This is a genomic window from Flavobacterium adhaerens (genome assembly GCF_040045115.1).
Lineage (GTDB): Bacteria > Bacteroidota > Bacteroidia > Flavobacteriales > Flavobacteriaceae > Flavobacterium > Flavobacterium adhaerens.
This window is the reverse complement of sequence record NZ_JBDLZX010000006.1, coordinates 63,283-178,625: the sequence shown is the minus strand read 5'-3', so window position 1 is coordinate 178,625 and position 115,343 is coordinate 63,283. Positions and strand designations below refer to the sequence as shown.

Annotated in this window: 93 protein-coding genes, 1 tRNA gene and 1 pseudogene; 45 read left to right on the top strand and 50 right to left on the bottom strand. The window is 32.6% G+C overall.

The features are described 5' to 3' along the window. The first annotated feature begins 114 nt into the window (after nt 1-114). The 5 genes from ABEB18_RS10245 (at nt 115) to ABEB18_RS10225 (ending at nt 9,914) form a co-directional block, all read left to right on the top strand. Nucleotides 115-3,291, top strand: coding sequence for a UvrD-helicase domain-containing protein (locus ABEB18_RS10245; protein WP_348799210.1), 3,177 nt, complete (start codon nt 115-117; stop codon nt 3,289-3,291). Between the two features lie 64 nt (nt 3,292-3,355). After that, nucleotides 3,356-4,549 carry a glycine C-acetyltransferase gene (gene kbl, locus ABEB18_RS10240; protein ID WP_348799209.1) on the top strand — a complete coding sequence of 398 codons (1,194 nt, stop codon included), beginning with the start codon at nt 3,356-3,358 and terminating at the stop codon, nt 4,547-4,549. Nucleotides 4,550-4,660: 111 nt separating this feature from the next. Next, complete coding sequence (locus ABEB18_RS10235) at nt 4,661-6,112, top strand: OmpA family protein (protein WP_348799208.1); 1,452 nt, start codon at nt 4,661-4,663, stop codon at nt 6,110-6,112. A gap of 64 nt (nt 6,113-6,176) precedes the next feature. Further along, complete coding sequence (locus tag ABEB18_RS10230; protein ID WP_348799207.1) at nt 6,177-8,945, top strand: PD-(D/E)XK nuclease family protein; 2,769 nt, start codon at nt 6,177-6,179, stop codon at nt 8,943-8,945. A gap of 297 nt (nt 8,946-9,242) precedes the next feature. Continuing rightward, a complete protein-coding gene (locus ABEB18_RS10225; protein WP_348799206.1) occupies nt 9,243-9,914 on the top strand; it encodes an ATP-binding cassette domain-containing protein in 672 nt (223 codons plus the stop codon). On the opposite strand, the gene ABEB18_RS10220 is transcribed toward ABEB18_RS10225, so the two are convergent. Both ABEB18_RS10220 and ABEB18_RS10215 read right to left on the bottom strand, forming a co-directional pair. Next, nucleotides 9,911-10,693, bottom strand: coding sequence for an alpha/beta fold hydrolase (locus ABEB18_RS10220; protein ID WP_348799205.1), 783 nt, complete (start codon nt 10,691-10,693; stop codon nt 9,911-9,913). The two genes, ABEB18_RS10225 and ABEB18_RS10220, sit on opposite strands and share 4 nt — an antisense overlap. A gap of 138 nt (nt 10,694-10,831) precedes the next feature. After that, nucleotides 10,832-11,632, bottom strand: coding sequence for a TIGR00266 family protein (locus ABEB18_RS10215; protein WP_348799204.1), 801 nt, complete (start codon nt 11,630-11,632; stop codon nt 10,832-10,834). Nucleotides 11,633-12,253: 621 nt separating this feature from the next. On the opposite strand from ABEB18_RS10215, the gene ABEB18_RS10210 reads away from it, so the two are divergent. After that, entirely contained in the window at nt 12,254-12,775 is a 522-nt protein-coding gene (locus ABEB18_RS10210; protein ID WP_348799203.1) for a ferritin, read from the top strand. Between the two features lie 299 nt (nt 12,776-13,074). On the opposite strand, the gene ABEB18_RS10205 is transcribed toward ABEB18_RS10210, so the two are convergent. Both ABEB18_RS10205 and ABEB18_RS10200 read right to left on the bottom strand, forming a co-directional pair. Beyond that, the gene (locus ABEB18_RS10205; RefSeq protein WP_348799202.1) at nt 13,075-14,367 is read right to left on the bottom strand and encodes an aminopeptidase P family protein; all 1,293 of its coding nucleotides are present in this window, start codon (nt 14,365-14,367) and stop codon (nt 13,075-13,077) included. Nucleotides 14,368-14,533: 166 nt separating this feature from the next. Further along, the gene (locus ABEB18_RS10200) at nt 14,534-15,895 is read right to left on the bottom strand and encodes a hydroxymethylglutaryl-CoA synthase family protein (protein WP_348799201.1); all 1,362 of its coding nucleotides are present in this window, start codon (nt 15,893-15,895) and stop codon (nt 14,534-14,536) included. 431 nt (nt 15,896-16,326) lie between these two features. On the opposite strand from ABEB18_RS10200, the gene ABEB18_RS10195 reads away from it, so the two are divergent. The 7 genes from ABEB18_RS10195 to ABEB18_RS10165 all read left to right on the top strand — a co-directional run bounded on the left by ABEB18_RS10195 (nt 16,327) and on the right by ABEB18_RS10165 (nt 23,701). Then, nucleotides 16,327-16,992, top strand: coding sequence for a succinate dehydrogenase cytochrome b subunit (locus tag ABEB18_RS10195; protein ID WP_348799200.1), 666 nt, complete (start codon nt 16,327-16,329; stop codon nt 16,990-16,992). A gap of 95 nt (nt 16,993-17,087) precedes the next feature. Next, nucleotides 17,088-19,097, top strand: coding sequence for a fumarate reductase/succinate dehydrogenase flavoprotein subunit (locus ABEB18_RS10190; RefSeq protein WP_348799199.1), 2,010 nt, complete (start codon nt 17,088-17,090; stop codon nt 19,095-19,097). 7 nt (nt 19,098-19,104) lie between these two features. Beyond that, nucleotides 19,105-19,866 carry a succinate dehydrogenase/fumarate reductase iron-sulfur subunit gene (locus ABEB18_RS10185; RefSeq protein WP_348799198.1) on the top strand — a complete coding sequence of 254 codons (762 nt, stop codon included), beginning with the start codon at nt 19,105-19,107 and terminating at the stop codon, nt 19,864-19,866. Between the two features lie 157 nt (nt 19,867-20,023). Continuing rightward, complete coding sequence (locus ABEB18_RS10180) at nt 20,024-21,676, top strand: sensor histidine kinase (RefSeq protein ID WP_348799197.1); 1,653 nt, start codon at nt 20,024-20,026, stop codon at nt 21,674-21,676. Further along, the gene (locus tag ABEB18_RS10175; protein ID WP_348799196.1) at nt 21,673-22,305 is read left to right on the top strand and encodes a response regulator; all 633 of its coding nucleotides are present in this window, start codon (nt 21,673-21,675) and stop codon (nt 22,303-22,305) included. The genes ABEB18_RS10180 and ABEB18_RS10175 overlap by 4 nt, the downstream gene beginning before the upstream one ends. 115 nt (nt 22,306-22,420) lie before the next feature. Continuing rightward, nucleotides 22,421-22,744, top strand: coding sequence for a hypothetical protein (locus ABEB18_RS10170; protein WP_348799195.1), 324 nt, complete (start codon nt 22,421-22,423; stop codon nt 22,742-22,744). Between the two features lie 192 nt (nt 22,745-22,936). Continuing rightward, nucleotides 22,937-23,701, top strand: coding sequence for an amidohydrolase (locus ABEB18_RS10165; RefSeq protein ID WP_348799194.1), 765 nt, complete (start codon nt 22,937-22,939; stop codon nt 23,699-23,701). Here ABEB18_RS10165 and ABEB18_RS10160 read toward each other — a convergent pair. The 3 genes from ABEB18_RS10160 to ABEB18_RS10150 form a co-directional block, all read right to left on the bottom strand. After that, nucleotides 23,693-25,375 (bottom strand): Ig-like domain-containing domain, encoded by a 1,683-nt coding sequence (locus ABEB18_RS10160; RefSeq protein WP_348799193.1) that lies wholly within the window; start codon nt 25,373-25,375, stop codon nt 23,693-23,695. The two genes, ABEB18_RS10165 and ABEB18_RS10160, sit on opposite strands and share 9 nt — an antisense overlap. A gap of 322 nt (nt 25,376-25,697) precedes the next feature. After that, nucleotides 25,698-26,297, bottom strand: a complete 600-nt coding sequence (locus tag ABEB18_RS10155; RefSeq protein WP_348799192.1) for an REP-associated tyrosine transposase — start codon at nt 26,295-26,297, stop codon at nt 25,698-25,700. Between the two features lie 178 nt (nt 26,298-26,475). Next, nucleotides 26,476-27,135 carry a hypothetical protein gene (locus tag ABEB18_RS10150; protein WP_348799191.1) on the bottom strand — a complete coding sequence of 220 codons (660 nt, stop codon included), beginning with the start codon at nt 27,133-27,135 and terminating at the stop codon, nt 26,476-26,478. 772 nt (nt 27,136-27,907) lie between these two features. Between ABEB18_RS10150 and ABEB18_RS10145 the strand changes: the two genes are divergently transcribed. Beyond that, the gene (locus ABEB18_RS10145) at nt 27,908-28,360 is read left to right on the top strand and encodes a 6-pyruvoyl trahydropterin synthase family protein (RefSeq protein WP_348799190.1); all 453 of its coding nucleotides are present in this window, start codon (nt 27,908-27,910) and stop codon (nt 28,358-28,360) included. A 160-nt stretch (nt 28,361-28,520) separates the two neighbouring features. Beyond that, a complete protein-coding gene (locus ABEB18_RS10140; RefSeq protein ID WP_348799189.1) occupies nt 28,521-29,273 on the top strand; it encodes a UDP-2,3-diacylglucosamine diphosphatase in 753 nt (250 codons plus the stop codon). A gap of 46 nt (nt 29,274-29,319) precedes the next feature. Here the strand turns inward: ABEB18_RS10140 and ABEB18_RS10135 are convergent, their stop codons facing one another. Next, nucleotides 29,320-30,591 carry an MFS transporter gene (locus ABEB18_RS10135; protein WP_348799188.1) on the bottom strand — a complete coding sequence of 424 codons (1,272 nt, stop codon included), beginning with the start codon at nt 30,589-30,591 and terminating at the stop codon, nt 29,320-29,322. A 195-nt stretch (nt 30,592-30,786) separates the two neighbouring features. Further along, nucleotides 30,787-32,475 carry a single-stranded-DNA-specific exonuclease RecJ gene (gene recJ, locus ABEB18_RS10130; RefSeq protein WP_348799321.1) on the bottom strand — a complete coding sequence of 563 codons (1,689 nt, stop codon included), beginning with the start codon at nt 32,473-32,475 and terminating at the stop codon, nt 30,787-30,789. Between the two features lie 275 nt (nt 32,476-32,750). Here recJ and ade point away from each other — a divergent pair, with 275 nt between their 5' ends. Further along, the gene (gene ade / locus ABEB18_RS10125; RefSeq protein ID WP_348799187.1) at nt 32,751-34,376 is read left to right on the top strand and encodes an adenine deaminase; all 1,626 of its coding nucleotides are present in this window, start codon (nt 32,751-32,753) and stop codon (nt 34,374-34,376) included. 111 nt (nt 34,377-34,487) lie between these two features. Here the strand turns inward: ade and ABEB18_RS10120 are convergent, their stop codons facing one another. The 3 genes from ABEB18_RS10120 to ABEB18_RS10110 form a co-directional block, all read right to left on the bottom strand. Next, the gene (locus tag ABEB18_RS10120; protein WP_348799186.1) at nt 34,488-34,832 is read right to left on the bottom strand and encodes a HopJ type III effector protein; all 345 of its coding nucleotides are present in this window, start codon (nt 34,830-34,832) and stop codon (nt 34,488-34,490) included. Between the two features lie 114 nt (nt 34,833-34,946). Then, entirely contained in the window at nt 34,947-35,669 is a 723-nt protein-coding gene (rsmI, locus tag ABEB18_RS10115) for a 16S rRNA (cytidine(1402)-2'-O)-methyltransferase (protein ID WP_348799185.1), read from the bottom strand. Between the two features lie 39 nt (nt 35,670-35,708). Beyond that, the gene (locus tag ABEB18_RS10110; RefSeq protein ID WP_348799184.1) at nt 35,709-36,635 is read right to left on the bottom strand and encodes a DUF8457 domain-containing protein; all 927 of its coding nucleotides are present in this window, start codon (nt 36,633-36,635) and stop codon (nt 35,709-35,711) included. 237 nt (nt 36,636-36,872) lie between these two features. Here ABEB18_RS10110 and ABEB18_RS10105 point away from each other — a divergent pair, with 237 nt between their 5' ends. The 6 genes from ABEB18_RS10105 (at nt 36,873) to ABEB18_RS10080 (ending at nt 44,446) form a co-directional block, all read left to right on the top strand. Next, nucleotides 36,873-37,493, top strand: coding sequence for a thymidine kinase (locus tag ABEB18_RS10105; RefSeq protein WP_348799320.1), 621 nt, complete (start codon nt 36,873-36,875; stop codon nt 37,491-37,493). Between the two features lie 2 nt (nt 37,494-37,495). Then, nucleotides 37,496-39,943 carry a bifunctional UDP-N-acetylmuramoyl-tripeptide:D-alanyl-D-alanine ligase/alanine racemase gene (locus tag ABEB18_RS10100; protein ID WP_348799183.1) on the top strand — a complete coding sequence of 816 codons (2,448 nt, stop codon included), beginning with the start codon at nt 37,496-37,498 and terminating at the stop codon, nt 39,941-39,943. A gap of 76 nt (nt 39,944-40,019) precedes the next feature. Further along, nucleotides 40,020-40,448, top strand: a complete 429-nt coding sequence (gene mscL / locus ABEB18_RS10095) for a large-conductance mechanosensitive channel protein MscL (protein WP_348799182.1) — start codon at nt 40,020-40,022, stop codon at nt 40,446-40,448. 243 nt (nt 40,449-40,691) lie between these two features. Next, nucleotides 40,692-41,681: an aspartate-semialdehyde dehydrogenase gene (locus ABEB18_RS10090; RefSeq protein ID WP_348799181.1), complete on the top strand. Its 990-nt coding sequence runs from the start codon at nt 40,692-40,694 to the stop codon at nt 41,679-41,681. 135 nt (nt 41,682-41,816) lie between these two features. Continuing rightward, nucleotides 41,817-42,101, top strand: coding sequence for a hypothetical protein (locus ABEB18_RS10085; protein WP_348799180.1), 285 nt, complete (start codon nt 41,817-41,819; stop codon nt 42,099-42,101). Between the two features lie 137 nt (nt 42,102-42,238). Then, on the top strand, nt 42,239-44,446 hold the full coding sequence (locus ABEB18_RS10080) for a TonB-dependent receptor (protein WP_348799179.1): 2,208 nt from the start codon (nt 42,239-42,241) through the stop codon (nt 44,444-44,446). Nucleotides 44,447-44,547: 101 nt separating this feature from the next. Here ABEB18_RS10080 and ABEB18_RS10075 read toward each other — a convergent pair whose 3' ends face one another. Next, the gene (locus tag ABEB18_RS10075; RefSeq protein ID WP_348799178.1) at nt 44,548-45,135 is read right to left on the bottom strand and encodes a riboflavin synthase; all 588 of its coding nucleotides are present in this window, start codon (nt 45,133-45,135) and stop codon (nt 44,548-44,550) included. A gap of 58 nt (nt 45,136-45,193) precedes the next feature. On the opposite strand from ABEB18_RS10075, the gene pdxA reads away from it, so the two are divergent. The 9 genes from pdxA to ABEB18_RS10030 all read left to right on the top strand — a co-directional run bounded on the left by pdxA (nt 45,194) and on the right by ABEB18_RS10030 (nt 52,982). Beyond that, a complete protein-coding gene (gene pdxA / locus ABEB18_RS10070) occupies nt 45,194-46,243 on the top strand; it encodes a 4-hydroxythreonine-4-phosphate dehydrogenase PdxA (RefSeq protein WP_348799319.1) in 1,050 nt (349 codons plus the stop codon). An 84-nt stretch (nt 46,244-46,327) separates the two neighbouring features. After that, nucleotides 46,328-46,870 (top strand): YceD family protein, encoded by a 543-nt coding sequence (locus ABEB18_RS10065; protein WP_348799177.1) that lies wholly within the window; start codon nt 46,328-46,330, stop codon nt 46,868-46,870. Between the two features lie 9 nt (nt 46,871-46,879). After that, nucleotides 46,880-47,077, top strand: coding sequence for a 50S ribosomal protein L32 (rpmF, locus tag ABEB18_RS10060; protein WP_348799176.1), 198 nt, complete (start codon nt 46,880-46,882; stop codon nt 47,075-47,077). A gap of 176 nt (nt 47,078-47,253) precedes the next feature. Then, a complete protein-coding gene (locus ABEB18_RS10055) occupies nt 47,254-48,252 on the top strand; it encodes a beta-ketoacyl-ACP synthase III (protein ID WP_348799175.1) in 999 nt (332 codons plus the stop codon). A gap of 22 nt (nt 48,253-48,274) precedes the next feature. Further along, nucleotides 48,275-48,754 carry an acetyl-CoA carboxylase biotin carboxyl carrier protein gene (gene accB, locus ABEB18_RS10050; protein ID WP_348799174.1) on the top strand — a complete coding sequence of 160 codons (480 nt, stop codon included), beginning with the start codon at nt 48,275-48,277 and terminating at the stop codon, nt 48,752-48,754. A gap of 104 nt (nt 48,755-48,858) precedes the next feature. Beyond that, complete coding sequence (gene accC, locus ABEB18_RS10045; RefSeq protein ID WP_348799173.1) at nt 48,859-50,205, top strand: acetyl-CoA carboxylase biotin carboxylase subunit; 1,347 nt, start codon at nt 48,859-48,861, stop codon at nt 50,203-50,205. A 369-nt stretch (nt 50,206-50,574) separates the two neighbouring features. Then, a complete protein-coding gene (locus ABEB18_RS10040) occupies nt 50,575-50,871 on the top strand; it encodes a hypothetical protein (protein WP_348799172.1) in 297 nt (98 codons plus the stop codon). 52 nt (nt 50,872-50,923) lie between these two features. Beyond that, nucleotides 50,924-51,220, top strand: a complete 297-nt coding sequence (locus ABEB18_RS10035) for a hypothetical protein (protein ID WP_348799171.1) — start codon at nt 50,924-50,926, stop codon at nt 51,218-51,220. A 421-nt stretch (nt 51,221-51,641) separates the two neighbouring features. Continuing rightward, a complete protein-coding gene (locus ABEB18_RS10030; RefSeq protein WP_348799170.1) occupies nt 51,642-52,982 on the top strand; it encodes a sigma-54-dependent transcriptional regulator in 1,341 nt (446 codons plus the stop codon). Here the strand turns inward: ABEB18_RS10030 and ABEB18_RS10025 are convergent. The 4 genes from ABEB18_RS10025 to ABEB18_RS10010 all read right to left on the bottom strand — a co-directional run bounded on the left by ABEB18_RS10025 (nt 52,979) and on the right by ABEB18_RS10010 (nt 59,371). Next, nucleotides 52,979-55,417 (bottom strand): ATP-binding response regulator, encoded by a 2,439-nt coding sequence (locus ABEB18_RS10025; RefSeq protein ID WP_348799169.1) that lies wholly within the window; start codon nt 55,415-55,417, stop codon nt 52,979-52,981. The two genes, ABEB18_RS10030 and ABEB18_RS10025, sit on opposite strands and share 4 nt — an antisense overlap. A 227-nt stretch (nt 55,418-55,644) precedes the next feature. After that, nucleotides 55,645-56,841 carry a C1 family peptidase gene (locus ABEB18_RS10020; protein WP_348799168.1) on the bottom strand — a complete coding sequence of 399 codons (1,197 nt, stop codon included), beginning with the start codon at nt 56,839-56,841 and terminating at the stop codon, nt 55,645-55,647. Between the two features lie 90 nt (nt 56,842-56,931). Next, entirely contained in the window at nt 56,932-58,833 is a 1,902-nt protein-coding gene (locus ABEB18_RS10015; protein WP_348799167.1) for a S9 family peptidase, read from the bottom strand. A gap of 124 nt (nt 58,834-58,957) precedes the next feature. Beyond that, nucleotides 58,958-59,371, bottom strand: a complete 414-nt coding sequence (locus ABEB18_RS10010; RefSeq protein WP_348799166.1) for a hypothetical protein — start codon at nt 59,369-59,371, stop codon at nt 58,958-58,960. A 236-nt stretch (nt 59,372-59,607) separates the two neighbouring features. Here ABEB18_RS10010 and ABEB18_RS10005 point away from each other — a divergent pair, with 236 nt between their 5' ends. Together ABEB18_RS10005 and mtgA are read left to right on the top strand one after the other, a co-directional pair. Beyond that, complete coding sequence (locus ABEB18_RS10005) at nt 59,608-60,720, top strand: NAD(P)/FAD-dependent oxidoreductase (RefSeq protein WP_348799165.1); 1,113 nt, start codon at nt 59,608-59,610, stop codon at nt 60,718-60,720. Nucleotides 60,721-60,723: 3 nt separating this feature from the next. Further along, complete coding sequence (gene mtgA, locus ABEB18_RS10000; protein WP_348799164.1) at nt 60,724-61,467, top strand: monofunctional biosynthetic peptidoglycan transglycosylase; 744 nt, start codon at nt 60,724-60,726, stop codon at nt 61,465-61,467. Nucleotides 61,468-61,778: 311 nt separating this feature from the next. On the opposite strand, the gene ABEB18_RS09995 is transcribed toward mtgA, so the two are convergent. Further along, nucleotides 61,779-64,457: a RemA C-terminal-like gliding motility protein gene (locus ABEB18_RS09995; RefSeq protein ID WP_348799163.1), complete on the bottom strand. Its 2,679-nt coding sequence runs from the start codon at nt 64,455-64,457 to the stop codon at nt 61,779-61,781. Nucleotides 64,458-64,943: 486 nt separating this feature from the next. On the opposite strand from ABEB18_RS09995, the gene ABEB18_RS09990 reads away from it, so the two are divergent. Together ABEB18_RS09990 and ABEB18_RS09985 are read left to right on the top strand one after the other, a co-directional pair. Then, nucleotides 64,944-66,170: a phage integrase SAM-like domain-containing protein gene (locus ABEB18_RS09990; protein ID WP_348799162.1), complete on the top strand. Its 1,227-nt coding sequence runs from the start codon at nt 64,944-64,946 to the stop codon at nt 66,168-66,170. Nucleotides 66,171-66,972: 802 nt separating this feature from the next. Next, nucleotides 66,973-69,486, top strand: a complete 2,514-nt coding sequence (locus ABEB18_RS09985) for an HD domain-containing protein (RefSeq protein ID WP_348799161.1) — start codon at nt 66,973-66,975, stop codon at nt 69,484-69,486. A gap of 124 nt (nt 69,487-69,610) precedes the next feature. Here the strand turns inward: ABEB18_RS09985 and ABEB18_RS09980 are convergent, their stop codons facing one another. The 12 genes from ABEB18_RS09980 to ABEB18_RS09925 form a co-directional block, all read right to left on the bottom strand. Continuing rightward, nucleotides 69,611-71,989 carry an AAA family ATPase gene (locus ABEB18_RS09980; protein ID WP_348799160.1) on the bottom strand — a complete coding sequence of 793 codons (2,379 nt, stop codon included), beginning with the start codon at nt 71,987-71,989 and terminating at the stop codon, nt 69,611-69,613. Next, on the bottom strand, nt 71,982-72,686 hold the full coding sequence (locus ABEB18_RS09975) for an ABC-three component system middle component 1 (protein WP_348799159.1): 705 nt from the start codon (nt 72,684-72,686) through the stop codon (nt 71,982-71,984). Before ABEB18_RS09975 ends, ABEB18_RS09980 begins: the two co-directional genes overlap by 8 nt. Beyond that, nucleotides 72,670-74,001, bottom strand: coding sequence for an ABC-three component system protein (locus ABEB18_RS09970; protein WP_348799158.1), 1,332 nt, complete (start codon nt 73,999-74,001; stop codon nt 72,670-72,672). Before ABEB18_RS09970 ends, ABEB18_RS09975 begins: the two co-directional genes overlap by 17 nt. Before the next feature lie 169 nt (nt 74,002-74,170). Next, nucleotides 74,171-75,364, bottom strand: coding sequence for a GIY-YIG nuclease family protein (locus ABEB18_RS09965; protein WP_348799157.1), 1,194 nt, complete (start codon nt 75,362-75,364; stop codon nt 74,171-74,173). Further along, nucleotides 75,357-77,291 (bottom strand): DEAD/DEAH box helicase, encoded by a 1,935-nt coding sequence (locus tag ABEB18_RS09960; protein ID WP_348799156.1) that lies wholly within the window; start codon nt 77,289-77,291, stop codon nt 75,357-75,359. The genes ABEB18_RS09965 and ABEB18_RS09960 overlap by 8 nt, the downstream gene beginning before the upstream one ends. Nucleotides 77,292-77,361: 70 nt before the next feature. Beyond that, nucleotides 77,362-77,520 (bottom strand): hypothetical protein, encoded by a 159-nt coding sequence (locus ABEB18_RS09955; RefSeq protein WP_348799155.1) that lies wholly within the window; start codon nt 77,518-77,520, stop codon nt 77,362-77,364. 248 nt (nt 77,521-77,768) lie between these two features. Then, on the bottom strand, nt 77,769-78,200 hold the full coding sequence (locus ABEB18_RS09950) for a type II toxin-antitoxin system death-on-curing family toxin (protein WP_348799154.1): 432 nt from the start codon (nt 78,198-78,200) through the stop codon (nt 77,769-77,771). Next, nucleotides 78,200-79,255 (bottom strand): DNA-binding protein, encoded by a 1,056-nt coding sequence (locus ABEB18_RS09945; protein WP_348799153.1) that lies wholly within the window; start codon nt 79,253-79,255, stop codon nt 78,200-78,202. Before ABEB18_RS09945 ends, ABEB18_RS09950 begins: the two co-directional genes overlap by 1 nt. A gap of 352 nt (nt 79,256-79,607) precedes the next feature. Then, nucleotides 79,608-81,119, bottom strand: coding sequence for a P-loop NTPase fold protein (locus tag ABEB18_RS09940; protein ID WP_348799152.1), 1,512 nt, complete (start codon nt 81,117-81,119; stop codon nt 79,608-79,610). After that, nucleotides 81,119-83,878, bottom strand: coding sequence for a class I SAM-dependent DNA methyltransferase (locus ABEB18_RS09935; protein WP_348799151.1), 2,760 nt, complete (start codon nt 83,876-83,878; stop codon nt 81,119-81,121). The genes ABEB18_RS09940 and ABEB18_RS09935 overlap by 1 nt, the downstream gene beginning before the upstream one ends. Before the next feature lie 314 nt (nt 83,879-84,192). Further along, a complete protein-coding gene (locus ABEB18_RS09930) occupies nt 84,193-85,815 on the bottom strand; it encodes a hypothetical protein (RefSeq protein WP_348799150.1) in 1,623 nt (540 codons plus the stop codon). A gap of 35 nt (nt 85,816-85,850) precedes the next feature. Beyond that, nucleotides 85,851-86,411, bottom strand: coding sequence for a hypothetical protein (locus tag ABEB18_RS09925; protein ID WP_348799149.1), 561 nt, complete (start codon nt 86,409-86,411; stop codon nt 85,851-85,853). A gap of 180 nt (nt 86,412-86,591) precedes the next feature. Between ABEB18_RS09925 and ABEB18_RS09920 the strand changes: the two genes are divergently transcribed. Next, entirely contained in the window at nt 86,592-86,996 is a 405-nt protein-coding gene (locus ABEB18_RS09920) for a helix-turn-helix domain-containing protein (protein ID WP_348799148.1), read from the top strand. Nucleotides 86,997-87,127: 131 nt separating this feature from the next. Here the strand turns inward: ABEB18_RS09920 and ABEB18_RS09915 are convergent, their stop codons facing one another. The 8 genes from ABEB18_RS09915 to mce all read right to left on the bottom strand — a co-directional run bounded on the left by ABEB18_RS09915 (nt 87,128) and on the right by mce (nt 93,345). Further along, nucleotides 87,128-88,384, bottom strand: coding sequence for a DUF5712 family protein (locus ABEB18_RS09915; RefSeq protein ID WP_348799147.1), 1,257 nt, complete (start codon nt 88,382-88,384; stop codon nt 87,128-87,130). Next, on the bottom strand, nt 88,384-88,902 hold the full coding sequence (locus ABEB18_RS09910; RefSeq protein ID WP_348799146.1) for a BfmA/BtgA family mobilization protein: 519 nt from the start codon (nt 88,900-88,902) through the stop codon (nt 88,384-88,386). Before ABEB18_RS09910 ends, ABEB18_RS09915 begins: the two co-directional genes overlap by 1 nt. Before the next feature lie 208 nt (nt 88,903-89,110). Beyond that, nucleotides 89,111-89,983, bottom strand: coding sequence for a DUF8464 domain-containing protein (locus ABEB18_RS09905; RefSeq protein ID WP_348799145.1), 873 nt, complete (start codon nt 89,981-89,983; stop codon nt 89,111-89,113). Between the two features lie 209 nt (nt 89,984-90,192). Beyond that, nucleotides 90,193-91,371, bottom strand: a complete 1,179-nt coding sequence (locus ABEB18_RS09900) for a VapE domain-containing protein (protein ID WP_348799144.1) — start codon at nt 91,369-91,371, stop codon at nt 90,193-90,195. Between the two features lie 99 nt (nt 91,372-91,470). Then, complete coding sequence (locus ABEB18_RS09895) at nt 91,471-91,758, bottom strand: helix-turn-helix transcriptional regulator (protein ID WP_348799143.1); 288 nt, start codon at nt 91,756-91,758, stop codon at nt 91,471-91,473. A gap of 93 nt (nt 91,759-91,851) precedes the next feature. Continuing rightward, nucleotides 91,852-92,580 carry a hypothetical protein gene (locus ABEB18_RS09890; RefSeq protein ID WP_348799142.1) on the bottom strand — a complete coding sequence of 243 codons (729 nt, stop codon included), beginning with the start codon at nt 92,578-92,580 and terminating at the stop codon, nt 91,852-91,854. Nucleotides 92,581-92,743: 163 nt separating this feature from the next. Beyond that, nucleotides 92,744-92,817, bottom strand: a tRNA-Ile gene (locus ABEB18_RS09885). A gap of 126 nt (nt 92,818-92,943) precedes the next feature. Beyond that, on the bottom strand, nt 92,944-93,345 hold the full coding sequence (gene mce, locus ABEB18_RS09880) for a methylmalonyl-CoA epimerase (protein WP_348799141.1): 402 nt from the start codon (nt 93,343-93,345) through the stop codon (nt 92,944-92,946). A gap of 248 nt (nt 93,346-93,593) precedes the next feature. Here mce and rbfA point away from each other — a divergent pair, with 248 nt between their 5' ends. Further along, nucleotides 93,594-93,986 (top strand): 30S ribosome-binding factor RbfA, encoded by a 393-nt coding sequence (gene rbfA, locus ABEB18_RS09875; protein ID WP_348799140.1) that lies wholly within the window; start codon nt 93,594-93,596, stop codon nt 93,984-93,986. 3 nt (nt 93,987-93,989) lie between these two features. Beyond that, nucleotides 93,990-95,189, top strand: a complete 1,200-nt coding sequence (locus ABEB18_RS09870) for an ABC transporter permease (RefSeq protein ID WP_348799139.1) — start codon at nt 93,990-93,992, stop codon at nt 95,187-95,189. 57 nt (nt 95,190-95,246) lie between these two features. On the opposite strand, the gene dusB is transcribed toward ABEB18_RS09870, so the two are convergent. Further along, on the bottom strand, nt 95,247-96,239 hold the full coding sequence (dusB, locus tag ABEB18_RS09865; protein ID WP_348799138.1) for a tRNA dihydrouridine synthase DusB: 993 nt from the start codon (nt 96,237-96,239) through the stop codon (nt 95,247-95,249). Nucleotides 96,240-96,504: 265 nt separating this feature from the next. Between dusB and lepA the strand changes: the two genes are divergently transcribed. The 5 genes and pseudogenes from lepA (at nt 96,505) to ABEB18_RS09840 (ending at nt 101,348) form a co-directional block, all read left to right on the top strand. Continuing rightward, complete coding sequence (gene lepA / locus ABEB18_RS09860; RefSeq protein WP_348799137.1) at nt 96,505-98,301, top strand: translation elongation factor 4; 1,797 nt, start codon at nt 96,505-96,507, stop codon at nt 98,299-98,301. A 99-nt stretch (nt 98,302-98,400) separates the two neighbouring features. Next, a complete protein-coding gene (locus ABEB18_RS09855) occupies nt 98,401-99,783 on the top strand; it encodes a hypothetical protein (protein WP_348799136.1) in 1,383 nt (460 codons plus the stop codon). A 27-nt stretch (nt 99,784-99,810) separates the two neighbouring features. Next, nucleotides 99,811-100,032, top strand: a complete 222-nt coding sequence (locus ABEB18_RS09850) for an addiction module protein (protein ID WP_348799135.1) — start codon at nt 99,811-99,813, stop codon at nt 100,030-100,032. A 3-nt stretch (nt 100,033-100,035) separates the two neighbouring features. Then, the gene (locus ABEB18_RS09845) at nt 100,036-100,341 is read left to right on the top strand and encodes a type II toxin-antitoxin system RelE/ParE family toxin (protein WP_348799134.1); all 306 of its coding nucleotides are present in this window, start codon (nt 100,036-100,038) and stop codon (nt 100,339-100,341) included. Between the two features lie 47 nt (nt 100,342-100,388). After that, nucleotides 100,389-101,348, top strand: a pseudogene (locus ABEB18_RS09840) (helix-turn-helix transcriptional regulator). A gap of 40 nt (nt 101,349-101,388) precedes the next feature. Here ABEB18_RS09840 and ABEB18_RS09835 read toward each other — a convergent pair. After that, the gene (locus ABEB18_RS09835) at nt 101,389-101,871 is read right to left on the bottom strand and encodes a DinB family protein (RefSeq protein ID WP_348799133.1); all 483 of its coding nucleotides are present in this window, start codon (nt 101,869-101,871) and stop codon (nt 101,389-101,391) included. Nucleotides 101,872-101,959: 88 nt separating this feature from the next. Next, a complete protein-coding gene (locus tag ABEB18_RS09830) occupies nt 101,960-102,892 on the bottom strand; it encodes a 1-phosphofructokinase family hexose kinase (protein WP_348799132.1) in 933 nt (310 codons plus the stop codon). Between the two features lie 148 nt (nt 102,893-103,040). Here ABEB18_RS09830 and thiL point away from each other — a divergent pair, with 148 nt between their 5' ends. Continuing rightward, on the top strand, nt 103,041-104,087 hold the full coding sequence (gene thiL / locus ABEB18_RS09825) for a thiamine-phosphate kinase (protein WP_348799131.1): 1,047 nt from the start codon (nt 103,041-103,043) through the stop codon (nt 104,085-104,087). 65 nt (nt 104,088-104,152) lie between these two features. Here thiL and ABEB18_RS09820 read toward each other — a convergent pair whose 3' ends face one another. The 5 genes from ABEB18_RS09820 to ABEB18_RS09800 all read right to left on the bottom strand — a co-directional run bounded on the left by ABEB18_RS09820 (nt 104,153) and on the right by ABEB18_RS09800 (nt 110,090). Beyond that, nucleotides 104,153-104,848, bottom strand: a complete 696-nt coding sequence (locus tag ABEB18_RS09820; RefSeq protein ID WP_348799130.1) for a response regulator — start codon at nt 104,846-104,848, stop codon at nt 104,153-104,155. Between the two features lie 16 nt (nt 104,849-104,864). After that, on the bottom strand, nt 104,865-106,859 hold the full coding sequence (locus tag ABEB18_RS09815) for a tetratricopeptide repeat-containing sensor histidine kinase (protein WP_348799129.1): 1,995 nt from the start codon (nt 106,857-106,859) through the stop codon (nt 104,865-104,867). 160 nt (nt 106,860-107,019) lie between these two features. Next, a complete protein-coding gene (locus ABEB18_RS09810; protein WP_348799128.1) occupies nt 107,020-107,271 on the bottom strand; it encodes a hypothetical protein in 252 nt (83 codons plus the stop codon). 174 nt (nt 107,272-107,445) lie between these two features. Next, entirely contained in the window at nt 107,446-108,252 is an 807-nt protein-coding gene (locus ABEB18_RS09805; protein WP_348799127.1) for a LytR/AlgR family response regulator transcription factor, read from the bottom strand. A 296-nt stretch (nt 108,253-108,548) separates the two neighbouring features. Beyond that, complete coding sequence (locus ABEB18_RS09800) at nt 108,549-110,090, bottom strand: glycine--tRNA ligase (protein ID WP_348799126.1); 1,542 nt, start codon at nt 110,088-110,090, stop codon at nt 108,549-108,551. Between the two features lie 96 nt (nt 110,091-110,186). Here ABEB18_RS09800 and ABEB18_RS09795 point away from each other — a divergent pair, with 96 nt between their 5' ends. Continuing rightward, complete coding sequence (locus ABEB18_RS09795) at nt 110,187-110,870, top strand: ComF family protein (RefSeq protein WP_348799125.1); 684 nt, start codon at nt 110,187-110,189, stop codon at nt 110,868-110,870. A gap of 164 nt (nt 110,871-111,034) precedes the next feature. Here ABEB18_RS09795 and ABEB18_RS09790 read toward each other — a convergent pair whose 3' ends face one another. From ABEB18_RS09790 to ABEB18_RS09775, 4 genes are read right to left on the bottom strand one after another with little or no spacing between them, the layout of a single operon-like run. After that, the gene (locus tag ABEB18_RS09790; RefSeq protein ID WP_348799124.1) at nt 111,035-113,296 is read right to left on the bottom strand and encodes a hypothetical protein; all 2,262 of its coding nucleotides are present in this window, start codon (nt 113,294-113,296) and stop codon (nt 111,035-111,037) included. Then, a complete protein-coding gene (locus ABEB18_RS09785) occupies nt 113,256-114,260 on the bottom strand; it encodes a hypothetical protein (protein WP_348799123.1) in 1,005 nt (334 codons plus the stop codon). Before ABEB18_RS09785 ends, ABEB18_RS09790 begins: the two co-directional genes overlap by 41 nt. 18 nt (nt 114,261-114,278) lie before the next feature. After that, nucleotides 114,279-114,449 (bottom strand): hypothetical protein, encoded by a 171-nt coding sequence (locus ABEB18_RS09780; protein ID WP_348799122.1) that lies wholly within the window; start codon nt 114,447-114,449, stop codon nt 114,279-114,281. Between the two features lie 2 nt (nt 114,450-114,451). After that, nucleotides 114,452-115,210, bottom strand: a complete 759-nt coding sequence (locus tag ABEB18_RS09775; protein ID WP_348799121.1) for an enoyl-CoA hydratase/isomerase family protein — start codon at nt 115,208-115,210, stop codon at nt 114,452-114,454. Between the last annotated feature and the right edge of the window lie 133 nt (nt 115,211-115,343).

The window sequence follows — 115,343 nt, the reverse complement described above, 5'->3', positions numbered from 1 at the left end:
GACGGCTAAAAAAGCCTGGTTTTTCTAAATAGAGAGATTTTCCTTTCTATTGAGGCTAGGGCATTGGGGGTAGTAATAACCATTTTTAACATAATAAATTTTGTACTTATCAATATGGAAAGACCCTCTTTTGCTATTTATGACGCTTCGGCAGGATCCGGAAAAACGTACGCACTTGTCAAAGAATACCTCAAAATTATTTTGACAGCTCAAAAAAATGATGCGTATCGAAATATTTTAGCGATTACGTTTACGAACAAAGCGGTGTACGAAATGAAAAGCAGAATCGTGGGTAGTCTGTCTGAATTTGCTAAAGACAAGCCTTCGCAAAAAGCGCAAGATTTGATGCAGGATTTGGCTGGTGAAACCAAACTTTCTTTAATTCAGATTAAAATCAAATCTCAACAAATCATTAAGCATATTATTCATAATTATGCCGCTTTTGATATTTCAACCATTGATAAATTTACTCATAAAGTGATTCGAGCTTTTGCGCATGATCTTGGACTACCAATGACTTTTGAAGTTACTTTGGATACCGAAAACCTCCTGACAGAGGCTGTAGATGCTATTATTGCTCAAGCTGGTGAAGATGAAACTTTGACTAAATTGTTGGTTGATTTTACTATGGAAAAAACCGATGATGATAAATCTTGGGATATTTCACGTGAAATTTTTGAAACCGGGAAATTGGTTTTAAATGAGAATAATAGAAATGAAATAGTTAGTTTTCATGATAAATCGATTAACGATTTTATAGTTGTAAAAGAAAAGTTAGAGCAAATCTGTCAAGATTTAGAAATTCAAAATGCAACTCTAGCAAAAACATCTCTTGATTTAATAGATCAACGTGGAATAGATTCGAAATCCTTCTCTCGAGGTACTTTCCCAAACCATTTGCAAAGTATTGTTGATCGGAAATTCAATTCTAAAAACAAAAAATATTTTGTTAGTGAAGACATTGCTATTAATAAAAGTGCCAAAGACAGAGATGCAATCGAAAGTATTATTCCTGATTTATTGAAAACACTTTCCGAAATTTATAAAAACTTTGAGAAACTAAATTTCTACAAGGCATTCTTAAAAAATATTACACCATTGTCTTTATTGAACACTGTAAGTAGTGAATTAGAAAAAATTCAAAAGGAGCAGAACATTCTTTCAATATCAGAGTTTAATGCTATTATTCACAGAGAAATTCAAAATCAGCCTGCACTTTTTATATACGAACGCTTGGGCGAACGTTACCGCCATTTTTTTATTGATGAGTTTCAAGATACCTCCGAAATGCAATGGCATAATTTAATTCCACTTATCGATAATGCACTTGCAGGACAAGATGATTCTGGACAAAAAGGGACTTTAATGATTGTTGGTGATCCAAAACAGTCGATCTATAGATGGCGTGGAGGTAAGGCGGAACAGTTTATAGAATTGAGTAAAAATAAAACCCCTTTTAGTAACCCTGATAAAAAGTTGATTCATCTAGACAAAAATTATAGGAGTTATTCGCAAGTAATCGAATTCAACAATGATTTTTTTAAATTATTATCTAATGAATTTACAAATATTGATTATAAAGATTTGTATGAAAATCATAGCTATCAAAAAAGGAATGATAAAGTTGGTGGTTATGTAAACATTTCGTTTTTACCAGAATGCGAGCAACAAAATGAAGACGAAGAAGAAGCTTTGGATAAATCAGATCAATATGTTTTGGCTACTTTAAACACAATAAAAAAGGTCGTAGCATCAGGTTTTGAATATAAAGACATTGTCATTTTGACTCGTAGGAGAAATGAAGGGATAGCAATTGCTAGTTATTTGACAGAACAAGGTGTTCCGCTCCTTTCTTCAGAAACATTGATGATTCAAAATGCAACCGAAGTCCAATTAATTATTCATATTTTAAGGTATTTAAAAAACAGTTCCGATCTAGAATCAAAGGCCAATTTTTTGCAGTATTTAGCCAAAAATAAGCAAAATCAATTGCCAGTTCATGATTTTATTGCCAAAGGAATGGAATTGAAGGATGAGTTGATCTTTGAGGAATGGCTAAAAAAATGTAATGTAGAGTTGTCATTTGAACATATTAGAAAAAAATCTTTGTATGAAGCTGTTGAGATTATTATCTCTAAATTTTTAAAATCTGATCAAAAACCTAATAACCTAACCTCTGAAACTGCATACGTTCAGTATTTATTAGATTTGGTTTTAGAGAGAGATGTTCGAAATCAAGCAGGGATATCAGATTTTTTAACTTTTTGGGACAAAAACTCAGACAAATTCAGCATACCATCTCCAGAAGGGACTAATGCCGTACGTGTGATGACAATTCATAAATCAAAAGGATTGGAGTTTCCAGTAGTTATCCTGCCATTTGCCGATCAGGATTATAATAAAGGACCAAAGGATAAATTATGGATTAATTCTGAAAATTATGAATTTGATCTGCCAAAAGTTTTGATTGATAATAGTAGAGCTGTAGAGGAGTTTGGTTCAGGAGCTTTAGAGATTTATAATTTGAAAAAAGAAGAAGTTTTGTTGGATAATATCAATGTTTTGTATGTGGCTTTAACAAGAGCAGAAGAGCAGCTCTATATTATTTCGCAAAATATAAAGCCTAAAAAAGACGGTGAATATCCTGCAAATATGGCTTCTTTTTTTATTAAATATTTAATTCAGAAAGGAGAATATGTTGATGATAAATTAGAATATCATTTTGGAAACTCTAAAAAACTATCAGCAACAATAGAGCATGTTGATAAGACCAAAACAATTCTTGCTGTTTCAGTGGTTTTAGATCCTAAAAGTATCAAAATTGCCAAAAGAGAAGCGTTAATGTGGGGAACACATCAGTTGGAAGCAATTGAATTTGGAAATGTTGTGCATGAGATTCTCTCTTTTGTCGAAACTAAAAAAGATGTAGATTTTGCTATTCGTAAAGCGATAGAAAATGGATTGATTGCTATTACTCAAAAAGAATTGGTATTGAATGCCGTTCTTCAAATAGTGAATCATCAAGCATTGCAAGAGCATTTCGCTGATGAAAATAAAGTTTTTAATGAAAAAACAATTATTCAAAAAGAGGGAGGGGTGATTAAGCCTGATCGTGTAGTTTTTAATAAAAAGGAAGAAGTTTTTTTGTTGGATTATAAAACGGGTTCTCCTAATACAAAATATAAACATCAATTAGAGAATTATAAATTAGCCATTGAAAAAATGGGTTTTAAAGTTCAAAAAAAGGCATTAGTGTATATAGGAGTTAATATTGATGTAGTACATTTGTAACAAAAAAAATGTTTTTTGTTTGAATATAATCAACAAAGATCTTTTGCTTAAATAGAAATCATATATGTACGGAAAAATTCAAAAGCACTTACAATCAGAACTTCAACTTATTGAAGAAAATGGATTATTTAAAAAAGAACGAATTATTACTTCTGCTCAAGATGCTGAAATTACCATATCAACTGGTCAAACAGTTTTAAATTTCTGTGCTAATAATTATCTGGGGTTGTCTTCTCATCCCGAAGTCATTCAAGCGGCAAAAGAAGCAATGGATACTTATGGGTTTGGTATGTCCTCTGTTCGTTTTATCTGCGGAACTCAAGATATTCATAAAACGTTAGAAAAAAAGATTGCTAATTTTTATGGGACTGAAGATACAATCTTGTATGCGGCTGCTTTTGATGCGAATGGAGGTGTGTTTGAGCCTTTGTTTGGAGAAAATGACGCTATTATATCCGATAGTTTAAATCATGCATCTATTATTGATGGTGTTCGTTTGTGTAAGGCGGCACGTTATCGCTATGAAAATAGCAATATGGAGGATTTGGAGCAACAATTGATTAAGGCTAGTGATGCAGGATCTCGTTTTAAGATAATAGTAACCGATGGGGTATTCTCTATGGATGGTATTGTGGCGCCTTTAGATGCGATTTGTGATTTGGCAGATAAATATGATGCTTTAGTTATGGTTGATGAATGCCATGCTGCTGGTTTTATTGGTGCAACCGGAAGAGGTACACTTGAAGCCAAAGGTGTTATGGGGCGAGTTGATATTATCACTGGAACTTTAGGAAAAGCCTTAGGAGGAGCAATGGGAGGGTACACAACGGCCAAAAAAGAAATAATCGAATTATTGCGTCAACGTTCGAGACCGTATTTGTTTTCGAATTCTTTAGCTCCAGCTATTGTGGGGGCTTCGATTAAAGTGTTTGAATTGTTAGAAAAAGATACTGTTTTAAGGGATAAATTAGAATGGAATACTAATTATTTCAAGGAAGGAATGAAAAAAGCAGGATTTGACATCGTAAATGGTGATTCAGCTATTGTTCCTGTAATGTTGTATGATGCAAAATTAGCCCAAACAATGGCTGATGAATTATTGAAAGAAGGAATCTATGTAATAGGGTTCTTTTTCCCTGTAGTTCCTAAGGAAAAAGCAAGGATAAGAGTGCAATTATCAGCGGCTCATTCTAAAGAACATTTAGATAGAGCGATTCGTGCTTTTGTGACTGTAGGTCAAAGACTTGCTGTAATATAATTGTTAAATTTTATATTTAAGGAGTGTTTTATTTAACAATTTATTTTGAAGTTACAGAAAATCGTACTACTTTTGTTTCAAATTAACTAATTGTAATTAAAATAACAAAGTATGAAACATCTTAACAAACTTTTAGTTGCTGTGACAATGGTGATGGGATTAAGTTCTCAAGCACAGGACAGTAACAATAAATGGGCAATCGGTTTTGGAGTAAACGCGATTGACTACAGGTCAAGTGCTGGTGATGGCTTTCCAAGTCAATTCGATCAGCCATTTATGATTAGTGACAATTGGAATATTCTTCCTTCTGTTTCTTATATCAACGTTTCTAGATACGTAGGTAGTGGTTTTATCGTAGGTGTTACTGGATCAATCAATCAAGTTGATAAATTTGTAGTACCTGTACCTGGTAGAACTTTAAATGGTCCTAATGATTATGCAGTTGTTAATCCTGGAGATTTAATGTATTACGGAATTGATGCTACTGCAACTTATAGCTTTATGAAATTAATTGGATCTAAAGTTTTAGAGCCAACATTAAGCTTAGGTGGAGGTTATACTTTCTTAGGAGACGAAAGCTACGGAACAATCAATCCAGGAGCAGGTTTAAATATCTGGTTTACAGAAAATGTAGGTCTTGCTTTAGGGTGTGTTTATAAAAAATCTTTTGGGGATAGAACTTATGCTGATGGTGTAACTCCAGATGCTCCTTCTTACACTCAATGGAATGCTGGTTTAAGCTTCAAATTTGGTGCTAAAGATACAGACGGAGATGGAATCTATGATAAAGATGATGCTTGTCCAGATGTTGCTGGTTTAAAACAATTCAATGGTTGCCCTGATACAGATGCTGATGGTATCGAAGATTCTAAAGATAAATGTCCTACAGTTGCTGGTACTGCTGAATTCCAAGGATGTCCAGATTCAGATGGTGACGGTGTAGCTGATCCAGATGATGCTTGTCCTACAGTTGCAGGTTTAAAACAATTCAAAGGTTGTCCTGATACAGATGGTGACGGTGTAACAGATGCATCTGATAAATGTCCTACTGTAGCTGGTCCTGCTTCTAACGGAGGATGCCCAGAGTTAGATTCTGATAAAGATGGTGTAATCGACAAAGAAGATGCTTGTCCTACAGTTGCTGGTCCTGCTTCAAACAAAGGATGTCCTGAAGTAACTCAACAAGTTTTACAAGATCTTAAAGTACAAGCTAGAGCTGTTTACTTCGTAACTGGTAAAGCAGTTTTAGATGGAAAACAAGGAACTGAGCAAAGATTAGATGCTATCAAAGAAATCCTTAAAAACTATCCTAATGCTAAATTTGCTATCGAAGGACACACTGATAGTACTGGAAGTGCAAAAATCAACCAAAAACTTTCTGAAGAAAGAGCTAAAGTTGTTATGGATAAGTTAATCGAAAAAGGTGTTAATCCTGCTAACTTAACTTCAGCTGGTTACGGTTCTTCTAAACCAGAAGCTTCTAACAAAACTAAAGAAGGTAGAGCTCTTAACAGAAGAACAGAAATTAGACACATTGGATCTGTTTACGAAGGTAAATTGTAATCAATTCTCTAAATAAATTTTAAAAAGCCATTCTTAATTGAATGGCTTTTTTTATTTTTATAAAATGACAAGAATTACTTTTTTAGATAGAGTTGCTACTGTATTGCTCGATGAGTATAAAAATATTTTGACTCAAACCGTCATTATTTTGCCTAATAAACGAGCTAAAATATTTCTTATTGAGACTTTAAAATTACAAACCGAGGAAAATATATTTGCTCCAGAAATTATCAGTATTGATGATTTTGTTCAAAATGTTGCTGGGATTAGAGCAATCGATCCTATAGAATTACTTTTCGAATTTTATGATGTCTATTTGAGTATTACCGATAAAAAGAATCAACAGTCGTTTGAGTTTTTTGCAAATTGGGCAAAAACTCTACTTCAAGATTTTAATGAAATTGATCGCTATTTATTAGATCCAAAATATGTTTTATCTTATTTAAAAGACATTGAGGATATTAAGAGATGGGGGATTGAGGTAGAGAGCAAAACCAAATTACTTGAAAATTATATCGATTTTTGGAAAGTACTGCCTAGTTATTATGAATCGTTATATAATCATTTATTGCAAAAGGGGATTGGTTATCAAGGTTTGATTTATCGTGAAGCTGTGAATAATACCCCTGTTTTTTGTACTTCAAATCAGCAAAAAAAATATGTTTTTGCTGGGTTTAATGCTTTAAACGCTTCTGAAGAGATAATAATTCAAAAATTAATTGACTCTGATCTAGCTAAAATATTTTGGGATGCTGATCAAACATTTTTAAATGATCCTTATCATGATGTAGGTTTGTTTTTGAGGCGTTTTAAATCAAATTGGAAACATTACAAATCCAATCCATTTGAGTGGATTGTTGATGATTTCTCTAATGAAAAAAATATTCGAGTAATAGGAACTCCAAAAACTATCGGACAAGCTAAAATTGTTGGGGGTATAATTGAAAAGATAGTTGAAAATAATGCTGAAACTAGTTTAGATAAAGTTGCTGTTGTATTAGGGGAAGAAAACATATTAGTGCCACTTTTATATTCATTACCAAATTCTGTTAAAGCATTAAATATTACGATGGGTTATTCTAGTAAAAATAATCCAGCTCAAATTTTGATTGCCAAATTGTTTAAGATGCATACCAATGCGCTTTCTAGAAATAATAATAGTTACGTCTTTTATTATAAAGATGTTTTGGATTTACTAACCCATCCATTAATTGAATCTTATGCCAATACTAGTCATTTGGTTGGAATTATTAATAAAAATAATTATACTTTCATCAGTTGCCAAAAATTACTAGAACTTAATGCTTCGTATTCCAATGAATTGTTTTTACTCTTATTTCAAAAATGGGAGGGTGGTTCAGTTGTTGTTTTAGAAACGATTTCACGTTTATTACTAATAATTAAAAATAATCTTAGTAATGACAATCAAGATGATGCAATATCCAAAAGTTTTGTCTATTCTATTTTTAAAGTAATCAATAAACTTATTAATTACTATTCGAATTATAATGAGATTGACACCATTGAGACCCTTTACTCAATTTATAAACAAGTTATAGATTTAGCCGAAGTGTCTTTTGAAGGTGAGCCTTTGAATGGTTTACAAATTATGGGTGTGCTTGAAAGTAGGGTCTTAGATTTCGATACGGTTATTATTACTTCTATGAATGAAGGGAAATTCCCAGCTGGTAAATCTCAAAATTCTTTCATTCCATTTGATGTGAAAAGAGAATTAGGATTACCTACTTTTAAAGAGAAAGATGCAATCTATACGTATCATTTTTACCATTTATTACAAAGAGCTAAAAATATTTATTTGCTTTATAATACAGAAAGTGATGGTCTTGATGCTGGCGAAATGAGTCGTTTTATTACTCAATTAGAGGTCGAAAAGCAAAGCAAACATAATTTAACACATGAAATTTATAATGCAGTTTTACCTGAGACTGCTCATGTACCTATGTTAATTCCGAAATCAGAAAAAGTGATGTTGCGTTTAAAAGAAATTGCTGAAAAAGGGTTTTCACCTTCGGCATTGACGACTTATATGCGCAACCCAATTCAGTTTTATTTTCAAAGAATTTTACGTATTTCTGAAACTGATGAAGTAGAAGAAAGTATCGCTGATAACACACTTGGTACTATCATTCACGGTACTTTAGAAGAATTATACAAAACATTAATAGGTAAGATTTTAATAGAAAATGATGTAAAAAATTGCATCAAGAACATAGATAGTGAGGTTTCAAAACAATTTAAGTTAGTTTATAAAGAGGGTGAAATTAAAAAAGGGAGAAATCTTTTGGCTTTTGAAGTAGCCAAACGTCATGTATTGAATTTCCTTAAACTAGAATTAGAATCTATTCAGAATGGTGATCAAATCATGATCGTTGCTTTAGAGAAACATTTAGAAAGAGATTTAGTGCATCCAAAGTTGCCTTTTCCTGTAAAAATTGGTGGTAATGTGGATAGAATTGAGAATAGAAACGGTGTTATTAGAATTATTGATTATAAAACAGGTAAAGTTGAGAAAGCCAATGTAACGCTTAAATCTTGGGCTGGATTGACTGAGGAAATCAAGAATGATAAAATAATTCAAATTTTAGCCTATGCTTATATGTTTGAAGAACAGGCTAAAGGACTGCCTATTGAAGCAGGAATTATTTCGTTTAAAAATCTAAAATCTGGTTTTTTGCCTTTTAATTTAAAAGAAGAAAAAGGAAGTAGTTCCATTATTAACAGTGAAATCCAATCGAATTATTTGGAGCAAATTGTTTTGTTACTCAATGAAATATTGGATGAAACTAAACCTTTTGAAGAGAAAAGTTTATAAAAGAATGAATAAAAAGTGGTTTAACATATTCGAATTCTTCAAAAGCACAATTGTTATAAATCTTTCGGCTAGTTTTTTCGTTTCCCTTTTTGGTGGATCAACTGCGTTTAATTTTTCATTTCTCACTTTTGGTTTTGCTTCAAGTTTATTCTTCAAAGAAGTTAATAATAAAAATGAGTTCGTATTTTATTTCAATAATAAAATTTCTAAAACTAAGCTTTGGTTGTATTCATGGTGTTTAAATTTTGTTTTTTTAGTCATAGGTATTTTTGTTTTTAATTTGTTAAAGAAATTATTTTGAAAAAACATTTATTAGAGATTGATAGTGTTCAGAAGTCTTTTGAAAATAAAAATTTATTATCCGATGTTTTTTTAAAATGCGAAACCAATGATATTATTGGGCTTCTAGGTAGAAACGGTTCGGGTAAATCTACTTTCCTAAAAATTATTTTCGGAATTGAACCTGCAGATTTTAAGTTTGTTAGAATTGACGGAACAGTAAAGATTAAAACTAAGGATTTGTTGGATGATATTAGTTATTTGCCCCAGGATAATTGCATTCCTAAAGTATTTTCAGTTAAAAAAGCGATACAACTATCTATCTCCAAGGAAAAGATAGTGGAGTTTTGTTTAGATGAAATGATTGGTAATATTTTGGATAAGAGAATTTCACATTTGTCAGGAGGAGAATTACGGTATCTGGAAATAAAAATCGTTCTCAATAACTCTTCAAAATTTGTTTTGTTAGATGAGCCTTATAATGGCTTGTCTCCTTTGGTGGTTGAAAAGGTAAATGAATTAATAATTAAGAATTCAGCAAATAAAGGAATAATTATTTCAGATCATAATTACGAAAATGTAATCCAAATTTCAACACGATTGTCTTTGTTAAAAGAAGGTAAATTATACGCTATAAAATGTAAAGAAGAGCTTGTAGAAAAAGGCTATTTGAAAGAAGGGATGCTTTAAATTCCTTTAATAAAATCTGCCAAAACAATCAGCAATTCCTCTCGATTTTCTATAGAACTCATGTGCCCGTCTGGAAAAGTGACCAATTGAACATCGGTGTTTTTTATTTGCTCTAAATTTTCCTCGTAATTTAGGACGGGATCTTTTTTTCCAACAATTAATAATTTTGGGAAAGTAGTCGTATGTAAAAGAAACTCCCTGTCTTTTCTAATTTTCATGCCTTCGAGTGAAGCTATGATTCCTTGCAATGGTGTTTTTAGAGCTTGTAGTTTTACGGCTTCAATTTTTTTAGTAAGTTTTTCTCGATTCTCTTCGCTGAATAAATTTGAAATTGATAATCGAATAAAAGTTTCATAATCTTTTTTGACGGCTAGAATAGCTCGGTCTCTGTTTTTCTTTTTTTCTGGACTATCTTCTTTCGAAGTAGAATTGAGTAAAACCAATCCTCCTACCTTTTCTGGATACAATTCTGCGAAAGCCAAAGCCACGTAACCACCCATAGAATGTCCCACAAAAATGACTTTTTGTATTTTTAATTTAGATAAAACTTCGTGAACCATATCGGCATTTTCTTCCATAGTTTGTACATAACCCAAACTTTCGGTTTGACCGTGACCCAACAAATCAATGGTTATGATTCTATTTTTGGTACTTAATTCATCAACATAAATATCCCACATGGTTTTATTTTCCAGAAATCCGTGCAGTAAAACTACTGTTGTACCATTGCCAGAATCGGTATAAGAAATTTGAGTGTTTTTATAGAGAAGTGTTTCCAATGTGCTAAGAATTATGAAGGTAATTTACAGTTGCAAAATTAATTTTTTAAATTCCTAAAAATGTTATTTTGGCTGTTTTTTATGAATTAAAAACGGCTTCCATTTCTGAAAGCCGTTAGTATTTATTTTTAAAGAAAATTAAAATCTATTATCTCCATCCAAAAGGTTTCCTAATCCGCCTAGTAAACTTCCTTCATCTCGACTGTTTCCGCCAGATTTTGGAGCCGAGGCAATGATTCTGTCAGCCAATCTAGAAAAAGGTAATGACTGAATGTAAACAGTACCTGGGCCTCGTAAAGTTGCATAAAACAATCCTTCACCACCAAAAAGGGAGTTTTTGATTCCACCGACAAATTCAATATCATAATCTACATCTTTTGTAAACCCAATAATGCAGCCAGTATCTACTTTCAAGACTTCTCCATGAGTCAGATCTTTCTTGGCCATTGTTCCTCCAGAGTGTACAAATGCCATTCCATCTCCCTCTATTTTCTGCATGATAAAACCTTCACCGCCAAAAAGACCTCGTCCCAATTTTTGAGAGAATTCAATTCCAACCGAAACGCCTTTTGCTGCGCAAAGAAATGAACTTTTTTGGCATATAAATTTACCTTGAAATTGGGTTAAATCTATCGGTAAAATTTTTCCAGGATACGGAGAAGCAAAAGAAACTTTTCTTTTAGAATTTGATTGATTGATAAAAGCAGTCATGAATAAGCTTTCACCAGTAAGAACTCTTTTTCCAGCATTTAAAAGCTGACCAAACAAACCCGATGGTTGTACAGAACCATCACCAAAAATGGTTTCCATCTGAATGTTGTTTTCCATCATCATAAAACTTCCGGCCTCGGCAACAACAATTTCCTGCGGATCTAATTCGATCTCGACATACTGCATTTCTTCCCCAAATATCTGATAATCTATTTCGTGTGCTTGCATGATTTATACTGATTTAATTTTAAAAATAAGTCTGATACTAATTTATATTGTTACAAATAGTATTCACTATTTCTCTTAAATTAAACATAAAAAGAAATAATATTATTTTAATTCAGTCTTAATTAGGTGTAAAATTCATTTTATTTGTTTAACTTTGCACCATTATTATTTTTTTTCTATGAAGCAAATTAGCGATTTAACAAGCTGCGTATTATTTGAAACTGAAAAAGGCTATAGTTACCAATGTGATACGACAAATAGTATTATTATTGATTTTGCCGGTTTTATATCATCGTATAAAGTTCAGGACTTTTTGATATTTCAGAGAAAAGTAAACAGTGTTAACATCCTTGAAATGCTATATGATTTGTCTGATCAAGCCGACGTACAACTAATAGAAACTACTAAAAAAAATTTTTCGCATAAGCTTAACATTTGCGAGATAGTTCAACTTCGAGAACTATTAAACGGTACAAAATTCTCTTTAAATTTACATTCAATGCTTTGCGATGTCTTAATGACAAATCCAGCCTAGCTTTACTTAGAATAAATACAAATTTCTCACTGTTTTGGGAGAGTGACTTTAATTTCTGTAATTTTATACTATAAAAATTAAATGTCATGAAAGATTTACTAAGAACCAATACTTCATTATCAGAAGGAATCGAGCAAATCCTTAATTTACAAGCAAAAATTGAAAGCGATGCTTCTAATAAGTATCTAGCAATGGCAGCTTGGTTAGATCGCAACGGCTTTGCAAACACAGCTGGATACTTGTATAAACAAGCAGAAGAAGAACGTGAGCATTTTTTAAAAGTTTTTAAATATATTACAGATATGGGTGGAATTGCTATTACACCTACTGTTAGCGAAGTGCAACAAGAATTCGCTTCTTTCAAAGAAGTATTCGAAATTGCTTTGCAAAATGAAATCGCAGTAACTAAAGCAGTTAATAAAATCATTGCAAAATGTAGAGCCGAAAACGACTATGCTACCGAAGATTTTATGATGTGGTACGTTTCTGAACAAAGAGAAGAAGAGAAAAATGCGCGTAGAGCTTTAGAACTTTTCGAATTAATTAACGAAAATGAAGCTACTGGAAAATTTGCATTAGATGTTCAAATTGCAAAAATAGGAGACTAAAACTAACCCAACCAATTGAAAGCCCTTGGTAATTTTGTGTATTATCAAGGGCTTTTTTTATTTAGGAGCAAAAGCATAAGGTATTTTTGTAAACAAGGATTCCTGCTCTACACTATATTCCAGATTTAGAAAAAACAAGGACAAAAATCCTTATTTTTTCTAAATGTGGAGATGCCGTTTCGATCAGGGCTAAAGAGTGAAAAGAGTGATTTTTTTGTAATCATTTATAAGAATGATAAAAAAAGACGATTTTCATTCAGAAAACCGTCTTTAGATATGCATTCGAGTATTGTTTAGTCTTAAGCGTTCATTAAACTCTCAATTTCATCTACTTCGATCGGGATGTTGCGCATCAAGTTGAATGGATCTCCTTTTTCCTGAATCACGATATTGTCTTCTAATCGAATTCCAAAACCTTCAGCAGGGATGTAAATTCCAGGCTCAACCGTAAAAACCATGTTGGCTTTCATCGGTTCGTGCAGTAATCCGTAATCATGTGTGTCTAATCCCATGTGGTGTGAAGTTCCGTGCATAAAATATTTTTTATAAGCAGGCCAATCAGGATTTTCGTTTTGAACATCGGCTTTGTCAATTAAGCCTAAACCTAATAACTCTGATGTCATAATTTTACCCACTTCAATATGGTATTGTTTCCAGAGTGTTCCAGGAGTCAGCATCTTGGTTGCTTCATTCTTTACTTTTAAAACGGCATTGTAAACCGCTTTTTGACGATCTGAAAAACGTCCAGAAACTGGAATTGTTCTTGTCATATCGCTAGAATAATTAGCGTATTCTGCAGCGACATCCAACAAAATTAAATCACCAGCTTTGCATTGTTGGTTGTTTTCGATATAATGTAAAACATTAGCATTGTTTCCAGAAGCAATAATTGGTGTATAGGCAAAACCTTTAGAACGGTTGCGAATAAATTCGTGAGCTAATTCGGCTTCGATTTCATATTCGGTAACATTTGGTTTAACAAAAGAAAGCAATCTACGGAAACCTTTCTCGGTAATATTACAAGCGTTTTGAATTAAATCGATTTCTTCACTTTCTTTAACAGAACGTAATCTTTGTAAAATTGGGTTGCTTTTTGCGACTTGGTGAGCAGGATACTGTTCTTTCCACCATTTTACAAAACGAGCTTCACGTGTTTCAGTTTCTACAGATGCACGATAATGCTCGTTAGTATTGATATACATGGTATCGGCATAGGTCATCATTTCGTTTAAAACTTTATGTAAATCCTGTAACCAATGTACCGTTTTGATGCCAGAAACTTCAAATGCGCGTTCTTTTGTTAGTTTTTCACCTTCCCAAACGGCAATATGATCGTTGGTTTCTCTTAAAAAGAGCATTTCTCTTTGGTGTTCGTAAGGTGCGTCTGGAAATAAAAGCAAAACACTTTCTTCTTGATCTACACCACTTAAATAAAAAATATCACGATGTTGTTCAAATGGCATGGTGCTATCGGCAGATATTGGATAAATGTCATTTGAATTGAATACGGCAACAGAATTTGGTTTCATTTCGGCCATGAATTTTTTGCGATTTTTCACAAAAAGGGCACTGTTTATTTGGTGATATTTCATAATTATATTGTTTTTGAACTCAATTTTCAAAATTACATTTTTTTACAAAATGACTGATAATTGTTATATTAAAGTTTTCTTATTTGTTTGGGTTGATTTTCGCATCAACATAAAAAAAACCGAAGTGAAAATTCACTCCAGTTTTAAAATTAAAAATAAAGGACGCTTAGTCAATCCATTTATAATATCTTGCGCCAATCAAAACTGGATTTTCCTTTTCGATTCGGTCTAAAATCCATTCGTTTTTTGGAGTTCTTACGCTTTGTTTTTGTTCTTTTTTATGAAGACTTTCATAAGTGTTGAAATCAATTTCTACACTTTCAGCCAGATTTTCAAAAAGTTTAATTTTTTCAAAAGCCGATTTCCATTCTGGTTGAATTGTTCCTTCAAAAACTTTAGATTTCGATCCGCTTCCATAAGCAAGGAAACCAAATTTTGTTCCAGCAACTTCTTTATTAGTGTCGTAAAAATGAGCCAAAGTAGAAAGCAATCCCATGAAAATTGAACCAGTATAAAGATTTCCAATTAAAGAGGAGGCCAATTCGGCAGGTTGTAATTTTTCAGTCACAAAACTTCTGTAAGTGTCAGATTTTGCTACTTCTTTAATCTTGTTTTGATAATCTGCAGTTGTAATATCGTCGGCGATAATTTTCTCGGCACTGTCTAAAGCGTAAATTTCAGACAGCATTCGACGCCCTTGGAAAGAATAGGGCAAATGCATTACAATACTGTGCCAAGAGTTGTATAAAGTGTCCGTTGATTTTTTTAATTTTTTGAATGAAAAGTAAGCATTTCGCGTACGATCCATGTAGCATTGGTTAGAATATTGACCGTCAAAAACGGGTTGGTCTTTGTGGATTTCGATTTCAGTTTCTAAATTATCAAACCAAGAATCATTGTTTGAGTTTGCAGTAATTTGTTCTTTAGGAATGGTTCTATACGGTTTAAAGAAATCGAAAACACCTTTGGTACTCGTTGCCCAATTTTCATCAAAAGCAATAATTTTTGGGTTTGCGGTAATAAGCATGGCAACAGCCCCTGCGCCTTGTGTATATTCTCCGCCAGAGTTTAAATCGTATTTTGCAAAATCAGAAGTAACAACAATTGCTTTTTTAGTTGGGTTTAATTTTACAAAATCAAGACAGTTTTGCATGGCATCAACTCCACCAATACAGGCAAAAGTAAAGTCAACCACATCGCATTCTTCTAAAGTGCCTTCACCAAATTTTTGTTCGATTAGACTAACTAAATAGGAGGCAATTGGTTTAGAACTGTCAACACCACTTTCGGTGCCAACATAGATTCGGTTAATTTCTTTTAAGTCAATATTATTATCGATAATAAGTCTTGTAAGCGCATTAGCTCCAAAAACTACAGTATCCTGGTGAACATCTGGGAAAGTCATTTTTAACAATCCTAGACCTTTTTCTAATTTTTCGGGTTCAATATTCCTGGCGATTGCCAAATTTTTTATTGGTAAATGTATGTTAGCTACATCAAAAGATATAGCGTCAATTCCTGTTTTCATGAATAAATTTTAAGGGCGTAAAGTTAAAATTGCTTTTGGGGAAATACAATTTTTTTAAAGAGAGAAAATGTTTTTTTTTTAATTTTTAGAGAATAATTTGTAAAGTTTGCTTTGGATTAAAGGATTGTTAGTTTTATCAACTTTTGGCTGTGAAATATAATCCAGACTTTGGTCTTCCGACTTTATTGCCTCAAAAAGAGTAGTGTATTCTTTTTGAATTTTAAAATCAAATATTTTTTAAATTGTAATCGATTACAATTTGTTATAAAAATGTGTCAAACTAAGTAATTTTGTAAGTATTAAGTACGTATTTCATACGTACTTTAAAATGATTATAAATAGCGTTGTAAAATTGCAGATTTGGTTGTTATTGATTCTTAATTACTCTAAATTTGTTCGACTTTTTAAAAAAATAAAATTTTTATATTATTATGGCAAAATCTTCAATGTTGAAGTCGTCTATCGCTAAAAAAGTGGCAATGGCGCTTTCAGGACTTTTTTTGATCATGTTTCTATCGTTACACTTCTTTATTAACTTCGTTTCGGTTTTTAGTGAAGAATCTTTCAACACGATGTCACATTTTATGGGTTATAATCCTTTAATCCAATATGTAATGCAACCAATTTTGATTGCTGGAGTTGTTTTTCATTTTGTAATGGGATTTGTTTTAGAATTAAAAAACAAAAAAGCCAGACCTGTTGCCTATGTAAAATATGACGGTGCTGCAAATTCTTCTTGGGCTTCTAGAAATATGATTATTTCGGGTTTAGTTATTTTGGCTTTCTTAGGATTACACATGTATGATTTTTGGCTTCATGAAATAGTTTACAAATATGTAGATGTAAATGCAATTAATGAAACTAGATATTATGAAGAATTGGTAGCTAAATTTGAAAGTCCAGTTCGTACAGGGTTATATTGTATTGCTTTCTTATTGTTAGCTTTACACCTTTGGCATGGTTTCACATCTTCGTTACAGTCTGTAGGTTTTGACAATAAAATTGGAAAGTCTTTGCATAAAATTTGTTATGCATTTGCAATCATAGTTCCTTTTGGATTCATTTTTATTGCACTTTTTCATCATTTTAATAATTAATATCAATCTAAAATATGAAACGAGCATAACGGTATTGGGATAATTCAATAATATTATGCGAATTCATATGAACGATAAAAAAATACGTATCAACAATGAAACTAGATTCTAAAATACCAGAAGGTCATATTTCAAAAAAATGGACTGATTATAAAGATCACTTGAAGTTAGTTGCTCCAAACAACAGACCAAAAATAGATATCATCGTAGTAGGAACAGGATTAGCAGGTGCTTCGGCAGCAGCATCTTTTGCCGAAATGGGTTATAATGTAAAAGCATTTTGTTACCAAGATTCGCCACGTCGTGCACACTCTATTGCTGCACAAGGAGGGATCAATGCGGCAAAAAATTATCAAAATGACGGAGATAGTACTTTCCGTTTGTTCTATGATACCATCAAAGGAGGAGATTACAGAGCTCGTGAAGCAAACGTTCACCGTTTGGCAGAAGTTTCTGGAAACATCATCGATCAATGTGTGGCTCAAGGTGTTCCTTTTGCTCGTGACTATGGTGGGTTGTTAGACAACCGTTCTTTTGGGGGAACTCAAGTACAGCGTACATTTTATGCTGCTGGGCAAACAGGACAACAATTATTATTAGGAGCTTATTCTGCTTTATCAAGACAAATCGGTTTGGGACGTATCGATATGTACAACCGTCACGAAATGTTAGAATTGGTTAAAGTTGACGGAAAAGCTCGTGGAATCATTGCTCGTAATTTGATCACTGGTGAAATTGAAAGACATTCTGCTCACGCGGTAATCATTGCCTCAGGAGGTTACGGAAATGTGTATTTCCTTTCTACCAACGCAATGGGATCGAACGTGACTGCTGGTTGGAAAATACACAAACAAGGAGCTTTATTCGCAAATCCTTGTTATGTACAAATTCACCCAACTTGTATTCCTGTTCACGGAACGAACCAATCAAAATTAACCTTGATGTCTGAGTCGTTAAGAAATTCAGGACGTATTTGGGTTCCAAAGAAAAAAGAAGATTCAGAAGCTATTCGTGCTGGTAAATTGAAACCGACACAAATTGCCGAAGAAGATAGAGATTATTACTTAGAAAGAAAATATCCTGCCTTTGGTAACTTAGTACCTCGTGACGTTGCATCAAGAGCTGGAAAAGAAGTTTGTGACGAAGGGCGCGGAATTGAAGCCAACGATACCAACGAAGGAGTATATTTGGATTTCTCTTCAGAAATTATATCAAAAGGAAAACAAACAGCTTACGCCAAAGGAAACCACAATCCTACTGCAGAAGAAATAGATACATTAGGTAAAAAATGGTTAGAGGAAAAATATGGTAACTTGTTTACTATGTACCAAAAAATCACGGATGAAAATCCTTATGAAACACCAATGAAAATTTACCCAGCCGTTCACTATACCATGGGTGGAGTTTGGGTTGATTATAACTTACAATCTACAATACCAGGGTGTTTCGTAGCTGGTGAGGCAAACTTCTCTGATCACGGAGCTAACCGTTTGGGGGCCTCTGCTTTGATGCAAGGTTTGGCTGATGGTTATTTTGTGTTGCCTTATACGGTTTCTAATTATTTAGCGGATGATATTCGTACTGGAAAAATTTCAACAGATTTGCCAGAATTCGTAGAAGCAGAAAAAAATGTAAAAGATACAATCAATAAATTTTTAGCTAATAAAGGAACTAAATCTGTAGATCATTTCCACAAGCGTTTAGGACACATTATGTGGAATAAAGTAGGAATGGGACGTAACGAAAAAGGTTTAACAGAAGCTATTGAAGAAATTGCAGCTTTAAAAGAAGAATTCTTCAAAGATGTATATGTTCCTGGAAGCTCAGATGAATTAAATCCTGAATTAGAGAAAGCACTTCGTGTGGCAGATTTTATAGAATTAGGACAATTAATGGCTATGGATGCTTTACAACGTAAAGAATCTTGTGGAGGTCACTTCCGTGAAGAGTATCAAGATGCTGAGGGTGAAACCTTGCGTGATGACGAAAACTTCAAATTTGTTGGTGCTTGGGAATACAAAGGATACAACATTAAAGATGAAGTACTTCACAAAGAAGAATTGAATTACGAGTTTATTAAAATAGCCGCAAGAAATTACAAATAGAAAAGAGATGAGCGCAGCAAAAAATATAAATATTAGTCTTCAAATTTGGCGTCAAAAAAACTCCAAAGAAAAAGGGAAAATGGAAACATACAAACTAAATGATGTTTCTACAGCAAGTTCGTTTTTGGAAATGTTAGACCAATTAAACGAACAATTAATAAACGAAAAGAAAGAACCCGTTGCTTTTGACCACGATTGTCGTGAAGGAATTTGCGGAATGTGTTCTTTATACATCAACGGGCGTGCACACGGACCAGATACAGGAATCACTACTTGTCAATTGCACATGAGAATGTTCAACGATGGTGATACTATTGTTATCGAGCCTTGGCGTTCTGCAGCATTCCCAGTAATTAAAGATTTGATTGTTGATAGAACATCTTTCGACAGAATCCAACAAGCAGGTGGATTCGTTTCTGTAAATACTTCTGGAAATACAATTGATGCTAATGCAACTCCAGTTCCTAAAGTTGATGCAGATAAAGCTTTTGAAGCAGCTGCATGTATTGGTTGTGGTGCTTGTGTGGCTACTTGTAAAAACGGTTCGGCTATGTTATTCGTTGGTGCCAAAGTTTCTCAATATGCATTATTACCACAAGGTAGAGTAGAAGCAACTCAACGTGTATTGAATATGGTTCGCCAAATGGATGAAGAAGGTTTTGGTAACTGTACCAACACCGGAGCTTGTGAGGTTGAATGTCCTAAAGGAATTTCACTTGAAAATATTGCTCGTATGAACAGAGAATTCTTATCAGCAAGTTTGAAATAATTATACCGCTTGTTATTTTTGACAATTGAAAAATCTAAAACGTCCCGAGAAATTGGGACGTTTTTTTTAGTTATTTTTGTTGTAAGTAATGTTTCATGATTAGGAAATGAATAAGAGTAGATCTCTTTAGATTTATTTAAATTTTAAAATAGATTTAATGAACATCAAAACATTAATACTAATTATAATTAATAGTTTAATTGCACTTGTAATTGCTTTACTGTCTTTTTCTTCATATAAGCAATTTTCAAACGTTTTGAACGATCGTATTTTATTGCAATTAAACTCTATCAAAACACTCAAACAAAACCAAATTGAACATTTATTAAAGTCGGAATGGGAACGATTTGAGGCTTCCGAATTATATAGTCAAAATATTGATACTACTCTATTAAAGCTTCCGGACAGTATAAAAAAAAATAACGGAATTTATGATTTGACAGTTTATCATATTGATAAAAAGACAACAATAGGTTTTATCTTAAATTCTCAAAGAGGTAGAAAGATTAAAATTTTAGATTATAATAAAATAAAAAACATACTCCTTGAACGTACAGGAATGGGAGATAGTGGCGAATCTTATCTTGTGGGAGAAGATTTTAGAATGCGTTCTCAATCTCGTTTTTATCCCAATAAAACCCCATATACTTTATTTGTTAAAACAAAAGGTGTAACCAATGCTTTTAAAGGAATAAATGGTAGAGGAGTTTTTGAAGATTATAGGAATGTTGATGTTTATAGCGTGTATAGCCTTATAATGGTTGGAAAATTTAAAATGGTTATTCTGTCTGAAATAGATGTTGATGAGGTGACTATCCCCTTAAAAGAACTAAAAGAAAGACTGGTAGGTTTAACTCTTGCTATTTTTTTATTGGCAGTTATGCTTTCTCTTTTTCTGACAAGATTTATTACCAACCCAATCAAGAATATGCAAAAAAGTCTCCGAATTATGGCTCAAGGAGATTATAATCAATCTAATGAATTTGTAAAAAATTCTAAAGAAATAAAGGAAATGTTTGATGCACTGGCAAATTTGAAAGATTCTTTGCAAGGCGCAGTAAAATTTTCTGACGACATTGGTAAAATGAATTTGCATACTGATTTTAAACCTAAAAGTTCTAATGATTTGTTAGGAAAAAGTCTTTTAACAATGAGAGATAAACTTATAGAGTTTAGAAATAACGAAGAGAACTCTAGATTGCAATCCAAAAGGATGTTGGTAAATGGTATGGAAAATGAAAGACGACGATTGTCACGAGAACTCCATGATGGCGTAGGTCCTTATTTAACATCATTAAAACATTATATAGAAAATAGAGTTCAAAATGAATTGAAAAAGGCAGAAATGAAAAAAATAGTGGATGATACCATTGCTGAAATCAGATTGATGTCGAATGATTTAATGCCTGCATCGATTGATGATTTTGGCATAGGAGTTACGTTAACAAATTTTATTGAAAACCTAAAAAAATCTACAACTATAACTATTGAATATGAAGATTTAACCCAAGAAAATACGAATATTACAAATCAGCAAGCTATTAATCTTTTTAGGATAAGTCAGGAACTGATTAATAACGCATTAAAACACTCTAAAGCTCAAAATATCCGAATTACACTTTCAGAATTCGATGAATTTATTTCTCTTTTTTATTTTGATGATGGAATTGGGTTTGATATAAATACTGTTAAATTAGGTTTAGGAATTATAAATATCAAAGAGCGTGTAGAAATTTGCAATGGGATCATTACAATCAATGCAGTTCCTGGAAACACCACCTTTGAAATTGAATTACCCATAGAGTTATGAACGAAATCAAATTAATAATAGCGGATGATCATGAGCTTTTTCGGAATGGACTTGCTGAGTTGTTAAGAAAACATGATGACATAAAAATTGTTAAAACCGTTGCTGATGGTCTTGAATTTATGGAGCTTATCAATAGCCAGTTTGAGGCTGATATTGTATTGCTTGACATTACCATGCCCAATATGGACGGTTTTCAGGTTTTAAAAGAATTAAAAAACCTATCTTCTAATGTAAAACCTATTATTATTTCGATGCATAATGATGGTAATTACATTGCGAAATGTGCTAAAATGGGAGCTTACGGATACTTATTAAAAAACACAGATGAATCTGAATTAATTCATGCTATAAGGAGTGTTTATAATGGGAAAAAATATTTTAGTGCTGAAATTTCTGAAAAAATGATAAACTTTATGTCTGAGCAAAGCATCAGTGAAGATGTTTTATCAAATAAAGAAACCGAAGTTTTAGGATTAATTGCTAAAGGATTAACCACTAAAGAAATTGCGGCAAAACTATTTGTGAGTTCGCGTACTATAGAAACCCATCGAGCTAATATTTTAAAAAAGTTAGAAGTAAAAAATACCGCTGAACTCATTAAAAAAGCAGCAAAAATGAATTTAGTATAACGAAATGATATTGTTAATATCCGTATAAATACGGATGCAAATAGGGTAGATTCCTATAATCCTAAAAGCCTGTTATTGATTGTAACTTTGAAAAAACAATAAAAAAGTAATAGTCATGAAAAAAATAACATTATTTTTAGGAGTTTTATTAGTATCGATTAGTGCATTTGCACAAGAGAAAAGTAATGTAAAACAGAGTGATTTGAAAGGTCCAGATTTTAAAAATTATAAAGTTTGGATGCATACAATTGAGCCAGTAAAAGTATATTCAGAAAATAATAAAACTGTAGTTCAAGGGCCAGCGTATAAAAATGCTCAACTAGCTGTAAACACTACAGAAAAGGAACTTGTTGAAGTAAAAATAGGTAACCCAGAAAGATTAAAGCTAACTGGACCTGCTTACAAAAATCATGGTCCGTGGAGCAAAACAACAAAATAGATGTTTTAGCACATTTTTTGGATTATATCGAATAAAAATCTCGCAATTAGCGAGATTTTTTGTTTTACTATTTTGAGTGCAATTTTTTCAATAAAATATATCTAAAAAAACGGGATGATTTAAAGAATAAAAAATTATAACAATCTTTTTTATTGCAGTAATCTGTCAGTCATTTTTTTTTAATTTTATGAAATGAAAATCGCACTTATCCAATCTTCTTTAACTTGGGAAAATCCAACAATAAACCGAAAGCATTTCGAAGAAAAAATTAATGGTATTACTGAAAAAGTAGATTTAATCGTACTACCCGAAATGTTTACTACTGGTTTTACAATGAATGCTTCAATGGTTTTTGAGACCCTGCAAGGTGAAACCGTTTCGTGGCTGCAATCTTTAGCCCTAAGTAGAAATATAGCCATAACAGGAAGTTTGGTTATCAAAGAAAATGATAATTTCTACAATCGATTGGTATTTGTTTTTCCTTCTGGTGAAATTCAATTCTATGACAAGCGTCATACCTTTACATTGGCAGGTGAAAATAAAGTTTATACTTCTGGTAAAGAAAAATTAATTATAGAATATTTGGGCTGGAAAATTTGTCCTTTGATTTGTTATGATTTACGTTTTCCTGTTTTTGCTCGAAATGTCGAAGAATATGATGTTTTGATTTATGTAGCCAATTGGCCAAAATCGAGGATATTGGCTTGGGATACTTTGCTAAAAGCTCGCGCTATAGAAAATATGAGCTACACTATCGGGCTTAATAGAGTAGGATTAGATGAAAACCAATTGGAATACAACGGCCATTCTCAAGTAATTGATTTTTTAGGAAACTATACACTAGAACCAGTAGAGAATGAATGTGTTTTTATAATTCAATTGAATAAAGAAGAATTACTTGCTGCCAGAAAAAAATTTAATTTCTTGAACGATCAAGATTCATTTGTGCTAAAATGATGCCTTTTTCTTCTTAGGATCTTCTTTAGGTTTCTTCTTTTTAGCTACCGATGGATCATACGGAATGCTCAAATCAAAAGTTTCTTGCCAATCAAAATTAGCATGCAAATTGATTTCTTCTGAAAAATAAACAACTTCTTCGGCCTGACGTTTTTCGAGGTAATTTCCAGTATCCCATTCTTTGTTTTTATTGTCATCATATATGGCGCGAACAGTATAAGTAGCTGGCTCAAGAAGGCTAAATGTGATTTCGGTTTTGTCTTCGGAGTATTCAGTTGCTTTTACAGTGGTTCCTTTCTCATCTGTCAATTCGATTATGACAGGAAAACGATTAACGTTTTTTAACGAAAGAATCAAATTTCCATAATCCGAAAAATTTCGGGTCGAAGTTTTAAAGGATAAAGTGTCACTGGTTTTCTCAAAAAAATCGGTTACAGCACCAGGAAGCATTTTAAAATCATATTTTTGAGCTTCTTCAATTTTAAAATCAACATACATACGCTGCGTAAACTCATCGTATTGAGTTGTAAAAGGAACAGTAACAGAGTCTTTGTCTATTAGGATCATTTTGGTTTTGTCAAAATTTACCAGTGGAGTACTGGATTCTAATGCGAATCGATCTCTAAAATTTAAGCCTCCACCTTGTACTGCTTTAAGACTCAAGGTGTCATTTTTTTGTTTTTTGATTTTAAAGTTAAAATCTTTTACATATTTCCCTTTTGTGATATTTAGCGAAAGCGAATCTACTTTCATTGGTTTATACCATACCTGAAGAGAGTCTTTTTGGCTAAATTTTGTCACGATACTTGGTATAATTTCCCCATTGTTTTTCAAAGTAAGTTGTGTTGTTTCGCCATTACTTTTTGGGCTTCCTTCATAACCTACAATAAATCTGTTTCCAGAGGCCTGACTTGGTTTGTTGGCTTTAAAAGGCAAAATCTCCTTAAATAATTCTAGCTCAAAAATAGTGTCATTGGGTATGGTTACAATTTGTTTATTAAATCCAATTTTATCCGATTTAGGGTTGAATAAATTATTGTTATTATTGTCTTTCATAGCAACCAGATAGTATTTTCCCGCTTTTAAATTTTCTAAGCGAAATGTTTTTAAACTATCCAAAGTGTTGGTTATATACCTAGGGCTTTTTTTATAAACTGTAGAATCGGTAAATGTAGAATCTGCCTCATATAACATAATCGATACAAATGACGCTACTTCTTTTTCATAAGCATCTTTCACTCTCCCGCCCAGAGCCAACGAATCGACATAATCACCCGTCGAGAAAACATATTTAAACTGATTGTACGGATTTCCTTCGTTATTATCAGCAACACTCTGACCAAAATTAAAACTATAAGTAGTATTAGGAGCCAAGGTGTCATTTATAGTAATGTTCAAAATTTTGGAGGCAGTTGTCGGAAAAATCAAGGGTTCATTTTTCATCGGTGGCGAAATGATCAATTGCTTATTTAGATTTTTCAGTTTGATATTTTCGTCAAAAACTAGTTTGATTTTGTTGCCCTTAAATTGAGTCGAATAATTTTCAGGATAACTTGCCTTCAAGGTTGGAGCTATAGTATCTTTCAAACCACCAGTAATAGAACCTCTTTTGGCACAACTCACAAGTACAATCAAAACCAAAAAAGGGATATATCTAAAATATTTTTGGAACATAATAAACTAAAATTTGAAGCTACAAAATAACAATTATATTTACTGTAATCGAAACTATTTTACAAATTATTAGGAGCTGTTTCCTGCTGTTCGCTATATCTGTGTTTCCAAACCCTGGGAACACAGGATGCCGCTGCCATCAGGGCTAGGGCTTTAGATGACCGAAACCCACTTTTTTGTAACTATTTCTCATGTTAATTTCCCCGCTCTCCGCTCTCCGAAGTGTTCCTTTCCCGTGCTGCGCAAATGTCTGCGACTTTGCGCCATTTTAAAATTTCATAAGAACCCAATACCTGTAAAAGTCTCTGACTTTAAACCAAAATTAGTACAAATTGTATTTTGTAAATGACTTAGGGTTTAAAACATCCACCACTGGATTATCTGCTTTTTCTATACTAAGTAATCCCGAATTATTTACATAATTACTGGCACTGGAATAAATATAATGTGATGCTTTCTCTACAATTCCTGCACGAACAGGATTTAAATGAATATAATCCAATTTTGACCACATAAATTTGTTACTATAAATTTCTTCTGGATGATTGCCATACTGCCAAAACTGATAATTTTTGTTTCTGGAATGACTTTCGGTTGCCAATTTAAAACGCTCCAACATCCATTCTCTCCGACTCTCTGGATCTGATTTAATTTTTTCTATAATTTTTGAAGCTGTATATTTTTTAAAATCCCGTAACAAATTCGATAACTCTCCATCGCCAGATTGGACCACCATGTGGATGTGATTGCTCATAATCACATACCCATACAAAACCATAGATTTGTTTGTGATGCAATACTCCAAGCATTCCACCACTATGTCTCTATAATTTTTTCTTGTAAAAACATCAACCCAATCAACAACAGTTGCTGTTACAAAATGTGGTAAAGTCTGGTCTCGTATTTTATATCCCTCCGACATGTTTTTTTGTCTAAATATAGAGTTTTTTTACTACAAATAGTATTTGATTTCTGTTGGTTAACTATTGGAATGGGTACGAAGTCGGGAGACTTCGCACAACAATCCATACTTTGAAAAAATTATCTTTTAAGAACACTTCGAAGAGCGGGGGAGCCATCAGGTATCTTGCTTTAAAAAACTACTCCAAATTTAATATCTTAATTATGTTCTCATCAAATGGCTTCTTTGAAACAACCATAGTGTTAATCATAATTATATAAAAGCCTTGATGTCCTTTGTAAAATAAAAATATTGCTGGAGTCGCTCCTTCAGTATATTTTGAAAGTATTTGATGTTCTCCTTTTTTATCGCTAAAAGACATTTGATTAATAGAGCCATAAAACCCCTTATAATTAGCTCCCCTAAAGGTTCTTTCTATTTTTGAATATTCATCTAAGTTTACATTGATAGCATAATTAAAAACAAAACCATAGTTAATATTAAATTCCAAGTCGCTACCCTTATTTAATATTTCTCCTGACTCAAACTTCACATCTCCAAGATCAACATTTTGATTAATGGTTGATTTTTCCAATTCAGCATTACCCATGTCTTTAAACTCCCATACAATTATATTGTAATTATCTTTATAATCAAAATTATTATAAACATCCCGTTCTTTTACATAACTATAACAGAAATTAGGATTAATATCTTTTTTAGCCGAATCTTTAAAAATCCACATATATTGCTTATAAGCTTGAAAATCGGAAGAATGGCTGTACCTTATAATGCCGTAAAAAAAGTATGATAAATAGCTAATTCCTATTGCGACTATACCTGCTATTATTATTTTCAAAGTTTTATTCATATCAAAATTCAGTAAAAAAAGGAATTGCTTGTGGTGTCATTGGGAAAGCATACCATGCTTTTGACAAAGATTGACCAATATTATTTGTTATACGATTCATATGGTTTCTAAATTCTTGCGGACTAAAATAGAAAGTTGTTCCTATTGAAGAACTCCTACCTGTCGGAATTGATAAATCAAGTGTATATACATTATTATGAGTGATTCCAAAAGAAATAAAATTATTTCCATATGAGTATGAGCCATCTACACCTAATGAATAGTTTCCTAATATTGTTTTAAAATTTGTACTTTCTAGTTTTCTAGTTCGAAAATCATAAACTGACTCAGAATAACCACTTCCTTCTCGAAATGTCTGTGTAGAATATCCCTGTACTGCAAAAGCAGGAGCAGTATAACGTAAAAAAAGGGAATAATATTAAAATGAGTAATTTTTTTTTCATAGCAAAGCATAGGTTTTTATAATTGAAGGAATTAATATTTAGGACTTATATGTTTTTTTTAAATAATTTGATAAAGAGTATTTAAGGTATTTGAAAAGTTAAACTGATATTATTTTAATTTATAAGATATGGAATATATTAACTATTGTTAGTAAGAACAAGGATTAATAATTTTGGTATATAAAATCTTAAATTTATGAATATACAATACCCACTTTTAGTGATTTTTCAATTTTGAATAGTTGTGTAATAATTCCTTAAAAAATGCTTACCTCAAAGTTAGATTCATTAAATTTGTCCCCAAAAAAACAACTTCGATGAGCAATATTAGAATTACCAAACAGTTTAATTTTGAAACTGGTCACGCATTATATGGTTATGATGGGAAATGCAAAAATGTGCATGGTCATAGTTACAAATTATCTGTTACCGTAATCGGGAAACCAATCACCGATCGTTCGAATGTAAAATTTGGTATGGTCATTGATTTCTCAGACTTAAAAAAAATTGTTAAAGAAGAAATTGTAGATCAATTCGATCATGCTACCGTTTTCAACGAAACAACTCCCCACATCGAATTGGCAAACGAGCTAAAAGAAAGAGGTCATCACGTAATTTTAGTAAATTATCAGCCAACAAGCGAAAACATGGTGATCGATTTTGCTCAACGAATCATCAATAGATTACCAAAAAATATACAACTTTTTTCTTTGAAATTGCAAGAAACAGAATCCTCATTTGCCGAATGGTTTGCAAGCGATAATCTGTAATTAAGTTTGAACACGAATTACACAAATTTTCACAAATTAAATATTTATAATAGAACGATAACAAAGAAGGTCTTAATTTTAAATACTTGTGCAATTAAAAAAATAATTTTTCGTGTAAATTTGTGAAATCTGTGTTTTAAAAAATCATTGCTTTAGCTTTATGCAAATCTCTCCCAACAAAAAAATATACTTCGCTTCCGATCAGCATTTTGGAGCACCAACTCCAGAATTGAGTTTCCCTAGAGAACAAAAATTTGTAGCTTGGCTCGACGAAGTAAAAAAAGATGCCGAAGCTATTTTCCTGTTAGGTGATTTATTCGATTTTTGGTTCGAATATAAAACCGTTGTCCCAAAAGGTTTTGTCCGTGTTTTGGGGAAACTGGCTGAGATTCGTGACAGTGGAATTCCAATTTATTTCTTCGTAGGGAATCACGATTTATGGATGAATGATTATTTCGAAAAAGAACTGAACATTCCTGTATTTCACGATAATCAAGAATACACTTTTAATGGGAAAACTTTCCTTATCGGTCATGGTGACGGCAAAGGTCCTGGAGACAAAGGCTATAAACGAATGAAAAAAGTATTCACAAACCCATTTTCAAAATGGTTGTACCGTTGGTTACATCCAGATATTGGAATGAGACTAGCTCAGTATTTATCGGTAAAAAATAAATTGATTTCGGGTGATGAAGATGTGAAATTCCTTGGCGATGATAATGAATGGTTGATTCTTTATTCGAAAAGAAAACTAGAAACCAAACATTACAATTATCTTGTTTTTGGGCATCGTCATTTACCTATGATCAAAACAGTTGGAGAAAATGCCCAGTATGTTAATCTAGGTGATTGGATTACCTATTTTACTTACGGTGTTTTTGATGGTGAAACTTTTGAAATCAAAAAGTTTTAAAAAAAAAACGTTCAAAATCTACCTTGTGTTTTGAACGTTTTTTTTATTACTTATGACTTTCGTGTTCCTCTAAATCTTTTTGCAAATCTAGTTTTCTAAAGCTAGGCAATTTGATTCCTGTAAAAATCACGACCAAAAGAGTCATACTTCCACCAAAAACCACGGCCCTAACAGGTCCCATTAATTTGGCTGTCAATCCACTTTCAAATGCGCCCAACTCGTTAGAGGATCCCACAAATATCGAATTCACTGCCGATACTCGACCTCGCATATGATCTGGCGTTTTAAGTTGTAAAATGGTTTGACGAATCACAACCGAAATTCCATCGGTTACACCACTCATAAACAAAGCAAAAACAGATAGCCAAAACCAAGGCGAAAGACCAAATACAATAATACAAACCCCAAATCCGAAAATAGCGGCTAATAACTTGATTCCAGCGTTTCTATAAAACGGGATATGAGCCGAAACAAACATCGTTAATAAAGCTCCAACTGCAGGGGCTGCACGTAAAATTCCGAAACCTTCTGGCCCTACTTTTAAAATGTCTTGAGCAAAAATCGGTAATAAGGCAACCGCTCCACCAAAAAGAACTGCTACCATATCCAGTGTCAAAGCTCCTAAAATAGATTTATTAGTAAATACGAATTTCACACCTTCTTTTAAACTATCGAGTACCGGTTCTCCAATTTTTGGATTTAAAATGGGTTTCGATTCAATTTGAGTTAAGGCTAGTAAGGCAAAAATAGAGCAGGCAAAAATAGAACACATCGACCAGTGTACACCAATCCAATTGATTGAAAATCCCGCTACTGCTGGCCCAATAACCGATCCAATTTGCCAAACCGAACTGCTCCATGTTGCCGCATTTGGATATACTTTTTTAGGAACAATTAAAGCCAAAAGTGAAAATATTGTTGGCCCAAGAAAAGAACGAACCAACCCTCCTAAGAAAACTAAAAAATAAATAGAATATAAAATGGTATTGGTATTCCAACCGCTAACAATTTTTGGCCAAGTCAATAAAAATAATCCAAAACTAATTACCGAAAAGCCTAAAATACATTTTAAGAGCATTCCTTTCTTTTCGTTTTGATCGACAATGTGGCCAGCAAATAACGCCATTCCTACGGCTGGAATCACTTCCATTAATCCAATTATTCCCAGAGAAAGAGCACTCTTGGTCAAACTATAAACTTCCCATTCGATTATAATAAATTGCATGGACCAGGCAAAAACCATTGCAAAACGCAACAATAAAAACAAATTAAATTCTTTATAACGCAAGGCTGCGTACGGATCTTTTACTTTACTCATCTTCTCTTATTTAACCCGTTGGGTGTAATTATTAAAAACGTCAGTTCGAGTGTTTTTTGTTCAGTAAAACGGAACAAAAAATGTATCGAGAACCGTTTTTAATGAAATTTTTCTTGTTCTCGATACGATTTTCTTTCGAAAATCACTCGAACTGACGAAAAATTATCATCAAAAACTAATTACACTAACGAGTTCTTATTTAATATCTTTCAATCGCAATTGAATAGAAGTTTTACCGTTCCATTCGTTTTCATCTATACAATACACCGCTTCAAACGGATTGTTATTTGTTGTTAAATCTATTTTAGCTCCCAATCCAAAACCAATTGCAGCCATTCCTTCCGAATTATTTTGACGGACAAAAAGTTTCAAGTGCTCTTCGTTAGAGCCTAATTTTTGTGCATATCCAGTATCCTTGATATCTTTAGTTAAAAAAACAGGTGTCATGTTTTGGGGGCCAAAGGGCTCAAATTGTTTTAAAATCCGAATTAGCTTTGGAGTAATATCGGTTAAATTAATTTCGGCATCAACCGAAATTTCTGGGACTAGCATATCGGGATGAATGGTTTCTTGCACCACTTTTTCAAAAGCATTTTTAAACGCTATATAATTTTCTTCCTTCAAGGTCATTCCAGCAGCATACATGTGTCCACCAAATTGTTCCAAATGTTCCGAACAAGCGTCGAGCGCATTATACACATCAAATCCTTTGACAGAGCGTGCTGAAGCCGCATATTTATCGCCACTTTTTGTAAAAACCAAAGTGGGCCTGTAATAGGTTTCTGTTAATCTTGATGCTACAATTCCTATGACACCTTTGTGCCAATCTTCTTGAAAAACAACAGTGGTAAATTTTTGTTCTTCTTGATTTTTTGTGATTTGTTCAAGTGCTTCTTTTGTGATTTGTTTGTCCAGATCTTTTCGATCCGAATTGTATTGCTCAATATCAGCTGCAAATTGTTGCGCTTGTTCCAGATTAAATTCGGATAACAATTCAACCGCATGATTTCCGTGTTTGATGCGTCCTGCAGCATTAATTCTGGGGGCTATGATAAAAACAACATCGGTAATGTCGAGTGTTTTCTTTTTTATTTGTTGTACCAAAGCTTTTATTCCAGGTCTGGGATCGGCATTTATAACCTGCAATCCAAAATAGGCCAAAACTCTATTTTCACCTGTTATCGGAACAATATCGGCAGCAATAGCAGTTGCGACCAAATCCAAGTAAGAAACAACATCTTCAATAGTTTGATTTCGATTTTGCCCCAAGGCTTGAATCAATTTAAAACCCACACCACAGCCACACAATTCGTCATAAGGATAGGTACAATCATCTCTTTTTGGATCGAGAACAGCAACGGCATCTGGCAGAAATTCTCCTGGTCGGTGGTGATCACAAATAATGAAATCGATGTCTCTCTCTTTTGCGTAAGCGACATGATCGATCGATTTTATCCCACAATCCAACGCAATAATTAGCGAAAAACCATTGTCATCGGCAAAGTCAATTCCTTTGAATGATACGCCATAACCTTCATCATAACGATCTGGAATATAAGTTGCAACGTTGGGATAATAACTTTTGAGATAAGAAGAAACCAGAGAAACAGCTGTCGTTCCATCGACATCATAATCGCCAAAAACGAGGATGTTTTCGTTGTTTTTTATGGCAAGTTCTATTCGTTTTACAGCCTTATCCATATCTTTCATCAAATACGGATCGTGCAAATCTTCTAAAGTTGGACGGAAAAATTGTCGGGCTTGTTCAAAAGTTTCAATACCACGTTGTACGAGTAACTTTGCTATAAATTCTTCAACATTCAAAGCTTCTTTCAACTCTTTTACTTTTTCTTCAGAAGGCTCTGATTTTAGGGTCCAGCGCATAGTTAATGACGAATTGAGATTTACGAATGTTGATTTTGTGTGATATGACAAATTTAGTTTAAAATACTGAAAAGTCATTTTTAAATTAAAACAATCAAGGCATGCTTTTTTTAAAAATCTGCCGGATCTGCTAAATCAGTGTGAAAAATAGGCACGCAGATTTAGCAGATTCTAAAAAGTAAATCAAAAATAGATTTTCATATTAAACAATATCTATTCTAAAAGACACTATGAATTTTGCTACTTTTGAATAGTCATTTTTAAATCAAATCAAAATGCAAATTCAAGGACAAATTGTTGATATTCAAAATCGTCGTATTTATGCTGGTGAAATCATTATCGAAAACGGAAAAATTATTTCGATAATCGAGAAAGACCACAAGGTTAAACAACATATTTTGCCGGGATTCATTGATGCTCACATCCATATCGAAAGTTCGATGCTCGTACCTTCAGAATTTGCAAAACTTGCGGTGCTTCACGGAACTGTTGCGACGATTTCGGATCCACATGAAATTGCAAATGTTCTAGGTTCGGCTGGGGTTTATTATATGATTGAGAATAGTAAAAAAGTACCGTTGAAATTTCATTTTGGGGCACCATCTTGTGTGCCAGCTACTGGTTTTGAAACAGCAGGAGCTGTGATTGATTCGGAAGAAATAGCAACATTATTGGCTTCTCCAGATATTCATTATCTGGCCGAAATGATGAATTATCCCGGAGTTTTGTTTGATGACGAGGAAGTGTTGAAAAAGATTGAATGGGCTAAACATTTCGACAAACCAGTTGATGGACATGCGCCAGGTTTAAGAGGAGAACAAGCCAAAAAATACATTTCGGCTGGAATCTCTACCGATCACGAATGTTTTACTTTTGAAGAAGCGCAGGAAAAATTAGCACTCGGAATGAAAGTGATTATTCGCGAAGGTAGTGCGGCTAAAAACTTCGAAGCCTTAATTGATTTACTCCCGGAAAATTATGAAAATATGATGTTTTGTTCCGATGACAAACATCCCGATGATTTGATCGTAGGTCATATCAATACGCTTTGTGCTCGTGCTGTTACCAAAGGAATTGATGTTTTTAAAATCCTGCAAGCGGCTTGTGTAAATCCAATACATCATTATAAAATGAATGTTGGTTTGCTGCAAGAAAATGATGCTGCCGATTTTATAGTTGTAGAAGATTTAATCGATTTTAAAGTATTACAGACGTACATCAATGGTCAATTGGTAGCCGAAAAAGGAAAATCTTTTGTGCCTCACACTCCTTTTGAAACACCTAATAATTTTAATATCAGTTCTAAAAAAGTAAAAGATTTTAGTCTTTCAGGAGATGGTTCTAAAATTAGAGTTATCGAGGCATTAGAAGGTCAACTGATTACAAATGAAATTCATCATAAATCAAAAATCGTTGATGGCAAACTTATTTCAGACACGACAAATGATATTCTAAAAATGGCGGTTGTGAATCGTTATGAAAACACAACTCCTGCCGTTGCTTTCATCAAAAATTTCGGGTTAAAGAAAGGTGCAATTGCCAGTTCTGTGGCTCATGATTGTCACAATATTGTGGTTGTTGGAACTTCGGATGAGGAAATCTGCAATGCAGTGAATCTGATTATTGAAAACAAAGGAGGGGTATGCGCAGTTAATGGTTCCGAAAGTAAAATATTGCCTTTGCCCGTTGCTGGAATTATGAGCGACAAAAATGGTTGGGAAACTGGTAAGTTATATCAAGAAATTGATGCGATGGCTAAGGAGTTGGGAAGCCAATTAAAAGCGCCTTTTATGACGCTTTCCTTTATGGCTTTATTGGTAATTCCAGATTTAAAATTATCCGACAAAGGATTGTTTAGCGGAAAAAGTTTTTCGTTTGTTGAATTAGAAGTGAAAAATTAACCGCAAAGACGCTGAGGCGGAAAGATTTTATTGTCTTTTTTTAATTTTATTCGACACAGATTTTACAAAAGGAATCTGTGAAAATTTGTGCAATCTGTGTCTAAAAAAAAATTATTTCAACTTCAAAGCTTCTCCATCAAATTGAATCCCATCCCAACCTAAGTTGATGAAATTTCTAATATTTTGGTGGTTGTTTCCTTCTGGATCGCCCAAAACTTCTTCAAAATAAAAAGCGCCAAAACAAGCTAAAGTTTCTTCCTTATTTAAATTTTGCAGTTTGGCAAAAGCAAATAATTTGCAAGAACCTGAGTTTTGCCCTGCTTCGTTATGTTGGGTTCCGTTGGTGAAAGCGGTTGGGGTAAAATCGTAATTCTCTTCAATTACGGCAATAGTTTCTGGAAATGCAATTTGTGTTGGGTTTTGTTTTAGTTTGTCTAAAAATGCTTGAATGCTCATGATTATTATTTAATTTTTTAATGTCTTATTTAGTTTGTCAGTTCGAGCGCAGTCGAGAACCAATTCCGGCATCTCGACTGCGCTCGATGTGACAACATTAGGTGAAATTCGTGTTTATTCTTCTTCTTTATCTTTTGAAAATTTATTTTTCTTGGCTTCTTTTACTGTCGTTTTCCCAGCTACTGTAACAACAATTTCGCCACGAGGAGCATTTTTTTCAAAATGAGCTAAAACTTCTTTTGCCGTTCCGCGTACATTTTCTTCGTGTAGTTTGGATAATTCTCTGGAAACACAAATTTGTCGGTCTTCGCCAAAATAAGTAACAAATTCAGACAAAGTTTTAACCAGTTTATGTGGCGAAACATACAAAATCATCGTACGAGTTTCTTCGGCAAGCTCTAAGTAGCGTGTTTGTCTTCCTTTTTTTTCAGGCAAAAAACCTTCAAAAACAAATTTGTCGTTTGGTAAACCGCTATTTACAAGAGCTGGTACAAAAGCAGTTGCTCCAGGCAGGCATTCTACGGCAATTCCGTTTTCGATACAAGCTCGGGTCAATAAAAATCCCGGATCCGAAATAGCTGGTGTTCCTGCATCCGAGATTAATGCAATAGTTTCTCCAGCTTTTAATCGCGCAATTAAACTTTCGGTTGTTTTGTGTTCGTTGTGCATATGATGGCTGTACATATGTGTGCCAATCTCAAAATGCTTCAACAATTTTCCGCTGGTGCGAGTATCTTCGGCCAAAATCAAATCGACTTCTTTTAGAACTCGAATGGCTCTAAAAGTCATATCTTCGAGATTCCCAATTGGAGTTGGAACAATGTAAAGTTTTGACATTTTTATGCTTTATGAAAGATTTTGTAATGAAAGGTTAATTTAAAAAGCTAGGAATTTTTTCTCAATGATTTCCATAAAACGGTGTTCGTAATCTTCTTTTCCTTCCCAATTATTGTAGTCAGGCTTTACCATTTGATCGATAAATGCTTTGGTTTCTGGATAATTATCAAAAGTGATAAGTTGGCTTACTACACGGTTGTAATCTTCGTTGCTTCCGCCAAATAAATGTTTTACAAATGCAATTCGGTCATTTAAACCAATAGCTATTTCTTTGGCCAATTTATCATTTAGCGTTATGGTTTTAGACTCTTCTTTTGCAAATGCAGTAGTTGGTGATACTGTAGTGTTTTCTTTTTGGATTTCAAAAGAAGGAATTGGTGTTACGCTCTCGGATTCCAGTTTTTTGTCTGACGGACTCACTTTAACAAATTGAGGATCGGTGTATTTGCCACCTAGTAAATCATCAAAAGAGATTTGTACTGCCTCTTTCTTTTTTTGGAATTCAGGTTCTGCTGATACAGTTTCAATTGCTTCTACAATAGGTTCGAATGCTATTTTCTCAGAAATAATTGCCGATTCTTCATTGGTAATTGGTGTTGTTTCGGAAACCACATCTGGCTCTTCAACAACTTCTGTATTTTCAGAAGTGATTAGGGGTTGTGAAATTTCTTCAATTACAGGAGTTTCATTGGCTATTATTTCGGTAACAATAGGTGTTTCTTCTGTTATAGTTTCAATAGCTGTAACTAAAGGGATTTCAAAAAAAGCATCTATTTTTTCAATAACTTCAGTTTGACCAATAGTTGGTTTTGCTTCTTCAAAATGTTCTTCAACAAATCGTAAAACAGCTAATTTTTCATATAATTTTTGGGTTTCCAAATAAAGTTGATTGATATCTGATTTATTTTTTAGTTGTAAAATTCTATGAGCAATGCTGATTAAATCGGCTTCCAATTTTTTTTTCATAATTTTTGAAATTATAATGAATATAGCTTTGTGTAATATATAGTTTTTAGTTTGTAATAAAGATGGAATAGGTTATGCTTTTGGCATTTTTATTTATCGAAATATAACTTCTCGAATTTCTGAATTGATAAAAAATAGCTACTTTTGAAACAAGGTAAAAAAGCTATTTACCCAATCGATTTATTACAATTACAAAGTAATAAAAACTATTCATCTTTTAAGGTAGAAAAATACAAAATGTTTCTCGAAAACACAGTAAATCATAAAGAACAATTTGGGTGGATTGAAGTTATTTGCGGTTCCATGTTTTCAGGAAAAACCGAAGAACTCATTCGACGACTAAAACGAGCTCAATTTGCCAAACAAAGAGTAGAGATTTTTAAACCTGCAATTGATACTCGTTATCATGACGAAAAAGTGGTTTCGCATGATAGCAACGAAATTCGTTCGACTCCAGTTCCCGCTGCAGCAAACATTGCTATTTTGGCATTAGGCTGTGATGTGGTAGGAATTGATGAAGCTCAGTTTTTTGATGATGAAATTGTTACAGTTTGTAATGATTTGGCAAATCAAGGAATTCGTGTAATCGTGGCTGGTTTGGATATGGATTTTAAAGGGAATCCTTTTGGGCCAATGCCTGCACTTATGGCTACAGCCGAATATGTAACTAAAGTCCATGCAGTATGTACCCGAACTGGAAATCTGGCGCATTATAGTTTTCGTAAAAACAATAATGATAAACTTGTTATGCTTGGTGAAACCGAAGAGTACGAACCATTGAGTCGGGCAGCCTATTACCATGCTATGCGAAAAGAGGATCAAGACGAGGAGATTTCAAAAACTAACAACAAAGGATAAAGTTGAAATTAAACACCCAAAATATCGAAAGCATTCTGGATTCGAAATGGAGTGAGAATCCTCATGAGGAGGTTTTAGAAACCATTTCGATTGATAGTCGATCTTTACAAAACAACAGCAAAACGCTTTTTTTTGCTTTGGTTGGAGCTAATAATAATGCTCATAATTATATAAAGGATTTAATAGAAAATGGGGTTCGGAATTTTGTTGTCAATTATATTCCCGATGGTTTTCAAGACAAAGCTAATTTTTTGATTGTTCCCAATACTTTAGAAGCTTTGCAAAAGATAGCGGCCTATTATCGTAGTTTGTTTTCGTTTCCAATTATAGGTCTAACAGGTAGCAACGGGAAAACAACTGTAAAAGAATGGCTTAATTTTCTTTTGAGTCCAGATTATAATGTTATTCGAAGCCCCAAAAGTTATAATTCTCAGGTGGGTGTTCCGTTATCGGTTATGGCTATAAATGAGCAACATAATCTCGGGATTTTTGAAGCCGGAATTTCGACTATTTTTGAAATGGATAAGCTCGAAGAAATTATTAGACCAACCATTGGAGTTCTTACCAGTATAGGCTCTGCACATGATGAAGGTTTCGATAATTTAGAACGAAAAATTAAGGAAAAAATGCTCCTTTTTTATCGTTCCGAAGTAGTAATTTATAAAAAAAACAAAGCTGTAGAACAATTTATTCTTCCCGAAACGAAAGCTATTTCATGGTCATTTGAAGATATAACTGCTAGTGTTTTTGTTTCTAAAAAAGAAAGTACAAGCCATACTACAACTATCGAATACACCTATAATAGTGCGGTTTCGCTACTAACAATTCCTTTTGTAGACGATGCTTCGATAGAAAACGTGATTTCCTGTCTTTTGGTTTTATTGTATTTAGAATACGATTCCAAAACGATTCAGAACCGAATAGAATTGCTATATCCGATAGAAATGCGTTTGCAAGTCAAAAAAGGAATCAATAATTGTAGTTTGATAGATGATAGTTATAGTTCCGATTTTCAATCGTTGAAAATTGCTTTGGACTTTCTAGAAAATCAAAAACAACATCAGAAAAAAACAGTAATACTTTCGGATATTTTTCAAAGCGGATTGTCAAACAAAGAATTGTATTTTAAAGTTTCAGAATTAATTATTTCTAATAAAATCAATCGTTTTATAGGAATTGGCGAAACGATTGCAACTTTAGAGACAAAACTTCCCAATGCTCTTTTTTTCAAAAACACCAATGAATTTTTACAGCAATTGGAATTGTTAAATTTTGAAAATGAAACCATTCTAATCAAAGGAGCACGTTCATTTCAATTTGAAGATATAGTAGCTTCATTGGCCGAAAAAACACATGAAACGGTTTTAGAGGTTAATCTAAATGCGATCAGTCATAATTACAATTTTTTTAAATCGAAACTAAATGCTAATACCAAAATGATGGCCATGGTAAAAGCTTTTAGTTACGGAAGTGGAGGGTTTGAAGTTGCTAAATTATTAGAGCATCTTAAAGCTGATTATTTGGGTGTGGCTTTTGCCGATGAAGGAATTTCACTTAGGGCGGCGGGAATCAATTTGCCGATTATGGTTTTGAATCCCGAGAATACTAGTTTCTTGGCTATTATTCAGCATCAATTGGAACCCGAAATTTATAGTTTGAAAGGATTGAATGCCTTTTTGAAAATTGCCGAACAAAAAAGGCTAAGAGAATTTCCGATTCATATCAAATTAGATACAGGGATGCATCGATTGGGGTTTGAGGCAAATACAATAGAGGATTTGATAGCTACTCTGAAAGGGAATTCTACTGTGAAAGTAAAAAGTATTTTATCACATTTGGCCACAAGTGATGATTTGGAACAAAAAGATTTTGCCTTATATCAAATAGAGTTATTTGAAAAATTATCATCTAAACTAATATCCGAATTAAAAATAAATCCGATCCGCCATATTCTCAATACTTCCGGAATTAGTAATTATACTCAAGCGCAATATGATATGGTGCGTTTGGGAATTGGTCTTTATGGTGTCTCAAATGATCCCGAGGAACAAAAATATCTTGAAAATGTAACTACATTGAAATCGATTATTTCTCAAATCCGAGTTATTCAAAAAGAGGAGAGTGTAGGTTATGGTAGAAGATTCCGAGCTGAAAGAGAATCCAGAATTGCTACGATTCCTATTGGTTATGCCGACGGTATATCCAGACATTGGGGTAATGGTGTTGGGTATGTTAGCATCAAAAACAAAAAAGCGACTATATTAGGGAGTGTTTGTATGGATATGTTGATGGTAGATGTTACCGAAATAGATTGTCGTGAAGGTGATGCTGTTATCATCTTTGGCGAAAGCCCAACGGTAACTCATATGGCAGAGCAACTAAAAACTATTCCTTATGAAATTCTGACCAGTATTTCGCAACGTGTAAAACGTGTTTTTTATAGAGAATAAATGACACACAGTTTTCAAAAAAGAATTATATTCGTAATACGTTACTTTATTGATTAATTAAAAAAACCAATACATTATGGGATTTGTAAGCGATTTTAAAGCCTTTTTGATGAAAGGCGAAATAGTAAATTTGGCAACAGCCGTAATAGTTGGGGGAGCATTTGGAAAAATTGTTACCTCATTTACGAATGATATTTTAATGCCACCGATTGGGATTTTGTTAGGAAAAGTAGATTTTAGAAATCTAAAGTTAGTTCTTCAGGATGGTGTTCCAGCTGTTATGGAAAATGGGGTTGAAAAAACACCAGCAGTAGCAGAAGTAGCTTTGAATTATGGCTCTTTTATCCAGACTGTATTTGATTTTGTAATTATTGGTTTCTGTATTTTTGTAGTTCTAAAAGCTTACGAAAAAACGAAAAAGAAAGAAGCAGAAGTTCCAGCAGCTCCGGTAGGTCCTACTCAGGAAGAATTGCTTACAGAAATTAGAGATTTACTTAAAAAGTAGTCTTAATTATAAGTAGGATTTAGAAAATTAAAGAAAAGCATTCTTAAAATCTGAGTAACACATCATCTTAAAAAGATACCGCTACACTTATATATTCTAACTAAACCACTCTCTAAAAGGGTGGTTCTTTTATTTTGTTTAATTTGTAACAATTTGTTAATTTTTGTTAACCCCCTTGTTATCGTTTTAATATTATTTACTTTTGTAGCTCAAAATTAAAATTACATAATAAAAATATATACGATGAGAATAGCAGTTGTAGGAGCTACCGGAATGGTTGGCGAGATCATGTTGAAAGTTTTGGCAGAGAGAAATTTCCCTGTAACCGAATTAATACCTGTAGCTTCAGAAAAATCAGTTGGAAAAGAAATCGAATTTCAAGGAAAAAAATATAAAGTGGTTGGTTTACAAACTGCAGTCGATTTGAAAGCAGATATCGCATTATTTTCTGCTGGAGGGCAAACTTCATTAGATTGGGCACCAAAATTTGCGGAAGCTGGAACTACAGTAATCGATAATTCATCGGCTTGGAGAATGGATCCAACTAAAAAATTGGTGGTTCCAGAAATCAATGCAAGTCAGTTGACCAAAGAAGACAAAATTATTGCTAATCCAAACTGCTCGACTATTCAAATGGTCTTGGCATTGGCTCCATTACATAAAAAATACAATGTAAAACGTGTAATCGTTTCTACATATCAATCTATTACAGGAACTGGTGTAAAAGCGGTTCAGCAATTCGAAAACGAAGTGGCAGGAATCGAGGGGGATATGGTTTACAAATATAAAATCAACAGAAACTGTATTCCGCAATGTGATGTTTTTGAGGATAATGGATACACAAAAGAAGAGATGAAATTGGTTAAAGAAACCAAAAAAATATTAAGTGATGATAGTATCAAAGTTACTGCGACTGCTGTTCGTGTTCCAGTTGTTGGAGGGCATAGTGAGGCAGTAAATGTCGAGTTTAGTAATGATTTTGATGTAAATGAGGTAAGAACAATCCTAAGTCAAACAGATGGAATTGTTGTACAAGATAATTTAGACACATTTACATACCCAATGCCTCGTTATGCTGAGGGTAAAAACGAAGTTTTCGTAGGTCGTATTCGCCGTGACGAAAGCCAGGATAATACTTTGAATATGTGGATTGTTGCAGATAATTTGAGAAAAGGAGCTGCAACCAATACAATTCAAATTGCAGAATATTTAATTGCTTCAAATTTGGTGTAATTCCATATTGTGTTTTAAAATTGCAAAAACTACAACTTTAAACGGTTGTAGTTTTTTTGTTTTATTACCTTTGCACCGATGAAAAGAAGGCAGTTCATAAATATTTCTCTGATTGTAACAATATTGTTTTCAATAGTGTTTCAATCTATTGATAGTATTGCGCATTTACAGGAACAGTTTTCCAGAAAAGAATGTCATCATACTTATAATTCTAAAGCCGAGTTTACGCATCAACATCACAATTTAGATCATTGTTATGTTTGTCAATTTGGTTTTAGTAGTTTTATCTCTCCAACACATTATTCCTATACATTCTTTGTAGGGAATTATGCTATTCCTTACTTCTTTACAAATCAGGAAACTGTTATATCGTTTTCTGGTAGTTTGTACTCTCATCGAGGGCCTCCAAATTGTATTTAATGACCTAATATTTGGGTTATTTTGCTTTGAAATAAATTTATTGCCGATGATTTTCTATAAGGAAATTTTATTGGTTACTTAATTATTTACCAAATCACTTCTGATCAATTTTGAACAGGAGAAATACAATTATTATAATGAAAAAATATATATTGGCTCTATTGCTAGGGCTTAGTAATTTTTTACAAGCACAAAATACAATCTCGGGTAAAGTAACTGATTCAAATAATAATCCTTTAATAGGAGTTACGGTTGATGCATCGGATACTCATAAATCTGTAAAAACTGATGAGAATGGGTTCTATTCTATAACAGGTCTTCCAAAAGGAAATGTAACCTTGGTCTTTACGTATATTGGCTTTGCCACTCAAACCCAAAAAATTTCTAAAATTCAAGATACTCAAACCTTAGATGTAATTTTGAAAGAAATGCTCTTTCAGATGGATGAGGTTGTGGTGTCAACACCTTTTTCCAAATTACAATCTCAAAATGTAATGAAGATTGATAAGGAAAGTATCAAATCTATGCAAGAAAAAGGAAGTGCAACTTTGATAGAAGGGTTGACTACCATTCCTGGAGTTTCGCAAATTTCTACTGGAACCTCAATAGGAAAACCCGTAATTCGAGGGTTGAGTGGGAATAGGGTTTTGGTTTATAGTCAAGGGGTTCGTTTAGAGAACCAGCAATTTGGTGCGGAACACGGATTGGGATTAAATGATTCAGGTGTTGAGAATGTCGAAGTTATCAAAGGCCCCGCTTCTTTGTTGTATGGTTCTGATGCATTGGGAGGTGTTTTGTTTTTTAATCCCGAAAAATTTGCTACAGCCAATACTTTTCAAGGTGATTTCGGACAACGTTATTTTTCAAACACACTGGGCAGTAGTACTACTTTGGGTTTAAAAACTTCAACAGATAATTGGAAATACCTGATTCGAGGAGCTTACAATACGCAATCCGATTATAAAATTCCAGATGGCGATCGCATAACCAATACGCGTTTTCAAGAAATGGATTTCAAAGCAGGAATTGGATATAGCAATACAAAGTTCTCTAGTGTGTTACGATACAACTATAATAATCTGGATCTTGGAATTCCTGAAGAAGGGATTGCAGAGCAGACATTAACAAAGAAAACAACTTATCCTAAACAGGGTGTTTACAATCATTTGCTTTCGCTGAATAATACTTTGTTTTTTAACCATTCAAAACTGGACATGAATTTAGGGTATATTCGAAACGACCGAAATGAATTTGAAGATAGTGATGTCGCTGTTTTACATATGATTTTGAACACATTTGATTATAATGTAAAGTATTATTTGCCTAAGATAGGTAAGTTAGAAACGATAGTTGGTATTCAGGGTATGTCGCAGGATAATAAAAATTTAGGAGAAGAATTTTTGATCCCCGATGCTATTACAAACGATTTTGGGGTTTTTGGTACTGGAATTTACGAATGGGGTAAAAGTTCATTGCAAGCCGGAATCCGTTATGATTATAGACATTTAAGTTCTGATGAATATGGAATAGTTGGTGAAGAAGGCTATTTTGCTGCGCTTGATAAAAAGTATGATAGCTTTAATGCATCGTTGGGATACAAAACCAATTTGGCAACAAATTTAATTGCCCGATTGAATGTTGCGTCAGGGTTTAGAGCTCCAAATTTGGCAGAATTGACTTCTAATGGAGTTCATGAAGGAACTTTTAGATACGAAGTAGGTAATCCTGATTTGAAGACAGAACAAAATTTGCAAACAGATTTAGATCTAGAGTACAAGTCAAGCCATTTTGAATTTAGTGTAAGCGGATTTTACAACCATATTGGCGATTATATTTTTGCGGCGCCAACGGATGACGTTATCGATGAGGTTCAAGTGTATAATTATATGCAGAATGATGCCAAATTGTACGGAGGAGAAATTGCGTTACACATTCATCCGCATCCGTTAGATTGGTTGCATTTTGAAACCAATTTTGAAATCGTAACTGGTAAATTGCAAGATGGGGGTTATTTGCCTCAAATACCAGCAAATAATTGGAGTAACACCATTAAAACTGATTTTGGGATTGGGAAATGGTTAGAAGCTGGTTTTGCAACATTGAATGTTACTTCTACTTTTAGTCAAAATAATGTAAGTGAATATGAGGTTGCTTCGGATGGTTACACCTTATTGAATATGGGTTTTGGTGGAAAAGTAAAGTTAGGCAAAACTGCATTTGATATTAATTTGAATGGGAATAATTTATTGAATAAGACCTATATTCCTCATTTGTCTCGTTTAAAAAACGACGGAATACCTAACATCGGGATTAATGGTGTTTTGGGAATTTCGTTTAAGTTTTAAGCAGATTAATGTCAAAAATAAACCGCAAAGTTTAGTTGTTTTGTAAACTTTGCGGTCAATTCAAACCTCAATAACAAATTTATAGTTGTTGAGGTTTGTTTTTATTTATTCGAATAAAGGCGAGAAACATACTTTCCAATCACATCAAATTCTAAGTTTATTTTAGTGCCTACCGTAAACGAATGAAAATTAGTGTGTTCATAAGTATAAGGAATAATGGCAACACTAAAAGTGTTGGTACCCGAACCTACAACGGTCAAGCTTACACCATTTACGGTTATCGATCCTTTTTCGATAGTGATATTATTTAGGTTGGCATCATATTCAAAAGTATAAAACCAACTTCCGTTAGTTTCTTCAACTGAGATGCAAGTTCCGGTTTGATCTACGTGGCCTTGTACAATGTGTCCGTCTAATCGATCTCCTAATTTCATAGCTCTCTCTAAATTTACCTGATCTCCAACTAGCCAATCTCCAATGTTGGTTTTTTTGATGGTTTCTCCAATAGCTGTAACGGTGTAATGATTTCCGCTAATAGCAACAACAGTTAGGCATATACCGTTATGAGCAACGCTTTGGTCAATTTTTAGTTCGGTTGTTAATTCAGAGTCTATAGTGATGTGTATATTATCTTGTTCTTTTTTAACTTCTTGGACAATACCAAGTGTTTCAATGATTCCTGTAAACATTTCTTATTTTATTTTACTAAATTTGCACATCAAAATTAGCAATAAATAACTAGAGCGCATTATGAAAAAAGCAGAAAATATAATCGTAGGAATTTCAGTAGGAGATCTGAACGGTATTGGAAGCGAAGTAATTCTAAAAACATTCGAAGACAATCGTATGCTAGAATTATGTACTCCCGTTATTTTTGCCAATGTAAAGATATTATCGTTTATCCGAAAAAGTTTTGAATCGACCATTCCGTTACACGGGATAGATCGTTTGGATCAAATAGTTATTGGTAAAGTCAATGTTTTTAATCTTTGGAGAGAAGGAGTTGATTTGAATTTGGGTACAAATGACGATAAAGTAGGGCAATATGCTATCAAATCATTTGTAGCTGCTACCAAAGCATTGCAAAATGAAGAAATAGACGTATTGGTTACTGCTCCAATAAACAAATATAATATTCAGTCGGAGGAGTTTAAGTTTCCAGGACATACCGATTATTTGAACCAAGAATTAGAAGGCGACGCCTTGATGTTGATGGTGCAAGATAGTTTGAGAGTAGGATTGTTAACCGATCATATCCCTATCAATGAAGTTGCTTCTCATTTGACAGAAGAGTTAATTGTAAAAAAAATCGAGACAATCAACCAAACTTTGATTCAAGATTTTGGTATTACAAAGCCTAAAATTGCAGTTCTTGGATTGAATCCGCATTGCGGAGATGGTGGCGTAATAGGCAACGAAGATGATACTATTATAAGACCCACACTGAAAAAGATATTTGACAATGGGACATTGGTGTTTGGCCCTTTTCCAGCGGATGGTTTTTTTGGAAGTAATCAATATGAAAAATACGATGCAATAATTGCAACTTATCACGATCAAGGTTTAATTCCTTTTAAAACTTTGTCTTTTGGGAATGGAGTAAACTATACTGCGGGACTTAACAAGGTAAGAACTTCACCAGATCATGGTACTGCTTATGATATTGCAGGGATGAATAAAGCCGATCATAATTCGTTTAAAGAAGCTGTTTATCTAGCGATTGATGTGTATAATGCAAGAAATCAACATGCAGAAATTAGTCAAAAGCCTTTAAAAACAAAAGAAAAACAGTTATAAACAAAAAAAGGTGAATAACATTATTAGATTTATATTTATTTTATATCTTTGCACTCCCGAAGTTTAGGGCAAATTGTTGTTGAAATGAAACAGACAAAAGAATATACAATTCCTTTCGTAGGATTGAAGCTTGGGAAACATAAATTTGATTATCAAATAAATAATGAGTTCTTTGAAATCTTTGATTATAATGAATTTCAAAATTCAGATATCAAAGTAAATGTAGTTTTAGACAAGAAAAGCAATTTGCTAGAGATAAGTTTTAAACATCAGGGAACTATAAATGTGCCTTGTGATCTTACAAGTGAAGATTTTGATTTGCCTATAAAAGGGAAATTGAAACTAATTGTTAGATTTGGAGAGACTTTTAATAATGATAATGAAGAATTGCTGATACTCCCTTTTGGAGAATTTGAGATAGACATTGCTCAATATATTTATGAGATGATTGTACTCTCGGTTCCAACTAGGAGAATTCATCCGGGTATAAAGGATGGGACTTTAAATACAGAAGCTTTGACGAAACTGAAAGAACTGACAATTAAAGAGCAAAAGAAAGAGAAAAAAGAAGAAGAGAATATAGACCCACGTTGGGACAAATTAAAGCAACTATTAACGGATAAATAATATAGTAAAATGGCACATCCTAAGAGAAAAACCTCGAAAACAAGAAGAGACAAAAGAAGAACACATTACAAAGCTACTGTAGCTCAAATCGCTACATGTCCTATTACTGGAGAGGCGCATTTATACCACAGAGCTTACTGGCATGAAGGTAAAATGTACTACAGAGGACAAGTTGTTATCGATAAATCAGAGGTAACTCTTGCGTAATACGTTTTTGTAAATAATACTTGAACTCTCACTTGGTGAGAGTTTTTTTTGTTGTTTATACTTTTTCCCCAAATTAGAAAAACTTAACCCGATTAGTTTGGTTTTTTTATTGTAATTTTAGAGACTTTTTTAAAAATTTTGCAAGTGTTATCATTTGCAATAAATAATCGCATATAATGAGTACAATTACAGCCGCAATTACAGCAGTTGGTGGTTATGTTCCAGACTTTGTCCTTTCGAACAAAGTATTAGAAACGATGGTAGATACGAATGATGAATGGATAACTACACGCACCGGAATTAAAGAGCGAAGAATACTAAAAGATACTGATAAAGGAACTTCATTTCTAGCTATAAAAGCAGCCGAAGATTTAATTGCTAAATCAAAAATTGACCCTCTTGAAATAGACTTAGTTTTAATGGCAACTGCAACTGCAGACATGCCAGTAGCTGCAACTGGAGCCCATGTTGCTTCCTCTATAGGAGCTACAAATGCATTTGCATACGATTTGCAAGCTGCTTGTTCGAGCTTTCTTTACGGAATGTCAACAGCTGCAGCTTACATTCAGTCAGGTAGGTATAAAAAAGTATTACTTATAGGTGCTGATAAAATGTCATCAATAGTAGATTATAAAGACAGATCTACTTGTATAATTTTTGGAGATGGAGCAGGAGCTGTATTGTTTGAACCTAATTACGAAGGATACGGATTGCAAGACGAATATTTGAGAAGCGACAGTGTAGGACGTGATTTCTTGAAAATCCCTGCTGGTGGTTCACTATTGCCAACAAGTTTACAAACGGTAAACGATAACCAACATAATATCATTCAGGACGGTAAAACTGTTTTTAAATATGCGGTTACCAATATGGCAGATGCAAGTGAGTTGATTCTAAAAAGAAACAATTTAACTAATGAAGATGTAAATTGGTTAGTTCCGCATCAAGCCAATAAGCGTATTATTGATGCTACAGCACACAGAATGAATCTTGAAGACGAAAAAGTACTGATGAATATTGAGAGATATGGTAATACCACTTCTGCTACTTTACCATTAGTATTATATGATTTTGAGCACCTTTTCAAAAAAGGCGATACCATTATATTTGCAGCTTTTGGAGGAGGGTTTACTTGGGGATCTATTTACCTAAAATGGGCTTACGATAAAAAATAAATAAAACTAAAAAGAAATAATTATGGATTTAAAAGAAATTCAAAATCTAATTAAATTTGTAGCAAATTCAGGTGTTGCAGAAGTAAAATTAGAAATGGATGATGTTAAAATCACCATTAGAACCACACTAGAAGGAAATGTTACTGAAGCTACTTATGTACAACAGTTGCCTGTTCAAACCGCACTTCCTCAAGCAGTAGCTCCACAACAAGTTATTCCAGTTGCGACAACTCCAGCTGCTGAACCAGTAGAAAAAAATAATTATATCACAATAAAATCACCAATCATTGGTACTTTTTATAGAAAACCTGCTCCAGACAAACCAATGTTTGTAGAAGTTGGTAAATCTATTGCTAAAGGAGATGTACTTTGTGTAATTGAAGCTATGAAATTATTTAACGAAATAGAATCAGAAGTGTCTGGTAAAATCGTAAAAGTATTAGTAGATGATATGTCTCCAGTAGAGTTTGACCAACCTTTATTCTTAGTAGATCCATCATAATTTTAGATTTTAGATTATAGATTTTAGATCACAGATTTGATTCAATTCAATTCGAAGACTAATTTCTGATTGTTAAAATTACCTAATTATCTAATTGAAAAAATATGTTTAAAAAAATATTAATTGCAAATAGAGGAGAGATAGCTCTTCGTGTCATTAGAACATGTAGAGAAATGGGCATTAAAACTGTAGCCGTTTACTCTACTGCTGATGCGGAAAGCTTACATGTAAAGTTTGCTGATGAAGCTGTTTGTATTGGACCTGCACCAAGTAATTTGTCTTACTTAAAGATGTCTAATATTATTGCTGCTGCCGAAATTACAAATGCAGATGCAATTCACCCAGGTTATGGTTTCTTATCTGAAAACGCAAAGTTTTCTAAAATTTGTCAAGAGCATAATATCAAATTTATTGGAGCGTCTCCAGAAATGATTGATAGAATGGGAGACAAAGCATCTGCAAAAGCAACCATGATTGAAGCAGGTGTACCTTGTGTGCCAGGATCTGAAGGAATTTTAGAATCATATGAAGATGCTAAAGAAACTGCAGCAAGAATAGGATATCCAGTAATGATGAAAGCTACCGCTGGTGGTGGAGGTAAAGGAATGAGAGCAATCTGGAAAGAAGAAGACCTCTTGAAAGCTTGGGAAAGTGCTCGTCAGGAAGCTGCTGCAGCTTTCGGAAATGATGGGATGTACATGGAAAAATTAATCGAGGAGCCACGTCATATCGAAATTCAAGTTGTTGGAGATGCTTATGGTAAAGCTTGCCATCTTTCTGAAAGAGATTGTTCAGTACAACGTCGTCATCAAAAATTGACAGAAGAAACTCCTTCTCCTTTTATGACAGATGAATTGCGTAATAAAATGGGAGAAGCAGCTGTTAAAGCTGCTGAATTTATCAAGTACGAAGGTGCTGGTACTGTAGAGTTTTTGGTTGACAAGCACAGAAATTTCTACTTTATGGAGATGAATACTCGTATCCAAGTAGAACACCCAATTACAGAACAAGTTGTTGATTACGATTTAATTCGCGAGCAAATATTAGTTGCTGCTGGTGTGCCAATTTCAGGAAGAAACTATATGCCGCAATTGCATGCTATCGAATGTCGTATTAATGCCGAAGATCCTTATAATGATTTCAGACCTTCGCCAGGAAAAATCACTACTTTGCATATGCCAGGTGGTCATGGGGTACGTCTTGATACTCATGTGTATTCAGGATATACTATTCCGCCTAATTATGATTCGATGATAGCTAAATTAATTACTACCGCTCAAACACGTGAAGAGGCCATTAGTAAAATGAGAAGAGCATTAGATGAATTCATAATCGAAGGTATCAAAACAACAATACCATTTCACAGACAGTTGATGGATGATCCTAAATATATAGAAGGTGATTACACTACTGCTTTTATGGAAAGTTTTAAAATGAATGATCCAGAATAATTGTAAAGGCTGTCATTTTTGACAGCTTTTTTTACCATTTGACCCCAACAGTTTGTCTAAAAACTGTTGGGGTTTTTTGTTTTTTGGATTACAATAACAATATCGTTATGTAAAAATAGACTCAAATGTATGAGAAATCTATGAATTGGTAAGCTGTAAATTGGTTTGAAGTAAACAGTAATTGTGTATCTTTTTTACACACTGTTTCTGGGAATTACACATTTTATTACCGCATTAAATTTGAATAGTTTCGTGTAAGTACTTTAAAAACAAGGGTTTTGTAGCAAGAAGATGTTTTTTTGGATTATGGCACAGTATTTTCATGATCTAAAGCGTAAACAACAAATTAAATAATTAAAATCACACATCATGAAAAATTTATTTTTATCAGCTGCAATTGTTTTAGGAAGTCTAAGTTTATTTGCTACAACAGTACCAACATCAAATACTATCGTAAAAAGTATTTCTATCGAAGAAGAATTTACAGAAATTAAAATCACTGAATTGCCAAGCGCAGTCGTAGAGTCTCTAAAAAAAGCACATCCAGATGCAGTAATTGCTAAAGCTTACAAAAACGAGAAATCCGAATACAAATTAGATATCGTAATAGGGGATAAAAGCAGCAGTGTTTTTGCCAATGCTGATGGGACTTGGATTACAAAATAACCTTATTTCTACCGCTAAAAAAATCAATAAATAAATTTTAAATAAACAAACTATGAAAAAATTATTTTTATCAGCCGCAATCGTTTTGGGAAGTTTGACTTCATTTGCTTCAACTTCTCCAGTTTTAAAAACAATCATTACAACAATTTCTATTCAGGATGATTATATCGAAATTAAATTAGAAGAAGTACCAGCTCCTGTTACCGATGCTCTTAAAAAAGCTTATCCAGAAGGAGTACTTTCTAAAGCATACAAAAACCAAAAAGGAGAATACAAACTTGAGGTTACCGTTGGTGACAAAGTTGGTTCGTTGTATGCAAATGCAGATGGAACTTGGATTAAAAAATAGGTAATCGTTTTGAGCCTGATATCGGAACGGTTTCTGAGATAACATTTTATAATATTTTGCACTTTTGGTACTCTGAATACCACTTTTGATCTAAGAAATTAAACCAAATTTTAATTTCTCCAATCAGAAAATTGTACGGAAAAGCCAAAAGAACCAAATTGTTTTACATCTAAAGATTCCCTTATTCAAAGCTTAAAAACGTATTTAAAATTGAGTACAAAATAGAATTATCAGTTAAATACCAAATGTAGGCTACTGTAGTAACAGGTGCCTATGGTAACTGATGAAAATAATAATTGGGGAATTATATTTATGTTTTGGCAGAAAAGAGATTGTTTTTATAGCAATCTCTTTTTTTTGCATAATTTTATGAAAATACAAGTTTATTAATATTATTTTAGTGGAAAGTCCCTCGATACAGATGTCTAAGATATTACTAATAGAAGACGATATTTCATTTTGCAAATTATTAGAGAAATTTCTAATAAAGAAAGAGTACGAAGTGAACATTGCTTTTTCGGCCGCAGAAGCTAAATTAACAATCCAACAAAAATCATTTGACTTGATTTTAATGGACATTCGTTTACCAGATTCTGATGGGATTAAGCTTATGACCGAATTTAAATTGGCATTTCCCGAAATTCCCGTAATCCTTATGACCGGCTATTCTGATGTGAATACTGCCGTGAAAGCAATGAAAAATGGTGCAGATGATTACATTTCAAAACCTTTTAATCCCGACGAAGTTTTATTGGTAATTACGAATGCGTTGCAGAAACCACAAACTGATGTTTCTGCTGTTGATAAAAAAATTGTCGTAAAGCAATCCAATTCAGAGAATGAATTTGTTAAAGGGATTTCTGTAACTTCTAAAAAATTATTAGACCATATTCAGTTGGTGAGCCCTACCGATATGTCGGTTTTAATTATTGGAGAAAGCGGTACAGGAAAGGAAATAATTGCCAAGAGCATTCATCAACAAAGTAATAGAAGTCACAATAATTTTATTGCGGTAGATTGTGGTGCAATTCCTAAAGAATTAGCAGCAAGTGAGTTTTTCGGACATTTAAAAGGTTCTTTTACGGGTGCCATTGGTGATAAAACGGGCTATTTTGAAGCGGCCAATAAAGGAACTCTTTTTTTAGATGAAATTGGGAATCTTTCATACGAAAATCAAATACAATTATTGCGAGCGCTCCAAGAACGAAAAATAAAACCCGTTGGGAGTAATAAAGAAATTAATGTAGATATACGGATAATCACCGCTACCAATGAAGATCTTAGAGAAGCTGTAAAAAATGGAAATTTTAGAGAAGACTTGTACCATAGGATCAATGAGTTTTCCATTCATTCGCCTTCATTGGTTGACAGAGGTGAGGATTTGATGGTTTTTGCCGATTATTTTTTAGAAAAAGCCAATGAACAATTAAGCAAAAACATCATCGGATTTTCATTGGAAGTCATTGCTATTTTTCAAAAATACAACTGGCCAGGTAATTTACGTGAATTGCAGAATTGTGTTAAGAGAGCTACTCTTTTGTCTAAAGGGGATTATATTGAAAGCGATGTTTTGCCTGCCGAGTTTTTTCAAACACAAAATCAGCAACAAACCAGTAGTAATTTTTCGTTGCCTGATACCGAAAAAGAAACCATCATTCACGCTTTGTCCAAAACACATAATAATAAATCCGAAGCGGCAAAATTGCTTAAGATTACCAGAAAAACCCTTTATAATAAATTAAAACTCTACAATATAAATTAGGTGATTTCTTTTTTTAAAGCGATAAAAAGCAAGTTTATTTGAGCTTTTAAATCGCCCAAAAGTTTATCGAAGTCGCTGTTGTTAGGATTGCTATTCTCAAAAGTTTTTAAGATTTTATCTATTTCATAGGCTTCAATTTGTCGGAACATCGGAGCAATTCTGTGAGCAATTGCATTGATTTCGGATATATTGTTTTCTTGTACGGCATTTTCTAAAATGACCAAATTCTCATTGGTGCTTTCAATAAATTGTTTCAAAACCTCCTGTAGAGTTTCATTATCATCGCCCAAAAATTGATTCAATGGTTCTAATGAATATAGTTTTGTAGTTGATATAGATTCATTTTTGGTAATATCAATTGGCAATACATTATTTTCTATTACACTTTGAATGGTTTCTAGTAATACTTTTGGCGAATATGGTTTTTGAACCACTGTTGTAAATCCAGCTTTGATGAAAACCGAATAATCCAAATCTGAACGGCCAGTTAGTGCAACAATAGGTTGGTTTTTATAATTGGACAGTTTCATTTTTTTCAATTGTTCAAGAAATAAAAAACCATCCATTTTGGGCATTTGAATATCAGTAATAATAAAATCAAACTCTGTTTCCTGAATTGTTTTTAGTGCGGTAATGGCATTGTCAAACGACAAGACTTGGTGTTTTTCCTGCCTTAAAACATTTGTTGTTAAGTTCAATAAATTAATGTCGTCATCTATCACAATAAAGATCATTTTCGGGATACTTATTGGTTTAGATTCTTTTTTTACAGTGTGATTGTTTGGGCTAGAATCAAACAATAATGGGAGTTCTATTGTAAAAGTACTTCCTTTTCTAAATTCGCTTTCTAGTTTTAGTGTGCCTCCTAAAATGGTAATGATCTTTTTGCAAATAGACAACCCTAAGCCAGTTCCGCCGTATTTTTTTTCTATATTTTCATTGGCTTGGGTAAACTCATCAAAGACTAATTTTTGATTTTCTTTTTCGATTCCAATTCCTGTATCTTGAATAGAAACTACAAACTTATTATTGCCAAGTGTTGTATAAGCCTTGATTTTGATAAACCCTTTTTCAGTAAATTTATAGGCATTCCCAATAATATTTGTCAAAACTTGTTTGAGACGATAAGAATCGCCTACGATTCTAGTGTTAAGTTTTTGTTCAACATCTATAATGAGATCAATGTTTTTATGTTTGTGTAGGGTTTGGACATTTTTGGCAACATCTTCTATGATTTCAGGTAATGAAAATGGTACCTTTTCTAAGGTAATTTTACCCGCTTCAATTTGAGAAAAGTCTAATAAATCCTTTACTAATTGAGTGATGTACTCAGAAGAGTTTTTAATGTTTTTAATGAAATAAGATTGCTTTGTAGTAAGGTCGGACTCCTGTAAAAGTTCGGTATAGCCAACTATTGTGCTCAAAGGCGTTTTCAGATCATGACTCACTGTCGAGATAAGCTGTTCTCTGCTTCGTAACAAGTTTTGGGTCTTGTAGTTGGCAATTTCTAATTGTTTTTTATAAAGTTGAGTTTTAGAATAATCGCTTATAATCAAGATCGAAAAAAGTAATGTTAAAATCAAACCAGCAATTGCCGCAGCAGTGACTATTTTATTAACTTTTTTGAGGGATTGTTCCTTTAAAGCATTATTTTTAATAGAATTGCTAATGATTTCGGCTTCGATGATACGAAGCACTTTTCGGAGTTGTTCTGAAATGGCAATTTCATTTTTGAGTAGTTTATTTTCTTCAAGATTAAGCGAAATTTTCTTTTTTTCAGCTCTCAATTTTACTCTGCTCAAAAGTCTTTTAGAATTGGCCAAAATCGAGTCAGACTCTTTTTTACTAAGTGTATTCGTGCTGTCGTCAGGGATATTTTGATTGAGATAATCAACGTACTTTCTAAGCACTCTTTGTTGGTACTCCCCTAATTCGTTTGGATTTTTGGCAAAATCTTTCATCACCAGTTTTCGAAGTTTGTCCTCCATTCTGGTGATTTCATTTATAGCATTATTTACCGAAACTTCATCATCGGCTTTGTTTTTGATGTTCTTTAGTTGTTGAATGTTTTTGGTTTTTTCAGACAATAAATAGGAAACACTATCCAATAAAGTTTTTTGGTAAGGAGTCGTTACAATTTGTTTAAGTGTATCAATTCTTGATTTTAAGGAATCTGTTTCTACAAGATAATTTTTAAAATCCTTTTCAGAATCGGATAGAATTGTTTTTCGAGCTAGACTCTCTGTTTTGTAAACGGTAGAAAATAGCTTACTTATTTTTAGAATCTTGGTTCTCTCAAAAGCAATTTTGTCTTCTAATTTATTATAAACTGTATTTTCTGAATATAAAAAATAACCAACAGCCACAACCAAAGCTGCTAAGACAACATAACTCAATAGTACTTTTATAGGCGTATAACTTTTCTTGTTTTCCATAAATTTATAACGGAGTTTTGTAAGTTTTATTCGGTTATATTGATGTTTTTTTACATAGAAGCTTAGTCGATTTTGCTATACATAAGCAATAGTAAATGATTGGCCTTGTAGTATGGACTTATTGTGTGTTGTAATATTTTCTGCAGATCACAAGTTGTTGCTATGTCTTTAAGCAAATAAGCCGTTTCATCACTTGAAACGGCTTACTTTATCCTAATAGATTACAATTAGGCACCAATCTTTTTTACAATATCCGATGGAATACCTCCTTTATTTACCATAAACGATGTTGTTTTGTATTTTACAAAATTCTTGGTTACATATAAATAACCTTTGTAATCATTGGATGTACCCCAAGAGTTTTTTACGATATAGTATTCTTTACCCATTTGATCTTTGGCAATACCAACGATGTGCATTGCATGGTCATCGGTAGTTTGATAATTATCAAATGCTTTTTGACGCAATTCTTCTGTGATTTCTAATTCTTGTTTTGGACCATTAAACATATTTTCTTTTTCTTCACTAGTCATTTCGTCAAATTTTTTGGTAGGAACATAGGCAACACCATTTTTCCAGCTAAAACTTTTTTCACTTACATCTGATGCCCAAGCTACTGTATAACCGTTTTTCAATGCATTATCAATAATTGTGGTTATATCATTCATTTTGATATTGTACACCAAATCAAACGACCAGTTGTCTGGAACCATCATCATTGTTTTGGTATAATATGGTTTATTGGCATACGAAGCAAACTCTACATACTCATCTGGATTTATCCCAACTACTTCTTTAGCGAAAGTTTGAGAAGTGTAATTTTTTCCGTTATAGGTAAAATTTTCTGGAACCTGACCTAAATAAGAATCAATAACTGCAGCATAAGCTTTTTCCCAGTTAGGTGTTAATTCTCCGTTTGGGTTTTTTACTATTGCTGCCAACATGGCTTCTGTCAATCCGGCCATTTCAGCAAATTTGTTTTTTGAAGTTCCGTAGTTCAATCCTGTGTAAACAGATTGCGGAACAGCACCATATTGTCTGTACATATTAATTACATCGTGTAATTCTCCACCATCCCCCAAAGTTACGGCTCCATGCATACGAACATAATTTTTTCCTTTTTCAACATAAGCATTTCTAGCCGAAAAAATTTGTGATAATTCGACTGGTTTTTTACCAATTCGGATCATCTCAGATTCTAAAAAGGAATTGGCAGAATAACTCCAACAAGTACCAGAAGATCCTTGGTATTTTACCGAGGTATTTTCGAGGTTGATTACATCGCTAAATTGAAAACTTTCAACGCTTTTTGCGCTAGCATTTACTTTTAAGGAATTGACTAATCCGTCTTGAGCATTCATCGTTTGCATCCCAACTAGTAATGAAGTAGCGATTACAATTGATTTTAAGGGAAATTTGTACATTTTGAAAAAAAGGTTAAGATTTTGTAATATGTAACAAAAATTAAAATATTGTTACAAAAATATTTTTTTTTAAATCAAATCGATTTGGGATTATAGGGTTTCATTGAGCCATTTAAAAAATTCTTTTTGCCAAATTTGAGCATTTTGAGGGTGTAATACCCAATGGTTTTCTTCTGGAAAATAAAGCAGCCTACTTTTGATCCCTCTGATTTGAGCCGCTTGAAAAGCTTCTTGAGATTGACCAATAGGAACTCTAAAATCGATTCCTCCTTGAATAATCAAAATAGGTCTGTTCCAGTTTTGAACATAATTGATAGGGTTGAATTCATTGTATGCTTTTTGTGCAACAGTATTTTCTTTTTCCCAGTAAGGTCCGCCAAAATCCCAGTTGTTAAAGAATACTTCTTCGGTAGTACCAAACATACTTTGGGTATTGAAAACACCATCATGAGCAATAAAAGTCTTGAATCTGTTTTTGTGAATTCCTGCCAAATAAAAAACAGAATAGCCTCCATAACTAGCACCAACACAACCCAAACGTGTTTTGTCAACATAGCTCTCTTTGGCAACATCATCTATAGCCGAAAGGTAATCGTTCATTACTTGTCCGCCCCAGTCTTTACTGATTTGTTCGTTCCATTCTACGCCATGACCTTGCATACCACGACGGTTTGGAGCTACAACAATATATCCGTTGGCAGCCATCAACTGAAAATTCCATCTAAAAGAATACGATTGTGTCAAGGGTGATTGTGGTCCTCCCTGACAGAATAATAAGGTTGGGTATTTTTTTGAGGCATCAAAATTAGGAGGTAAGATTACCCAAACCAACATCTTTTTACCATCAGTAGTTGTAACATATCGTCTCTCAGTTTTGCTCATTGCCAATTTTGAATACGTTTTGGTATTCACATTTGTCAATTGTTTCCAAGTGTTTTTCTTCAAATTATATGAAAAAATTTCAGCCGCATGATTCATGTCGGTGCGAGTAACTATAAAATCTTCTCCTGATAACCCGACTAATCCACTAACATCAAAGTCACCATTTGTAATTTGTTGTACTCGTACAGCGATTCTAGAAAGACCAGGGAAATTCACTTCAAATAATTGTCTAGTTCCATCAATTGGTGCAATAAAATATATTTTTTTACCATCTTTACTCCACATAAATTGTTCGACAGTACCATCCCAATTTGCGGTTAGATTGATTGTCATTCCTTTGAAACTCACAACCAAATCATTTTTGTCCGATTCGTAACCGTCACGTTTCATTTGCAACCAAGTCAAACTCCCGAAAGGCGAAAATTGCGGAGCTGTGTCGTATCCTAAATTTCCTTCGGATCTGTTAATTGTTTTTCCAGTTTCTAGATTGTATTCATAAATGTTAGTATCTGTAGAAAGAGCATATTGAGTTCCTGTTTTTTTCTTACACACATAAACGATACTTTTGCTATCTGGTGACCAAATATAATCTTCATCTCCACCAAAAGGTTTTTGCGGACTATCAAATTTTTCTCCTTTTAGGATATCAATTCCAGTTGCCCCTTCTTTATTTTCTTTATAAAAAACATGGTTAAAAGATCCAGTATTCCAAGTGTCCCAATGGCGATAATCTAAACCATCATAAATTTGAACGTTTGATTTGTCAAGATTTGGGTAAAAGTCTGTTCCTAGTACGTTATCAATTTTTACTTCTTCGTTGTAAACCAAAAATTTTCCGTCTGGAGAAATGTTTTTATCAACCAATAATTCTTTGGTATCTTTTATTTCAACTGCTTCGCCACCATTAAGAACGATACTGTAGTATTTAGAGATGGATTTGTTTTCCTCGATTGATGGGGTAGATACTTTATAAATGACATTTTTGCCATCTTTTGAAATTCCCAGTGGAGTTAATCGTCCTAATTTCCAAAGTAATTCGGGAGTCATTACATTTTGTGCACTTGCTGATAAACTCATAATAGTTAGCATTAAAAAGAGCGTTTTCTTCATAATTATATAAAATATGTATTCGGTTTTCAAATATAGCGTTATAATTCGTAATTAAACGAGGAGGTGCAACATAAAAAAAACTTAAATAATTGAACCTTTATAAGTTGTAAGAAAATGTGATAACTTATGAGGATTTGAGAATTTCAAAAGTTATTAAACTAATGAAAATACATATTACAAGAATAATCATGCTCACAATCATTATTTTTTTTAGTAATGATTGCTTGTCTTTTTTGATAAATGAAGAAGTGTCGTTGAAGGTTTTATTTCCCGAAAAAGTATCAACGGTACTTATATACGAAATCCACCCACCTTTTTCGTAAATCTGTTTTCCAAGTTCTGTCAAATCACAGCGAAACCCTTGATTATTATCCAACAACACTAGGCCTTTGCTTACTAATATCTCTGCAAATGCCTTTGAATTTTTAAGATTAAAACCAAATTCGTCTTTGAAATTGATGCGCATCATATAGTGTGATTTGGATGTGTAAAGTAATTTCAAATTGACTTCGATAAGGTCATCAACATTTTCAAACATAATCAAAAAATAATTTGGGTTTTTAGAGACAAATCCTCTTTTACGAATCAGAAAACAACCTCGAAAGGTATTTGACTAATGCACAATTATAGTGCCAAACGAGTCTTAATTTTAAATAAATAACAAAAAAAGTACCTAATGAGAAATTAATTTTAGATAATCAATAACAATTATAGGATATTGGATGCTTATTCAATTCAACTGGAAAATTTATTTAATTTTATGAAAAAATAGATATGGAACTAAGCTATTGGGAATTAAAAAATTGGTTCAGCCAAGTAGATTATACTATAGTGGGCAGCGGTATTGTCGGACTTCATGCAGCATTGCGTTTACGAGAAAAATACCCAACGCGTAAGATAATAATTTTAGAAAAAGGAATGTTACCACAAGGGGCAAGTACCAAAAATGCTGGTTTTGCCTGTTTTGGAAGTTTATCCGAAATCGTCGAAGATTTAAAAACTCATACCGAAGAAGATGTTATTGAGCTTATCCAGAAGAGATGGGCTGGATTGCAGTTGTTGCGAAAAAATCTTGGAGATACTGTTTTAGATTTAAAACCTTACGGAGGTTATGAGTTGTTTTTGAAGGATGATCAAAATAGTTTCTTAGAATGTTCTAATAAGTTGCCTTTTGTGAATGAGATTTTAAAGCCTCTTTTTAAAACAGATGTGTTTGCGAAAGAAGTAGATCGTTTTGGTTTTGGAGGGATTCAGGAGTATTTGATTTTTAACCCTTTTGAAGCTCAGATTGATACGGGCAATATGATGCAGGCATTGTTAAAGAAGGCTGTTTCGAATGATATTTTGATACTCAATCAGCAAACTTTGATTTCTTATTTAGAAAATAAAAATGAGGTTGAGGTTGTTTTGGAGAATTTTAGTTTTAAAACTGGTAAACTATTGTTTGCTTCAAATGGATTTGCTGAAAAATTGACCAATAGTTTAGTAAAGCCTGCTCGTAATCAGGTTATCATTACTGAACCGATTGTCGATTTGGATATAAAAGGTACTTTTCATTTGGATAAAGGATATTATTATTTCCGAAATGTAGGAAACAGAATATTGCTTGGAGGCGGTAGAAATCTGGATTTTGAGACAGAAACTACAAACGAATTTGGTAACACAGAAATTATTCAAAAAAAATTGGAAGACTTACTAAAAAAAGTAATTTTGCCTAAACATGATGTTAAAATTGAACACCGTTGGAGCGGAATTATGGGACTTGGTAATAGTAAAAAACCAATTATATCTCAACTGTCTGAAAACGTGTATTGTGGTGTTCGTCTTGGCGGAATGGGAGTAGCAATAGGCAGTTTAATAGGAACCGAATTAGCAGATTTAGTATAAATAATGGCAACCAAAATAACACCCAAAAAAACAACTAAAAAACCCGCCAAAAAGAACTCGGGAAATTGGATTACTAAAGTAAAATGGTTCTTGTTGAAAGTTTTATTGTGGTTTTTTGGAATCTCGGTTGCGTTTGTGGTTCTTTTTAAATTTGTTCCAGTACCATTCACACCTTTAATGGTTATACGTTATTTTGAAAATAGCGCCGCAGGAAAGGAAAATCATTTTAGTCATAATTGGGAGCCAATCGAAAATATTTCCATGAATTTACAAAAAGCAGTAATTGCTAGTGAGGACGGTGCTTTTTTGACTCATAATGGTTTTGATTTTATAGCCATGCAAAAAGCATATAAGAGCAACGAGAGAGGGCGAAAGATAAGAGGAGGAAGTACTATTTCGCAACAAACAGCCAAAAATGTTTTCTTGTGGCAGGGCAGGAGTTATTTCCGTAAAGGACTTGAAGCCTATTTTACCGTTTTGATTGAACTTGTTTGGGGAAAAAAAAGAATTATGGAGGTGTATCTTAACAGTATAGAAATGGGGGATGGTGTTTATGGAGCCTATGCCGCAACCGAATATTGGTATCGAAGAGATGCTTCGAGTTTGACCATGCAACAAGCTGCTGGTATAGCGGCAATTTTACCGAACCCAAGAAAATATAAAGCAACAAGTTCTTCGTCTTATATCAATAATAGAAAAAGAAAAATTGTTCGAATTATGAAACAAGTGGGCAAAGTTGAGTATTAAGAAATAATACTTTTTATTGATTGTATAAAAGAAAGGCTACCCTTATTGGATAGCCTTTTGCTTTTGTTTAAACTTGTATATTGTATAAATCCCAAAAATTAATGCGATTACAAATAGAACTACTATGTTTTCGTCAATAGGGGCATCATGACCTAGTGGTGGTGGTGGATCCGTTGGAGGAGGTTGAGCTATGATTAATGTGTTTGCGTTAAGACACATCAAAATTGTCAAAATGCGTAATATATATTTATTGTTTAACATAATAGATATTCGGGTTTGAAGATTTGGATAAGGCAAGATATTGTTTTTTTTTAATTAAATAAAACTTTCTTGGTTGTCGAAATGCCGCTCTCTAAGTTTACTTTTACTAATAATACTTGATTTTGTGCTTTTAAAGAAGCTATTTCTAAAACCGAATTTTCAATTTTGTCTTTTTTGTAAATTGTTTTTCCAGACAAATCATATACAACAACATTTTCAATTTTTTCAGAATTGGCACTTACAGTAATGATTTTGTTTTTCGAGGTGATAATTATGGCATTGTCAGTTTTCTCAATATCATCAACAGCTAAATTTTTATTAGTGTATTTTAAAACAAAACGATCTGAAAAAGTTCCGTCAACACTCGAAAAAGTATAATTACTCTGACGTAAGTCATAAGTAGTACTGGTTACCTTATCATATAAATAAACAGGTTGAGTGTCTAAACTTCCATCTGTGTATGCAATACTTATAGTAAATTGATTTGCAACAGTTGCTCCTTTACCCAAATTAACCGTATAACCCAGAGGAACTTCATCTGTATCATTAAATGGAAGTTCTCGTCCTTGAATGATTAATCGAGAACCGTTGTTAACACTGAAAAAGTCGGCATATTTGTTTAGTCTAAAACTAGTCCCGTCATATTGTTTGTCATAATCATTGGTTGCACCATCAACATAACCAATTAGGATTTGTTTAAATAATCCTTCGTTGTTAGTCAAGTTTAGCCAAATCCTGTTTTTTTCTGTTTTGTTTTTTTTGCTCATTTTAAAAAACTGTGTACCACTTCCATCAACACGCATTGCATTTGTAAAAACAATTGGATTAGTAGTTTGTGTTGCAATAAAAAATCCTTGTCCTGAAGCAATTTTATCTATAGCTGGACGAGTTGTTTCATCTGGGTCTGTACTTGTGCTTCCAGTATTATTGCGTAAAGCATAATCGGCACTATTGTAATTGTAGTCATAATCTCCTGGGTTACTGCTACTAACAGGGTTGGCGTGAGTCCAGAAATAAAAAGTACTGTATAAGTCAGGGTTGGCTTCTATAAAAGCATCAGTATCAATTGACGATGGATAAGGATTTCCAACGAGTTGCCAAGTACCAGTTGTAGGAACTGGAATATCTCCATTGTTAGGAACACCTATAAATTTCCCTTCAAATGTACTACCATCTACAAAATTAGTATCATCTGTTTCAACAGGAGAACTAGTTGGGTCGTATTGGCCAACAATTTGTTTTGTTGGAGCCATTACTGCAAATCCAACACCTGGATTCATCGTTGCATCACTTACAAATGCCCAAGCATCATTATTAAAGGATTGATATCCTTTTACCGTATAAGGTGAGAAACCTGTTAAAGTCATACTGGCTACTGGTGATGACCAAAAAGTATAATCGTATTTTACTAAAGCTGTAGTATTGCGTTTGAAAGTGATGTCGCCGCTATTTGGTGTGTCGGCATATTGAATCAAACTAGCATTGTTTTCAAAAGTTAAAGAACCTCCATTTACCGTTACTTCGTTGCTAATTTCAAGGGTTAAATTGGCAGGGATTGTAACATTTCCAGAATTTACGGTGCAGGAGCAACCTGACAAATTGCTTGGTGCGGTATAGTCACCAGCAAAAATAATTGGTTCGGCTATTGTAGGAAGTAATCCATCACCGTCCCAAGCTGTTCCGTTCCAAGTTTTGGCTGTTGCAGTACAAGGTGTTCCTACAGTGATAATTCCTGTGTTAGTAAAAAAAGTATCGTTTTTATTAGAAGCAGTTGATGATGTGCTTCCCCAAGTTCCTATTTGTTGTAGTGTACTTGCTAAACTCAATGTTGTTGTTGTGTGAGTTCCACCTGATCCTAAATTTGCTGTTACTCCAGAATTTATTGATAAGCGGTTTTTAATGTTAATACTTGGTACAGGAAAAAGTTTGACTCCTCCAGTAGCCAAATTTAAATTGTTATATTCTGTGTTAAGAATTTCTTGGTTTCCGCTCGCAGCATATCTTACGGTTGCTTTGTTGCCGTTTAGAATGACTTCAGTATGAGAATCCGCAGTATAATCAAATGGATTGCCAGTATAGTTAAGAATTAAAGTTTTATCATGGGTAGTAGTAGTAGGTGTTGGTGATGCCCCAACTGTGAGATTCATATAGGTAGGCATTGTAAATGTTGATACTTGGTCAGTATGAATAATTCCATCATTTATAATTTTTATTTGACCGTCTAATGTCATAATTCCCTTTTCTAAGCTAAAAGTGCTATTGTTATAGTATGTAGCTCCACTGCTAACTATTGTTAAATCACCAAGGATATTGAGTTGTGCGACTGTAGATAATATCTGAGTATAAATTGCAGAGTTATTAGGGGTGGTTTCATCTCCTAAGTCAAATGAAGCGCAAGTAATGGTTCCATCTCCGCTTAAATAGGTGTTTCGTTTACTAGTGTTAGATGAGTCTGCCGTAATTTTTCCCGTAACGGTTAATATAAAAGTATCGTTTACAATAAGCGCTGTATTATTACCCTGTAAAGTAATAGTTTTGCAGGTTGTGTTTTCTGTGATTGTAATATTTCTGGTTATAATAACATCGTCTGTTGCTATTGGAACTATTCCTCCAACCCATGTTGATGTATCATTCCAGTTACCAGACTGAGCAGTTGTAATAGTCGCAGCTATTGCAAAATCATGAATAAAAAGTGCTATTAGGGCACTAAAAAGTAATTTTTTTTTCATATTCGACCAGGTTAAATTTTTCAACTTTTTTCCGTATTAAGACAAAAAAAGTTAAGGTTTGTGTGCAAAAATAGTTTTCTTTTTGCTGTATTACAATGTGATATGAGATTTATTTTGTTGTTAAATTCCTTTTTTAACGGCAAAATACAGATTTAATTGCTTATAGAAAGATAAATCTTAAATATTCCTTATTTGTTTTAAGGAAATTCTTAATTAATAATGTGTAGACTTGTAAAATTTAAGGATATAAAACAAAAAAGCCTCACATTTCTGTAAGGCTTTGATTTACAACGTGGTCCCACCTGGGCTCGAACCAGGGACCACCTGATTATGAGATAGATAAATAGCCTTTGCACTTAATTGCATTTAGCTTCAAAGTAGCTATATATCAACCACTTATGAATTTTTAAAAATACTTTTGTTTCATTCAACTTCATAGAATACATGCATTTGTTGTACGGATGTTGTACTTAAAAATATGTAAGAATGAAAGCTAGTTTAAAAATTATACTAAAAAAAACAGAGTTAAGTGATGGAACATATCCAATAAACTTAAGAATTACTATTAATAGAAAATCCAAATTCTATAAAACTCCTTATAACGTACTTCCAAAATTTTGGAACGACAAAGCAAGTGAATTTAAATCACAATTCCCAAATTATTTACAAGCTAATCGGATATTGAATTCGATAAAACATGATGCTTCTAAAATTTTAAATAAACTGATTGAAGAAGAGCACGAATATTCAATTGAAGCATTTGATGCATTATTTAGACCACAAGAAGTAGAAAAAATAAATTTCATTGCTTATTTCGAAAAGAGAAAATTACAGCTCAAAGAGTCTGGAAAAATAAGTTCTAGTTGTTCTTATCGTGATACCATTTCTGCTCTTATGCGATTCCAGCCTGAACTTTCAACCTACTCATTTGCAAAAATTAATTATACTTTCTTAGTAGCTTTTGAGGCTCATTTGCGCTCAAGAGGTTGCCATGATGGCGGAATTGGGGTATATATGCGCAATATTAGATCTGTTTATAATTCGGCTATTAAATCAAAAATTGCATCAAGTGAAACATATCCTTTCAGAGATTACATAATTTCAAAATTGAAATCCAGCAAAGTAAAAAAAGCGTTAAGCAAACAGGATTTACAATTACTATTAGATTACGATTTTTCAACTAATAAAGAGGGCATTAAAGCATTGTACACTTATTTGTTCAGTTTCTACTGCCGTGGTATGAATTTTACTGATATAGCTGAATTAAAATGGAATGATGTGGACTTAAGTAGTTTTTCATATGTCAGAAATAAGACTCTGGTAAAATTAAATGTAAAAATTCCGGATAATAAATACATGACCGAAATTTTACAATACTTTAAAATCTATCGCCCTTTTGAAACTGATTATATTTTCCCAATTTTAGAAAAAGACAAAAACCATTATACCAAAACAGAACTCAGGGATCGAAAAAAAAGTGTGCTAAATTATTACGGCAAACTTCTTAACACCATATCGCTTGAATGTGGCATTAAAACAAAAGTTACTTTTTATACTGCCAGACACACTTTTGCAACACTATCTTTAAAGAAAGGATTAAGCACAGTAATGATAAAGCAAGGATTAGGACATCAATCTATTAAAACAACTGAAGCATATTTGGAAGATTTTAGTACAGAAGAATTGAACATTGCCTTTGAAAATTTAATCTAAAAAATTAGTTCAACTTTAAAATACAAAACTTCATCTTTTGCCAATATAATAGTAGTTTCCGACAAACTGGCTTCTTTATACGAGATGATTATCAATCCACGTTTTTTTCTATAATTTTCAAAACAAAGAAAAAGAGAAAAAAGAAAGTCGTTGTATTAGTGGAGGTTTCAAAAGAAGTCAAGTTTTTTTGAAAAAATACAACCCGAAAGGGTGGAGATTTTTTCAAAAACCCGTAGGGCTTGAACTTTACTTTTTGAAACCGGAACTTACCTTTACTTTCTTTTTTATTTTTCTCTCGAAGAGAGGTGCTCTTCTTTTCCGATGGCTGTGAGAAGGAGCAACAGCTGAAACAATCAGGGGCGACAGACATAATACGGCTGGAATGCAGTGGAACGTAGCTTGCGGAGTGAAACGGAATGAAGCGGTATTGTGGATGTAATAGCCCCGCCGAATGCAGGAAGAGAGTGTGTGAAGAAGAGGAACAAGCAGCGCAATAAAAACAGCTGCTTACTTTCAAGCTGCTGTTTTTATTGTTGCTGCGTCGTGTCTGTGGAACGGAGGGAGGTACGACCGACTGGAACAGCCGAACGGAACAAAGCAAACGACCGTAGTGAGACCGCTTGATTGCCCGTAATGTTTAAATAGGCTGTCTTTTGGAATAGATTATAATTTAACGATAAAATACATTAAAACTTTGTGTAATCCGAATATAAGTTTTTACTTAGTCTCAAATCTACTGAAGAAACAGGATGAAACCTTCAATTTTTAGAAGCAAAAATAAAATCAAACAAATTGACTTAAAATGAACATTGATACAGACTATAAAATGGACGACTTAACACTTATCAAGCATTTAAAAAGTATTGACAGTCCATTTCTTCCTAAAATTAAAGAAGTTTATGAACAAGTAAAAGACATCTTAAATAGTAGGGTACAACACGTTTTTCCAAACTATACACTGCACAACACCGGACATTCTTTTAGGATTATGGAATATATGAGTAAGTTGGTTGGAGACATTACGAAGTTAAATGAACTCGAAATTACTTTAATGGTTTACTCAGCGCTTTTGCACGATATTGGAATGGCAGTAAGTGATGACGACATAATTGCTATTAAAGCTGACTCTTTCACTTTTTGCGATGTAAAGTTTTCTGCAATGAAAAAGATTATGGAAGGAGATGAAGCATTAGCATTGCAAGAATATGTTAGGAGAATTCATGCTTCTTTATCTAGTAAATATATTTTTGAACATTTGAAAGACAAGTTAGTTATACCCAAACTGACTAACCTTGATTTCACAAAAGAACTTGCCTTAATTTGTAAATCTCACACAGAAGATTATGACTGGATAAAAAACAATTTGAGAACAAACGAAGTTAGAGGTGACTACTCATTTAATCCTCAATTTATTGCTACAGCACTTCGTTTGGCTGATATTCTCGACATTGATGGAAACAGAACACCTCACAACTTATACAAACTTATTTCTCCTAAAGGAATTAGCGATCAAGAATGGAGACAACATTTTGTGATTTCTAACAACGAGAAAATATTAATAAATGAAAAGACTCAACAGAAAAGAGTTGTCTTTCATGGAAAAGCAAATAATGCAAGCATACATCGTAAAATCCTGGTATATATTAGTTGGGTGAAAAATGAATTGACTAATGCTACTGCATTAGTTAATGGTATGCCTTCACAATACAGTTTGGTTTATGATATCAATCCCGAAGTCAACATTCAGACTGAGGGTTACAGCTTTTCAGATTATAAAATGACTTTGGAGTTTAAGGCAATTAGTTCTTTGCTGATGGGAGAAAAAATTTACGGGAGTAAATCTTTAGGACTCAGAGAACTTATTCAAAATTCAATTGATGCCTGTCGTATTCGACAAGAAACTGAGGAATTGAATAAGGAGTTTGGACAAGACGAATATAAGCCAAAAATAAAAGTTATTTTAGATCCTGAAAAAGATCTTGCCATAATCAAGGATAATGGAGCTGGTATGTCAATGGATATAATTAAAAGACATTTCCTTAACATTGGAGTTTCCTATTATAATTCAACAGACTTTTTACTTAGAGACTTTGACTACAAACCAATCGGTAATTTTGGCATAGGATTTCTTTCCTGTTTTATGCTATCTAATGAGGTAAAAGTTTTAACTAGACATTATAAGTCAAAGAATAAATATCTGATTGAACTTGAACAAGGAAACGAATGGACATCATTAACTGAAACAGAAGATGTAGTTTTTGACGGCACTGAAGTAATTTTAAACTATACAAATTTTATTAAAGTTTTTGACTACAAACTGCAAAGTGTAAAAACTTTTTTAAATACTTATTTTCTAACCGATGGTATTGATTTTGAATTGATAGATAAATTAGAAAAACAAATTACCCTGATTAAAAATCCAATTATCCTATCTGATAATCTTGATAACGGATTTGTGAAAATTGAGTTCAAAGATTATCTGAAAGACATTGAAGGTTATGCTTTGATAAAAAAGAAAAATGACTTTATTAAGAAGTTTGAGGAAATTGACTTTCCAGGAACTCTCTACCGATACCATGATAACGAAGGTTTTTTGGAAGTAACTGATTTTTCAACTCTTAACATAGATGATTATATTAATGAAAAGGAGTTGAAATATCTTTCAATTCCTTTGGTCGAATCTCATTTAGAAGATGACTTTCTGAGTGGAATGAAATTTACAAATGATGATGTTGACGAAGTGATTGAAAAAATGGATAGAGAACTTTCTTGGATTTCAGTTATCATTCCAAAAGATATTCAAAATTCAATTTATGATGAAACTATAAAAAAGGGAGAAAATATTTTTGAAAATTTTGGATTTGAAGAACTTGAACAAATAGGACATTCAGATTTATGTATGACAAAGACATTTGTAAATACAATTACTCTATTTGAAGGCAAAAAAAACGATTTGTATTTACCTTTTGATAAAAAAGACCGAGACAATGGAATATATTTGTGGAAAACCCCTGAAAAAAGAAAGGAACTTTTTATGCGAAGCGTATTGATAAAAGATTTTCGTTTCAATATTCCTATCTCAGCCTCTATTTTCGAGATAAATACGATTGTTATAAACATCAATTCAAGAAAATTCATTCCAGATATATCAAGAAATAATGTTGATTCCAAAGCAAAAGACCTAATAAACTATATTATTGGAAAAGCAATTCACGTAGGTGCGTCTGAAAGTCTTACATTAAGAAAGGACGAAAAAGCTACACTTCAAAATTTCATCGGTATATTTTATGACCAAAAAACAGATTTTGAAAAATGAAATAATTAGAGGAATATTACATATTAGTTTTTTAGCTGGTATAATTCTATGGAATTTTAATGTTAAAATAATTTTTCAGAATAATTTCACATAGCTGTTTTATGCCAATAGTGTAGTTTTAAAATTAAGAGATTGACTGATTCATAACTAATTTTTGAACATTTTGAATTTGAGTTTTCATATCGAACTTATCAAATTTATATTGCATATACCTTGAGGTAAAATCATCATGTGTTGATGTTATAATTTGATAATCCGTGAATTCGTTTCTTATTAGTTCAATGAAAGTATGAATGTTTAAATCATCCATTGTTTGAATAGGGTCATCTACCGCTAAAAACTTAAACTTTTGATTAGTATTGTATACTTTATTTAATGAAAGACAGAACGCTAATGAAACTACAGCCATCTGTCCTGAGCTCAAATGATAAACAATATCATGATCCGATTTATGACCTGTTTTGAAAATCACATTATTGTTTTGACCTGTTGGATGAATTTTTACAAAAATACCTAACCCTTGTTGATAGCTTTGCAAAATCTTTCCTGAGTAAACATAAAATGGAATCTTAATTTTATTTATCATTTCCTTTTTATGGTCTTGAATTGTCGAATGCACTTTTTTGTAAATGCTTTCTATTCTATCAATAATTTTTAAAAGTTTTTCTTGGCGAGATTCTAAAAACTGAAGCTTATCATTACTTAATAATGCAAATTGACCTCGTAAATAATCTATTTTAGTTGAGAAATCTTCTGCAAGTACCTTGTCAAAAAGTTCCCTATTTGAATTAAAATATTGAATATAAAGTTCTTTACTCTTGATTTTCCCTTCATCATATTCAAAATCTCTTAATAATTGTAAGATTAAAAACGTTTTTAAATTCAATACTCTCTCTTCAATTTCAACCTTGTTTGCAGGGATTTTACTTAAAATTAAATATGAAACCTCTTCTGTTTTTAATACGGAATAGGTTTCTGAAATTTGGTTAATTAAATTCTCGTAATTTGAATACTCATTGACAACTGATAAAATTTCTGGTGCAATAATCTCATTCTCTTCAACATACTTGTTAGTGAAAATTAAAATCTTATCTCTAAATGCTTTAATTTGTTCTAAACATTCCTGCTTTTCTTTAAGCTTTGAATTATTAAAGTTTTCTAACAGCTCAGTTTTAAAATTGATTGCTTTTTCCAGTTTATCATAAGATTCGAATTGTGAATCACATAGTGGACAATTGTTCTCAGGCAAATCCGGAATTTGTTTTATCTTAATGAAAGCCTCTAATGCTTTCTCTCTTTCTAATATTAATTCGGATAGGATTACTCCTATTTCACCTAAATCGTTATCAATTGCTTTAACCTTATTTTCAACTTCAATATATTTATTATACTCAGTCTCGTCATTCAAGAAAAAATTAAAATATTCCTTATTTATAAAGCTTGTATTTATTTGCGAGTTAAATTCTATTGCTTTATTTAATTTATTATTCTTATCAACTAACTCATTAGTTAAATTTGGATGATATATTTTTTTAAAAATAAATGATTTTAATAATGATTCATTTTTTATAATATTTTCATTTAACTCTTTAAATAGTAATGATTTATCATACTCATTTACATCAAATGATTGTCTAAACTCTTTTAATGTAGTTAGTGTTTCTTCGAAATTAAGCAGCTCAATTTTTGCACTATCTAAATTTAAAAACGGTTTCTCTTTATCAAAAGCAAAGTCAGAATCATCAAATATTTTTTTAAAATCTATTTGTGCAGAAGGTGGTAAAGTTCCTTTTAATTCATCAATCTTCGTTTGAATTAATGATGATTGTCGTGATAGATTTGTTTTTAATTCAAATAATTTAATTTTATCTTTTTCCTCTTTATCAATATTAAACAAAAAGCCCAATGAAGCTCCTTTATCATCCTCACTCTTTCTGAGGAAATAAATACTGTTTTCTTGCTGGATATAATTAAAAAGATAATATGTTGAAGCTATTTCAATATTTGAATTATTACCATAAATAAGATTACTTATTTCTGCTTGTTCAACTGTAGGTAAGGAGTCAAACTTATTTAGCGTGAAATAGCTAATGTCATCCGTTAAATAAGTTTTGAACAATTTATTAGAATAGGCAGGTATATTTTTTCGTGCAGAATTATTATCTGAATCAGAATTCACATCATCATAATGTTTTATAATAACAGAATGCTTGCCAGTTTCAGTATTAATAAGCAAAAGTTTCAAAACTACATCTATTCCATCTGTGTTTTGAAAAAAAGGTTTATTTCTATCTTTATTCTTTTTTTGAACCGTATCGAATAATTCAACCCTATTAAATTCACCTGCTAGGCATAATTCAATTACCTCGAAAATGGTTGTTTTACCGAAACCGTTTGGACCAGATAAAACATTTACGTTAAAATCAAAATCATCAAAATCAAATACATTTAAAGATTTTATTCCTTTAAAATTTTCAATAGAAACTTTAAGTATCTTAATCATTGCTTATAAACTTAAATAATAAACCAATTTTTTTTTCGTCTTCATGATTTGTAAAATCAATTTCCTCAATCCCGCTACTAAAAAGCAATAATCTTTCATAAATCAAAGAATCGTTTAACAAAGAAGATTTCAATTTACTTGTTAAATCAAAATATTCATCCTGACCGAATGCTAACTTTAAAAAAGGTAACTTTATAAACAATTGTAAAACAACCATATACTCCGCCAACTCAGATATATATCCTTCCTCAGAATATTTGTCAAACTTTTCAAAATCATTTAATTTTTCTTGAAGAAATTCGATAGTTGGATTCTCTGACAATTGAGATATTGATTGATCGGTATATAAAATGACATATTTTTTAAAGAAGTATTCGTTTTCTTCAATCAACAATATTTGCTGTTGCAATTTTGATAAAGACTCTAAATCTTCACATTTAACAGTAACAATTAATGATGAGTTTTTTTCAATTTCATTAATCCCACTTGTATCAACTAATCTCCTGTAGATATCTAATATTCTCTTGTAATCACCATTATCATAAAAATTTTCAGTATTTCTTATCTGTAATAATTCAGATTCTTGAATATTGATATTGAAAAAAAAAGATTTGTTTTCATATGAAAAACACTCTTTTTCTTCCTCTAATTTAATGATGTTGTTTTCTTTAAATATATTTTTAAGCAGTTGTATCATCTTTTAAAATAATTAAAGCTTCGTCTCGCTTGATTAATTTTGATTTTGAAGTGAAGGACATGAATTTATCTTCTTCGTTGCCATCTTTACTTTTTATATTGATGTTAGTAATTTTGGGAATATTATCTGAAAAATTAGATGTTATATATCTATTTATCAAAGCATGATTTTCCCAAAGAATGTTTTGTGATTGCAAATTTTCTAAAATTTCTGATATCACTAATTTGACGTCATCTTCTTCACTTGTTATTGTAGTCAACACATATTTTAATTTTTCATCACCCTTTGTATACTGAACTGAATTTTCTATTACTTCAGGAGAAGTATTCTTTATTTCTAAAAGTATTTTCATAAAAACATTTTTAATCCCTTCAGGGTTAAAATTGTATTGGGGTAAATGTGAATATTTTAAGTTCACGTTTAAATTTAGTTTTCTAAGAAAATTAAGAAAATTTGAATCGCTTAATTCATAAAGTTTTTTTATGATTGTTTGCCTAAGTATTTCAATTTGCTCATTATCATCATCATCTTGATGTGCTATTACATTCTTAACAAACTCTTCATAAAAAAGTTTTCTACTTTGAAAAATGTTATTTGTTAAAACATCAAAATCATCATTAATAATTGAATGTAGTTCCTGAAAACTGAATTTTATGTCATATTCTGCTTTACCATCTTTTGTCGCATGTTCATGTCGTATTTTTTCATCTAATTTGAAAGTAAGGTGATTTAGAGTTATTGTAGAAGCGCCATTATTTCCATTATGAAAATCTGATGAATTTAATTCTTTAATTATTAAATCAGCTATTTCATCTGTACCACAATATGATTTAATACTACTATATGGATATCTTTCTACATTAAACGGGTTACCTCCAATACCTTGAAAATAGACATCAGCCCAATTAGTAATTTCTGTTGAAGTATGTAAATAATTATTTATACCACCCCATTGATCATCAACATAATCATCTAATTCTATTTTTTCTCCATCTTGATCTAAAATATATTCACCGTCTTCATCTCTTTTATATTGCTCATTTTTTATAAATACTGATTTGTAAGTATTTATCAAATGACCTTGTGAGTAATATGCTTTGACTTGATGAACTGATATTAGTTCTTTTGGAGTGTTTTGTAATTGTTTAGAGATAGCTACATCTTCTCTGTTTTCATATTCTACAAAATGTGAATCAAATTCATTTTGTAAGTCAGCTTGCATTAATCTACGCATCTCTTTTAATGCAACTAATAATCCTACTTGTCCTTGGTGTGAATAGCCACTCCAACTTGCTGTTGCATTTCTTGAACTCATTTACTATTTATTAAAATTGTATAAAATTATATCTATAATGAAACATAAATTCCTGCTTAATCTTTATTAAAATTGATTTGTTAATAAAAGACATACTTTAAGGCACAAACCGCATTTAATCAGATTAAACAACTCAATTCAAAACTGAATATCTAAATACCCAAAAAAATTATTTTGATGCAATCACCTTATTTTCTTCATCATATTTGTAATTCACAACCTCACCACTAATAATCAATTCAATAGCTTGTTCGATAATTTCTATTGGCGCAACAAACCATTCTCTAGGGGTGTGTCGTCTTTTTTTCTCATCAAAAATGTCAATATTAAGGCAGGATTTCCCAAAGAAATTATGCAATAATTGCTCTAGTTTTTGAGGGTTCATATTGTAGCATTTCCATGCGGTGATAATTTTTACTGGTGCCATTAAATAGGTTGGATCCTTTTCGGCATTTTTAATCCTTTCTTCGACTTCAACTTTTGAATATCCAATCTTGTATAAATTATCAATTGCTCTAATTCTTTCGTCCTTGCTCTTGGAACGCAGTACATAAATATATCCTGCTGCTGTATCTTCATCTGTGATGTCGCTGAAATTCTCAATAAAATTCTCGTTTACTTTATTACTGTTTTCAGAAATAACCTGACCATTAGCATATAATATTTTCTCTACGGATCTTTTTAGCATATTCGATTCTGTACCATTTTCAAATACACATCTTGTTCGCCCGTCTTCTCTTACCCTTGTTCCATCTTCCTTATAATGGTCTTTTCGGTCAATGTTTATTTGTTCTAATAAAAATAAAACTCCATTATGAACGTAATAAGTTCCTTCCCGGAGATTACCCATTTTAAAATCAACCAGTTTGCGTTTTCCTTCTGCTAAATCTTTTTGAATCTCTTTAAATAAAAGTTCATATTTATCGAAGTCTTTGCACGGTTTTCTTCTTGCTACAAAATCAGTTTCGGCTCTTTCGTAATCCTTCGGCGTATGTTTAAAGTCAAATAAATCAGTGTCGTCATTTAATAAGTCGAAAGTATCATCATTGAAAATATCATCGATGGAGTTAATTTCTTTCTGCTCTACGTTTAATAATCCGTGTACATCCAGGTCTTGTAACGACAACATTTTTTCTGGATTTTCCCTAATTTTTTTTAGTCGTGAATAAAGTTGGAATTCCGAAATGTTTGTTGGATTGGGTTGAGGCTCTTTATTATATTTTTCAATAAAATCATTTACTTCATTAAAAGAAGCTGATAGTCGTTCGTCAGCATTTCTGGCATAAGCAATTTTGGGTTTGACATTTAGAATATCAAACTCATCATTATTAAAAATATCATCTAGGACTTTATTCTTATCCATTTGCTAACCGTTTTCTTTTTTCTTCTTTTAAATAAATAATACATTCCGCCATTCTTCGTTCCAGTGGATCGTTTGCATTAACACTAGGTTCTTTGTCATACATTTTTTTGAATTCCACGATTTTTGGCCATAAAATTTTAGCTTCTTCAAAGTCCATTTTTATTCTTGTCGCTTCAATAGTGTCCTGAATTATTTTTAACACTTTTGTAGTGACATCTTTTGAAAGAATTTCGAAAGCTTTTTGAAATGGGTTAATGGAGTCTATTAAATCAATGCGGATGTCGTCGATATTTACAAATTTATCAGCCATTGTAATAAATCGTTGGTCTCCTACTTCTTTTATTTCCCCGTTTTTAATTACTGAATCGACTACCACATATTGACGAATTTCTTCGATCTCCTCGTCGGATAATTCGGGGTATTTAATTCTTATAATTTTAGGGATCAATACTTTGTTTATTACTTCTGGATCGATGTTTCCAGGCATAGCTTTAATCATTGTATCGTCTTGCAGAATGGTTGCTTTTAAATCATTCAAATCCGATTCGAGAATATCTTTTACTCTTTTTGAACTAGGTTCTTTAAATCCTCTTATTTTTATTTCGCCCGGTTCTGCCTCTTCATCATCATTATCAATTCTAGTTTTGAATTTGAAATTAGGTGCTAATACCTGTTCCATTAACAATGACGCTGTAATGGCTTTGAGCATATTATTAGTTGCCACTTTTACATCATCCTTAATAGCGTCTGGACTTGCAATCAGGTTGGTAAATTGCGCGTGAGTTTTATTGTTGCTATCCCGGGTACAACGACCAATAATCTGGATGATTTCAGTTAATGAACCTCTGTAACCAACGGTTAAAGCGTGTTCGCAATATGGCCAATCAAAACCTTCTTTTGCCATACCCAATGCAATGATTAAATCCATATCATCAACTGATTTGATATTACGGAGATAGTTTACGATTTTGTCCCTTTCACGGGGGCTATCTTCTACCAAATCGGCTACTTTTATGATTTTTCCATCACTATGACGCTTGACATGAATTACTCCTGTTTCACTATCCTGTTTGATAATGTCTCCAATGGCATCTATAATAAAATCGACTTCATCGTGTTTCAGTTTTGTAGATTCTCCTGAATTTACATTTGGAATATGAAGGATGGTTTTTTTATTGGTATCAAGAATATCCAATATTGCCGAAGTGTATTTTCCTGTGTAAAAGTGATACCCAATCCCTAATGATTTCAGGAAGTTGTAACCATTCAATTGTTCGTAATAATTGTAAGTTACTTTAGTGAACTTTGCTTCATTCTCCGGTGTTAGAATAGGCACGCTATCGCCTCTAAAATAAGAACCCGTCATTGCTATAATATGAGCAGTAGATTTGTTCATTATTGATTTTAATAATTCCCCCAATCTATTATTGACATCAGCAGAAACATGATGAAATTCATCAATTGCCAATAGAGTATTGTTGAATTTTGTTTCGTCCAATTCTTCGCAGGCAAATCGTAAAGTAGCGTGTGTACAAATTAATATTTTTTCGTCACTATCCATGAAATTATGAAAAGCTTTTACTTTACTGCTACTACCTTCGTCCCCTGGTGTACATAAATTATAAACATCGTTTGGCTCCCAATTGGCAAAAAAACCATCTTTCTTCAAATCCGTTTTAGAAAATGAACTCCCAATAGAACGCTCGGGAACCGCTACAATAACTTTCTTGATGCCTTGATTAATTAATTTATCTACTGCCAAGAACATTAAGGCACGGGATTTACCCGAAGCAGGAGGAGCTTTGAGTAATAAATACTGCGCATCACGAGATTCAAAAGCACGAGTTTGCATTTCTCGCATACCCATAGTATTGGTTTTTGTACTATTTCCGGTATTATGGTAATTTACATTTACTATATCTGGCATCTTTTATTTTTTATTATGGAAGTAGTTATTATCTAAAGTTTGTCTAAAGTTCATCTAATTAATATCCGTTTTAGACAAACTTTTCCCAAATAGGTTTTCTGCTAGTCCCTTTATTTACAATGGTTGTGTCTTTTTTATGCATTGCGTAAATCAAATTTCTTACTTTGTTTTCTTTCTGTTGTTTGTCTAAAACATCAGGTAGTATGTCTAAAAATTCAGTTTTAAACATTTCCGTTTTCTATTTTATTGTTTAATAAAACAGCGTTTTTTTAATAATTTTAAGCACATTAATTAAATACCAACAAACCCTTATGTAATAAGCCTTAACGGGGTTTTTGGACTGATTTATTTAATATTTTTATTTAATATTTTTAATGGCTATTTAATATTTTTTATCATAATCCATTTGGATTTTATACTGCTTCCAATGTTTTCAATTGTGTTATCAGGCATTTCTTGGGTTGAAGTGTTATGATTTTAAATAAACAACGCATTCACTATTTTTAATTTCAACGATTCCGAGTAGTCTGCTTCATAAATTATTGATTGAATAATTTCAAATAATAAATCTTTGTCAATTTTATTATCTGCGACATGTACAGCAATGTTTTCCATTCGCTCCATAAAAACTGAAACTCTATAATCGAAACCATTAACTTCTAAAAAGTAAGCAGACAGAGCTATAGACGCTCTTTTGTTACCATCTTGAAAGCTATGGTTTTTATTTATAGAATGAAAAATATGCGTTGTTTTATGCTCAATATCTGGATAATATAAATCATTTTGAACATGGTCTAAAGTACTTTCTAATAAACCTATATTAAGAACTCCTAATGAACCCCCTGATTTTATTATAATACCATCATGTACTTCAATGGCATGTGCTGTATCGAAATATATAAATGCCATTATCTATCTTTTAGTCTTTTGAAGATTTCAATATTATCGTCAATTCGTTCTTGCAATGTTTTACTTTGTTCTCCCAGAAATTTTTGATAATCATTTGGCGATATACTTTGTATGTACTTTTCTAATCTATGATGTACCACTTCTCTAAATCCATAATCTCTGGTTGCCATTTTTATTCTAGCATCTTCTAATTGTGGAATCCAAAAACGTTGTTCACTGAATGTTTTAATTAATTTATTAAGTTCTACAGGGGTCAACTGGCGACCCAATTCATCATACTTCAATTTCATCGCATCAGCAATTCCTATTTCAAACGATGCAATTAATTTTAATATTTCAGAATACATTGTTTCTCTAGGGTTTTCGGAATCTTCTAACTTCAGTACCTGCCTGTATTCTGTGGCATTTTCGTGAAAAATAGCTTCATATATTGCATCTGTATAAAAACTATATTTTGCATTTCCCATATCTAAATATCGACTTAAAGCACTTGTAAATTCTTTTCGATATTCTGGTTCTCTGAGCATAGCAATTAAATAATCTTCATCTCGTTGATTAATAAATTTCGTTGAACCTCCCAGTTTTTTGTCTAAACTATCTAGTACAATGTCAAGAATGGAACTTCGTACCGATTTCGCTTTTTCACTTTCGGTAAGTAACATGCCAATGTTTAAAAATGCTCTAAAATTGAAGATGGATAAACGACTTAGCTTATTTAGTTTCTGTTTGTCTGTAAGTTCTTTTCTGGTAGGGACACCCGTGTCCATATCAGACTTTTCCTCTTCTTTTCTGATAGGGACATCAATGTCCCTATCAGGATCCTCTTCGATATCAGCATAAATTAAATAACCAAAAAGCGTTTTAAATTCTTTTAATTTGACCCCTTTCAAAACACAATAACCATTATGCGAAAGTTCCTCTTCAGAACTGTCCAAATATCGTTTAATAGTCTTTGTACTTACCCCGTAAAAATCTGCAATTTGGGCTGTTGTAAAACGTATCTCATTGTCATAAATCATACCTGAAATACCTAAGAAATCTTGTATGTTTTGCAAAACTTCTGGATTATTTAATATGTTTTGACGGTCAACAGCGGAATTCGTTAAATCATTATTTACCATGATTTTATTTATTTAATTTTATAAATTTACTTTTTAACTGAGAAACATTGATATTCCAAAATTAAATAACTTCTGTTTTCTGATAAGGACATCAATGTCCATGCCAGAATTTTATGTATTTTTTTAGAGAAAGTTATAAATGGCCCTCTCAAAATCATTATTCCAATTTCACAGAGAAATAACAATGTTTCTCTATTGATTTTATTTTAGCTTTCTTCTCCATCTCCATCATTTACTCATACAACCCTGCAAATAATATTCTAATAGTCCTTCATCGACTATAATATTATTTTAATAGTCCTCTTTTTTTACAGATCTCAAACACATCCAATAATATTTCATACGGATTTAGTTCAATTTCTTCTGAATTAGCATCGTTCCCTTTTGTGGCTCTTTGAAAATTTTTAAACGAAACATAATCATACCTATATCCATTATAATGAAATGTACAATTGTATCTTTCTGAAAAAAAAGTTTTGTTAGTTTCGCTATTCCGTTCATTTGCTAACTCTTCATGTAAAATAAATGGAAGACAAAAAGAAATAAGATTTTCTGCATCGCCCTCATTGCTTACAAGATATTGATACTGATGGTTAAATCTATAAGTATCTTTATCAAATGAGTCATAAAGATTTTTGATTTTTAACTGTAATACATCAAAAGAGCCATAAAATTTTTTGAGCAGATAAAACAAAACAATGATGGGGGCGTTAACTGAACTTTGAGCTGAATTATGCTTTTTCCCAAAATAAATTTCCGGTACTTTAAGAACTGGATATTGCAATAACATTCTCAAATTTAACAATCTAGCCTCTACAAGTGAGAGAATAATGGCCTTTGTACTATTATAAAATCGTGTGTTTTCGCGAAAACAATAATAACTCAAATTGGAATCTAATCTTATATCATGCAGCAATTCTCCAATTTTAGCCTTTACATATTTCCTGTTATCAAAATCGAATGGTTCTATAGAATAAAATTTATCGATATAGCCCGAAAAATCTACTTCTGAACCATATTTGTGGTGAAATATTTTTCGAATGTTTTCTATATCACAAACAAAAATTACTTTGTCAAAACCGAATTTGTTTTCACCATTGATTTCGTCATAATGAGCGCTAAAAATATTGAACAGCCTGAAAATATGTTCTGGATCCAAACGGTCTAAATCGTCAATGATCAAAACCGATTGTGCACTTCCTTTAACCTCTTTTATTCGTCTTACCAAATCAAGAATTAAATTCGAAACTGCGTCCATTTCGTGATGACTCCCTTTCCTATTTTCAATCGACGCGAGAAATGATGTGATGTCATTTTCTTCGTCAATTTTAATTCCATTACTGAAGGTTTTGAAATCGCCGACCGTTTTTTCTAGAGCCTTGATGAAATCAACAATAGGCGTTCCTATTTTTTCACTAAAGCCAAGTATCGCATATAAGAGCGGCATAAATTTCATACGCTCCATTATAAACATTTGACTTTTTAGCAATAAGGTGAAATCCTCTTTTTTCAAATTGATTTCTTTATAGTAGTTTCCCATCAATTGCATGAGTAAATCGAACTTAATCAGTTCAAAAACATCCTCATTTGCCGAAACGGAATAATTGACGGGAAATATTTTTAAATAGAAATAATCGTCACATTCCTTTTCAGAAAACTCTTTCAGAAAGGTAGATTTTCCGGTTCCGAATGGCCCCGAAAATAGTATTCTTTTGTTGCTCTCAAAATCTAAATGCTGCTTGAAGTCATTTAAAAGTTGGGTTGTTTCTATTTTTATTGCTTTATCGGCTACTTCCATTACTTTTTGACTTTTTTTGCTTTTTTCTCTTCTTGAAACAAAGTCTCTTTTTCTTTTTCCTCTTCAATCATTTTTTCATATAATTTGAAAAGGTATTCCAATCGTTCTTCATCGCTTTCAAAAGGTTTAGAGCGGTAACAACGTTCAACCGCCAAATCATTCAGTCTATGTGCTTCACGCAAACCCTCAGGCATTTTATCCGGGTCGTATAGTTGTGCCAAAGTTTTCTCGGAATGGTTTTCCCTCTCTTCCAAAATCCTAAATACACATTGCTCTAATTCTTGTTTTTGGGAATCGGAAATTTTAGGAAATGGAAATGTATTATAACAAATTACTGCTGAATATCTGTAATCAGACTTTAATCTTCCTGCGATGACTCTTACCCACGTCATATGCATCGAGGAATTTATTATTGAAAAAACATAGGTTTCAGGATCATAAATGGCCTGAGCAGAATCCGAAATTATTGTGTCCGCATTTAAAAACCCTAAAGGAATATATTTTCTCCTTATTGAGGATACTCTTGGAATCAATATCTGGCTTTTTTTAGCTCTATTCGTCATATAAAACCTATGTGGCAAATGAGCATAGTTTTTTGCTATTTTTCCACCATTGACCCTTGATTCTCTAACTTTTTCAATTCGTTCTTTTATTGGAGGTATTTTTAATGATTCATCGATAAAATCATCATCAATCCATAAACAATATCTTAAGTGATTATTGATATACTCATAAGACCCCGACAATACCTTAATGAATTTATTTGCTTCAGGATAATTTACAAGTAAATCCTTCTTTTCTTCTTCCGTTAGTATTAAATTTCCACCATCATAAGGAATGTTTCCAGTTGCTATATTCGACAAATTGGAAAGAGGCTTTTGTCTTTTCTCAACAATTACATCGCTACCATTAATTAAATAGGCATTAATGTTCTTCACTTCAAACTTTGTGGTACCTCTATAAATATATTTCTTATTATTATTAATTTTCCTCAAACCAACTATTGAACAAATTACCCCCGCATTATTTTTTGCGCTATTACTCCATATAAATTCAGGGTATGTAAAAGAAATTTCAATATTTTTCTTAAATATTTCTGGCCAAATCATTGGTACTTGAGTTCCTTGACAAATCGAATTTGTCGTCACAAATGCAAATTGCGACCTTTCATTTATGTAGTTAGAGGCCTTTATAAACCAACAAACGATGTAGTCTAGAAATTTCATATTTTCAGGATTGGGATATACCATCCCCAAATCTTCTTTTTGATAAGTTGATTGCACATTAAACCCCAAATAAGGAGGATTTCCCAAAATATAAGTTTCATCATTTGGTAATTTCGGGCAAACTATTTCCCAATCCTCTCTAGCAGCGTTTCCGTGAACAATATTTCCCCCTGCCTGTAATGGCAAAGTTGGGTTTGCAGAGCCAAAGATTTCTTTAAATTTTAGATTCATTTGGTGTTGTGCCAACCATAAAGAGAGTATAGCAATTTCGTGTGCAAAATCGTCTAACTCGATGCCGTAAAATTGTGATAATTCTATACGTGAAAATAAGGATGGTTGGTATTGAGCTGCTAAGGTTAGCTGTGCTTTTGGAATGAGTTCCAACTGATATGGTTCGAAACCTGTGGCCGCTTTTTGTAATGATTGTAATTGTGCTAATATTCTAATTTCGAGTAAACGTAGTTCTTTGTAAGTAATAATTAAAAAATTTCCACTACCACAAGCAGGATCAAATATTTTTATTTTGCTGATTCTGTCTAAAAGCTTGTTTAGTTTTCTTGGTTCATTTACTGAACTATCAAATTCTTGGTATAAATCATTCAAGAATAGCGGTTCTATTACTTTCATAATGTTTGGAACACTGGTATAGTGCTGTCCTAAACTACCTCGTTGATCTTCTTCAATAACCGCCTGAAACATCGAACCGAAAATATCCGGGTTGATATCGCTCCAAAACAATTCTCCTGCATCAATAACCGCCTGACGCGAACGTCGGGTAAAAAATGGAGTAGGATATTTATGTTGAAACAAACCACCATTTACATATGGAAAATCACTTAAATAAGCAGGGAGATTTTCTCTGTTTCTATCGTGTGTGTTTAAAACGTCGAAAAGCTTATCGAGATAATCACTTAAATCACTACCATCAGTTTGGGTGTGCGAACTAATGGCATTTGTAAATTGACTTTTTTTAAAAATATTGGTATCTTCTGCGAAAAAACAAAATAACAATCTTGATAAAAAGACATTCAGTCCATGTACGAATTCGGGTGAATTATCTGGATTATCTTTTTTGATCTCATCAAAAAGCTTTGCCATTTTTTCGGCTGCTTTTACATCCGCCGGATTCTCGTTTTGATGTTGTGCTTTTTCCATACCTGCCCAGGGTAGGAAGAAATCAAAGTGTTTGGGTAAAGCCGTAAAATCGATGTCTAAACTATCGCTTGTTTTTGTATCAATGGCCAGCAAAATTTTGAAATCGGTAACGATAACAAACCGCTGTTCTTGTTTAAGTGTGTTTTTTATTTCGGAAATTGCCAAATGCAAATCTTCATTAAAAACCGGTTTGAAAAAAACTTTTTTCTTCCAAGATATTTCTCCTTCCACTTTTGATAAGTTAAGATTTCCTTTTTGCAATCGTGTTATGGAAGCTTTTGGCAAACCATAGGCTAATAAAAATTCATAAATGAAAGTTTCATTATTATAGCTTGCTATTAAATTTTGAAGGTTAGACTCTATTTGGGCAATGTTCATTATGTTACAATTTTGTAGAATGCGGTTTTGTTAAAAACTGATATTTTAATTGCTAAGATATTAAAAAATACCTCAAAAGGGTGTAGTTTATCTGATACTTATATTTATTCTGACACACTTAAATATGCTTCATTGCATACAACCTTTTAGTAATACTTGAGAAGTATGAATTCAAATCATTGAAATGAGAAAAACCCCGCAATAATAGCGAGGCTCTTCCGTCTTATGAAAACAAATTTTGAATTATTTCTTAACTATATCATGGATTTTAAATTTTGAATTAAAAATTAGTTTTATTCCAAAATTGTCGTTTACTAATCTGGTTCATCTTGATCAAAGCTCAATATTCCGTTTTCAATAACCAAATCATGCAATTCATACATCAGTTTCTCAACAATAACATTCATCTGAACAACTTTTTCTTTGTCAAGTTTTGATGACAACACTTGAAAAACAGTCCGATGCTTGTCTAAATAAGGAAAGAAGTCAATCCAAAACTGCTCCAGTAAAAAATTATACTTTCTAATATCAGGATCTGCGTAAATACATAGTTCCCACAATGTCTGAGTTGACAGATCATTAGGTGTATAGTAGGTTTTAATGAAAATGTAGGTTCTGCAAAACGACAGGAAAAACAATGCAAAGAGGGAATCCAGACTGCAATAGTTCTCTTTAGTGTTATTGACTATCTCAAAAAACTGTAGAGCACTTTCTTTTGTCGATTTATAAAAAAAGTATAAATCACCGTGATAGGGTTTATGGGGAATCTCCCAATGAAATACTGGGTGATATGCACTGGATGAATAAATCAAATTATTGTCTTGAATAATTTTAGCAAAGAAACTTTGATGCCCATAGAGGTTATTCTGTATCCAGTAACGGTTGTGGCTAATCAAAACGAAATTAAATTTTCCACCTGTTTCATTTTTTAAGTAGTCGGTAATTAATTTTAATTTTTCATTGCCCGCCCCCGCAGTTATAAGCATGAGATAATAAGTCTGTTTTTCATAGCAGGTTATTTGATGATATAGGTAAATCTGTTCTGCTTCAACGAACTTTAAGATGGTCTGTACAGCATTGTCAAGGATTATATCTTTAGGTTTGACATTAATCTGGCATGAATCTTCTTTTTTCTCCAGATAACCTTTTTTTATCAGTTTCTTGAATTCTACAAACCGTTCTTCAATAAGACGATAAAGATTTTGTTCCGCTATTCCAACAGCTTCATACATTTCTTCTTTATATACTGCCTCATCATTGCTGGCGGCTTCTTTTGCCTGCGCAAACAAATCGGTAAGATAATAGTTGCTTCCGCTCCTTTTTACGAAGTATTTTTGAATAGCTGGAATGTGTTCTGTGAGATTGGCGATTCTTTCATCTAAACTCAAGCAGTCAGATTTTTTTCCGCCATACAATTCTTCTAAACAGTCAAGATCATACTCAATCAATCTTTCAAAGGACATAAAAACACTGTTTGATGAACCTTCTGAAATAAGGCTTTGGATTTGAGATTTATGGAGGTCGTAATCGTGATAAAAATTTTCTTTAAGAACATTAAAACGTTTCTTGTATTTTTTCCAGTCTCTTTTATTGACAATAGAATCTGCCGATTCATTTTGGTAGATAATAGTGGAAGGATGACAATACAATTCAAAAAAGGGATAACCCAAAGAAAATCGATGTTCAAGTTTTGAAGTGTAGATAAAAAGCACATCAATTTGACAGCTTTTCCAAACTTTTTTGACCCATTTGCTTTCTTGAAGATTTTTGGCATCCATACTTTGTTCAATGTGGACAATAAGATGTGAAAAGGAAGAAGATGCTGATTTTGTAAAAAATAGTTGAATAATGTTATGCTGACGAACAAGTTGTCTGAGTATATTTTCTAAATACTCGTTTTGGAGTTTTGGAAATGTAAGTTTTTCTGAAGTTCTCATAATGCCGTGTTTTTAAAGTTTGGATGAAGGATATTTTATTCCGTTGCAGGATAAAGCTGATCATTTTTCTTAATTCTCTCAACGCCTCTTTCTCTCATCAGTTCCCCTGCATCGAGCATTTTGATCAAATGAATATAGGGCGTCGTCAGGTCGGAGTCAGGATCACCAGCATACGGAGACAAGGAAAGTTCTGTGATTTCACTTAAAAAAAAATCAAACTGTTGCAGTGTTCTCTCTTCAAATGCATTTTGAAGCACCAAAAAAGGATTGTCATATTCTTCTTTGGTTAGGGAAGAAAGATGAAATACCGTTTCACAGCGGGAAGACTCTTTCACTTTCCATTTCTTGTCTTTTCCCTTTAGGTAGTAACAGACTTTGAGAAAAGAGCATATAGCAGTATAAAAGACAAAAGCATTGCAAGGAGCATCCTTCTTATAGACTTTTCTCTTATAGCAGTGAAGTACTGCTTCACTTAAAGTCTGTTTATAATAATCAAGATGTGCAAAGTCAAAAATGGCGTCAAATGCCTCAAATGGATTTCCTGCCACAAACCCCGCCCAAAACCTTGTTTCGAAGGATATTTTATTCTTTTTCATAGTGAGAAGATTTAATTTTCACTAGCGAAGTTCCATTCTTTAAAAGGGATAATCTATTCGGAAATCGGATATTATATCTGATAAAAGGGATATTTTACCGGATATTTTTCTACCTTTGGAAATCAGACTTTTTAATCCGAATGGCTTTATCTTTGAGCCTTCTGAAAATTGATACTCATTATGGAACAAAAAATTCATCAGGGAAGAAACGTAAAGCGTTTCAGAGAAATGCTCGGCATCAAACAAGAAGCATTGGCTTTTGATCTGGGAAATGACTGGAATCAAAAGAAGATTTCTATGCTTGAGCAGAAAGATGTAATTGAAGATGATATACTTAATCAAATCTCCAATTCATTGAAAATTCCGGTGGAAGCTTTTCAGAACTTTGATGAAGATCAAGCAATAAATATTATTTCGAATACTTTTGGAGATAATGCTTGTGTTGGAAATCCTAATTCTACATTCAACTTCAATCCTATCGAAGAGTTAAAAAAACTTCACGAAGAAAAAATTGCTTTGTACGAGCGTATGCTCAAAGAAAAAGATGAAATGATGGCAAGGCTTGAAAAATTGATCAATAAATAATTTAGCCAAATTTACATACCATAGATACATTGTCAGGTTTGACCTGACAATATGGATACGAAATATAACTATACGGTCCGTTTACCTAATTTTCTTATTTGATCTCTATATTATTGTATTTTTATATTGAATCATCTTCTTATTGCTCTCTTTCTTTTTCTTTTTAGCAATTCATCATCAAAATCTGGAGTAATTTCAAATGGAAGAAATGATAAAATAGATGTTAATTTTTCGGTATTAATCTTCCAATCCTCTAATGACGGTTCAATTTGTTGCACTTGCTTCGTTGTTTTATTATCGACACTAAATAATTCATGGAATTTTAAGTTCTGATCAACTTCACTCGCTTTGAAATCTATCCCTGATTGTTCGTGAAAAAAGTGATTCTCTTGGATAAAACCATTTTTGTTTATTGTTGGTAAAACTTGAATTGCGAATTTCATCATTCGTTGTTGATACTCTTTTAAATTATTTGGTTTTGTAATCAAAATATTGAGATGAGCATTCTTAATTTGTTTTTTTATATCATCCCTATTAATCGATTCTATTTTTATTTTTTTATTGATTTCATGCTTGTCTTGAGGGCTTCCATTTTTTAAAATATTTTGATTTTGAAATTTTTCAAGTTCTATTCGTTTATAATTAAAATGGTCATCAAAAGTATTTTCGTTTGAATTGATCCATTTCATTCTATCAAATCCCACTTGATATTCATTATTACCAATTTTTCTATTGGTTTGTTTTTCATTACAAGTAGGACTTAATTTTAATATTTGAGTTTTATCTTTTCTGGAAACAATTATGTGAATGTGAGATTGCAACCCTTTTTTATACTCTCCAGAAATTTCATTACCATTGATAACCTCTTTATCCGTACCCTTGTATTTTCTAAAATGCTCAATTTTTGCAAAATAAACCAAATCAGCACCTGCTTTAATTCCTTTATCTTGGCGATTAAAATTCAAAGCATAATTGTCCATTACTTTGCGTCCATATTCTCTTACAAGATTATTATATTGCTCTAATTCAGATAAATTTAAGTCCAAAACACTTGTAATGTCTCTTTTTCCGGTAGCAAGAAAAGCAATATGACTCAACTCATTCTCACTGAAACTAATTGTTGGAGCAAAATATTTAGCATCATTTGCTCCTAATTTTCTTTTATTATTATCGATAGTGCTAATAACATCTATAGTGTTGATATTAACCTCTGAAGCTGTAAAGAAACCTTGTTTTCTGCTTTCAAGCTCAGATATTTCACTAATTGAGGAAGACTTTTTGATAATTCTATCTAATTCTTCATTTTCTTTTTCTAAGTAAATAGCTAAGTTGGAACAACTTCCTTTATTGTCCGCTCCAAGTGTACTATGTGGTTTAGATATTGGCATTATGAAAAAAGAGATTTAATTTTACCCAAAGTGCCAGATTTGTTTTTTTCGTCTAATAGCTGACAAATAAGCAAAATGGCTTGTCTATTTTTTTGTAATTCAGAAATCACCATTTTAGTCCTTTCAACATCATTGCAATTTATTTTATTAAGATTCTCGGAATGAGCCTTTTTTATTTCAGTTCCTCGTTCTGAATGTTGATCTAAGAGTTTATTTATCGAAACAATTAGTTTTGAGATTTCTTCTTTTTGAGCATTTTGGTAATTAAAAACATCTTGTCTTAATGGTTTCAAGATATCTCTTTCTTGAACTTTTAAAAAAGAAACTATCCTTTTATCTAAAGCGGCAACCATTAAAGATGGATCTTTGTTTACAGCATCTTTAGGATCGATACCTGTTTTCTTGAAATAATAAATCATTTCTTGTATAAGAGCACCCAAGTTTATTCGCAAACTTTCAGATAATTTCCCAAGTTCTGCATGAGCTTTTTCATCTATAATAATACTTTTTTTAGTCATAATTATAATTTTTAAAACTGATAATCAGTTAGTTGTGTGTTTGATTATATTTAAATTATAAAATCTTATAAACTTCATTCTTAAAGGAAGCCTTATTTTCAAGGCTCTAGCCTCGCAGAGCAAGTAGGATAGGGGTTTTTCCGCCCCTGTCCTACTTGCTAATAAATTACAGGTATGACTCTTCAAAGAATGATGTTCATAAATAAACCTAAACTCTTATTTTAGTATTTAAAATCAAGAAATCATTTATATCTTTTGAGCCATGAAACAGATACCTAATATCTTTACATCTTGTTCTCTCTGAATTCCATTTCTTTAAACAGTTTTCCGTTGCATTCGAACCCGCAACATCGTTGTCCAGCGCAAACAAAAGTTCAGAATAAATATTTAATACTTGATCTACTTTCGAAAGCATTGAAAGAGAATTCAAAATCAAGAAATCTTTGGACTCTTCGCATTTTGGATACAAAGTCAATAATGAAATAAAATCTGACCATGATTCTAGAATTACCAAAGACTTATTGCTTTTGTTGATCCATGTAAACCATTTTATTCCCAAACATAACTTGGCATATTTATTTCGAATTTCATATTGATTTTTGTCATTCTTAAATCCCACCCCAAAATATTTCTTGTCATTTATGGTATAATACACTTCATCTAAATGCCTTTTGCATATTTCGATGTTCAATTTTCTTGTATTTAAATAATCAATTAAAACCCTGTTTTGTAAAGGTTGAATTCTTTCCCCACGATAAGACTTTTCTTTTTTCATCTCAAGAAAAACATTTTGTTTGGTCGGGTCAAAAGAAAAAATAACATCCTCACTTTGTAACCACCTAACTGCTTGCAAAAAACCAATGGAAAAATACTTCATAATAAAGTCCACAGTATTGCCTCCAAAACCTTCACCAAAGTCATAAAAAAGATTATGCTCACATTTTACAGAAGGCATTTGCTCATTTCTCCAATTTGCTTTAAACCAAAACTGATCTTTTTTCTTTTCAACCGCTTCAATATTTAATCTTTTCAAAATATTGATCATTGGAATATTCCTTAATTTCTCAATATCGTTCATCATAATAGATTTTTTATTTACCTAGTTACCTAATACGTTTGACCAACTATATAGTAAAGTGTTAAAATAAAAGAGGCCTTGTTTTTTATTTACCTGACTTACCTTAATTAGGTAAGCTAGAACTTAATTATTACAAGTTACCTACCTATTATAAAACACCAACATTCAAATAATTAAATCAATATAGGTAACTAGGTAAGTACGTATGTAATTTAAGAATCGGTAAAACCCCAAGGAGACTCTTTAAACTTAGTTTTTGCTAGATATCCATATACTTGACGTTTTGCATGCTTGATTCTGGTAAAATTGTATTTTTTTAATGCAGAGCCAACTTTTTGAGCATTTAATCTATGCCCCATCACTTGTAGTTCTGTTACAATTTCAGTTGGCGTTCTAAAATCGGCGACATTATCACTGGCTGAGTAATATTTTAAAACAAATTCATTTTCTACTGTTTGGATAGTAAACCGTTCATTTCTTAATTCATTGACTTTTATTTCTTCCTGGGTTAAGTCTGATTTAAAGTCTTTTTGGTATTTATAAATATGGTAAGCTTGTGACCAAAAATCATCTATATTAAAATCTTTAATATAGGAGAAATCAATTTTCTCGATGACACTAAAAATAATCCACCGTACAGAACCTGTGTCATCACATAAAAATTCCGCACGATTAGTTGAAGCCACAAATGAACAAGTCCGATAAAGCAGAGTTGATTTATCTGCATATGGCAAACGTTCGTTGATAGAAACCTGACTAATCAATGCTTTTATAGCATTAATATCATATCTGCCCATAATATCCAGCTCCTCTATATTTATAATCAACGACTTGGCGAGCTTAATACGTTCATCACGTCCAATTGCTAAATTTGTATATAAATATTTTTCAAGTTGGCTTGGACATAGAAAATTTAAAAAATAAGATTTACCAAAACTCTGACCTCCTTCTAACACCAATACGTGTTTATTTATCGCCTCCTTCAGAAATACCGTTTTAACAGCACGAACAGCCCATTTAAGGAGATGGAGGTAAAACAATTTGTTATCGTCCGTATTTACATAGCTGGCATACCTTTTGACATGATCTTTACCGTTCCAAGGTGGTAAGCTTTTAAAATACTCTATCAGTGGATTTATACGTTCCACAAAATGCGACTTTAAATATGTTTTAAAAACTTGTGGACTAACATTTAATTTTTCTCTATGAAGATGTATTAACAGAGAGGATTCATTAAAATCAATTTTACAGGCAGAGTTTAAGTCAAAAATTTCATATTCCAATGCAATTTCATTAAACTTGATTTTAAAATACTTAGATAATTCTTCTTGAATTTTGTCATACACAGAATCCTTGCGTGATGACACATCATATACGCTTATTTCTTCCATAAATAGATAATTGATGAATGAGTATAATGCCTATATTTGCATATACTTTTTTTAGTAACATAAAAAAATTCTAAGCGTTCAAAAGTGGATTTTGAACGCTTATTTTTTTAATTGCTTGGAAAATTTAGACAAAACTTCCTCGTCAGAATAGACTTTATGCTCCCTAATCCATTCAACTATCTCAACACGATCGAAGAATAAAGCCCCATTCGTCGGTTTGTTATGAGGAATTAACTTCTTCGCCGATAATTTATGGATAGTACTGTCTGAAAAGCCTGTATAGGCCATCAAATCCTTAATAGTAAAGATTTCTTTTTGAAATTGATTACCCTTGGTAATCATCATTTTAATTTCATTTAACTGTTCAATAATTTTTTGTGGGCTCATAATTATATGTTTTAGAATTATGAGGCTAAACTACTGGAATGAAACTGGATGAAACGTGGAGTTGCGACTTAGTCACATAATAATTCGGAGAATTCACATTATTTGAACACTTTCGTACACTTTTCTTTGATTAGGGGAGGTAGATAATCTCGTTTTATCTGATAATGATTTTTCATTTACAGGAAAATATTTTCCGGCTTTTTTATATAGAATTAGAGAAGCAATTCTTTTTTTAATAATTACATTATTTGAATCTATTTTTAGTAAAAAGGGAATTATAAATTCATTAATAAAACCGTGAGTTTCATTAGCATTAATTTCTAGTTTAAAAAGAGAATTGTCTTTAGATTTTTTTAGGCAATTAGCTAACAAAATTTGAAAATCATTTAATGATGTGTCATCATTAAATAGTTCAATTTTTCTAAATTCGATATAATAACGATTAATGACTTCCTTATTTAAGTCTATTAAATCTTTAATTTTTTTCTCAGAAATACTTTTTGAAGACCTTGATGAATTTTTGAACTGAGATAAATTACTATTTGATTTTTCTCTATTATATCGATTAAAAATATTATCACCCCTTAAAAAATATACAGATGATACAGTAAGTAAAAATGTAAAAATAACTGCTAAGCAAAGAATTATGGAATTAAATACAATAAAACTACCATTACTTATTTGAACAATATTCAATATTGCAACTGAAAAAGTTAATAAAGGAGCTACAATTAAAGAGATTTTTTTAGATCTAAATAAAGAATTTAACCTTTCAAATTGTCTATGAAGAAAGAAAAAAAATGTTTCAATTCTACCCGCCATAATAATTGTAATTTTTACTGAATAGTAAAAATACTAAAAAATAACGCTAATTGAAACAGAATGAAATGTTTACTATCTTTGCTGTTCAGCAATTTGTTGTACTAATGTTGTACTGATAGAAACAAAAAAGCCTCTACATTTCTGTAAAGGCTTGATTTTAAAGTGGTCCCACCTGGGCTCGAACCAGGGACCACCTGATTATGAGTCAGGTGCTCTAACCAGCTGAGCTATAGGACCGGTTAAGAGTGTGCAATATTACTACATTTTTTTTATTGGCACAAGTGTTTTTTATTCATTTTTTGGAATAATTAAATTGCTTTTCTTTTTGTTTTTTAAAAACAGCTGATTATGAATAGAATACTTTTATTTTATTTCTTGACATAATTCAATTAGGACACCATTGGTTTCTTTTGGGTGTAAAAAAATGACTAATTTATTGTCGGCTCCCTTTTTTGGAGTCTCGCTTAGAGGTGTAAATCCTTCATGTTTGAGTCGGTTTATTTCTGAATAGATGTCTTCGACGTCAAATGCGATGTGGTGAATGCCTTCTCCTTTTTTTGCAATGAATTTGGCTATCGGACTCTCGGGACTTGTTGCTTCTAGAAGTTCTATTTTGTTTGGTCCATTGATAAAGAAGGAGGTTTTTACACCTTCGCTTTGTACTTCTTCTTGTTTGTAAGTGGTAGTGTTTAAGAGTTTTTGGAATAAAACACAGGATGTTTCTAGGCTTTTTACTGCGATTCCGATATGTTCTATTTTTTTCATTTTGAGATTGTTTTTTAATTGTTTCAAAAAAAACAATTGTTTGTTTTTAGCCCCGATTGTAACGGAAATCCTCTTGTACTGGGGTTCAGTACAAGAGATTGTAGCGAAAAGCGGGAACCCATGTCTGCTAAAATGCCACAATTATTCGCTTCTTGCAATTTGACTTTAAAGCTTAAAACAAATATAAAAAACTTTAGGAGTTTGTTAGTTTGTAAGGCTGTCTTTCAAAAAAATAGTACTTTTGCAACATGGAAACAAATAGACAGAAAAAAATAGGCGGTGTTCTCCAAAAAGATTTGGTGGATATTCTGCAAGGTGAAGTGAGAAAAAACGGAATTACAAATTTGATAATTTCGGTATCCAAAGTTTCGGTGACTACAGATTTGTCTGTAGCAACGGTGTATTTAAGTATTTTTCCTCAAGAGAAAGCAGCGGAAACATTAGAAGGAATTAAGGCCAATTCGACTTTGATCAAACATGATTTGTCTCAGCGAGTGCGTATGCAATTGCGTAAAGTTCCTAATTTGGTTTTCTTTATTGATGATTCTTTGGATTATATTGAGAAGATTGATAATGCGTTGAAAAATCAAGAAAATCCAATTGAGAATAGAGATCTTTTGGAAAAACGTAGATTTCAATAAAATTTGAATTTCCCTTTTTACATAGCCAAGAGATATATTTTTAGCAAAAGTTCCAATAATGCTATCAATATCATTAATCGTATTGCCAGTATGGGTGTTATTGTAGGATCGATGGCGTTGTTTGTAGTGTTATCGGTTTTTTCGGGATTGAAAGATTTTAGTCTTTCTTTTACCAATGACATAGATCCAGATTTAAAGGTGAGTAGTACGCTTGGCAAATCTTTTTTGGTTGCTCCTAATCAGGAAAAAGAGATTGCTTCGATTGCTGGAATTGCTTCTTTTTCTAAAGTTATTGAAGAGCGAGTTTTGTTTACTTTTAATGGGAAACAAGAGGTTACTTATCTAAAAGGTGTTGATGCTACTTTTAATACGGTTACTCATTTTGACAAAAAGGTATATAACGGACAATGGCTAAAACCAAACACATATCAGGTTGTAGTAGGATATGGTACTGCTCATAAATTTTCGATGGGTTTGTTGGATTACAAAAATGCTTTTGAAGTTTTTGTGCCCAAACCTGGTAAAGGAACTATTGAGACTCCAAGTGAAGCTTTTAATTCTACTGATGTTTTTCCTGTTGGTATTTACGCTATCAGTGAAGATCTAGATTCAAAATATGTTTTTGCTGATTTGGGGTTGACACAGGAATTGTTAGAATACAAAACCAATCAGATTTCTAGTATTGAGATAAAATTGAAGCAAGATGCTGATGAGAGTGAGGTTATTAAGGGACTACAAACCATTTTTAAAAACAAAATAACGATAAAAAACAAAGAACAACTCAATGAGTCTTTGTACAAAATGCTGAATACCGAAAATATAGCGGTGTATTTAATTTTTACATTGGTAATTGTTGTGGCGCTTTTTAATCTAATCGGTGCACTTATTATGATGATTTTGGATAAAAAAGGGAATTTAAAAACGCTTTTTAATCTTGGTACCGAAATCAGGGATTTGCGTAATATTTTCTTGTTGCAGGGTGTTTTGTTGAGCTTTTTTGGAGGTGTTATTGGATTGTTGTTGGGAGTGATAATTGTATTGTTGCAACAGCAATACCAATTAATTATGATTACTGCTACGTTGGCATATCCTGTAATTTTTTCTCTAGAAAATGTTCTAATAGTCTTAGCTACAATTAGTACACTAGGTTTTGTAGCGTCTTTGATAGCGAGTAGCCGAGTGAGTAAAAAGTTGTTGGATTAGGAAAGTATTTCTGTAGTATAGATGCACAGCGCATCTATACTGGATATTTTTTTGAATTTAAACCACCTGATAATCTAAATACGCTTCTTTTATTTCGTCTAAATGAGCAAATATTTCTTCGGGTTTATCGAGTGTAACGAGCTTTTGTCTAAAGGTTTTAAACGAATGAATTCCTTTGAAATAATTGGTGTAATGAGGACGAGTTTCAACAATCCCGAGGCGCTCTCCTTTCCATTGCATGGCCCAAGTCAAGTGATTGCGAACCGCTTCAACTCTATCTGCAACGCTAGGTTTTGCCAGATGCTCACCTGTTTTGAAGTAATGTTTAATTTCGTCAAAAATCCAAGGATAACCAATGGCGGCACGACCAATCATAATGCCGTCGATACCGTATTCGTTTTTGTAATGCAAAGCTTTTTCAGGTGAATCTATATCTCCATTTCCGAAAATAGGAATTTTTATTCTAGGATTATTTTTTACACGGGCAATATGTGACCAGTCAGAATGGCCCTTGTACATCTGAGCTCGGGTTCTGGCATGAATGCTCAATGCGGCAATACCTACATCTTGCAAACGCTCGGCAACTTCGTCTATGTTTATCGAGTTGTCGTCCCAACCCAAACGGGTTTTTACTGTAACTGGCAAATGTGTGCTATCGATAACCGCTTTGGTCAAGCGTACCATCAGGTCAACATCTTTCAAAACACCAGCTCCAGCACCTTTGCAAACTACCTTTTTTACAGGGCAACCGAAGTTGATATCAATCAAATCAGGATTTACGGTAGAAACAATTTTAGAAGACAATCCCATAGCTTCTTCGTCTCCGCCAAATATCTGGATTCCTACGGGTCTTTCATAATCGAAAATGTCGAGTTTCATTCGGCTTTTGATAGCGTCACGAATCAAACCTTCGGAAGAAATAAATTCGGAATACATCAAGTCGGCACCATGTTGTTTGCACAATCTACGGAATGGCGGATCGCTCACATCTTCCATCGGTGCTAGTAATAGTGGGAAATCCGGTAATTCTATGTTGCCTATCTTGATCATCTGCCTAATTTTTTTGCAAAATTACTGTTTTTAAGTCAAACGATAAAACCAGAATGAGGAAAGACTTAATTATTACCCTTTTAGATTCTAAATTATAAGCTTTGAAGCTATCAAATTTAGCGTATATTTGCAGATTAATTGTCGTATTGACGAGTTTGCGTGAGGGATAGAAGTGAAAATCCTCCCGATTTTTTTATCGGGAGATTGTAGCGAATAGCCCGACGGCTTTTTCTGCCGGCACGCCCAAACACACTTTATTTTATTTATGAAACATATTAGGAATTTTTGCATTATTGCTCATATTGACCACGGGAAAAGTACCTTGGCTGATCGTTTATTAGGAGCTACTCAAACGGTTACGGCACGTGAGGAAAAAGCGCAGTTGTTGGACAACATGGATTTGGAGCGCGAACGTGGGATTACCATTAAGAGTCACGCCATTCAGATGGAATACAAATACAAAGGCGAGGATTATATTCTGAACTTGATTGATACTCCTGGACACGTGGATTTTTCGTATGAAGTTTCTCGTTCGATTGCTGCATGTGAAGGCGCTTTGTTGATTGTAGATGCTGCACAAAGCATTCAGGCGCAAACAATTTCTAACTTGTATTTGGCTCTTGAGAATGATTTAGAAATTATTCCAGTTTTGAATAAAGTAGATTTACCATCAGCAAATCCTGAGGAAGTTAGTGACGATATTATCGATTTGCTTGGGTGTAAATTGGAAGATATTATTCATGCTTCTGGAAAAACCGGTTTTGGTGTAGAGAATATTCTGGCAGCGATTATCGAAAAAATTCCAGCTCCGAAAGGGGAAAAAGAAGAACCTTTGCAAGCTTTGATTTTTGATTCGCATTACAATCCGTTCCGCGGAATTGAGGTAATTTTTAGAGTTGTAAACGGTGAAATCAAAAAAGGGCAAAAAATTAAATTCATGGCTACCGGCAATGAATATTTTGCCGATGAAGTGGGAACTTTAAAATTAAATCAGGTTCCTAAAAATGTGATTTCTACTGGAGATGTTGGGTATTTGATTTCTGGAATTAAAGAAGCCAAAGAGGTAAAAGTGGGTGATACCATAACCGATGCCAAAACGCCAACTCAGAATATGATTACTGGTTTTGAGGATGTAAAACCAATGGTATTTGCGGGAATATATCCTGTAGATACAGAGGATTTTGAAGACTTACGTGCTTCGATGGAAAAACTACAACTGAATGATGCTTCGTTAGTGTTTTCAGCAGAAAGCTCAGCGGCATTAGGTTTTGGTTTCCGTTGCGGATTCTTAGGAATGCTACACATGGAAATTATTCAGGAGCGTTTGGAGCGTGAGTTTAATATGACTGTAATTACAACTGTTCCGAACGTTTCGTATTTGGCTTACACTAAAAAAGAACCAGATACTCCAATTATTGTAAACAACCCGAGTGACTTGCCTGAGGCTACAAAATTAGATCGAGTAGAAGAACCTTATATCAAAGCTACTATTATTACCAAAGCTGATTTTGTGGGTAATGTTATGAGTTTGTGTATTGAAAAACGTGGACAAATTACCAATCAAACCTATTTAACAACAGAACGTGTTGAATTGAATTTTGATATGCCATTGGCGGAAATTGTATTCGATTTTTATGACAGATTGAAAACGGTTTCTAAAGGTTATGCTTCGTTTGATTATTCTCCAATTGGAATGAGAGAGTCAAAATTGGTCAAAATGGATATTTTATTAAATGCCAATCAATTGGATGCGCTTTCAGCCTTAATTCACGCAGATAATGCTTATACTATTGGGAAGAAAATGTGTGAAAAATTGAGAGAATTAATTCCACGTCAACAATTTGAAATTCCGATTCAAGCTTCAATTGGAGCTAAAATCATTGCTCGTGAAACCATCAAAGCACTTCGTAAAGACGTTACTGCTAAATGTTACGGAGGAGATATTTCGCGTAAGCGTAAGTTGTTGGAAAAACAGAAAAAAGGTAAAAAACGTATGCGTCAAGTAGGAAATGTTGAAATTCCACAAGAGGCGTTTATGGCGGTATTGAAGTTGAATGACTAACTTGGGTATTAAGATTTAAGTACAAAGTATTAAGATAGAAACCTGATAATGAAAATTGTCAGGTTTTTTTGTTTAAGTTTGAAAGGATAAAATTTAGATATGGAAATTGTTAATGATATTGATTTTCAAATTTACAATGGAAGATTTGATTTTGAAGATGCAATAATCAATATTCACTGTTTGAGATTTTTTAGTGCTCATACAATTGAAAAAACGAATCAATTAAAATTCATTAATTGTACTTTTAATGGAACAATTGAAATTCAGGATATAAAGAAACCATCTTTTAAACTCTCATTTAATGAATGCGTCTTCAATGAAGACATCACAATAAATGATATTGAATTTGATTATATTTTCTTTATTGATTCAAAAAAAATAAAAAACATTCATATTGACGGAATATTTAATAGATTAAGATTTAACAATAAAGGCATCCCTTTAAATGGAGATATTGCAATATGGGCTAAAATTCAAAAAGAATTGAATTTAGATAATATCTTTATAGAAAAAGGTCAGTTAGATTTAAATATAAATAGTTTTGATAATTTAGAAAATAAAAACTTTAGTTCGACATTTAAAAATGCAAAAATATATGAGGGGTCATTTGTAAACTCCCATTTTGGAGAATATGCAAATTTCAAAAATCTAAAAATTTTCCATAAATTAATATTTGAAGATTGCAAATTTGTTAAATCAAATTTTGAATTTAGTGACTTTAAGTCCACCTCATTTAATAACTGCAAATTTTACAGCACTACATTAATAGAGAATTCCCAACAATTAAATTATGCTGAATTAAAATTTATAGCTTGTAGATTTGAAAAATATGTCTTATTTGATAATTCTATATTTAAAAGTTTTGAGATTTCTCATAGTGTTTTTCAAAAAAAAGTATCTTTTGATTCTTTTGAAACAAATATGATGAAGCTACATCAAGTAACGTTTGCAGAAGCTGCCTATTTTGATGATTTGAATAAAAACAATAATGATGTTATTGAAAATTGGGATCGAAAAACTTTAAGAGCAATAAAAAGAGAACTCGTAAATACTCATAATCAAATAGACTATTTGCGTTTTAAGGCATATGAATTAATTGCGTATAAAAAAGAAGTAAATCAAAATAAATTAAATTGGAAAGATTTATTAATTCTACATTTTAATGAAGATTCTAATTATTTCGGGTTAGATTGGACTAAAGGAATTAGATTTATTTTTCAATGGAGTTTTATTTTTTATGTACTCTATATTATTTCTTATTCTGCACGTATTGATGATTCGAACTGTATTCCTAAGATTGAAGATTTTTTAACAAATTATCTAAAATTCACAAACCCCTTATCTTTTCTAGATACACCTTTAGTAAATTCAGAAGATTATTTTCTTCCTCTATTATTTACAAGTATGAGTAAAATATTTGTTTCATACGGAATTTACCAAACCATTCAAGCATTTAGGAAATTTGGAGTAAACGGAGGATAAAATCATTTTTTCACTAACTTTGTTACTATGGAAACTATTAAATTAAATATCGATTTGAGTGTTAATCAGTTGATTGAGGCCGTAAAGCAACTATCGCCCAAAGACCGATTGAAAGTTAATGATGCGATTTGGAATGATAATATGGAAATTCCTGTTGAACATCAAGAAATTGTTTTAGACCGAATGGCAAAAGCAAAAGCTAATCCTGAAAGACTTTTGGACTGGGATGAAGTTTCTAAAACTTTATAACTTTTGGGTTATCATTTAAAAATAGATGTTGATGCTTTGGGCGACATTCAAGAAACTTTTGAATGGTATGAAATGCAATTGAAAGGATTGGGTTTACGTTATAAAAATCAAACCAAAAGACAAATCAATTCTTTAAAAAAAGACCCTCATTTGTTTTCGATAAAATACAATGAAATTCGGTGTAGGAAAATAGAAGAATTCCTTTTTCTCATTCATTACACAATTAATGAAGAACTAAAAACAATAACCGTTTTTGCCGTTTTTCATACTTCTAGAAATCCAGAAATTTGGAAAAGAAACAATAAGTAAATATTATTCAGTTTTCTATTTTTGAAATGTATCTAAGTAACTAAAAAATGCCAGACGAAACCCCAAAACGATTTGACCGCATTGTGGCTATTTTGATCCAATTGCAATCTAAGAAAATTGTAAAAGCTCAGGAACTAGCTAATCGCTTTGAGGTGAGTTTACGTACTATTTATCGTGATATTCGAACTCTAGAAGCTTCGGGAGTTCCAATTTATAGCGAAGCGGGTGTAGGTTATGCTTTAATGGAAGGGTATCGTCTTCCTCCAGTAATGTTTACTCGTGAAGAAGCCAGTAGTTTTATTGCAGCCGAAAAGCTCATGCAAAAATTTACTGATGAAACATTAGGTAAGCATTATGCTTCGGCTATGTATAAACTAAAAGCGGTTCTTAAAAGTGATGATAAGGATTGGGTTTCGAGCATTGAATCGAATATTTTTATGTAATCCTCAGAAAAGCTTTTTAATGATAAAGCTCCAAATACTTTGGCAGTTCTTTTTGAAAGTATTGCCGAAAAAACACAAGTGATTCTTTCTTACGAAGCTTTCAATTCAGATGAAATTATTGAGAGAAAAATAGAACCCGTTGGTGTTTTTCATGACAATAATAATTGGTACGTTTTGGGATATTGCCATTTGCGAAGGGATTACAGGCAATTCAGGGCAGACAGAATTCACGGAATTGAAAAAACAGTAATTCCATTCTCATTAGAACATAATCCATTGGAAACGTATTTAGAAAAAAACAAAACGGTTGCAACGACCAAAATCCGTATCCTTGTGGAGAAAAAGATAGTTAAATATCTTGCATTCGAACGAAAGTACCACGGCTTTGTTTCGGAACAAGAAATTGATGATAAAATTGAAATGACTTTTATGTCTTGTGATACTTTGGAAGGATTTTCACGTTGGTATATGATGTTTGGCGATTATGCCACCATATTAGAACCTGAAAGATTGAAAGTGAAAGTTATTGAATTACTCGAACTAAACCGACAACGACTTTTGTAAAAAAGCTCCTAAAATAAAACTTTAGGAGCTTTTTGTAGTTTTATCTCTCCCAGAAAAATGGAGGTGTAATTCCCAGAGCTCTTAAATATACATATCCTTGACCCCGGTGGTGAACTTCATTGTCAATAAAATATAGTATATTTTGAATAATAGGGAATTCGTATTGCCCAAATAAATTGAAGTTTTCATTAAAATCCTCGATTGATAATTGTTTCCAATATTCATTAATTTGTTCAGTTGCTTCGTCCCATTTTTCAAGATATTGCGCTTTGGAAATTAATTTTTCTTCTCCTTCTTCATTATATGGCTGAATATCTCTGTTTACAATTCCTTTTAGAGCTGGAACTGCAATAGCCAAAAGTTCGTCAACCAATTTTGAAAATGGACGCATGCCTCCAATAGAGAATTCAAAGAAATCTTTTTCAGGAAATAACTCAATCACACGGCGTGTCAAGGCGCGGTGTCCTTGCCAGTGTTTCAATAAATCTTCTGGAGTGATAACTTGTGTTGCTAGTGTTTTCATAATTTCAAAGTTTAATTTTTAATACTTCAAAATTATATAGGGTTGGTGACAACAGTTTGTCAGTAGCTTTTTTATTTTTTTTAAAAAATTATTTATTCTTCAACCAATCAAACAACCGTTGAGCATCCGAACCTTTAAATAATTGAGTTCCTTCGTTCATGGTTGCAGCTGATCCGCAGGCAACTCCCCAGCGAATAACTTCTTTCAGGCTTTTGTTTTGCGAAAGTGCCCAAACCATGCCGCCGACCATGCTATCGCCAGCGCCCACAGTACTTTTTTTGACGACGTTGGGTGCGGGAACAAATTCATAAAAATCTTTGGTCACTAAAACCGCTCCTTGTGGACCAAGAGACACCACCACGATTTCGGCTCCGCCTTTGGCAATGATTTGTTTAGCGGCTTCGTTGACTTCTTCCATTTCCAAGCGTTCTACACCTATTAATTTTGCCAATTCTCCCACATTGGGCTTTATAAGATAGGCACCAATTTCGAGTACTTTTTCTAAAGCTTCTCCTGAAGTATCTACTATTAATTTTGCACCAGTTTGTTTGGCAATTTTGGCAATTTTTTGATAAAAATCAGAAGATAAACCTTCGTTCAAGCTTCCACTGGCCACTAAAAATTTTGATTTAGAATTGGTAACCACATCGAGTACAGATTGTACTTCGTTGGTGTCTATTTCGCCTCCTGTAAAACCAAATCGGTATTGTGAATTGGTATTGGTATCGACCGCAACAAAGCTTTCCCTAGTCCAGGTTTTAATGGGAATTGCGTGAAACGGAATGGTTTCTTTATTTATTAATTCCTCTAACAATTTTCCAGTTGGTCCACCAGAAGTAAAAATTGCATAGGAAGTACCGCCCAAACGAGTTATGGCTTTGGATACATTGATACCTCCACCTCCTGCATCATATCGGGGTTCTTCACATCTAATTTTTTGTTCGGCAACTAATCCTTTGAAACGAGTGCTTTTGTCTATTGCTGGATTTACGGTCAATGTGATAATATCGTATGAGTTCATTTTGTGTTGTTTAGAATACTAAAGATGCAAAAAAAACCTCAAAAATCACTTCATCTAAGGCGAATATTTCTTTGTATATTTGCAATCTCAAAAAAATGTAAAATCAATAATATTGAATGAGGTGATTGCTTCATTCTTCTCAATAATCATGATTGAAGATAAGAATCCACAACGTACAAGTATAGCTCAATTGGGCGAATTTGGCTTAATTGATCATTTGACCAAAAATTTTGAAATCACACAAAGTTCTACTTTAAAAGGAATTGGAGATGATGCAGCTGTATTGGATTTTAAGAATAAAAAAGTTGTTGTCTCAACCGATTTACTAATTGAAGGGGTGCATTTTGATTTGGCTTATGCCCCATTGAAACATTTAGGTTACAAAGCTGTAGTTGTTAATGTTTCTGATATTTGTGCTATGAATGCCAGACCAACTCAAGTCACAGTTTCTATTGCTGTATCGAATCGTTTTCCGCTGGAAGCTTTAGATGAGTTGTATGATGGTATTGCTCTGGCTGCAAAAGAGTATAAAGTTGATGTGATTGGAGGTGATACAACTTCTTCTCAAAAAGGATTAATTATTAGTATTACGGCACTCGGAGAAGCTGATGAAGATGAAATTGTTTATCGTAATGGCGCCAAAGAAAATGACTTATTGGTTGTTACAGGTGATATTGGTGCAGCGTATATGGGATTGCAAGTTTTGGAAAGAGAGAAACAAGTTTTTCAAGTAAATCCTAATTCGCAACCAGATTTAGATGCATATACTTATTTGATTGAAAGACAATTAAAGCCAGAAGCTCGTAAGGATGTTCGAACTTTGTTGCATGCTTTAGAGATAAAGCCAACTGCTATGATTGATATTTCAGATGGGTTGTCGTCTGAAATTATGCATTTGTGCAAACAGTCTGGAGTAGGGTGTAATTTGTATGAAGATAAATTGCCGATTGATCCTCAGTTTATCTCAACTTGTGAAGAGTTTAATATTGATAGTACTACTGTTGCAATTAATGGCGGAGAGGATTATGAATTGCTTTTTACCATTGCAATGGAAGATTTTGATAAAATAAAAGGAAATCCTAATTTTTCTATTATTGGACACATGACACAAGAAAGTGAAGGAGTGCATTTGGTTACGCGTGCTAATACCAAAATTGCGCTTAAGGCAAGAGGATGGGATGCTATAAGTGAATAAGTAATGACCATTATACAAAAAAACGATACCTAGCAGAGTATCGTTTTTTTGTTTTGGTGTATTGATTAAAAAATAAGGCCTCTATTTTTGGCTTCTTTAATTAAATCGATATCGTTTCCATCACTAATTTTAAAAAGTTCTTTGAGGTTGTTTTTTCGAGACTCAATGGCGTGTAACGAAATAGGAATGTATTGCGTAATGTCTTTGGTTTTGGTTCCTTTCGAAATGTGAAACAAAATCAATTTATCAAATTGATCGATTCCCTCTATGTCATTATTGTTTTGATTGGCCATTTTAATAACAGAATGACTGTAATAGATTTCGCCTTTGAGTATAATATCAAAACCAAAAATTAGTTCGTCAAAAGTTAAATCATTTTTGATGACCAATCCTGAGGGATTTATAGTATCGATGATGTTTTTTATTTTGAGCAATTCGGTGTACATGGTTAGCAAAACAATTTTGCAATTAGGCATATATTGCATGAGTAATAATGCCAAATCTTCACCAGATTGAATGCCTTTTTCTTCATAAATTGGCATACTAATGTCTAAAAAAGCGACATCAATAGGTTTAGTTTCTGGATTTGTGATGATTTCATAACCAGTTTTACAGTCTTTTCCTTGTATAAAGGTGTATTCGAATTCCTCTGGTTTATAACGGATAATCGCATTTTTGTAACCGTCTATTATGAAGGGATGGTCATCTACAATTAAAATATTTTTATTGACCAATTGTTTTGTATTTGCATTAACTCCCATTGTATTTCGGTTTTTTTTAGATTTGTTGGACTGGGATTACTACCACTATAGAAGTGCCTTCATCTTTATTAGATTTTATTTCGAGAGTTCCTTCACATTCAATGGTTCTTACTTTTATGTTCTGGAGGCCAATTCCTTTTTTGGCTCGATTAACATTGAAACCAATACCATCATCGGTTATTTTTAATATTAAATTATTTTGTTGTTTTTTAAATTCGACTTTTATTTTTGTTGCATTTGCATATTTGTTGCAATTTTGAAGCGCTTCTTGTAATATTCGGTATAAATTAATTTTTATAGTATTATCAATAGCATCCCATTTTATTGCAGGATCAACATAAGCCAGTAATTTTGTGGCAAATGTTTTCTTTTGTTCTTCGAATAAATTTGTTACTATAGCTACGAAGTTATTAATTAATTCTGATTTTTCTCTATTCAAGTTATGTGATATTTCACGAATATCTTGTTCAATATTTTTTAATTCGACCAAATAATTCAGTCTCATTTCTATTCCCGAATCATCTTTTATTTTGTTTAAACTATCAAGGTTTATTCGCACACCAAACATTCTGCCTAATACTCCATCGTGTAATTCTCTTGCTACTCTTTTCTTTTCTTTGATATTGTTTATTTCTATAGTATTTTGTTGGTTGATCAAGAGGTCATAAATTTCGGCATTGGCTTGCTGTTGTTGTTGTTTAAACAGTAATTCTTGTTGTTTTATTTTTTGTATTTTGATGGTGTAAAGCAATACGGCAAGAAGCATAAAAAAACCGAAAATCACCAAAAGTTTTTTGTTTTGATCTTCGAGATAAGTGTTTTCTATTTTAATTTCATTGGTTTCAAATTCAATTCGAGAGAATTTTTCTCCCATTTTTCGTTCGGCTTTTTGAAGAGTTTCATTAATTTGAATGTACTCTTTGGTATAAGCTGCATTGTTTTTGGGATCTACAATTGCTATTTGTTTGAGTGATTCTAATATGCTTCTTAAACGTTTGGTTCTACGTGATAAATTAAGGGCTTGTTTGGCATATTGTATGGCTCTCAAAGTATCTTTTTTAGACGCATAAAATTCTGATAAATGGGTTTTATTTATGATAATACCAGAAGTGATATGAAGGCTATCACGAATTTTAAGGGCTTTATAAAATTGATTCGGGAGTTCGGTATTGTCATTAAGTTTAAACTTAGCATATGCCAAATTGTCTAATAACATTGCATATAATGAAGGTTTGTTTTCAAATAAATTTTTTTGGGACAATCCTTCTTCAAAATAGTTTTTGGCTTGCTGGTAATTTTTTAAATTTAAATAAACAAATCCCATATTGTTTAATGAAGTGGCTTTGAATTGAAAATCTTCAGGTTGGGAGGTTTCATTTAAGCTGTTCAGTGCTTTGTTGTGAAATTCTAATGCTTTATCATATTCTTCACGTTCATTATAAAGAATTCCCAAAAGATTGTAAGCTTCATATAATAAATCATCTGCTTTGGTGTTTTTGATGTTTCTCAATGCTTTAAAAACAGCTATTTCGCTGTTAAAGTATTCATTTTCGGTAAATTGTAAATTGGCTTTGTTGATTTGTGTTTTTGCCAAGTTGTAATTATCTCCAAGATGTTGGTATAATTTTTCGGCTTTAAAATAGCAATAAAAAGCACTGTCAGGAACTGCTGTTGCTAAATAATAGTCTCCAAGATACGTATAAGCTTTGGCAATGTGAGTTGTGTCTAGACTGTTTTCAGAACGTTCTAAAATAAGTTTAGAAGTTAGGTAATAATCTTTCCAATCGTTCATATTATAATAACGATTAGCTATCTTAAATAAATTGACTTTATTAATAGAATCATCCTCTTGGTTGATAATTATATCAAAAGCTTTTTTGTTGTATTTCTGTTTGTATTCTTTCGGGAGGTGAATGTCATTGGCTAGTGCTAGATATGATGCTAGACTATCTCTAGAAGATGTATTGGTGTTTGATTTTTTTTTATTGGTACAGCCAATGAGAAGAATCAAAAAAAAAAATAATATGTAGAAAAATTTTTTCAACAGTATGTTTTGATTTACTCAAAAATACTAAAAGTTTTAATAAAAAAAACACCTGCGAAAACGTTTTTGCAAGTGCTTTTTTTATTTAATATAAAAGGAGTGCTTTTTTTAAAAAAGTTTATTGATGTTAATCAACTTTTCTATTTCCACCTGAAGATTGTCCTCCGTCAATATCAACGATTAAGTTTGTTTTAGTGTTAAAAGTAGAGCCGTTATAATCAACTTTTCTATTTCCACCTGAAGATTGTCCTCCGTCAATATCGATTGATGTAGTTTCAGGATTGATAGCTATTGAAGTTGTTGTTGTTTTAGATGATGCAAATGAAGTTGATGCTAATACTAATGTAAATAATCCGATTGTTAAGCTTACTTTTTTCATGATTTCTGAGGTTTTATATTGTTGTTTTTTTTTACTTAATTTATTCCGTTTGTGCTGGAATTCTTTTGTAAAACTAGACAGTAGGCCTCAATAAACAATTAAAAAATAGCTGTTTATGGTCGTTGGTATTCGTTTGGTAGTGAATGCATAGCAATCTCGAGCAAATGACTAACTTTAAGTTTCGATGTAATTTTCATTAGCAAATTCACCTATTATAAAATCAATATTTGTTTTATAAGATTTAGAAAATGGTAGTTTTATTGTTGTTTTTTTTATGTAACACAATGAGTTTCCAGTGTGTATTCTAGAAATATAATTTCGGTTTACAATATAACTGTTGTGTATTCGAACAAAGGGGTTTGTTAAAACCGATTCAAAATGTTTAAGTGTTTTGAAAGCCGTAATCATTTCGCCGCTTTTCAAATGAATGTCCGTTGAGTTATTGTCTGCCTGAAAGTAACATATTTCATCCGAATCAATATAACGATGATCTCCGTAAGATTTAACGCATAAAATGAACGATTTTTTGGGGTTTTTAGACTCACTTTCTAGACTTTGTTTTTCTTTAAGACTAGAACTTTGTACTAACAAAACTTCGTCTTCAGTACTGGTCTTATTTAGTTTATGAATCAATTTCACAAAGTCAATGACTAATATTGGTTTTAGCAAATAATCAATGACTTCATACTTAATACAGTCGAAAGCAAAATCTTTTTTCTTGGTTGTAATGACAATTTTGGGTAACTCTTTCAAATACATCAATAAGCCATTGATAAGTTGTAACGAAAGATTACTGTTTTTATCCGTTGGGTCTATTTCTAAAAAAACCAGTTTGGGCAAGTGTTTTAAAATTAAATTTACACCATCAGCATAGTTGTCTGCAGAGGCGAGATAATTTAATTCCGAAAACTCGTCGGCTATCGTTTTTGTTCTTGATGCGCTTTCAGGATCATCGTCTATGATTATATATGTATAGTTCATTTTTTTGGGACTTAAATTAGGATTGCTCTAGGGAAAACGATTTTCTAACTATTTGATAAAATGTATATTTAATGCAAAAAGTAAGTATTCTTTTACGAAATATTAAATAAATTAACTTAATTAGTAATTTTTTCACTAAGATACATTAAAAATAGTAATTATTTTTGTTTCGTTTGTTGTTTGAAAATCACCATTTTGTATTTATATGGTGAATTTGATTAGAGCTATTTGTTTTCAAAAAAAAAAATGCTTCTCAACAGAGAAGCATTTTTAGCGTATAATTTAAGATGCGTGTCTTACATTTTCATCAACCAGTTTTTCATAGAAACTTCATTCTCTATGATAGATTTCAAATCGGTTATTGCAACTCGGTCTTGTTTCATGGTATCTCTATGACGAATCGTTACCGTTTGGTCTTCGATAGTTTGATGATCTACTGTGATACAAAAAGGGGTTCCTAAGGCATCTTGTCTTCTATAACGTCTTCCAACAGCGTCTTTTTCATCGTAAGAAACATTGAAATCCCATTTTAAATCTTCGATAATTTTTCTTGAAATTTCAGGTAAACCATCTTTTTTAACCAATGGTAAAACGGCTGCTTTTGTTGGAGCCAAAACGGCTGGTAATTTTAGAACTGTTCTTGTAGAACCGTCTTCCAGGGTTTCTTCTTGTAAAGAAGTGGCAAAAACCGCCAAGAACATTCTGTCTAATCCAACCGAAGTTTCTACTACATAAGGCACATAGTTTTCATTCAGTTCTGGATCAAAATATTGTAATTTTCTACCAGAATATTGTTCGTGAGCTTTTAAATCAAAGTCAGTTCTAGAGTGAATTCCTTCTAATTCTTTGAATCCAAAAGGGAAGTTAAATTCGATATCGGCAGCAGCATTGGCATAATGCGCTAATTTTTCGTGATCGTGGTAGCGATAATTTTCTTTACCTAAACCAAGTGATAAATGCCATTTCAAACGCGTTTCTTTCCAATGCTCGTACCATTGCATTTCTTCTCCTGGACGTACAAAAAACTGCATTTCCATTTGTTCGAATTCACGCATACGGAAAATAAACTGTCTAGCAACGATTTCGTTTCTAAATGCTTTTCCTGTTTGAGCAATCCCAAAAGGAACTTTCATTCTTCCTGATTTTTGAACATTCAAGAAGTTTACAAAAATACCTTGTGCTGTTTCAGGACGTAAATATAAATCCATTGCATTTTCAGCAGAAGCTCCCAGTTTTGTTCCGAACATTAAGTTGAATTGTTTCACATCTGTCCAGTTTTTAGAACCAGTTTCAGGATCAGCAATTTCCAATTCTTCGATCAAAGCTTTTACATCATCAAGATCTCCAGCTCCTAAAGAACGTCCTAGACGCTCTCTGATTTCTTTTTCTTTGGCTAAATATTCAATTACACGAGCATTTGTTGTTACAAATTCTTGTTCGTTGAATGCATCACCAAAACGAGCTTTTGCTTTGTCAATTTCTTTTTGTGCTTTTTGGTGAATTTTTTCAGCATAGTCTTCCACCAAAACATCGGCTCTGTAACGCTTTTTGGAATCTTTGTTATCAATCAGTGGGTCGTTGAAAGCATCTACGTGCCCTGATGCTTTCCAAGTTGTTGGGTGCATCAATATAGCCGCATCTAGTCCAACGATGTTTTCGTTCATTTGAACCATCGATTTCCACCAATATTCGCGTATGTTCTTTTTTAATTCTACTCCGTTTTGTGCATAATCATATACTGCACTTAAACCATCGTACACTTCGCTTGACGGAAAAATAAATCCGTACTCTTTTGCATGCGAAACGACATTCTTAAATAAATCTTCTTGTTTTGCCATAGTGTTGCAAAAATATAAAAAGAGAATTTAATTAAAAGAAAAAAATGAAGTTTACAATGAGGGTTTTAGTATTTTTATAGATAAATCAAAAAAAATATGTTTAATTCCTTGATTAATCTCTTTTTTCCAAAAGTTTGTTCGGGTTGTCATGCCATTTTGATGACCAACGAGAAGGTTGTGTGTACAATTTGCCGGCACGAATTACCAGTGACGAATCATTATTTAAATCCCGAAAATGAGGCCTTTAAAAAGTTTTATGGGCGTATTCCTGTGGTACATGCTTCGGCATTTTTGTATTTTCATAAAAAAGGAATGGTTCAAGAAATGATTCACAATCTCAAATACAAAGGGCACGAAGAAATAGGAACTTTTATAGGGGATTGGTATGCAAGTTATTTGAAAGATTGTGAGGATTTGAAAGATATTGATGCCATTATTCCTGTTCCTATACATAAAAAAAGATTAAAAGAAAGAGGTTACAATCAGGTTGCAAATTTTGGAAAGGCACTGTCCGAGAATTTAAAAATTCCATTGAAGGATACTATTTTGCAACGAAAAGTATATTCTAAGACCCAATCCAAAAAAAATCTTTTGGGAAGAACTGAAGGAATTGAAACTGTTTTTGATGTTTCGTTTACCGAAGATGATTCCAATAAACATTACTTGCTCATTGACGATGTACTAACTACTGGCGCCACTCTTGAAGCTTGTTCTAAAGAGTTGTTGAAGATCCCAGGAGCTAGAATCAGCATTGTTTGTATGGCCATGGCGCATTCGTGAATTGAATTTATTAATAGGTTAAGGAATCTTGGTTTTGCGTGAGGGATAATAGGAAGCTACCGAAGTAGCCCGGATAGCCCGACCCTGTTGAGGAAAGTGGCGTGTAAGCGGTATTGTATGTAGGCCACTTTTCTCAACAGGGGCACGCCCAAATGAATTTAGTATTATTTACGAACGTAGGTTCTAAAATAACCGCATTCGTTGATGATTTCTTTGTAATATTTGGTTTTCGAATAGTTGGCTTTTAGGTTTTTGAAGCCTGACCAAGGCATGAAATTGGTTTGATCATCCTGTATGTCCCAAGCCGATAAATGCTGCGAATAGTATTTTTTGTTGTAATACTCATTGCGCTCACATTTGGCAATCAGGTATTGTGTTTTGGCTTTTTGTTCGTTGTTTTTGGTTGCGGCAAATGCTTTTTGATAATAGCTTTTGGCAACAGTGCAATTGGTGATCATTTCGCGGATGGGGTCTCTGAAAAAGTCGGGTGTCGAACCTTGTCCTGCAATGTTTCCTTCATAAAACAAACGGCCGTTCCCAAAATGAGTGATGTTATAAAACGCATTCCCTAGCAAAAGACTGTTGTTGTAAACATCATTTTGAGTGGTTAGATTTTCTTGCATTTTTTGGATGATGGTTAGAAAATCGATCATACTGTATTTTTTTTTCTGAACGGCTACGTGATCGCAATCGTGACAATCTTTGATGGTACCCAAGAATGGATTTCCGTAGAAAACGGTATTTTGAAGTTCTTCAGATTGTTTTAGAAAAGCTATGGCTTCGGTGATTTTGTTTTGATAAGCAGCTTTTACACCTTGAAAATAGTTGATGTCTTTTAGTTTTATACTATAAATGGATGCCCCTATTTTTTCGATTTGTGATTTGTTTTCTTTGGTCAAAAAGGTTTTTATATCCAAAAGCTGCTTTTCATCATCATAAAAACTTGAATCATGATTAAATATTTCTGCCATAACAGCATTTTTTTGGCTTCTATACAATGACGCTAAATAATTTTGGCTCCAAGAAGTTGTGTATTCGTATCTGAAATTTTCAATAGATTTTTTGGGTAATTCAAAGTATAACCAATTCAAATCGGCTATGATTGTTTTTTCGTTTTCAGGATTCAATTGATCTATTTTGCTTAGGTTGTTTACAAATCGCAATAATCTAATTTGATTGATTGCCAAAGGTGTTTTGGGCATTTTGCTTTGAGCTTCATCCAAATTTTTATCGGCTTGTTTGAAATTTCCGTTTAGTGTTTCTAGATAACCAGCAGCTGCATTCCATAAATAGGGATGTGAGGTTTTGTTGGATTGAGCAATTTTGGTGACCAAGCCAATGGTTGATTTACTGATGCTGTCTTTGGTTCTTTTTTTGTTCTCAAGAACAGTACTATTCTTAAACGATTTATCGATTTTATTTTCTTGATTGTTGATTAATCGAGTCAGTAAATAATCGATATGCTCGCTTTTGGGTTGCAGTTTGTAAATTTCGGCAATTGCCTTTTCTTCGTCATTATAATAGCCTTGTATGGCCCAAAGTGCTGCTTTTTCTTCGTCGGTTTTGGCCAAAGCTAGAGATTGTTTCCAGTCTTTTTCTTCTTGTGGATGAAAACTATAAGCCGATACCACTCTTAATGTAGGGCATTTGTCAAATACTTTACTGTATAGAAAGTTAGATTTGGCGTAATTTTTTTGATTGTATTCAACACCTGCCACATACGATAATGCTCTGTAATATAAGGTGTTTTTTGAGGCCGATTTTTCGGTTTGATTAAAGAAAGTGATAGTGTTTGAGGGATTATCACTATAAAAATTGGCTTTGATACTCAGGAACCAATACCTGTTTTTCAGGAAAGTATCTTTGGTTTCAGTGTATTTTTGTTCCAATGATTTAATCCATTTAAGATCTGTTAAAGTTTCTTTTTTTATGGTTTCATCATAAGTCCAAGAGTCAAATTTTTGTGTAGAATAAGTTTCGATAATTTGAGCATCATTAAGGAATAACAGAAAGTCTTTTACTTTATTATCTTCTAATTTTATTTTAGAATTCCACTTTTCTGACACCTTATTCGGTTTTCCTTTTTTATAGAAAAGATATAAATCCGAAACATCAGCACTACTGGAATCGGTTAAGAAAAATTTCAAATCTTTTTCGTTTATTTTTCCTTCCAAATAACCGTTCCAATCTTTGATGTTTTCATCGTTAAATCTAGAAACATGTTCGGTATCGTACCCTATACCATAAAACATATCTGTAGATAAGAAAAGGGGAGAATAGGATTTGCTGACAAAGGTTTCTGGTGTAAAGTTTGAATCAAATAACCAATCCCAACCACCATCAGCACAGGCCTGAATGGTGCCGTATATTAAAAATATAAATGCACTAAAAGCAATCAATAACTTTTTTAAAAATGTCTTTTTCATAATTTCTTATATTGAATTCATCTAAATCGTAAAAAATAATTTCTTTTGGATTTTGATTTATGTTGTTTTCTAAATCATTTGCCATTTCGAGCAAATCATTTTGAGATATGGATTCTAATTTTAACCAATCATTTTTTTTGTAAAAAACACCGTTCTTGTAAGTAGAATTTTTCACAAGAAACGAATTCTTTTTTGTAAGAACAAAACTACTGTTGTTTTTTATTTGACTGATGTCAATTTTATTTCTTAGTCCGATAACTTTACCATCTCTAATGTGAATTCCCCAGGAATAAATTGGGACAGCAATATTTATATCTAACGGATATTTTTGTAAGCTGGCTAAATAACGATTGGCAATGTTTCGATCGTATATCGAATTTAGTGAATCGGGAGCAATTTTCCCCATATTATAATACATCAAAACACCTTGATCTACATTTGGAATGAAAGTTTTTTTGAAATATTTGATTTGATGCAGCCGTATAGTAGCTGACAGTTTTCGAGCTGAATTTTTTTTGAAAGTTTCAATAAATCTCATATAAGTATCTCTACTTTCAAGAGTCCAATCACAGTCTATTTGAATTTCTCGAATTTGAATTTGGTTTTTTAAATTGATTTGGTTTATATAATCATTTGTCTTTTGAGCCAAGTCGGTTATGTCGAGTTTCTTGTTTAACATCACTTCGTTTTTGATGTACACAACCGGTATAATTTCTATATTTTTAGGCGTTACTTCAAATCGTATAGGAGTTCTAGGAAAAGGCAGTTGTGTTTTCTGATTGAAGTCGATATCAAAGTAGCGAATGTAAAGTTTCTTAACTTGATTCTCTTTTAGATAATTTTCTTCTGTCGCCGAAAGTGCAAAGATGGTTTTCCAATAATAAAAAGAAATGCTTGGTTTTTCTTGTTGATTACAGGCGAAGAACAGACATAAGCCAATTCCCAAAAGGATTATTTTTTTCAAAAGGGAAATGTTTTTAAATTATTCTTTTCGATTTTTAGAACGATAATACATCCAATATGCCAAAATAGCGAGTACTACAAAAGGGAGATAGGAGCCAATAAGTACACCTATTTCATAGCTTTGATTGGGAGCATTTTTAATTTTTTCTTCGATATTTACTTTCTGAAGTAACGGTATAAAAAGTATCATTATTATTTAATTAAAGCATTTTTGGTAAAATTGGATAGCACTAAAGTTCCAGAAATTGCGGCTCTTTCTTTTAAGAGTTTGTCCCAGTGAGAAGTTCCTTCCCAAAATATTTTTTTTATTTCTTCTAACCCTTCAGGATTGTAACTGGCTATTTTTTTAGAAAAAGTAACTACCACTGCGTCCAACTCTTCTGATTTTTCAACAACTTTAGCATACAAACCTTTTTGGGTAGCCCATTCGGCTGTTTTCCATTCGTGTGCCGCAAGCGTTATTTCAGACATGGCTATTGTCCCAATTTTTCGACTAACAGCAGGTTCAATGACAAAAGGACCAATTCCGATAGCCAATTCCGATAGTTTAATAGCGCTTTCAGTAGTAGCAATAGCGTAATCACAGGCAGCAATTAGTCCAACTCCACCCCCAACAGCTTTGCCATGGATGCGTCCAATGATTATTTTTTTGCAAGTCCTCATAGCATTTATCAGGTTAGCAAATCCTGTAAAAAAACGAGTGCCCTCTTCGATGGTACTAATTGCCAGTAACTCATCAAAAGAAGCGCCTGCACAAAAAGCGCCTGTACCCTCACTTTTCAAAACAATTACCGAAATCTCTTGGTTGTCGCTCAAATACATAATTTCATTGGTCAAACGATCCAATAATACTCTCGGGAAAGAATTGCTAGCAGGATGTCCAAACTGAACTGTGGCTATTTTATTTTCGATAGAGGTTAAAAGAGTTCCGTTTTTATCAGGTGTTGACATAAAGACTATTTTTAGGTAAAGTTAAAAAAGTAATAGCAGCAAATTATTATTTTTTTGATTTTGAAGAATTGTCTTTTTTAAACTTGTAATTTCCAATAAATAAAAGTTATATTTGCCCCAACATGGGAATTAG

What these genes read in the sequence shown, in the direction of transcription:
- ABEB18_RS10055 (WP_348799175.1), top strand. Translation starts at nt 47,254, where the DNA reads ATGAGTACAATTACAGCCGCAATTACAGCAGTTGGTGGTTATGTTCCA.
- rbfA (WP_348799140.1), top strand. Translation starts at nt 93,594, where the DNA reads ATGGAAACAAATAGACAGAAAAAAATAGGCGGTGTTCTCCAAAAAGAT.
- ABEB18_RS09920 (WP_348799148.1), top strand. Translation starts at nt 86,592, where the DNA reads ATGGAACAAAAAATTCATCAGGGAAGAAACGTAAAGCGTTTCAGAGAA.
- ABEB18_RS10155 (WP_348799192.1), bottom strand. Translation starts at nt 26,297, where the DNA reads ATGTCGGAGGGATATAAAATACGAGACCAGACTTTACCACATTTTGTA.
- ABEB18_RS10080 (WP_348799179.1), top strand. Translation starts at nt 42,239, where the DNA reads ATGAAAAAATATATATTGGCTCTATTGCTAGGGCTTAGTAATTTTTTA.
- thiL (WP_348799131.1), top strand. Translation starts at nt 103,041, where the DNA reads ATGATTGAAGATAAGAATCCACAACGTACAAGTATAGCTCAATTGGGC.
- ABEB18_RS10235 (WP_348799208.1), top strand. Translation starts at nt 4,661, where the DNA reads ATGAAACATCTTAACAAACTTTTAGTTGCTGTGACAATGGTGATGGGA.
- ABEB18_RS09850 (WP_348799135.1), top strand. Translation starts at nt 99,811, where the DNA reads ATGGAAACTATTAAATTAAATATCGATTTGAGTGTTAATCAGTTGATT.
- ABEB18_RS09950 (WP_348799154.1), bottom strand. Translation starts at nt 78,200, where the DNA reads ATGGCATTTATATATTTCGATACAGCACATGCCATTGAAGTACATGAT.
- ABEB18_RS10040 (WP_348799172.1), top strand. Translation starts at nt 50,575, where the DNA reads ATGAAAAATTTATTTTTATCAGCTGCAATTGTTTTAGGAAGTCTAAGT.
- ABEB18_RS10145 (WP_348799190.1), top strand. Translation starts at nt 27,908, where the DNA reads ATGAGCAATATTAGAATTACCAAACAGTTTAATTTTGAAACTGGTCAC.
- ABEB18_RS10245 (WP_348799210.1), top strand. Translation starts at nt 115, where the DNA reads ATGGAAAGACCCTCTTTTGCTATTTATGACGCTTCGGCAGGATCCGGA.
- ABEB18_RS10135 (WP_348799188.1), bottom strand. Translation starts at nt 30,591, where the DNA reads ATGAGTAAAGTAAAAGATCCGTACGCAGCCTTGCGTTATAAAGAATTT.
- ABEB18_RS09980 (WP_348799160.1), bottom strand. Translation starts at nt 71,989, where the DNA reads ATGATTAAGATACTTAAAGTTTCTATTGAAAATTTTAAAGGAATAAAA.
- mscL (WP_348799182.1), top strand. Translation starts at nt 40,020, where the DNA reads ATGGGATTTGTAAGCGATTTTAAAGCCTTTTTGATGAAAGGCGAAATA.
- ABEB18_RS10200 (WP_348799201.1), bottom strand. Translation starts at nt 15,895, where the DNA reads ATGAAAACAGGAATTGACGCTATATCTTTTGATGTAGCTAACATACAT.
- ABEB18_RS09990 (WP_348799162.1), top strand. Translation starts at nt 64,944, where the DNA reads ATGAAAGCTAGTTTAAAAATTATACTAAAAAAAACAGAGTTAAGTGAT.
- ABEB18_RS09800 (WP_348799126.1), bottom strand. Translation starts at nt 110,090, where the DNA reads ATGGCAAAACAAGAAGATTTATTTAAGAATGTCGTTTCGCATGCAAAA.
- ABEB18_RS10025 (WP_348799169.1), bottom strand. Translation starts at nt 55,417, where the DNA reads ATGGAAAACAAGAAAAGTTATACGCCTATAAAAGTACTATTGAGTTAT.
- ABEB18_RS09975 (WP_348799159.1), bottom strand. Translation starts at nt 72,686, where the DNA reads ATGATACAACTGCTTAAAAATATATTTAAAGAAAACAACATCATTAAA.
- recJ (WP_348799321.1), bottom strand. Translation starts at nt 32,475, where the DNA reads ATGCGCTGGACCCTAAAATCAGAGCCTTCTGAAGAAAAAGTAAAAGAG.
- ABEB18_RS10215 (WP_348799204.1), bottom strand. Translation starts at nt 11,632, where the DNA reads ATGCAAGCACACGAAATAGATTATCAGATATTTGGGGAAGAAATGCAG.
- ABEB18_RS10015 (WP_348799167.1), bottom strand. Translation starts at nt 58,833, where the DNA reads ATGAAGAAAACGCTCTTTTTAATGCTAACTATTATGAGTTTATCAGCA.
- ABEB18_RS10170 (WP_348799195.1), top strand. Translation starts at nt 22,421, where the DNA reads ATGAAAAAAATAACATTATTTTTAGGAGTTTTATTAGTATCGATTAGT.
- rsmI (WP_348799185.1), bottom strand. Translation starts at nt 35,669, where the DNA reads ATGTCAAAACTTTACATTGTTCCAACTCCAATTGGGAATCTCGAAGAT.
- ABEB18_RS09890 (WP_348799142.1), bottom strand. Translation starts at nt 92,580, where the DNA reads ATGGCGGGTAGAATTGAAACATTTTTTTTCTTTCTTCATAGACAATTT.
- ABEB18_RS10010 (WP_348799166.1), bottom strand. Translation starts at nt 59,371, where the DNA reads ATGTTTGAAAATGTTGATGACCTTATCGAAGTCAATTTGAAATTACTT.
- ABEB18_RS10180 (WP_348799197.1), top strand. Translation starts at nt 20,024, where the DNA reads ATGAACATCAAAACATTAATACTAATTATAATTAATAGTTTAATTGCA.
- ABEB18_RS10020 (WP_348799168.1), bottom strand. Translation starts at nt 56,841, where the DNA reads ATGTACAAATTTCCCTTAAAATCAATTGTAATCGCTACTTCATTACTA.
- ABEB18_RS10160 (WP_348799193.1), bottom strand. Translation starts at nt 25,375, where the DNA reads ATGTTCCAAAAATATTTTAGATATATCCCTTTTTTGGTTTTGATTGTA.
- ABEB18_RS09855 (WP_348799136.1), top strand. Translation starts at nt 98,401, where the DNA reads ATGGAAATTGTTAATGATATTGATTTTCAAATTTACAATGGAAGATTT.
- ABEB18_RS10190 (WP_348799199.1), top strand. Translation starts at nt 17,088, where the DNA reads ATGAAACTAGATTCTAAAATACCAGAAGGTCATATTTCAAAAAAATGG.
- accB (WP_348799174.1), top strand. Translation starts at nt 48,275, where the DNA reads ATGGATTTAAAAGAAATTCAAAATCTAATTAAATTTGTAGCAAATTCA.
- ABEB18_RS09775 (WP_348799121.1), bottom strand. Translation starts at nt 115,210, where the DNA reads ATGTCAACACCTGATAAAAACGGAACTCTTTTAACCTCTATCGAAAAT.
- ABEB18_RS09935 (WP_348799151.1), bottom strand. Translation starts at nt 83,878, where the DNA reads ATGAACATTGCCCAAATAGAGTCTAACCTTCAAAATTTAATAGCAAGC.
- ABEB18_RS10030 (WP_348799170.1), top strand. Translation starts at nt 51,642, where the DNA reads ATGTCTAAGATATTACTAATAGAAGACGATATTTCATTTTGCAAATTA.
- accC (WP_348799173.1), top strand. Translation starts at nt 48,859, where the DNA reads ATGTTTAAAAAAATATTAATTGCAAATAGAGGAGAGATAGCTCTTCGT.
- ABEB18_RS09820 (WP_348799130.1), bottom strand. Translation starts at nt 104,848, where the DNA reads ATGGGAGTTAATGCAAATACAAAACAATTGGTCAATAAAAATATTTTA.
- ABEB18_RS09780 (WP_348799122.1), bottom strand. Translation starts at nt 114,449, where the DNA reads ATGATACTTTTTATACCGTTACTTCAGAAAGTAAATATCGAAGAAAAA.
- ABEB18_RS10035 (WP_348799171.1), top strand. Translation starts at nt 50,924, where the DNA reads ATGAAAAAATTATTTTTATCAGCCGCAATCGTTTTGGGAAGTTTGACT.
- ABEB18_RS10205 (WP_348799202.1), bottom strand. Translation starts at nt 14,367, where the DNA reads ATGAAATATCACCAAATAAACAGTGCCCTTTTTGTGAAAAATCGCAAA.
- ABEB18_RS10075 (WP_348799178.1), bottom strand. Translation starts at nt 45,135, where the DNA reads ATGTTTACAGGAATCATTGAAACACTTGGTATTGTCCAAGAAGTTAAA.
- ABEB18_RS10165 (WP_348799194.1), top strand. Translation starts at nt 22,937, where the DNA reads ATGAAAATCGCACTTATCCAATCTTCTTTAACTTGGGAAAATCCAACA.
- kbl (WP_348799209.1), top strand. Translation starts at nt 3,356, where the DNA reads ATGTACGGAAAAATTCAAAAGCACTTACAATCAGAACTTCAACTTATT.
- ABEB18_RS10105 (WP_348799320.1), top strand. Translation starts at nt 36,873, where the DNA reads ATGTTTCTCGAAAACACAGTAAATCATAAAGAACAATTTGGGTGGATT.
- ABEB18_RS09810 (WP_348799128.1), bottom strand. Translation starts at nt 107,271, where the DNA reads ATGAAAAAAGTAAGCTTAACAATCGGATTATTTACATTAGTATTAGCA.
- ABEB18_RS10110 (WP_348799184.1), bottom strand. Translation starts at nt 36,635, where the DNA reads ATGAAAAAAAAATTGGAAGCCGATTTAATCAGCATTGCTCATAGAATT.
- ABEB18_RS09790 (WP_348799124.1), bottom strand. Translation starts at nt 113,296, where the DNA reads ATGAAAAAGACATTTTTAAAAAAGTTATTGATTGCTTTTAGTGCATTT.
- ABEB18_RS09960 (WP_348799156.1), bottom strand. Translation starts at nt 77,291, where the DNA reads ATGCCAGATATAGTAAATGTAAATTACCATAATACCGGAAATAGTACA.
- ABEB18_RS09805 (WP_348799127.1), bottom strand. Translation starts at nt 108,252, where the DNA reads ATGAACTATACATATATAATCATAGACGATGATCCTGAAAGCGCATCA.
- ABEB18_RS09895 (WP_348799143.1), bottom strand. Translation starts at nt 91,758, where the DNA reads ATGAGCCCACAAAAAATTATTGAACAGTTAAATGAAATTAAAATGATG.
- dusB (WP_348799138.1), bottom strand. Translation starts at nt 96,239, where the DNA reads ATGATCAAGATAGGCAACATAGAATTACCGGATTTCCCACTATTACTA.
- ABEB18_RS09925 (WP_348799149.1), bottom strand. Translation starts at nt 86,411, where the DNA reads ATGAAAAAGAATAAAATATCCTTCGAAACAAGGTTTTGGGCGGGGTTT.
- ABEB18_RS09985 (WP_348799161.1), top strand. Translation starts at nt 66,973, where the DNA reads ATGAACATTGATACAGACTATAAAATGGACGACTTAACACTTATCAAG.
- ABEB18_RS09830 (WP_348799132.1), bottom strand. Translation starts at nt 102,892, where the DNA reads ATGAACTCATACGATATTATCACATTGACCGTAAATCCAGCAATAGAC.
- ABEB18_RS10210 (WP_348799203.1), top strand. Translation starts at nt 12,254, where the DNA reads ATGAAAGATTTACTAAGAACCAATACTTCATTATCAGAAGGAATCGAG.
- ABEB18_RS09835 (WP_348799133.1), bottom strand. Translation starts at nt 101,871, where the DNA reads ATGAAAACACTAGCAACACAAGTTATCACTCCAGAAGATTTATTGAAA.
- ABEB18_RS09940 (WP_348799152.1), bottom strand. Translation starts at nt 81,119, where the DNA reads ATGGAAGTAGCCGATAAAGCAATAAAAATAGAAACAACCCAACTTTTA.
- ABEB18_RS09995 (WP_348799163.1), bottom strand. Translation starts at nt 64,457, where the DNA reads ATGAAAAAAAAATTACTTTTTAGTGCCCTAATAGCACTTTTTATTCAT.
- mtgA (WP_348799164.1), top strand. Translation starts at nt 60,724, where the DNA reads ATGGCAACCAAAATAACACCCAAAAAAACAACTAAAAAACCCGCCAAA.
- ABEB18_RS09970 (WP_348799158.1), bottom strand. Translation starts at nt 74,001, where the DNA reads ATGAGTTCAAGAAATGCAACAGCAAGTTGGAGTGGCTATTCACACCAA.
- ABEB18_RS10120 (WP_348799186.1), bottom strand. Translation starts at nt 34,832, where the DNA reads ATGAGCATTCAAGCATTTTTAGACAAACTAAAACAAAACCCAACACAA.
- ABEB18_RS10065 (WP_348799177.1), top strand. Translation starts at nt 46,328, where the DNA reads ATGAAACAGACAAAAGAATATACAATTCCTTTCGTAGGATTGAAGCTT.
- ABEB18_RS09910 (WP_348799146.1), bottom strand. Translation starts at nt 88,902, where the DNA reads ATGACTAAAAAAAGTATTATTATAGATGAAAAAGCTCATGCAGAACTT.
- ABEB18_RS09900 (WP_348799144.1), bottom strand. Translation starts at nt 91,371, where the DNA reads ATGGAAGAAATAAGCGTATATGATGTGTCATCACGCAAGGATTCTGTG.
- ABEB18_RS10090 (WP_348799181.1), top strand. Translation starts at nt 40,692, where the DNA reads ATGAGAATAGCAGTTGTAGGAGCTACCGGAATGGTTGGCGAGATCATG.
- lepA (WP_348799137.1), top strand. Translation starts at nt 96,505, where the DNA reads ATGAAACATATTAGGAATTTTTGCATTATTGCTCATATTGACCACGGG.
- ABEB18_RS10195 (WP_348799200.1), top strand. Translation starts at nt 16,327, where the DNA reads ATGGCAAAATCTTCAATGTTGAAGTCGTCTATCGCTAAAAAAGTGGCA.
- ade (WP_348799187.1), top strand. Translation starts at nt 32,751, where the DNA reads ATGCAAATTCAAGGACAAATTGTTGATATTCAAAATCGTCGTATTTAT.
- mce (WP_348799141.1), bottom strand. Translation starts at nt 93,345, where the DNA reads ATGAAAAAAATAGAACATATCGGAATCGCAGTAAAAAGCCTAGAAACA.
- ABEB18_RS10230 (WP_348799207.1), top strand. Translation starts at nt 6,177, where the DNA reads ATGACAAGAATTACTTTTTTAGATAGAGTTGCTACTGTATTGCTCGAT.
- ABEB18_RS10185 (WP_348799198.1), top strand. Translation starts at nt 19,105, where the DNA reads ATGAGCGCAGCAAAAAATATAAATATTAGTCTTCAAATTTGGCGTCAA.
- ABEB18_RS09930 (WP_348799150.1), bottom strand. Translation starts at nt 85,815, where the DNA reads ATGAGAACTTCAGAAAAACTTACATTTCCAAAACTCCAAAACGAGTAT.
- ABEB18_RS10175 (WP_348799196.1), top strand. Translation starts at nt 21,673, where the DNA reads ATGAACGAAATCAAATTAATAATAGCGGATGATCATGAGCTTTTTCGG.
- ABEB18_RS09955 (WP_348799155.1), bottom strand. Translation starts at nt 77,520, where the DNA reads ATGTTTAAAACTGAATTTTTAGACATACTACCTGATGTTTTAGACAAA.
- ABEB18_RS09965 (WP_348799157.1), bottom strand. Translation starts at nt 75,364, where the DNA reads ATGGATAAGAATAAAGTCCTAGATGATATTTTTAATAATGATGAGTTT.
- ABEB18_RS09795 (WP_348799125.1), top strand. Translation starts at nt 110,187, where the DNA reads ATGTTTAATTCCTTGATTAATCTCTTTTTTCCAAAAGTTTGTTCGGGT.
- ABEB18_RS09905 (WP_348799145.1), bottom strand. Translation starts at nt 89,983, where the DNA reads ATGATGAACGATATTGAGAAATTAAGGAATATTCCAATGATCAATATT.
- rpmF (WP_348799176.1), top strand. Translation starts at nt 46,880, where the DNA reads ATGGCACATCCTAAGAGAAAAACCTCGAAAACAAGAAGAGACAAAAGA.
- ABEB18_RS10140 (WP_348799189.1), top strand. Translation starts at nt 28,521, where the DNA reads ATGCAAATCTCTCCCAACAAAAAAATATACTTCGCTTCCGATCAGCAT.
- ABEB18_RS10005 (WP_348799165.1), top strand. Translation starts at nt 59,608, where the DNA reads ATGGAACTAAGCTATTGGGAATTAAAAAATTGGTTCAGCCAAGTAGAT.
- ABEB18_RS09915 (WP_348799147.1), bottom strand. Translation starts at nt 88,384, where the DNA reads ATGCCAATATCTAAACCACATAGTACACTTGGAGCGGACAATAAAGGA.